This is a genomic window from Actinosynnema sp. NPDC023794, assembly GCF_040639675.1.
GTDB classification, from domain to species: domain Bacteria; phylum Actinomycetota; class Actinomycetes; order Mycobacteriales; family Pseudonocardiaceae; genus Actinosynnema; species Actinosynnema luteola.
Window position 1 is genome coordinate 284,099 of sequence record NZ_JBFAFR010000005.1, and the last position, 91,172, is coordinate 375,270.

The window sequence follows — 91,172 nt, forward strand, 5'->3', positions numbered from 1 at the left end:
GGAGCGCGTGTCTCTCATTGCGTCGGAACATCATCTCGCCCGGAACTGTTCCTGGGGTGATCGACGGCACAGTGCGCACGATCCGAGAACGCACCCACTCCTGGTCATCTCGACTTCAGGGCCGGTACACCGGCGGCCGGTAGCTTCCGCCGAATGCGAATCCTGCTCATGGCCGCGGTGGTGCCGCTGCTCATCGCCTCCTCACCCGGGCCGGACGTGGTCGTGCCGGTCGCGCAGACCCGCGCGTTCGTCGACGACGCGTCCGGGCTCCCGGCCCACGCCGACGCCGACGACCCGGCGATCTGGGTGCACCCGCGCTCGGCGCGGCAGAGCGTCGTGCTGGGCACGTTGAAGGAGGGCGGCTTGGCCGCGTTCGACCTGGCCGGTCGGACCCTGGGCACCTACCCGGCGCCGCTGCCGCCGACGCCGGGGGCCAAGCCCGGCCGGTTCAACAACGTCGACGTGCTCAGCGGGGTCTCACTGGGCGGGGCGCCGGTCGGCGGGCGCTCCCGTGACCTGGCGTTCGTCAGCGACCGCGGCCGTGACCGGATCCGGGTCTACGAGATCGACGGTCGCGGCGCGGCGGCGGGCGCCGCGGTCGTGCGGGACGTGACCGACCCGGGCGCGCGGCCGGTGTTCTCCTCGTCGGAGGAGGAGGTGGACGACCAGCACACCGCGTACGGGTTGGCGTCCGGGTTCGTCGGCCGCACGCCGGTGGTCGTGACGAACCGCCGCAGCGAGACCAGGGTCGCGTTGCTGCGCGTGACGGCGGGTCCGGGCGGTTCGGTCGGCACGGCGGTGGTGTCGACGCTCGACCTGCCGTCGTCGTTCCCGCTGCCCGACGGCACGACCTGGACGCCGTGCGGCGAGCCGGGTGAAGGCCCCCAGTTGGAGGGCATGGTGGTCGACTCCGAGCACGGCGTGCTGTACGCGGCGCAGGAGGACGTCGGCATCTGGCGCGTGCCGCTGCGGGCGACCGGGTTCGGCAGGCCCGCGCTGATCGACAAGGTTCGCTCGTTCGGGGTACCGCAGACCTACGACCCGGAGACCGAGGAGTGCTCGGTGTCCGGTGCCGACCCCGGGTTCGGTGGCCGTCACCTGACCGCCGACGCCGAGGGGCTGACCGTCGGCGACGACTACCTGATCGCGTCCAGCCAGGGTGACTCGCGGTTCGTGGCCTATGAGCGGACCGGCCGCAACTCGTACGTCGGCGAGTTCGTGGTCGGGGCGGGCCGGGGGAACGACTCGGTCGAGCACTCCGACGGCGCGCACCTGGTGACGGCCGACCTCGGCCCGGCTTACCCGGAAGGGCTGCTTGTGGTGCACGACGGCGAGCGCGCGCCGGCTGCGGGTGACTTGCCGACGACCGGGTTCGCGTACGTGAGCTGGGAGGACGTGCTGGACGAGTTGGACTGACCCGCGAGCGCCGGTACGGCTGGGTTCGGCGCCGGTACGGCCCGATTTGACATGGGGCCACTCACGGGCACTCCAGGCCGGCCGAAGCCATGTCAAATCGGGCCTCTGCGGGGAGGTCGGGTCCGTCGCGGTGCGGGGGATGGGGCGTCGGTGGGTCCGCTGCGGGTCCGTTGTGCGGCGGTCCGGGTGACGGCGTCGCTAGGCGCGGAGGTGTCAGAGCCCTTCGGGGCGCGGCGGCACCTGCATGCCGGCGGGCGGGGTCGGCGGGTCCACCTGGGCCTGCCTGACCGGGCGGGCGGCGGCCGTCACGGGCTCCTGCGCGCGAGCCGTCGCCGAGTCCTCCGAGCGACGCGGCGCGGGCGTGATGTGCGCCGACTCCTCCTGGATGCGGTTGAGCCAGCCCTCCCAGCGCTGCTGCATCGGGCGGATGAGGCCGCCGCCGACGCCGATCACGATGACGCCGCCGACCGTGGCCAGCACCGTGATCAGGACCGGCATGGTGACCGCGACGGCGATGCCGAGCTGGTTGAGCGCGGCGATGACACCGAGCGCGACGATGAAGCCGTACGTGATGTTGCCCAGGATCCGCGCGTACGGGCGGCCACCCAGCGCGCCGGTCACCAGGCCCTTCAGCGCCTTGCCGACCGCGGCGGCGACGAGCACCAGGACGATGGCCACCACGATGCGCGGCAGGTACGCGATGACGTCGTTGAGCAGGGCGCTCACCGCGTTCCCGGTGCCGAACACGCCGAACGCGAGCTGCAGGGCGATCAGCAGCACGAAGTAGTAGACCAGCTTGACGATCAGGTTGGAGGCGTCGATCGGGGACTTCGACATCGCGCCACCGAGGCCGGAGCGCTCCACGAGCCGGTCGAAGCCGACCCGCTTGAGCAGGAACCCGACCGCCTTCGCCAGCGCCTTGGCGATCAGCCAACCGATGAGCAGCACGACCAGGAAGCCGAGGAGTTTCGGCACGAACGTGGCCACCATCGTCCACGCCTGCCCGAGTCCTTCGGTGATCTGGGTACCCACGACGACCCTCCTTCGCTTTCGCTTGTGGTCGAGATCGTTTCTCAGCGCGCATCACCCGGCAACCTGAAGTGGTGGCACGAAAGGGTGACTGACGTGGCGGTTCTCGCGCCGGCAGTCCAGAGTGGAATCACCGGTGGGGACCGGGGAGAGGGAAACGCCCGGCGCGGGAATTCTCGCGCCGGGCGTTTTCGCGTGGGCTGTTTCGCGTCAGTTGCCGATCGCGGTTCAGAACTGCGCGGACAGGCCCCGGCCGGCCAGGTAGGCCTGCACGTGCTCCGCCGAGGTCGCCTGGTTCACGTCCGGCCTCGGGTCGCCGGGGCAGTTGGAGCTGCTCGGCGGCAGCACGCCGTCGATGAGGTACCGGTTGACGGCCCGGTTCACGCACGCGTTGCCGCTGCCGTAGAGGCCGTGCTTGCCCTCGTCCCGCACGGTGACCAGGTTGTGCCCGAGCCGTTCCGCCATGGCCGGTCCGCTCTCGTACTGGGTCTGGGTGTCGCCCTCCGCCTGCACGATCACGCCGACGGGGTAGCCGTGCCGCTTGAGCGCCACGGGGGGCTCCGGCGGCGTGAAGCTGCGGAACGCGCACGTCGTCGGAGCCGCGCGCAGGACGCCGAAGCCGTAGGGGTAGCGATCGCGGAAGACCCTCATGTCCTCGTAGTACGTCTCCAGGTCGGTCGGCCAGTCGACCTCGCACGTCACCGTGTGGAACACGCCGGAGACCAGCTCCTCACGCGCCTCGCCCGCCATCAGCGCGCCGGACTCGGACGGCGTGCCCGCCTTCAGCCCGGCCACCAGCACCGCGAGCTCGGACCACAGTGGACGGTACCGCGCGCCGACGCCGACGGCCGCGTCGAAGCGGGTGCGGTCCTGCTCGCCGACCGGGGCCTGCGCGAGGGCCGTCGCGACCGCCTCGACGGTGCCCACCACCTCTTCGGCGGTCGCGCCGAGGGCGAACCGGTCGTGGTGCTCGGCGGCCCAGGCCGACCACGCCTCGACGTTGCGCCGGTACGCCACCGCCTGCGCCCGGAACTGCTCGCGCCAGACCCACTCCGGGTGCACGGCCGAGTCGAGCACGCTGCGGTCCAGGCGCGTCGGGAACAGGGTGCCGTACACCGCGCCGAGGTAGGTGCCGTAGGAGTAGCCCAGGTAGTTGATCTTCTCCTCGCGCAGCACGGCCCGCACCACGTCGAGGTCGCGCGCGGTGTTCGCGGTGTTGACGAACGGCCGGATGCCGCCGGCGGCGCGGTGGCAGGCGTCCTCGGCGGCCTGCGCCTCGGCGGCCCACTTCGGGAACTCGGAATCAGCCGGTCGGGTGTCGATGGTGGCCAGTTCCGGGACCGTGCGGCAGTTCAGCGCGGTCGACCCGCCGACGCCGCGCGGGTCGAACCCGATCAGGTCGTACACCTTCGCCGGCTCGCTGCCGGCCAGGAACGACGGCATGCCGAGGCCCGAACCGCCCGGACCGCCCGGGTTGAGCACGAGGACGCCGCGCCTCCGATCCGGCTCCAGTGCCTTCTTTCGGCTGATGACCAGCGATATCCGTTCGGCGTCCGGCCGTGTGTAGTCCAGCGGCAGCACCAGTTCGGCGCACTCCAGCAACTGCTTGCACGGCGACCAGGCGAGCTGCTGCGAGTGGAACTCGGCCAGCGGATCGCCGCGCCCGGTTCCGAACGACGGCACGACCGCCGTCGCCAGCGCGGCGGCGACCACCAAGCCGACTGACATGTACCTGCGCACAAGACCCTCCCTGGCGAGCCGGTCAGAACGCCACCGACGGTAAGGGGATCGGCGCGGAGCGTCAGGGCGTGTCACTCGTTGGTGGCGTTGTGCGCGCCCGTGCGATCGTGGGGGTATGACCAGCTCAACCGCGTTGTCGCGGGACACCTTGCGAACGCTGCAACGGGCGTCGGGCGACCTGGCCGCGGCGAGCGTGGCCGAGATGGAGGAGCGCCTGCCCTGGTTCCGGCGGATGCCCGCCGACCAGCGGGCCGGCGTGCTGCTGCTGATACAGAACGGGGTCGCCGGGTTCGTGTCCTGGCTGCACGACCCGCAGCAGGCGATCCGGCTGACCGCCGAGGCGTTCCGCTCCGCGCCCAAGGACATCTCGCGGTGGGTGAGCCTGCGGCAGACCGTCGAGCTGGTGCGGATCGCGTTGGAGCTGTTCGAGGAGCTGTTGCCCAGGCTGGCCGAGAACGAGGCCGAACGGGCGTTACTCACCGAAGGCGTGCTGCGGTACGGGCGGGAGATCGCGTTCTCCGCGGCCACGTCGTACGCGGCGGCGGCCGAGGCGCGCGGCGCGTGGGACGCCCGGCTGGAGGCGCTGGTCGTGGACGGCATCGTGCGTGGCGACGCGGAGGAGTCGCTGCTGTCGCGGGCCACCGCGCTCGGCTGGGAACCGGCGGCCGAGGCGACCGTGCTGGTGGGCAACCCACCGTCGGACGACCCGCCGGCGGTGGTGTTCGAGGTGCGCAGCCGGGCGGCCCGCGTGGGGCGGCCGGTGCTGCTGAGCGTGCAGGGCTCGCGGCTGGTCGTGGTGCTCGGCGGCGAGACGGACCGGAGCGAGTCGCTGGTGCGGATCTCCGACGCGTTCGGCCCGGGCCCGGTGGTGGCCGGCCCGACCGTGACGAGCCTGGCCGACGCTCACCGGAGCGCGAGCGACGCGTTGTCCGGGCTGCGGGCGGTCGTGGGGTGGCCCGCCGCGCCGCGGCCGGTGCGGTCGCTCGACCTGCTGCCGGAGCGGGCGCTGGCGGGCGATCCGGAGGCCGAGTGGCAGCTGGTCGACCGGGTGGCCAGGCCGCTGGAGGAGGCGAGCGGCTCGCTGCTGGAGACGGTGGACGCGTTCCTCGAGGTGGGCGGCGTGCTGGAGGCGTGCGCGCGGAAGCTGTTCGTGCACCCGAACACGGTGCGCTACCGGCTCAAGCGGGCCACCGAGTTGACCGGGCGCAACGCGAACGACCCCCGTGACGCCCTGGTGCTGCGGGTCGCGCTCGCCGTGGGACGGCTGGCCCGTGCCCGCGGCCTCTGGTGACCCGGGAGGACGACCCCCGTCCGAGTGTGACGGACGACGCATCCTCGTTTGAGCCGGGATCGACAACACGCGACGTCGTTCTACGTTCATCTACGAGTCACATTTGTAGAGACCCTACAACCCACGGCCGCTGGTTTCGTCAGTGGCGACATCACCGGAAAGCACCCCGAGCGTGTTCAGTGAGCGGGTGATCGCGCTCCTCGCCCCCGGACAGGGGTCCCAGACACCCGGCATGCTCACCCCCTGGCTCGAGGTCGAGGGGGCCGCCGAGCGCGTTGCCGCGTGGTCCGAGGTGACCGGTCTCGACCTGGCCCGGCTGGGCACCACGGCGGACGCGGACGAGATCAAGGACACCGCCGTCACCCAGCCGCTGGTGGTCGCGCTCGCCCTGCTGGCCTACGAGGAGCTGCGCCGCCGGGTCGAACTGCCCGCCGACACCATCGTCGGCGGCCACTCGGTGGGCGAGTTGGCCGCCGCCGCCATCGCGGGCGTGCTGAGCACCGACGACGCCGTGGCGCTCGCCGCCGTGCGCGGCGCCGAGATGGCCGCCGCCTGCGCGTTGACGCCGACCGGCATGGCCGCGGTGCTCGGCGGCGAGGAGGACGAGGTGCTGGCCCGGCTCGACGAGCTCGGCCTGGTCGGCGCGAACCGCAACGGCGCGGGCCAGATCGTGGCCGCGGGCCCGTTGGACGCGCTGGCCGCGCTCGTCGAGCAGCCGCCCGGCCGGGCGAAGATCCGCACGCTGAAGGTCGCGGGCGCGTTCCACACCCGGTTCATGGCGCCCGCCGAGGAGGCGTTGCGCGCCCGCGCCGCCGGGATCGTGGTGAAGGACGCCGCGCTGCCCCTGCTGTCCAACGCCGACGGCGCCGTGGTGTCCGCCGGCGACGAGGTGCTGAGCCGACTGATCTCCCAGGTGACCCGCCCCGTGCGGTGGGACGCCTGCCAGGCAACCCTGGCCGGGCACGGCGTGACCGCGGTGGTCGAACTGCCGCCCGCGGGCGCGCTGACCGGCCTGGCCAAGCGCGAACTGAAGGGCACACCCACCTTGGGCCTCAAGACCCCCGACCAGCTCGACCAGGTCGTCGAGATGATCACGGCGACACCGTCGGAGGTGGCCGAGTGACCACCTTCTCGATGCCGACCGCCCAGGTCGGCACCCGCATCCTCGGCCTCGGCAGCTACCAGCCCGAGACGATCGTCAGCAACCACGACCTGAGCCTGCGGATGGACACGTCCGACGAGTGGATCCGCGACCGGGTCGGCATCGCCAACCGCCGCGTGGCCAAGCCGGACGAGCTGCTGGTCGACATGGCGGTCGAGGCGGGCGTCAAGGCCGTGGCCGACGCCGGGTTGACGCCGTCCGACATCGGCGCGGTCATCGTGGCCACCTGCACCATGCCGTCCCAGATCCCCAACGCCGCGGCGCAGGTCGCCGACCGGATCGGGATCGCGGGCGCGCCCGCGTTCGACATGAACGCCGCGTGCGCGGGCTTCTGCTACGCCCTGGGCACCGCATCGGACCTGGTGCGGGCGGGCACGGCGAAGCACGTGCTGGTCATCGGCGCGGAGAAGCTGACCGACTGGGTCGACCCCGACGACCGGTCCACCGCGATCATCTTCGCCGACGGCGCGGGCGCGGCGGTCGTGGGACCGTCCGACGAGCCGGCCATCGGCCCGGTGTCGTGGGGCAGCGCCGGCGACCTCGTCGACATGATCCACATCAAGGACCGGGCGTCGTTCATCTTCCAGGAGGGCCAGTCGGTCTTCCGCTGGGCGACCACGCAGATCGCGCCGATCGCCCTCAAGGCGATCGAGCTGGCCGGCCTGCAGGTGTCCGATGTGGACGTCTTCGTGCCGCACCAGGCGAACCTGCGCATCATCGAGGCCATCGCGAAGCGGTTGCACGCCAAGGGTGCGCGTGAAGACCTCGTGATCGCGCGTGACATCGTGGACTCCGGCAACACCTCGTCGGCTTCGATCCCCCTCGCGCTGGACCACATGCGCGCGGCGGGAGAGGTGCGCAGCGGTGACGTGGCGCTGCTCGTCGGCTTCGGAGCCGGCCTGTCCTACGCGGGACAGGTCGTCCGGCTGCCGTGACCGCAATCCGAGACTCCGGTGGGACCAACCAGCCGGCGATGCAAGAAGGAAGGGATTTTCAGTGAGCAACGAGGACATCCAGAAGGGGCTCGCCGAGATCGTCGAGGAGGTCGCCGGTGTCGAGGCGGCCGACGTGACGGCTGACAAGTCCTTTGTGGACGACCTGGACATCGACTCGCTGTCCATGGTGGAGATCGCCGTGCAGGCCGAGGACAAGTTCGGCGTGAAGATCCCGGACGACGAGCTGGCCAACCTCAAGACCGTGGGCGATGCGGTCAACTACATCGCCAGCAACGCATGACCAGTAGCAACGATGTCGTCGTCACCGGGCTGGGTGCCACCACCCCGCTCGGTGGCGACGTCGCCACCACCTGGGATGCGCTCCTGGCCGGCCGCAGCGGTGTGAAGCCGCTGATCGGGGGCTTCGCGGAGCGGTTCGAGCTGCCCGTGCGGATCGCCGCGCAGCTCGCGGTCGAGCCGACCGAGGTGCTGCCGCGCGTCGAGGCGCGCCGGCTCGACCGCTGCGAGCAGGTCGCGGTGGTCGCCGCCCGCCAGGCGTGGGCGGACTCGGGGCTCGGCGAGGACGAGGTCGACCTGGAGCGGCTGGGTGTCGTGATCGGCACCGGCATCGGCGGCGCGATGACGCTGCTGGACCAGGACGACCTGATCGAGGCGTCCGGCCTGCGCAAGGTCTCGCCGCTGACCGTGCCGATGCTCATGCCCAACGGCCCGGCCGCGCACGTCGGCCTGGACCTGAAGGCACGCGCGGGCGTGCACGCGCCGGTGTCGGCCTGCGCGTCCGGCGCCGAGGCGCTGGCCTGGGCGTGGCGGATGCTGAAGACCGGCGAGGCGGACGTGGTCGTGGCAGGCGGCGCGGAAGCGTGCATCACCACCATCACCATGGCGGGCTTCATCCAGGCCCGGACCATGAGCACCCGCAACGACGACCCGGAACGCGCGTCGCGCCCGTTCGACGTCAACCGGGACGGGTTCGTGCTCGGCGAGGGCGCCGGGATCATGGTGCTGGAGCGCGAGGACTTCGCCCGCGCCCGCGGCGCGCGGATCTACGGCAAGCTCGCGGGCATCGGCACCACCTCCGACGGCTACCACATCACGGCGGCCGACCCGGAGGGCATCGGTCAGTCCCGGGCCATCACGAAGGCGCTCCGCTCCGCGGGCGTCGAGCCGGCCGACGTCGGCCACGTCAACTGCCACGCGACGTCCACCCCGGTGGGCGACGTGATCGAGCCGCAGGCCGTGCGCCGCGCGATCGGCGACCACCCGGTGCTGACCGCGCCCAAGGGCAACCACGGCCACCTGCTCGGCGCCTCGGGCGCGGTGGAGGCGATCACCACGCTGCTGTCGGTCCGCGACGGCATCGTGCCGCCGACGCTGAACCTCGACGACCAGGACCCGAGGGTGCAGCTGGAGGTCGTGACCGGCGAGCCGCGCAAGATCGAGCTGACCGCCGCGGTGAACAACTCGTTCGGGTTCGGCGGGCACAACGTGTCGCTCGTCTTCACCCAGGCCTGACCCGTCCCACGAGGAGCTCCGCGATGACTGCCCTTGCGTCCAGGCCGGTGACCCCGGTCGCGGACGGCGACACCGATCCGCGCGATCCGGAGGTCCGGCTCGCGCAACTGCTCGACCCCGGGTCCGTCGCGCCGCTGCGGCCCCGTGACGGCAGCGGCATGTTCGCCGTGCGCGGCCGGATCAACGGCGCGAAGGTGGTCGCGTACTGCAGCGACGCCACGCGGATGGGTGGCGCGCTCGGTTCCGAGGGGTGCCGGCACATCGTCGAGGCGATCGACGTCGCGGTGCGCGAGCGCACACCGGTGATCGGCGTCTGGCACTCCGGCGGCGCGCGGCTGCCGGAGGGCGTGGAGTCGTTGGACGGCATGGGCCAGATGTTCGCCGCGATGATCCGGGCGTCCGGCCGGGTGCCGCAGATCTCCGTGGTGGTCGGTCCGGCGGCGGGCGGTGGCGCGTACGGCCCGGCGCTGACCGACGTGGTGATCATGGCTCCGGCCGGCAAGGTCTTCGTGACCGGGCCGGACGTGGTCCGCTCGGTGACCGGCGAGCAGATCGACATGGACGGTCTCGGCGGCGCGGAGGCGCACGGGCGCAAGTCCGGTGTCGTGCACGTGATCGCGGACGACGAGCCGGACGCCTACGAGCGGGCGCGCCGGATCACCGGGCTGTTCGCCCAGCCCGGCGTGTTCGACCTGCACTCGGTGCCCGACGGCGACGACCTGCGGGCGTTGCTGCCGGAGCAGCCGCAGCGGGCCTACGACGTCAAGCCGCTGGTGCGGGCGATCCTGGACGACGACTCGTTCGAGGAGTTGCAGGCCAAGTGGGCGCCGAACGTCGTGGTCGGCCTCGGCCGGCTCGGCGGGCGCACGGTCGGCGTGATCGCGAACAACCCGATCCGCAAGGGCGGGTGCCTCGACTCGCTGTCGGCGGAGAAGGCGGCGCGGTTCGTGCGGATGTGCGACGCGTTCGGCGTGCCGCTGCTGGTGCTGGTGGACGTGCCGGGGTACTTGCCGGGCGTCGGCCAGGAGTGGGACGGCGTGGTGCGGCGCGGGGCGAAGCTGCTGCACGCGTTCGGTGAGGCGGTCGTGCCGCGGGTGACGTTGGTGACGCGCAAGTCGTACGGCGGCGCGTACATCGCGATGAACTCGCGTTCGCTCGGCGCCACGGCGGTGTTCGCGTGGCCGATCGCCGAGGTGGCCGTGATGGGGGCCAAGGCCGCGGTCGGCATCCTGCACCGCAAGAAGCTGGCCGCCGTGCCGGACGATGAGCGCGAGGCGTTGCACGCGCGGCTCGTCGAGGAGCACGAGCGGATCGCGGGCGGCGTGGACCGTGCGATCGCGATCGGCGTGGTGGACGAGGTCGTCGAGCCGACCAGGACGCGGCGCAAGCTGGCGCAGGCCCTCGCGGCGGCGCCGGCGGGCCGGGGCGCGCACGGCAACATCCCGTTGTAGGGGGCCGGCGTTCGGTGGGGTCGCCACAGTCGGGGGGCGACCCCACTGCCGTGTTCCGAGCGTTGAACTCAGGGGTCCTGAACGTAGGACTCTCGCGACGCGAACGTAGGACTCACGGGTTCCGGAGGTAGGACTCGCGGGGTCAGCAGGCGGTGAACTGGGAGGTCGAGCCCTCGGTGCCGAGGTCGACGCGGAGCGTGCCCCGTTCCGCCTGCAACGGGTAGACCACGCGCCAGTGGATGCAGTCGGCCTGGAGTTCGGCCGGCGCCTTCACGACGTCCTGGGTGCTGGTGAACGTCATCAGCACCCGCAGCCTGGTCGGCGAGACCGACTCGATCCGGTGCACCAGGATCGACCCGTCCCGCGAGCTCTCGTAGTCCGACAGCCACCGCGACCTCGGCGTCTGGCCGACCCGGTGCGCGGTCACGGTCTTGGCCCACTGCTCGTAGTCGTGGGCGTTGATCGCGTCGAAGAACTGCTGGAGCACCTCGCGCACGCGTTGGCCGTCCGGGTGCTGCGCCGCGTCGACGCTCAGCTGCACCGAACCGCTGCCCGGCTGCGCGCTGCGGGGCACCGAACTCGACGGCCCCGAACCGGGCGCCGCCACCTGGCCGCCCTGGGTCACCGCGGGCCGCTGGTACGCCTCGCGCGCCAGCACGCCGACGCCCGCGGTCGTGGCGGCGATCACGAGCACGGCGGGCAGCAACAGGCGTGCGGACACCCTTGGAGCGTGCCACAGCGCCCATACGGACCGATAATCACCCGTACGGCCTAGCGACTGACCCGCGCAATGCGGTTTAGGCAGGTGGATCCGACTACCCACAATGGCCATCAAGGGCACCGGACATCCTTTTCCGCAATATCGGACCGCACCCGGTCCCAAATAGCGGGAGCAGCCACCTCGCCAGCCCTTTCGGTACCGTCCGTGACCGAACCCGCAATTCAGCGGGAAGATCCTGAAACCGCAGGTGAGCGCGGCCGAACGCGAAGAACGATCGCGTTTCGTTTAGACTCCTCCGGTAGCTGATCTCCACACGGTCGGGCAGCTAAACATCGCGATCGGGTGACCTTGGTTTGCCTATGCCCACCAGCAGTGCTGATCTGAGGCACGCTCACTCGCACGAATGGACGTCAACACCCCCCGAAATGGTGGATTGGCTTCTCCACCGTTGCCGTGCGGGAATAACTCGGTCGCACACATCGCGAGGAGGCGAAACCGTGGATCTCCGCTATGAGGCCTACTGCTTCGCGGACCGTCTGTTCTACGACGTGCAAAACCACGCGGAAACCTCCGAAGATGATTTCTCGAAGGTGCTCCCCCCGTTGCCGGAAGGCTGGTCGCAGGGCGATCGCAACATCTGGCGGCACACCTACCCGCAGGGCGTGCCCCTGCCGAAGCAGGGCTGGAAGATCCATGTTTCGGCGACCGTGCTGAACGCGGGCGAGGTGCTGCTGAAGTCCTACGAGTACCTGGTCGCGCGCCGGATCCCGTTCAAGTACCTGCGCACCCGGTCCATCGTGCTGGCCCGCAACTCGAAGTACGCGCCCCGTGAGGGCAGCGGCAAGCTCATCACCATCTACCCGGCCGACGAATCCGAGCTGGAGTCGACGCTCCTCGAGTTGTCCGAAATCCTCAAGGGTCAGTCGGGCGCCTACATCCTGAGCGACCTCCGCTACGGCGCCGGCCCGTTGTTCGTCCGCTACGGCGGATTCGTCGAGCAGTGGCTGGAGAAGGACGGCAAGCGCGTGCTGGCCATCGAGGGCCCGGACGGCGCGCTCGTGCCCGACCAGCGCAAGCCGACCTTCTGGACGCCGGAGTGGGTGAAGATCCCGGCGTGCCTGGAGGAGCACCTGGCCGTGCGCCGGGCGGGCAGCGCGGACGAGTTCCCCTACCGGGTGCTCCGCTCGCTGCACTTCTCCAACGGCGGCGGCGTGTACGAGGCGATCCGCAAGTCCGACGACCGGCGGTTGGTGCTCAAGGAGGCCAGACCGCACTCGGGCCTGGACCGGCTGAACGTCGACGCGGTGGCCCGGTTGCACCGCGAGCACGAGATGCTCAAGGTGGTCGCGGGCGTCCCGGGCGTGCCCGAGGTGTTCGAGCGCTTCAGCGCGTGGGAGCACGAGTTCATGGCCATGTCCCAAGTGCCCGGCCGCCCGCTCGGCCAGTGGCTCGGCCAGCACTACCCGCTCACCCACCACGAGATCTCCGACGAGGCGGTCACCGCCTACACCGAGCGCGCGCTGAAGCTCATCGCCGACGTCGAGCGGATCATCGGCGACGTGCACGCCCGCGGCCTGGTGTTCTGCGACCTCCACCCGCTCAACATCCTGGTGGACGACGACGACTCGATCTCGCTGATCGACTTCGAGCTGGCGTTCCGCGTCGAGGAGGACAACAAGCCCACGCTCGGCTCGCCGGGCTTCCAGGCGCCGCCGGACCGCAGCGGCTTCGAGATCGACGAGCACGCCCTCGCCGCGCTGCGCCTGTACCTGTTCCTGCCGCTCATCACCATTCTCGACCTCGCGCCGGTGAAGCTGCAGTCCCACGTCGACTTCATCCAGCGCCGGTTCGGCCTGTCCGACGAGTACTGCGCGAAGATCCTCGCCGGCTTGGAGCGCCGCGTCGACCCGCCGACCGAGTCGCCCACGACCGTGCTGGACGCGCCGGAGCCGGAGCTGCCGGTGGTGCTCAAGATGGTCGCGGCGGCAATCCTGGCCAGCGCCACCCCGCAGCGCGATGACCGGCTGTTCCCCGGTGACGTGGAGCAGTTCGAGACCGGCGGCGCGACCTTCGGTTACGGTGCGGCGGGCGTGCTGCACGCGCTGGACGTCGCGGGGCAGGGCCGGTTCCCCGACCACGAGCGGTGGCTGCTGGAGGCCGTGCGCCGCGACCCGCCGAAGGAGCCCGGCTTCTTCAGCGGCGCCCACGGCATCGCGTACGTGCTGGAGAACTTCGGCCACCACGACCTCGCGGGCGAGTTGGTCCGCTCCTACGCCACGATGGTGCCCGACACCGAGGACCACGGCCTCGGCTCCGGCCTCGCGGGCATCGCGCTCAACCTGCTGCACTTCGCCGGCACGCGCGACGACGAGACCTACGCCGAGCAGGCGGTGGAGCTGGGCGAGCGCCTGGACGCCGAGCTGGCGAACGTCGAGCCGCCCGGCGACAAGGCCCGCGCGGGCCTGGAGCACGGCTGGTCCGGTCCCGCGCTGCTGTTCCTGCGCCTGTTCGAGCGCACCGGCGACCGGCGCTGGCTGGACGTGGGCGTCAAGGCGCTGGAGCGCGACCTGGCCGAGACGATGATCGCGCTGGACGGCTCGACGCAGGTCCGGGACGGCACCGCCCGCACCCTGCCCTACGTCGGCACCGGCAGCGCGGGCATCGCACTGGTGCTCAACGAGTTCCGCCTGGTCGAACCGGACCTGCCGGTGCTGGACAAGCTGCCGGAGCTGCTCGGCGCCACGACCGGCGAGTTCGTCATCCAGCCCGCGCTGATGCTGGGCCGGGCCGGTCTGCTGGCCACCCTCGTGCACACCGGTGGACCCCGGCGCGCGATCGACCGGCACCTGAGCTCGCTCGCCTGGCACGCCGTCCCCTACCAGGGCGGGCTGGCGTTCCCCGGCATCCAGCTGCGCCGGTTGTCGATGGACCTGAACACCGGTGGGGCGGGCGTCCTCTTGGCGCTCGGCACCCTCGCGAACGGCACCCCGGTGCTGCCGTTCCTCACAGCCCCGACCCTCGCGGGTCGGTAGCAGTACCCCGTTCCAATTCCCCCGAATAAGGAGTTACCACCATGGACTTCATCCTCGACCTGCAGGACATGGAGACCCCCGAGGCCGCTTCCAACGCGATGGCGTCGGGCGGCAGCAGCAGCGGTGGCGGCGGCAGCACGTCCGCCTCGGGCCTGTCCCTGCTGGGCTGCGGCGCCCACTCCACCGTGAGCCTCGTGATCTGCTAGTTCGACTCGCAGCTCAGCTGCACCCCGGGTGAGCGGCGCAGTCGAAGTGCGCCGCTCACCCGGTCATCGGGGGTTCGACGGCATGCCGTCGGACCCCCGACACATGATGCGCCCGACCGCGGCAATCGTCATAGGAGTCCCAAAGCATGGTGCTCTCTTCTGTCGTGCGGCGAGATCCCCGCTGGCTGCTGCTGGCACTGAACGCGCTGCCTGCCACGACCGCCGGACTCCTCCTGCCCACCGCGCTGGCCTCGGCGGTGGACATGGCGCTGGCCGGGCGGCTGGACCGCGGCACGGTGTTGTGGCTGGTGGGGCTCGCGGGCGTGGAGGTTCTCGGTGACGCGATCGGTGTGGTGCTGGCGGCGGCGATCACCGCGAGCGGCGCGACGTGGCTGCGGCGCCGGCTGACCGCCCACCTGGTGGCCCTGGGCCACCCGGCGCGGTTCGAGCCGGGTGACGCGGTGAGCCGGCTGACCGGTGACAGCGCGATCGCGGGCGGTGTCTCGGTGCTGGCGGTGAACCTGGGCATCTCGGTGCTCACCGCAGCCGGTGCGATCACCGCGTTGGCGTTGCTGGACTGGCGGCTCGCGGTCGTGTTCCTGCTGAGCGTGCCGCTGGCGGCGTTGCTGGTGCGGTCGCACCTGCGGCTCACCGCCGCCGACGTCGCCACGTACCAAGAGGTGTCCGGCGAGCTGTCCGCACGACTGGTGGACGCCGTCGGCGGCCTGCGCACGATCGCCGCCTCCGGCCGCGCCGACCAAGAGGCCGAACGCGTCCTGCGCCCGCTCCCCCGCCTGACGGCCGCCGGCGTCGGCATGTGGCGCACCCAGGCGCGGATGATCTGGCGGGCCGGGCTGCTGCTGCCCGCCGTGGAGCTGGCCGTGCTGACCGCCGCCGGGTTCGGCGTGGTCGCGGGCCGGTTGAGCGTCGGTGACGTGCTGGCCGCCCTCGGGTACGTGGCGCTCGGGATGACAGTGGTCGGCCAGGCCACCCTGTTGACCGCCTTCCAGCGCGCACGGGCGTCCGCGCAACGGCTGGACGAAGTGCTGTCGACACCCGTGCCCGCCGAGAACCCGCCGGGCGGCGCGGCGGCCGGCGAGCTGGTGCTGACCGGTGTGAACGTGTCCGGCGCCCTGCACGACGTCGACCTGACCGTGCCCCCCGGGACGTTCGTGGCCGTGGTCGGCCGGTCCGGGTCGGGCAAGTCGGCGCTCGCGTCGGTGATCGGCGGGCTGACCCAGCCGTCCACCGGACAGGTGCGGCGCGGCGGGTCCGTCGGCTACGCGTTCGAGCGCCCCTCCCTCATCGGCACGACGGTCGGCGACACGGTCCGCTACGGCACGTCCCGCGATCAGGACGAGGTGGAGGCCGCCTGCCGTGCCGCGCAGGTGCACGACGTGGTGGTGCGGCTGCCCGAGGGCTACGACACCCCGATGTCGGCGGCGCCGATGTCCGGTGGTGAGGCGCAGCGGCTCGGCCTGGCGCGCGCGTTCGTGCGCGACCCGGCGGTGCTGGTGCTGGACGACGCCACGGCGAGCCTGGACATGGTGACGGAGTCCACTGTGGAACGCGCGGTCGAGTCGGCGCTGCCCGGGCGGACGCGGGTCGTGGTGACGCACCGCGCGGCCACCGCGCGGAGGGCGGACGTCGTGGTGTGGCTGGACGAGGGCCGGGTGCGCGCGGTGGGGCCGCACTCCGAGCTGTGGGATGACGACGAGTACCGGGCGGTGTTCGGCTGATGACGTACCTGCGGGCCTTGCGCGACCAGCGGCGCGGCATCGTCGTGCTGCTCGGCTGGTCGGTGTTGGAAGGAGTGCCCGCGCTGCTGTCCGGCCGGTTGGTCGGGTTGGCGGTGGACCGGGGTTTCGCGGCCGGCCGGCCCTGGGTCGGCGTCGGGTGGCTGCTGCTGTTCGCCGCGGTCGCCGTGCTCGGCGGGTTCGGGCTGCGGCAGGTGTTCATGCGGCTCGGTGCGGTGGTCGAGCCGTTGCGGGACGCGCTGGTGCGCCAGGTCGTGCGCGGTGTGCTGCACGGTGGTTCGCAGACCCGTCAGCCGGACGCGAGCGCGGTCGCCCGGATCACCCGGCACGTCGAGGTGGTGCGCGACGCCACCGCCGGTGTGCTGGTGCAGGCGCGTGCGCTGCTCGTGACCACGGCGGCGGCGCTGGTCGGGTTGGCGGTGACGGTGTCGTCGTTGGCGTGGCTGGTGATCCTGCCGGTGGTGGCGGCGCTCGTGCTGTTCGGTCTGCTGCTGCCGTCGCTGGCACGTGGCCAGCGGCGGCTGGTGCTGGCCGACGAGCAGTCGGCGGCGGTGGCCGGCACGGTGTTCCTCGGCATGCGGGACGTGGTGGCCGTCGGTGGTTCGGAACAGGCCCTGCACGACGTGATGGAGCAGGTGGACCGGCAAGCGTCGGCGACCGTGCGGATGGCGTACGCCACGGCGTTGCGCGGTGTGGTGATCGCGCTGGGCGGCTTCGCGCCACTCGTGCTGCTGCTGCTCGTGGCGCCGGGGATGGTGCGGGCAGGCACGTTGTCGGTCGGCGAGGTCCTGGGTGCCGTGGTGTACCTGAGCACCAGCGTGCAGCCCGCGCTTCGGCGGTTGGCGGACACGACGAGCACCATCGTGCTGCGGCTCGTGGTGGCGTTGCGCCGGTTGGCGGAAGCAACGCCGGTGGTCGACGTGCCGTCAGGTGACGCGGTGCCCGACGGGTCCGAGTTGGAGCTGCGCGGCGTGACGTTCGGCTGGAGCCCCACCGCCGAACCGGTCGTGCGCTCCCTCGACCTGGTCCTGCCGGAGGGCGCCCACCTCGCCGTCGTCGGCCCGAGCGGGATCGGGAAGTCGACCCTGGCCGGCCTCGTGACGGGCATGGTCGAGCCGCAGGCCGGCGTCGTGCGGTTCGGCGGCGTGCCGGTGCGCTCCGTGGCGCCGGAGGTGCGGCAAGCACGGATCGCCCTCGTCCCGCAGGAGACGTACCTGTTCACCGGCACGGTGCGCGAGAACCTGGCCTTGTTCACACCGTCGGCGTCCGACGCGGCGCTGCTGCGGGCGGTGGAGGCCGTCGGCGCGTCACAACTGGTGACGCGGTTGGGCGGCCTGTCGGGCACGGTGGGCCACGCCGGCGGAGGCCTGTCTGGCGGCGAAGCCCAACTCCTGGCCGCCGCGAGGGTCTACGCGTCACCGGCGAACGTGGTGATCCTCGACGAGGCGGCCTCAGCCCTCGACCCTGCGGCCGAGGCCTTGGTGGAACAGGCCTTCGCGGCCCGAGGCGGCACCCTGATCGTGATCGCCCACCGACTCTCGTCGGCACTGCGCGCGAACCTGGTCCTCCTGATGGACGGCGGCCCGCCCCTCTTGGGCAGCCACCACGACCTGCTGACCACCTCGCCCCTCTACCGGGACCTGATGGCCGCCTGGCAACCAACCCCGATCTCACCCTGACGAACGCCCGCCAGTGACCCCAACCGCCCACAACGGACCCGCCACACCACCGCAGAGGCCCGATGTGACATGGCTTCGGCCTGCTTGGAGCACCCGAACCCACGTCACATCGAGCCGAACCGAGCGAAACTCACCCCACCCGGTGCAACCAAGTCACCGGCGCACCATCACCCGCCCGCCGGAACGGTTCCAAGGCGTCATCCCAAGCCGCGCCCAAGATCTCATCCACCCCGTGCGCGAACGACTCACCGCCTCTACTACGCGCAGCCAGTGCTCGAAGTTGGTCCTCCGAAACAACTATGTCGCCATTGGCGCTCGTGCGCGCGTGCCACAACCCCAGCACGGGCGCGAAGCAGTACCTCACGCCGTCCACACCTGGACTCGGGTCTTCCGTCACCTCGAACCTGAGCATCGGCCACGCCCTGAGCGCGGACACGAGTCGGGCACCGGTGCCGGCGTCGCCGGTCCAGTTGCATTCGGCGCGCAACTGACCAGGCGCCGCGGGTTGCGCCGCCCACTTGAGGTCCGCTCGCTCACCGAGGGTGCCCGAGATCGCCCACTCGACGTGCGGACAGACCGCAGACGGCGACGAGTGGACGTAGACCACGCCACTGCTGCTGCCACGGGTGCTCACAGCTGACCTCCGCTACTCGACGAGGGACGTCTTCCCCTACGACCTCTCGAGGATGCGGACGATCTTGCGAATTCCCGACTTGGTCATTCTGCCCGCTGCGGCAGCAGTCCGCCATAAGAACCATCGCGTTCCTCACCCAGGCGGGTCAGATACAGGGCTTTCGACCCTGAATCGGCGACCTCGCGGCCCGGGACCGAGCCGCGAGGTCACTTTCCGGGATCAACCGGCCACGTTCACGTGATCTTCCGAACCGGCCGCACGATGCCGACCGGAAGCCGGCCGCAGCGGTACCGACCCGCGATCAGACCCGCGCGCCAACCCACACCCCGGGTCACACCGCCCCGCGATCACACCGCCCCCAACGCGCGCACCGCGGCCACCACGTCGACCAATCCCGTTCCCTTGTCGTAGCTGGTCGTGTGCGGCCCGACGGCCCGGTACCCGGCCCCCGACCCGTACTTGTGCGCCGTCGACTTCAACGCCGCCTCGACCTGCCCGGCCGTCGCACCCGGCCTGGCCTGGAACAGCTGCGCCACGATGCCGGTGATGTGCGGCGCGGCCATCGACGTGCCGCTGATCGTGTTGAACGTGCCGACATCCAGCAGGCCCGGCCCGTTCTGCGGCTGCAACCCGGTCGCGCAGATCACCAGGTACGGCCGGCACGCCGACGTGATGCCCTCACCGGGCGCCGAGATGTCCGGCCACGTCGACGAGTCCGCCGCCAGCCCGCGCGACGAGTACTCCGACACCGCGCCGTCACGCGTCCCCGTGCCCAGGTCGTTGTACGACGCCACCGACAGCACACCGGGCGTCGGGTCCTGACCGGCCGGGTTGGACAGGTTCGCGCTCCCGTCGCCACCGTCGTTGCCGTTCGCCCACACCGTCACGACGCCCTCGGCCGCCAACGCCCGCTGCAGCTTGACCGTCGTCGAGTTCGGGTCGAACGCGCCGCCACCGGACGGCCCGTACGAGTTGTTGACCGCCTTGATCGGCGGGCACACCGACGCCGGGACACCCGCGCCGCACGGCGCCCGGTGGTTCTCCAGCACCCAGTTCAACGCCGCGTCGGCCCCGATGATGAACAGCACCGCCCCGGTCGAGATCACCACGGCCTTCGCACCCGGCGCCGCGCCGGGCACCACCGTGCCGTCGCTCAACGTCGTGTCACCGCCGACCGCGATCCCCGTGACGTGCGTGCCGTGCCCGCCGACCGACAACAGGTCCGTGTCGACCGACGTCGGCACGTCCAGGACGCACCCGGTCCCCGCGCTCGCCTCGTCCAGGCACACGCTCTTCAAGTTGCGCACGATCTTGGTCTGACCGTCGGCCTGCCGGAACGCCGGGTGCGTCGGGTCCACGCCCGAGTCGATCACCGCGACCGTGACGCCGCTGCCGTCCAACGCCAGCCCGTTCGCACCGGTCAGGGTCTGCCGCGCCGCCACCCCGCGCGTCGCCGTGTGCGAGGTCGACCCGGTGAACTCGATCGGCCGGTTCGCCTCGACGTACGTCACGCCGACCGCCGACCGCACGGCCGTGATCTGCGCGGCGGTGCCGCGCGCCGCGACCACGCCGATCCGGTCGAAGGCGGTGATCCGGCTGAGCCCGGCCTCACGCACCGCCCTCTCGGCGGCAGCGAGGTCGGCGCCGTGGACGAACACCGTCCCGGCCTGACCACCGGACAGTTCACCACTGGACAGTCGGCCGGCGAGCGACGTCGACACGGGGGCGAGCAGACCGGCCGAGGCGGACGGAACGACCGCCATCGACAGTGCCAGCGTGCCCGCCGCGAGCAGGGCGGCTTTGCGCATCACGGACAAACCTCCAATGCAGGGTTAAGCACCCCACTAACGAGTCACGCCCGTTCAGGTGATGGTCGTCACGCAACGTCATCTCCAGCGATGCGCGCGACCGGCCGTCACCCTGCGGCGCTACCGTGTCCGACCGTGTGGAACGCCGAACGTCAGACCGGGTGGAACGCCGACGCGTGCACCGCCGAGCGGCGCGATCTCGTGGTGATCCAGTGCGGCTGATCCGACTCGGGACCGAACCCTCCGCGGTGGGCGCCGACGTGCGCGCCGCGTTGAGCACCTGGGGCAACGGCGACGCCGTGCTCGGCGGTGTCGCGCTGCTCGGGGTCCGGCCGCCGGACAGCCCGCGCGACCTGGACGCGGTGATCGTGCTGCCGCGCGGCGTGCTGGTGGTCGTCGGCGTGGACCTGCCGGACCCGGCCATGCGGCTGGAGGCGCCGCTCAACGGGCAGTGGAAGATCGACGGCTGGCCGCTGACCCGTCCGGACGGCGCGACGAGCCCGGCCGCCGAAGCGCTCGCGGCCACCACCGCCGTCGCCCGCCGCATCCAGGACATGCGCGGCGAGCCGCTGCCGGTCACCACCGTGGTGGCCGTCGGTCCGTACGTCGGCCAGGTCGTGCAGTCGACCGTCGACCTGAACCGCGGCGTGCGCGTCCTGCACCCGAAGCCGACCACGCTGCTCGCCGCCGCACGCGAGCTGGCCACCAGCGACCGGCCGTGCTCGGCCGAGCACGCCGCCAAGCTGGTCGCCGTCCTCGCGCCGACCGGCGCGCCGCCCACCCGCCAGCACCTGATCGCCGAGGGCTTCTCCGACGCCGCGGCCGACCTGGCGTCCGCCAGCACGATGCTGCTGCCGAAGGTCACGCCCGCACCGGCAGGCCGCAAGCTGCTGCCCTACGCGGCCGGCGCGGCCCTCGCCGTGCTGCTGGTCATCGCCTTGATCGTCTCGCTGTCGTCGGGCGACACGGCGGACAGCTCGACGACCACCACGCCGACGCCGCAGCCGACCACGGTCGTGGTGGACGGCCGGAACTTCTCACCGCGCGGCGCGGACCGGACCGACGACTGCGCCTCGCACGCGTTCGGCGACGTCCGGGGGTGGCTGACCGGGCACCTGTGCATGCAGCTCCGGCGTGCCCAGTACGAGACCACAGTGGACGGCCGCAAGGTCGGCGTCGCGATCGCCGAGCTGAGCCTGCCCGACGCCACCCGGGCGGGCGAGCTGCACGCGGTCGCGTCGACGGCGGGCTCGGGCGGCGTCACCACCCTCGTCAAGGAGGGCAAGGGCTGGCCGGGCGGTCCGGCGACGTTCGACCGGTCGGCGATCCGCGTGTCGGCGAAGGGCGCGCAGCTGCGCATCACGCAGGTGGTGTGGACGGAGGGCGAGCAGGACCCGGCCGACCCGAAGCTGGCCGAGATCGCCGATCAAGCCCTGCGACTGCCCGCCTCGCAGGGGTGAGCGCAGGAAGCCCGGCAGCGGACCGGCCCGAGGGGCGAGCGCACCGGCACAAGACCAGCGCCCGACCCTCGACGACGCCCGCTCAGCGTCCCGTGCGCACCATGCCGACACCGATCAACCCGAACGCCACGTGCAGCACGATCACCAGACCGGCCACCGCGCACAACGTCTCCGTGCCCGGTTTGCCGGCGATCGCGCCGAACGAGAACAGCCACCCGCCCACCGCGATCGCGAATCCGGTGAACAGCACCGGTTTCGGCACGTGGGCCAGGCACAGCAACGCGTTGGACCGCGCGCGGAACAACGTGTGCAGCACGACCGGCACGATCAGGAATCCCGGCAGGTGCACCGCGACCGGCGGCCACGAAGGGCCGCCGGGCAGGAACGTGGACGCGATGACGAAGGCGCACCACAGCACCGCGCCGATCGCGAGAGCCACAGTTCCCCTGGTCACGACCGCAGTGTAATGAGCTGAAGCCGCATTTTGAGGTTAAGAGTCTTTATGGACGCACCATCGATACGGCACTCGGCGGAGGCTGTACACGATGTGCTGACACACCGTGCACACAGCGTCAGAGACCGTAGGCCTCGAGGAGCCTCAACCACACCTCACTGATGGTGGGGTACGCCGGAACCGCGTGCCACAACCGGTCCACGGTGACCTCGCCGACGATCGCGATGGTGGCCGCGTGGATCAGCTCCGCCACGTCCGGACCCGCGAACGTGACGCCGACGAGCGTGCGCTTGCGCTCGTCCACGATCATCCGCGCCTTGCCCCGGTAGCCGTCCGCGTGCAGGGACGACCCGGCCACCGCGATGTCCAGGTCGATGACCCTGATGTCCAGCCCCGCCTCGCGGGCCTGCGCCTCGGACCAGCCGACCGACGCCACCTCGGGATCGGTGAACACCACCTGCGGCACGGCCGTGTGGTCGGCCGTGGCGACCGGCGCCGTCCACGGCTCCGGGTCGGTGGCGCCGGTGACGATCGCCGTGCCGACCGCCCGCGCGGCGTACTTGCCCTGGTGGGTCAGCAACGCGCGGCCCGTGACGTCACCCGCCGCGTACAGCCAGTCCACTCCGGACACCTTGCCGGTGTCGTCGACCTCCAGCGCCTCGCCCGCGGTGAAGCCGAACTGCTCCACGCCGAGGTCGAACGTCGCCGGCTGACGGCCGGTCGCGATCAGCAGGTGCGCACCTCCCACCTCCGACCCGTCCGACAACTTCAGCGAAACCCCGCCCGCCCCGCCTGATCCGTCCGAAGTGGACACACCGACCGCCTTGACCCCGGTGACGAGCCGAACGCCGTCCTCCGCCAGCCCTTCCGCGACCAGGTCGCCCGCGAACGCCTCGAACTTCGGCAGCGGGCGCCCACCGGACACCACCAACGTGACGTCCGAGCCGAGCCGGGCCCACGCCTGCGCCATCTCCACACCCACGACGCCGCCGCCGAGCACCACCAACGACTCGGGCACCTCCTGCGCGGCGGTGGCCTCGCGGGACGTCCAGTAGGGCACGTCCGACAGGCCGGGAAGCGACGGGATGCGCGGCACGCTGCCCGTGCACACCACGACCGCCTTGGTCGCGGTCAGCACGCGCCCGTCCACGTCGACCCGGCGTTCTCCCGCCAACCGCCCACGCCCGCGCACCACGGTCAGCCCGGCGCCCTCGGCCCACTCGACCTGGCCCGAGTCGTCCCAGTCGGAGGTGAAGCTGTTGCGCCGCTTCAACACCGCGGCCGGGTCCAGCCGCTCGCCGACCGGCACGCCGGGCACCCGACGGGCGGCGGCGAGCGCGTGCCCCGGGCGCAGCAACGCCTTGCTCGGCATGCACGCCCAGTACGAGCACTCACCGCCGACACGTTCGGCTTCCACCAGCGCGGTCCGCAGGCCGCCGGCGGCGGTCCGGGCGGCGGCGTTCTCGCCCACCGGGCCGCCGCCGATCACGATCACGTCGAAGTCGTCGCTCACCGGTCCACCCCACACCACCCGGACCGGCGCGGCAAGTCACGAGGGGTCGAACACCCCGGACAACATCTTCAAGATCACCCCGTCGGCCGTGCGGAGCACCACCGCGCGCTCGTCGGGATCGACCCGTTCGGCCAGCTTGAACATCGCGTCCGCGGTCTGGGCGGCCATCCGGAACGTCAGCGTCACCGGCGCGTCGCCACGCACCGCGAAGCGGGTCAGGAACAGGTCGCGCAGCCGTTCGGCCATCAGCTCGTACTGGTCGACGGAGGCGTCGAGGCGGTGCCCGTCGAGCAGGTCGCTGAACCGCACCCGCCCGAAGCCGGGGATCTCGATCAGCATCCGCAGGTAGACGGCGACGACCTGCTGCACCGCTTCCCGCCAGTCCTCGGCGAGTCGACCCTCGGTGAACAGCGATTCCACGCGACCCAGGTACTCCTCCATGCCGCGCAGCGCCAGCGCGTGCACAACAGAACGCTTGTCCGGGAAGTATTGGTAGAACGATCCAATTGGCACGCCTGCTAGCTCGACGATCCGGGCGGTGGTGATGTCGTCGTAGTCGTAGTCGTTGAGCAGCGTCGCGCAGGCGTCGACAATCGCGGACACCGTCGCGGCGCCGCGCTGCTGAACAGGCTGACGACGCATCACCTTGGCTAAGCGGTTTTCGGCGGGATTTTCTGGCACGCGCACATCTTGATGGATACGGACCGGTAAGCCCAAACAGGCGATTCCGGAATGTGATGTGAGGTCTGCTCGTCTTTCCGGGATAGATTGTTGGGGCGCAAAACTATTTGCATACCCTGACCGGATCGCGAAATCCGGCCCGACTCACCGCGAGCGGCGCTGCGCCGGGACGGGTTCGGGCAGTTCACCGGGTGTGTCGCGGGCCGGCGGCCGTTCGGCGGAAGCCGGGCGGACGATCGGCGTCCCCGGCCGTCGGCGCGGTGGCCGAGTCACGTAGGGGCCGACCAGCCGGGCCAGCACCAGCCCCGGCGCGACCAGCGGCACCACCGCCGACAGCGCGACCGCCGTCGCGCCGGCCCTCGCCACGTCCCGCGGGATGACCGCCACCCGGTCGACCACGAACGCCCGCCGCCCGGTGATCGACACCAACCCCATCACCGCGAGGAACACCGCGAGCGACAGCAGCGCCCACCGCACCGCGACGTAGCCGACGTCCTCGGCCGCCGCCATCACCGCGAGCCAGCCGACCAACGCCGACGCCTGCCGGCTCGCGCTCGTCATCGCCCACAGCAGGCCGCCCGCCACGGCGAGGAACCCGGTCCGGCCCTCGAACCACCCGCGCGCCGCGTCCAGCCACCCCGTCGGCAGACCGGCCCACCGCACCGGCAGCACCTCCAGCGGGCTCGGCGCGCCGAACGCCTGACCCACCACCCACGCCAGGGACCACGCCGACACGACCACCGCGAACCCGAGCTGCCACTTCGGCCGGTCCACCGCGACGCGGCACAGCCTGGCCAACTCCCGGCGCTTCTCCTTCACCCGTCCCAGCGTGCCGGAGTGATCATGGCCCGCGATCCGGTTTCACCCGCGTGCCTTCGTAGAGCCGCTCATCGGGTGGTGGGGCCACCGGCAGGCCATCACCCGGCGTGCTGCCGACGTGGCGCACGGCCCCACGACGCCGGCCGGCGACACGGCCCCGCCTCACCTCGGGAACACGCTCGGGTGATCTACCCCGGATCACCGTCACCCGCCGGCGGCACAGGCCACATCATGGCCAGCGGACACCACCCGATCACGAAGAGGAGGCGGTCGTGCGCAGGCTGCTACCGGCGTTGCTGGCGGCGTTGTCGATCACCTGGACGACCGGTGCGGCGGTCGCCGAACCGGACTACGAGTACGTGGCGCTCGGCGACTCGTCCGCAGCGGGTCCGCTCATCCCGCAGCAGGACCCCGCGGCCCCGGGCTGCCAGCGCTCGACGCGCAACTGGCCGTCGGTGCTGGCCGCCCGGATCGGGGCCCGGCTCACGGATGTGACGTGCTCCGGCGCCGTGACCGACGACCTGGCCGGGTCGCAGGCGACCGTCGACGGGGAGCAGCAGGCGCCGCAGGCCGACGCGCTGAGCCCGTCGACCGACCTGGTGACGGTCACGATCGGCGGCAACGACGTCGCGCTGGTCGACGCGGCGCTGCGGTGCGTCAACCTGATGCCCCCACCGCTCGGGACGTCGTGCCGCGACGAGTTCACCGCCGGCGGTCGGGACGAGTTGGCCGAACGGATCGACGCCTACGCGGCAGAGTTCGCCGACGCGCTCGACCTGATCTCCGCACGCGCTCCCGAGGCTCGGATCGTGGTGGTCTCCTACGGCACCCACATCCGGCGCAGCGGCTGCTACCCGGACCAGCCGATCTGGCCGAAGGACGCGGACTACCTCCAGGGCAGCATCCACCGGCTGAACGTGCTGTTCGCCCGCGCGGCGGCCGAGCACGGCGCGTCGTTCGTCGACGTCGAGTCGCCGAGCGCGGGCCACGACGCGTGCGCGCCGACGCGGGAGAGGTGGTTCGAGGGCGTGGTCGTGATCGGCCCGGCCGCGCCGCTGCACCCGAACGAGGAAGGCATGGCCGCGGTCGGCGGGATCGTCGCCGACCAGCTGCAGCCGCGCGGGTAGCCGCCCGCCACCAGGACCGACAGGCCGCCGTCGAGCACCCGCTCGGCGGCGGCCTTCGCGCGTTCACGGAGTCGGGTCGCGGGCGCGGAGTTGTTCACGCACCGGCGGGAGAACGTGTAGTAGATTAGACGTTCTGCGCATGACGAGCGCAGGACTGTGAGCCCGCAAGGAACCGTCAGCCGCAATGCGACACAGGCTGATAAAACACGCTATCCAGAAATGAGGCACGTTGTCAAGCCCCTCCGATGACCTCCGGCTCGCGGAAACCGAGTCGGAGCAGGAATACGTGTCGATGTTGTACGGCAGGCTGGACGACCTCCGCGAGCAGAGCTCGAAGCGCCTGGCCGGCGCGCTGCGGCAAACCGGTGGGACGCACCAGATGCGCTCCGAGCGGGACACCTCGGTGGCCATGTACTCCGACCAGCTGGCGCAGTACAGCGCGGTGGAGAACGGGTTGTGCTTCGGCCGGCTCGACTTCCACACCGACGAGCGGTTCTACATCGGCCGGATCGGCTTGTTCGACGAGGACAAGGAGTACGAGCCGCTGCTGATGGACTGGCGCGCGCCCGCCGCCCGCCCGTTCTACCTGGCCACCGCCGCCGCGCCGGAGGGCGTCCGCAGGCGCAGGCACCTGCGGACCAAGCAGCGCAAGGTCGTCGGGTTCGACGACGAGGTGCTGGACATCAACTCGGTCGACCTCGACCGCCGGTCCGAGGGCTTGACCGGCGAGGCCACCCTGCTGGCCGCGGTGAACGCGAGCCGCACCGGCCAGATGGGCGACATCGTCGCGACCATCCAGGCCGAGCAGGACAAGATCATCCGCACCGAGCTGAACGGCGTGGTCGTCGTGCAGGGCGGTCCGGGCACGGGCAAGACGGCGGTCGCGCTGCACCGCGCGGCGTACCTGCTCTACACGCACCGGCGGCAGCTGGCGAAGCGCGGCGTGCTCGTGGTCGGGCCGAACGCGACGTTCCTGCGCTACATCGGCCAGGTGCTGCCGTCGCTGGGCGAGACGGGCGTGCTGCTGTCGACCGTCGGCGAGCTGTTCCCCGGCCTCACCGCGGTCGGCCGCGAGCCCGCCGAGGTGGCCGCGTTGAAGGGCCGCATCGAGATGGCGGACGTGGTCGCGCACGCGATCCGGGACCGGCAGGAGGCGCCGAGCCTGGTCGAGGTCCCGTTCGACGGCGACGTGCTGCGGTTGGACCGGCGGGCGATCAGCGACGCCCGCGGCCGGGCGCGGCGCACCAGGCGACCGCACAACGAGGCGCGGCGGACGTTCCAGCGCGAGATCATCTCCACGCTGGCGTCGCAGGCCGTGTCCCGGCTGGGCAAGCACCTGCTCGACCAGGCCGACATCGATGACATCCGGCGCGAGCTGCGCGAGGACCCCGCCGTGCAGTCCGCCATCGGGAAGCTGTGGCCGACGCTGTCGCCCCAGACCCTGCTCGAAGACCTGTACGCGTCGCCGAAGCTGATCACCAAGGCCACGCCGAAGCTCTCCCCCGCCGAGCGCGAGCTGCTGGCCCGGCCGCGCGGCGCCGAGTGGACGCCCGCCGACGTGCCGCTGCTCGACGAGGCGGCGGAACTGCTCGGCGAGGACGACACCGAGGCCAAGGCGCGGGCCGAGCGGCAGCGGCGGCAGGCGATCGACTACGCGCAGGGCGTGCTGGACATCCTCGACCTGGAGGACGACGCCGATCCCGAGATCCTCATGGCGACCGACCTGATGGACGCCTACAAGCTGGCGGAGCGGCACGGCGCGGAGCGCTACGAGACGGCGGCCGAACGCGCGGCGGCGGACCGGACGTGGACGTTCGGGCACATCATCGTGGACGAGGCGCAGGAGCTGTCCCCGATGGCGTGGCGGACGTTGATGCGCCGGTGCCCGTCCAAGTCGATGACCGTCGTCGGCGACATCGCGCAGACCGGCGACATCGCGGGCGCGTCGTCGTGGCACGAGGTGCTGTCGCCGTACGTGATGGACCGCTGGAAGCTCACCGAGCTGACGGTCAACTACCGGACGCCGTCGGAGATCATGGCGGTCGCGGCGGACGTGCTGGCGTCGGTCGACCCGGACCTCGTGCCGCCGACGTCGGTGCGGGACAGCGGTTTCGCGCCGTGGAGCCTGCGGGCGGCGTCCCTGGTCGAGGCGCTGCCGTCGGTGGTGGACAAGGAGGTCGCCGCGATCGGGGACGGCAAGCTGGCGGTGATCGTGCCGTCGGCGTCGGTGGCGTCGTTGCGCGCCGCCGTGCCGGGCGCTTCGGACGACCTCGACGCGCAGGTCGTGGTGCTGGGCGTGACCGACGCGAAGGGCCTGGAGTTCGACTCGGTGCTGGTCGTCGACCCGGCGGGCATCCTGGCCGAGTCGCCGCGCGGCGCGAGCGACCTGTACGTGGCGCTGACCCGGGCCACCCAACGGCTCGGCGTCGTGCACACCGGCGACCTGCCGGAGGTGCTGGGCCGGTTGGCTACCGTGTGACCGGTGACCGGTTTAGAGGCGGCCGCGAGTCGCACCGCGGCCAAGGTCGGCGGCAAGCTCTTCGGCGCCGCGAAGCAGTCCCTCGCCCGGAAGCGGGTGCGCCGTGACAGCCGCACGCTGACGGCCGTCAGGGTCGCCGACGAGTTCATGGCCTCGTTGGACGGCACCCAGGCCGAGCGGGTGCTGCGGTACCTGGAGTCCCCGGACTTCGAGGAGATCGCCCTGCAGCTGACGTTGTGGCGGCTGCTCCAGGACAAGAAGGCCGAGGAGATCGAGCCGACCCTCCGCGAGGAGATCCGGCACGGCCTGCGGCACGCGGCCGACCTGCGACCCGAGCAGCTGACCACCGGCGCCGACCTGGTGGCGGGGTCGCTGCTCGTCGCGGTGCAGGAGGAGTCCGAGGGGATCCACGGCCGTGACGTCGACAAGGCCACCGCCGCGGGCGTGGCGCACCTCGCCGCGGCGGCGACCGCGAACACCCGGCTGCTGGCGCGGCTCGGGTCGCTGGCCGAGATCCACCGGTTCGCGGAACTGCTGCGCAGCCAGGTGGCGCAGGAGCACGCGGTGATCCGCATGCCGCACCTGGGCCTGCACCGGTCCGTGCCCTACTCGCAGCTGCACGTGCAGCCCTCGCTGAGCGGCCTGGGTGAGCTGACCGCGCCCGGCCGCCGCTCGGTGATCCTGGGCGATCCGGGTGCCGGGAAGTCGACGTTGGCGGCCAAGCTGGCGTGGGACACGGCCACGGGCGCCGACGGCCGCGTGCCGTTGATGCTGGTGCTGCGCAACTTCACGCCTTCGTTCCGCGAGGGCGGGCGCGGTCTGGTGTGGTACCTGCGCAAGTCGTGCGAGGAGCCGTACAACGTCACCCCGCCCGACGACGCGATCGAGTACCTGCTGGGCAACGGCCGCGCGGTCGTCATCCTCGACGGGGTGGACGAACTGGTCGAACCGGAGCTGCGGCAGCGGTTCGCCCGGCTGGTGGAGTCGTTCACCCGCCTCTACCCCCTGGTGCCGGTGGTGGTGACCGCGCGCAAGATCGGGTACACCGACGCCCCGCTCGACGCCGCGCTGTTCACCACCGGTGGCATCGAGGAGTTCGACGAGGAACGGGTCGGGCGGTACGCCCGGAACTGGTTCGCGCTGAGCGAGACCGTGCCCGAGCGGGAACGGCAAACGTTGGCGGAAGCGTTCCTGCGCGAGAGCGAGTCGGTCGGCGAACTCCGCGCCAACCCGCTGCTGCTGGCGCTGCTGTGCAACATGTTCGCGTACGAGCACTACATCCCCGGCAACCTGGCGCAGGTCTACGAGAAGTGCGCCCTGATGCTGTTCGAGCAGTGGGACCACCGGCGCGGCCTGAAGGACCTCCCCCGGTTCCAGGGCCGGTTGCGCAGCGCCGTCGGCTACCTGGCGTGGCAGCAGTTCACCGCGAAGTCGTCAGGGGCCGGCTGGCCGCGCGGGCAGGTGGTCCGGATGCTGACCGGGTTCCTGGAGGGCAAGGAGTACCGCCCGGACGAGGCAGAGGAGGAAGCCGAGCGCTTCGTGGACTTCTGCTCGGGCCGCCCTTGGGTGCTGACCGACATCGGCGGTGGCGCCACCGAGGCCCGGTACGGCTTCGCCCACCGGACGTTCATGGAGTACTTCGCCGCCGAGCACCTGGTGCGCACCAACCCCACGCCGGCGGCGCTGTGGTCGGCGTTGGAGCCGATCGTCGCCAACATGCAGTCTGCGGTCGTCCCCCAAATCGCGCTCCAACTGATCGACGAGCGGCAGGACGACGGCGCCGGCGAAGTCCTGCGGTTGCTGCTCCGAAGCGGTGGCTACATCAACCTCGAACTCGCCGCCCGGACACTCGGTTATCTGACCCCGACGCCGGGGGTGCTCCGCTCCGTGGCCGAAGCTGTCCTGCGATATGTGATCTCAAAGCCTTTGGAGAACCTGTTCTTCATCTGGCGCGGCACCGGCCGGCCTGCCCTGGACTACCCGTTGGAGATTGCCGCGTTGGACAGTCTGCCGCAGAACGCAGCGATCGTGCGCGCCACGGTTGCCGAGCGACTTCGTGATGCCATTGACCTCGGCAATCGAACGGCCGAGGTGCTGTGGCATCGCTTGTTCTCCGATGCTTCCGAGGAGGGGGACTGGCCCTCCCCCCTGGAGGACACCCTCCGAAAGTTCGGTCCGAGGGCCGTCTACCTGTCGCGGGCGGCCGACCCGCTGGCCGAGTCGAACCTGACGACGTGGGGTTCAGTCGATCCTCGATTGTTCATCGATGCGGATCTGCCTTGGGTGTCCAGTGAGCATTGGCGGAGTCGATTGAGAGACGCGGAAGCCGATCGAACGTTCCTGGACCTTTGGCGGGGACATGGTTCGGAACTGCTGCTCCAGCTCCCGGATTTGGAGTTCTACGAGCGGCAACCGGATCTGTACGACGTCGACGGCGTGCCCCCGCTGATGGTCGACTTGGTGAACGGCCGAAACGACGACCAGGCGCGGCAGCGGGTGTTGGCGACCATGGGTGAGATGGACGTGCCCGAGGAGGTGCGGGCCTTCCTCGACCGGTGGATGAGGCGGGAGTTCAACGTCATCGGGTGAGGGCGTAGCCGAGGGCGGCGGCGGCCAGGCCGGTGGTCAGGCTCGCGGTCACGTTGGCCAGCGCTTGGAGGTAGCGGCCGTCCTCGGTCAGCCGCACGGTCTCGTAGCTGAACGTGCTGTAAGTCGTCAGGCCGCCGCACAGGCCGATCCCGACCAGTGCGAACAGGTCTGGTGACGTGCCGGCGACAGAGCCGAGCACGAACGAGCCCGCGACGTTGACCACGAGTGTGGCCCAGGGGAACGACCGCTGGACCAACCGACCGGCCGCGTAGCGCAGCGACGCGCCCACCGCCGCGCCGACGAAGACCAGCAGCAGCGTCATGGCCACACCTTGCGGGTCGCGGCCATGGCGGCGAAGGTCGCGCACAGCGCCAGGAGCAGGGTTCCCACCAGGTACGCGACGGCGGTGAGGCCGCCCAGCCGCACGGCGTCCAGCGCGTAGCCCGAGAACGTGGTGAAGCCGCCCAGCACACCGATGCCGAAGAACGGCCGGGCGAGCGGGTGCAGGCGTGGCACCAGGACCATCAGCACGCCGATCAGCGCGCAACCGGCGACGTTGATCAGCAGCGTGCCCCACGGACCCGGGACCACCGCGGACAGGCCGTGCCGCGCCGAGCCGCCGAGGCCGCCGCCCAGCGCGACCGCCGCGACGGTACGGACCTCAGTGCGCACGCAGGTGGTCCACCAGGTGGTCCAGCGCGGCCAGGGCGCGGACCACGTCGGCGCGCTCGCCCGGTTCGAGCTTGTCCAGCGCCGACCCGATGCGCTTCTCGTGCGCGGCCTGCCAGACGGCCAGCTGCTCGTGCCCCTGCGGTGTCACGGACAGCCTGGCCACGCGGCGGTCGCTGGGGTCGCCGCCCCGTTCGACCAGACCGTTCTCGATCAGCTGGCCGACGAGCCCGCTGACCGTGTTCGGCGCCAGCCGCAGCTCGGCCGCGAGGTCGCCCACGCGCATCGGCGGGCGCTCGGCGAGCGTCTGGAGCAACTCGACCTGCGCCATCGGCAGGGAGTCCCACGGCCATTCCGACCGGATGCTCGTGCGCAGTGCCCGCCGGAGCCTCGTGACCACGTCGGTGAGCGAGCGTGCCTCGTCTGACATGCGCGAATGGTACTGGGTCGCAATATGTCGGATACCGAGATAGTCTGGCCACGATGAATCGCGTGCTGCACTGGTTCGTCGCGGAATCACCTCGCCCGCGGCGGGTCGCGACCTGGGCCGGTGCGCCCTGGTTGGCCGTGGCCACGGTGTGCCTCGGCGCGTTCCTCGGCCAGTTCGACGCGAGCGTCGTCACACTCGCCCTGCCCGCATTGCGGGACGATTTCGGCGCGTCACCCGAGTGGGTGTCGCTGGCGTACCTGTTGACGCTGGCCGCGTTCGTCGCGCCGATCGGGAAGTGGTCGGACCGGCGGGGCCGCAAACTCGTGTACCTGTACGGGTTCGCGGTGTTCACCGGCGCGTCGGTGGCGTGCGCGTTGTCCCGGGACCTGGACGTGCTGATCGCGTTCCGCGTGGCGCAGGCGTTGGGCGCGGCGATGTTGCAGGCCAACAGCGTGGCGCTGGTGGTGGCGGCCGTGCCGCGCGACCGGGTGCGCGCGGCGTTGGGCGTGCAGGCGACCGCGCAGGCGATGGGGCTGGCGCTCGGCCCGACGGTCGGCGGCCTGCTGGTCGAGGCGTTCGGGTGGCAGTGGGTGTTCCTGGTCAACGTGCCGGTCGGCGTCGTCGCCCTGGTCGCGGGCCACTTCCTGTTGCCGCGCACGCGTGAGCGCGGCAGCGGTCCGGTCGACGGGGTCGCGGTCGTGCTGCTCGCCACGGCCACCACCGCGTTGCTGCTGGTGCTGTCCGGCGCGAGCCCGTTGCTGCTGGTGCTCGCGCTGCCGGCGGGCGCGGGCTACGTGTGGCGGGAACCGCTGGTGCGCCGGGTCAAGGGCGGCCTGTTCGGCGCGACGTGCGGGTACCTGGTGCTGTTCGGACCGCTGGTCCTGGTGCCGTTCACCTCCGACCGAGGCCCGTTGGCGACCGGCTTGCTGCTCACCGCCCTGCCGGTCGGGTTCGCACTCGGCGCGGCGCTGCCGTGGCGCGTGCCGCGAGCAGGCGCGGCACTGTCCACAGTGGCCTGCGGGGTGCTCGCCTGGCACGTGCACCCGATCGCCCTGGTCGCGCTGGGCCTCGGGCTCGGCCTCTTCATCCCGGCCAACAACGCGGCCGTGCTCGGCGCCCTCCCCCGGGGTGACGCCGGGTCGGGCGGTGGCCTGGTGAACCTCGCCCGCGCGCTCGGCACCGCGCTCGGCGTGGCGGTCCCGCTCTTCGTTCACGCGCACTGGGGACCCCGAGTGGCGTTCGGGGCACTGGCGGTGATCGTTCTGACGATCATTTGTACGCCGATCGGGGACAAGCTGCCCCGTCTCCGCCCACGGGTTCCGCCGCATCAGTAATCTCGCCCCGGTGGGGCGAGAGCTCGGGCTGGCACACACACGGGTGAGGACGAGGTGGCGGATCGGCTGAGCTGGGTCCCCGACGACGTGAACACCGGGCTGCCCAGCGCCGCACGGCTCTACGACTACCTGCTCGGCGGCGGGCACAACTTCGCGGCCGACCGCGAGCTCGCGGAGCAGTTCCTCCGCGCGCAGCCCAACGCCCGCACCATCGCCCGGCTCAACCGCGCGTTCCTGCGGCGCGCGGTGCTGCACCTGGTCGACGCCGGCGTCCGGCAGTTCCTCGACCTCGGCTCCGGCATCCCGACCGTCGGCAACGTGCACGAGGTCGCGCGCAAGGCCGCGCCCGAGTCGCGCGTGGTCTACGTGGACTTCGAGGACGTCGCCGTCGCGCACAGCCGGATGATCCTGGCCGACGACGACCGGTCCGCGATCCTGCACCAGGACCTGACCGAGCCGGACGCGGTGCTGGCGGACGTCCGCGACACCGGCCTGATCGACTTCGCCGAGCCGGTCGGCGTGCTCGCCGTCGGGATGTTCCACTTCGTGCCGCCCGAGCGCGACCCGGCCGGCGTGGTCGCCGCGTACCGCGACGCCGTGCCGCCGGGCAGCCACCTCGCCCTCTCCCAGTTCACCTACGACCTGCAACCCGAGGCGATGGCCCGCGTCGTGGCGGTGATGCGCGACAGCCCGGACCCGATGTTCCCCCGCACCCACGCCGAGATCACCGCCCTGTTCGACGGCTTCGAGCTGGTCGAGCCCGGCGTGGTCCCGCTGCCGCGGTGGCGGCCGGAAGAAGGCTCCGTCGAGGAGGACGCCGACCGGGCGGGGATCTTCGCCGGGGTGGGACGCAAGAAGTGAGCCGACATGTCGCCACGCGCCGATAACCGGCGGCAGGACGTCGCGCGCGACTGGATGCGGGCGGTCTACCCCACCGCCTACGTGCCGATGTCGCCGGTCGAGATCGAGCTGTACCTGCTCGAACTCGTCGACGTGATCGCCGACGCGGTCCAGGCCGAGCCGTTCGCCGTCGACCCGGTCGCCGTGGTCGGCCAACGGCTGGTCGAGGCGCACTTCACCGGCCCGGAGACGTTGCAGCGCACGGTGGACGTGCTCGGGCACGCCCTGCTGTTCAGCCCCGAGCTGCGGGACGTGCCGCGGCTGGCGGAGAAGGTCGTCGCCATCCTGGGCGGCGTGAGCGCCGGCTTCGCCACCGCGATGCGGCTGGACGCGCTGGACCAGCAGGAAGAGGTCAAGCTCGCGCTCATGGCGGCCAAGCTGCGCGCCGAACGCGTGCTCGAGGCCAGCGAGGCCAGGTTCCGCGAGGTGTTCGACGCCTCCGCGTTCGGCATCGTGATCAGCGACCTGCACGGCCGGTGCGTCGAGGTGAACGGCGCGCTGGCCGAGATGATCGGCCGCGACCGCGGCGAGCTGACCGGGCGGCGGTTGGTCGAGCTGTTCGACCCGGCCGACGCCGAGGCGCTCGCGGCCAGGTACCAGGCGGTCGCCGACGGCCGGGTGGCGCGGCTGCGCGAGCAGCGACGCCTGCTGCGCGAGGACGGCGAGCCGGTGTGGGTGCACCTGGCGGTGTCGTCGCTGCGCGACGCGGACGGCGAGCCCGCGTACCACGTGACCATGGTCGAGGACGTCAGCGAGCTGCACCTGCTGCGGAAGAACCTGGACTTCCAGCTGCTGCACGACTCGCTCACCGGCCTGTCCAACCGGCAGCGCTTCGCCACCCGGCTGGAGGCGCTGCACGGCACGTCACGGGGTGGGATCACGCTCTACCACCTCGGCCTCGACGCGTTCTCGCTGGTGAACAACGGCCTCGGCCACGCGTTCGGCGACCGGCTGCTCACCGAGGTCGGCCACCGGCTCGAAGCCCTGATCGAGGACGACGTCGCGGTCATCGCCCGGCTCGGCGGCGACGAGTTCGGCATCGTGGTGGACAACTCGCCGACCACGCCGAGCGTGCCCGACATGGTCGACCGGATCAACGACGCGCTGCGACGGCCGATGGACGGCGTCGCCCTGTCCGCGTCCATCGGCGTGGTCGACCGGCCACCCGCCGGGTGGGACGTCGCGGAGATCCTGCGCGCGGGCGACACGACCCTGCGCCGGGCCAAGAAGTACGGCAAGCGGCAGTGGCTGCCCTACGACAAGCACGCCGACCAGGCGTTGCGGGAACGGCACGCGCGGGCCGCGCGGATGCCCGGCGCGCTGGCCGAGCAGGAGCTGGAGGTCGAGTACCAGCCGGTCCTCGACCTGGCCCGCGGGCGGGTGCTCGGGCACGTGGCCCGGCTGCGCTGGGACGAGGTCGGGCACGACGAGTGCGTCGCCCTGGCCGAGGAGACCGGGCTGTCGCCGGCGCTCGGCCAGTGGGCGCTGCACGAGGCCGCGGTCGCCGCGAACGGACCGGAGTCCTTCGGCGCCCTGTACTTCGAGCTCTCCCCGATGCAGTCCCGCGACGAGGACCTGGTGCGCACGGTGAAGCGGACGTTGGACGTGACCGGCCTGCCCGCGTCCCGGCTGCGGATCTTCCTGGACACCCGGTCGATGCTCGACGGCATGGGCGAGGACAACGCGCAGGTGCTGCGGGACAACGGGATCTCCACCGGGCTGACCCGGTTCAACGGCGGGCAGGCCGAGCTGTCGCTGCTCGACGAGCTGCCGGTGGACGCGCTGGTCGTCGACCCGTCGGTGGTGGGCAGGCTCGCCGACCGGCCGGAGTCGTTCCTGCACACCGCGGTGGCGCGGATGGTCGCGCTGATCCGGGAGGCCGGGGTGTCGGTGCTGGTGCCGGCCCTGGCCACGGCGGAGCAGGCGGCGTGGTGGAGGCGGGTCGAGGTGGACGCCGCGTACGGCGACCACCTCGCGCCCGCCGTGCCGGGGTACGAGCTGTCCGGCGCCTAGACGTGCTTCACCGCGGCCAGCAGCTTGGTCAGCGACTCCTTCGCGTCGCCGAACAGCATGGTGGTCTTCGGGTTGTAGAGCAGGCTGTTGTCCACGCCCGCGAAGCCCGGCCGCATCGAGCGCTTCATGAACACCACGGCCTTCGCCCGGTCCACGTCGAAGATCGGCATGCCGTAGATCGGGCTGCTCGGCTCGTCCCGCGCGCCGGGGTTGACCACGTCGTTCGCACCGACCACCAGCACCACGTCGACGCTGCCGATGCCGGGGTTGACGTCGTCGAGCTCCTTGAGGTGCTCGTACGGCACGTCCGCCTCGGCGAGCAGCACGTTCATGTGGCCCGGCATCCGGCCCGCGACCGGGTGGATGCCGTAGTGCACGGTGACGCCGCGCTGCTCCAGCACCTGCGCCAGTTCCCGCGCCGCGTGCTGGCCCTGCGCCACGGCCAGGCCGTAACCGGGGACCACCAGCACGGAGTGCGCGTAGCCGAGCATGATGGCCACGTCGTCCACCGTGCCGGAGCGCACGGTGCGGTGCTCGTCGGTCGCCGCGGCGGTCGGGGTCGGCTTGAACGCGCCGAACAGGATGTTGGTCAGCGGCCTGCCCATGGCCTGGGCCATCAGCCGGGTCAGGATCGTGCCGGACGCGCCGACGAGCGTGCCCGCGACGATCAGCAGGGTGTTGGCCAGCACGTAGCCGGACGCGGCGACGGCCAGGCCGGTGAACGCGTTGAGCAGCGAGATCGCGATCGGCACGTCCGCGCCGCCCACCGGCAGCACGAACAGCACGCCGAGCGCGAGACCCGCCAGCGCCAGCAGCACCAGCAGCACGCCGCTCCCGGTCAGCACGACCAGCAGCGCGAGCAGCGCGCTCACCGCCGCCGCACCGATGCCGAGCAGCTGACCCGCAGGTAGCAGCACCGGCCGGGTGGTCATGATCTCCTGGAGCTTGAGGAACGTGACCACGCTGCCGGAGAAGCTGACCGAGCCGATCAGCACGGTGAGCACGGTGAAGACCTGGAACAGCACCGAGCCGTGGGGAACGGCCAGGAACTCGGTCAACGCCACCAGCGCCGCCGCCGCGCCGCCGACGCCGTTGAACAGCGCCACCATCTGCGGGATCGCGGTCATCTTCACCGACCGCGCCGCCGGGATGCCCACCACCACGCCCGCGACCACGGCGATCACGATCAGTAGCCCGTTGTGCACCGCGCCGTGCGCGTACGCCGTGACCACGGCCAGCGCCATGCCCGCCGCGCCGACGAGGTTGCCCGCGCGGGCGTACTTCGGCGTGCTCAGGCCCTTGAGCGCCAGCACGAAGCACAGCGCGGCGACCAGGTACGCGAGCTGGACCCAGGTGGGGCTCACCCGCCCACCTCCTTGTGCCCGTTGGCCGCGCTCTTGACGGGTCGGCCCGCCTTGTGGCCCTTGAACATCTCCAGCATCCGGTCGGTCACCACGAAGCCGCCGACCACGTTGACCGTGGCCAGGAACACCGCGGCCAGGCCGAGCGTGATCTCCAGCGCGTGCTCGGCACGGCCCGTGATCAGGATCGCGCCGACCAGGATCACGCCGTGGATCGCGTTCGCGCCCGACATCAGCGGCGTGTGCAGGATCGTGGACACCTTCGACACGACCTCGAAGCCGACGAACACGGCCAGCACGAAGATCGTCAACAGGTCGATCACGGCAGCTCCCTCCTCAGCTCGCCCGCGTGCGTGAGGCAGCAGCCGGCCAGCACCTCGTCGGTGAGGTCCGGGACGACCTGGCCGTCCTTGGTCATCATCAGCAGCAGGTTGGCCACGTTGCGCGCGTACAGCTTGCTGGCGTGCACGGGCATGCCGCTCGGCATGTTCCGCGCGCCGTAGACCAGCACCTCGCCGACCCAGGTCTCCTCGCCCGGGCTGCTGGCGGTGACGTTGCCGCCGGACTCGGCGGCCAGGTCGACCACCACGGAGCCGGGCGCCATCGCCTTGAGCATGTCGTTGGTGACCAGCACGGGCGCCTTGCGGCCGGGGATGGCGGCGGTCGAGATCACCACGTCGGAGGCGGCGACCCGTTCCGCGATCAGCTCGCGCTGGCGTTCCAGGAACGTCTCCGACTGCGCCTCCGCGTACACGCCCTGCTGCGTTTCGAGGTCCAGTTCGAGGAACCGCGCGCCGAGGCTCTTGACCTCGTCCTTGGCCGCCGCGCGCACGTCGTAGGCCTCGACCACGGCGCCGAGGCGTCGTGCGGTGGCGATGGCCTGCAACCCGGCCACGCCCGCGCCGAGGACGAGCACCTTGGCGGGCGGGATGGTGCCCGCCGCCGTGGTGAACATCGGCAGGAACTTCGGCAGCCGGTTGGCCGCCTCCATCACCGCGCGGTACCCCGCGACCAGGGCCTGCGACGACAGGGCGTCCGCCGACTGCGCCCTGGTCACGCGGGGTAGCAGGTCGAGGCTGAACGCGGTGACCTTGTTGGCCTTGAGCACCTCGACCAGTTCGGGCTCGCTGTTGGGTTGCAGGAAGCTGATCGTGATGTCGCCCTCGCGGAGGGCGGCGGCCTGCTCGGGTGTCGGTGGTTGGACGGAGACGATCACGTCGGACTGCCCGGCCGGGTGGTCGGCGATGACGTTCGCACCGGCTGCGCGGTAGGCGGCGTCCGAGGCGTGGGCGTGTCTGCCCGCTCCGGCTTGCACGTCCACCGTGAGTCCGGCACCGATCAGCGTGGTCACCGTTTCCGGTAGACCGGCTACGCGGCGCTCGGCGGGCCGCGCCTCGACGGGTATGCCCACTCTCACGGAGAGTCACCCTAGACCGGTGATGGTGATCTACGCCACAGGTGAAGTTCAACGTTAACCGTACATACGTCTTGCTGAGACTTCCCGCTGCTCAGTGGATCACCGGGCAGACGCCCTTGGTGTCGCCGGGGAAGAAGTTCGGCACCAGCTCGCGCTTGTCGTAGTACCGGTGGAAGACGCTGGTGATCCCGCTCGACATCGGCGGCACGATCCACGTCCAGTCCGCCGGGCACGAGCGGCCCGCCTCCTCCTCCTTCTTGATGTGGGTGAGGAACCGGTCCGACTCGGTGTGGTGGTCGGTGATGGTCACGCCCGCCGCCGCGAACGAGTGCAGCACCGCGCGGTTCAGCTCGACCAGCACCCGGTCCTGCCACAGCGTCCGCACCGAGGAGGTGTCCAGGCCCATCCGCTTGCCCAGGTAGGGCAGCAGGTCGTACCGGTCGGCGTCGGCGAAGTTGCGCGCGCCGATCTCGGTGCCCATGTACCAGCCGTTGAACGGCGCGGCCGGGTAGTCGATCCCGCCGATGCGCAGCCGCATGCTGCTGATCGCGGGCACGGCGTGCCAGCGCAGCCCGAGGTCGGCCAGCCACGGCAGCTCGGGGTGCCCGATCGGCACCTCCAGCACCGCGTCGGGCGGCAGTTCGACCAGGGCCGGTTCGGCGTCCTCCCGTTCGACGATCAGCGGCAGCACGTCGAACGGCCCCCTCCGGGCCGGCGGGCGCCAGCCCATGCCGATCGCCGTCTCGGTCAGCTCGGCGTTGCGCCGGTCGCCCAGCACGCCGCCGTCCGAGCCGACGTAGCCCGCGTACCGGACCAGCTGCTCGTTGCGGATCCTCGGCGCGGGCCGGCCGGGGTCGTCCGGCGCGAACACGGTGATCACCGGGCGGACCTTGCCGCCGTTGGCGGCGAGCTTGAGGTGCTCGACGCACTCGTCCGCGATCTCCTTGGGGTCGCGCAGCTCGCGCAGGTCGCGGACCTTGAGGCTGCGCCAGTACAGGCGCCCGATGCAGCGCGCGCTGTTGCGCCACGCGACCCGTGCGCCGAACGTCAACTCGTCGTGGGTGTGGCGGTACGTGCCGGTGGCGGCGACCTCGGCGTGCACCTCGGCGAGGCGGTGTTCGACCGGACCGAGCTCCGGGTGCTCGGCGTGGTGCAGTCGGATGAACTCGTCGGCCTCGGCGAGGTCGACGGTGAAGGCGGTGGCGTCGTGCAGGGGGATGGCTTCAGCCGGACACGAGGGGACGGGGGCCATGGCGGGACACCGTAGTTGCCCTTTCGTGGTTGCCGCACCGCCGTGCCGGGCACCGAGGGGGTGCGATTACGGACCGTTGATGCCACAGAGTGAGTGCTTGATCGCGCAGAAGTGTGACACATCCTGCGAAAACGAGTGATATTCGATCGTTATCCGCCCGAATCACGGCAGTTACCTGTGATTTACCTCACAGCATTTTTGTCACCTATCGAGTGACAAAGACGGTGGTGCCCACGCCAGGAACTTCGCCATCCCGCGCAGACCCACCGACGCCGGAACCGCGCGCATCGCGGCGTCGCGCATCGTCACGGCCACCGGGTTGCGCAACTTGTGCCCGACCCGCCCGACCACCCGGGACGCCTTGGCCATCGACTGCGTGCGCGGCCGGCGTTGGCGGTCGTAGTCGGCGAGCGCGGTCGGCACGTCCTCGGCGCGGGCGCACGCGGCGGCCAGCACGACCGCGTCCTCGAGCGCCATGCACGCGCCTTGTCCCAGGTAGGGCGTCATCGCGTGGGCGGCGTCGCCGAGCAGCGCCACCCGGCCGCGCACGTAGGTCGGCAGCGGCGTGGCGAGCTCGTGGATGTCGTGCCGCAACACGGTGTCCGGCGGCGTGGCGTCCAGCAGGTCCGGGATGGGGTCGTGCCAGCCGGCGACGAGGCGGCGCACCTCGCCCAGCTCGTCGGCCGAACGACCACCGGCGGGCGCGACCGCGGCCGCGTACCAGCAGACCCGGCCGTCACCCAGGGGGAGGACGCCGAACTCCGTGCCGGGACCGAGGGTCTGGCTGAGACCGAGGTCGAGCGGGAACCGGGCCGTCGTCACGCTCCGCCACGCCGTGGTGCCCGCGTACACCGGCTGGGGCAATGTGGGGAACAGCGCCTGCCGGGCGCGGCTGCGGATGCCGTCCGCCGCGACCACCAGGTCCGCGTCCAGGTCGTCCAGCGAGTGCACCTCGGTGTCCGTGACCAGGCATTCCGGCGGCAACGCCGACCGCAGCACCCGGTGCAGGTCCGCCCGGTGCACGGCCACCACGTGGTCCTGGTGCGACGCGTCGACGTGCGTCAGCGTCCGCCCCCTCGGGTCGAGGATGCCACCCGGCACGCGGGGCGTGCCGATCCGCCGCACCTCGTCGGCCAGCCCGAGCGCCGCCAGCGCCCGCATGGCGTTCGGCATCACGCCGACGCCCGCGCCGACCTCGCCGAACGCCGGCGCGCGTTCCAGCACCGCGACCTCCCACCCGACCCGTCGCAACGCCACCGCCGCCGTGACACCGCCGAGGCCACCGCCCACCACGACCGCTTTCACTCCCACTCCTTCTACAGCTGTAGAGATCCGTACTCTACAGCTGTAGAAGGAGGATTCACTGTGACGGAGCGCATGGCCGCCCTCGCCGACGCGGCGATCCACGTGGTGGCCACCAAGGGCATGCGCGGGCTGACCCACCGCGCCGTGGACGCGCAGGCGGGCGTGCCCACCGGCTCGACCTCGGCCTACTTCCGCACCCGCAAGGCGCTCGTCGAGGGCGTCGTGCAGCGGCTCGCCGACCTGGACGACGCCGAGGTGGCGGCAGCGCGGATCAACGTCCCGCTCGACCCCGACCTGCTCGCCGAGGCCCTCGCGCACGTGCTCGACCAGTGGATGACGACCGGCCGCGAGCGCACCCTGGCCCGGTACGCGTGCCTGCTGGAGGCCACCCACCACCCCGAGCTGCGCGGCATCCTGGCCCACGGCGAACGGCCCCGGGCACAGGCGCGAGAGCTGCTGGCGGCGTGGGGCGCGGAGGCCCCGGAGCGGCGGAGCCGGGAGCTGGTGGCGTTCGTGGACGGCCTGCTGTTCGACCGGCTGGTCGGCGCGGGAGCGCTCGGGGCGCCCACCCCCGGCACCCCGGAGAGCCGCGCCGAACTGGCCGCGGCGATCCGCGCGGCGCTGCGCGGCGTGCTCGGGAAATGAGTGGCGCCCGGCGCTACCGTTGATCGCATGTGGGCCTTCGGGATCTTCTACCTCTGAGTTCGGGGCAGCCGTCCACCCCCACGCGCCACGCGTGACGGGGTCTTCGAGCCAACCCGAAAACTCATGCGGAGAGTCCTCATGTCCCACATCGCCTTCCTCAACATCCCCGGCCACGGCCACGTCAACCCGACGCTGCCCGTCGTCACCGAACTGGTGAACCGCGGCCACCGGGTCAGCTACGCGGTCGACCCCGGATTCGCGGACGTCGTCGAGCGGGCCGGCGCGACGCCGGTCGTCCACCCCACCACCCTGCCGACCGAAGACCAGGAGTGGCCGACCGAACTGGCGCCGGCCATGCGCCTGTTCCTGACCGAGGCCAAGTCGGTGCTGCCGGTGCTGGAGGCGGCCTTCGCGGCCGACCGGCCGGACGCCGTCGTGTACGACATCGGCGCGTGGACGGCGCGCCTGCTGGCGGGCCGCTGGGGCGTGCCGGCGATCCAGTTCTCCCCCACCTTCGTCACGTACGAGGGCTGGGAGGAGGAGATGGGCGACATGGTCGACCAGCCCGAGGTGACCGCGTTCTACGCCGAGCTGGACGCGTGGCTGGCCGCCGAGGGCGTGGCGATCCCCGGCCCGGCGTACGTCGCCGACCCGGACCGCGCGGTGGTGAGCATCGCGCGGTCGTTCCAGCCGAACCACGAGTCGGTGCACCCGAAGTACACGTTCGTGGGACCGTGCCTGAGCGACCGGTCGGCGTTCCAGGGCACGTGGGAACGGCCCGCGGACGACCGGCCGGTGCTGTTGATCTCGCTGGGGTCGGCCTACACCAACGAGCCGGGGATCTACCGGCGGTGCTTCGAGGCGTTCGGCGACCTCGACTGGCACGTGGTGATGGCCATCGGCAAGCACGTCGACCCGGCCTCGCTCGGCGAGCCGCCGTCGAACGTGGAGCTGCGCCGCTGGGTGCCGCAGCTGGAGATCCTGTCGCACGCCAAGGTGTTCATCACGCACTGCGGCATGGGCGGCACGATGGAAGGGCTGTACCACGGCGTGCCGATGGTCGGCCTGCCCATGATCGGCGAGCAGGCCATGAACGCCCTGCGCCTGGTCGAGCTGGGCGTCGGCAGGCACATCCCGCGCGAGGAGGTCACCGCCGAAGGGCTGCGGTCCGCCGTGCTGGAGCTGGCGGACGACCCGGACGTGGCCCGGCGGCTGGCCGGGCTGAAGGCCGAGATCCGGGCGGCCGGCGGCACGGCCGCGGCGGCCGACGTGATCGAGGCGGAGCTGGAGTAGTGACGAGGGGGCGGAGCCGTCGGCGCCGCCCCCTCCCCGTCTACGCGGATCGCTCGTCGCTGCCCAGCCTGGGGAACGGGTCGGTCGAGAACACGACCTCCACCGGCACCTCGAAGTACTGCGCGATGCGCAGCGCCAGGTACAGGCTGGGGCTGTACTCGCCCCGCTCCAGGTAGCCCACGGTCTGGTAGTGGATGCCCAACGCCTCTGAGAGCTGCCGGCGTGACACTCCCCGTTCCGCGCGCAGCATCGCGATCCGGTTGTAGACGCTTTCGCTCATCGCACCCTCTGCAACGCCGCCTGTCGGCGTTGCTCCATCTCCGCTCCGGACTCACGGCGAGCCATCCGACGCAGGATCGTAGGCGCAAGCAGGAAGCCGACCACCGCCCACACCCCGAGCACGCCCACCATCTCCAGGATCCGCCAGGAGCCGCCGAGCTCCGTGGCCGCCGCCGCGTCCGGCAGCAGCGCCGCCCTGGCGCCGTGCCCCGCCCAGTACACCGGGAACACCTGGGCGACCCCCTGCAGCCAGCCGGGCATCGCCGTGATCGGGTAGAAGATGCCCGAGATCGCCACGAGGCCCATCATCGGCAGCATCGTGATGCCCATCGCGCCGCCGGGGCTCTTGGTGATCGACCCGGCGACCGCGCCCCAGGGCAGCATCGACACCATGCCGAACGCCAGCACGGCGAGCAGGCCGAGCACGCCGCCCACGCCCGCGTCCGACAGCACGTTCACCAGGAACAGGCCCGGCACCAGCACGATCAGCAGGCCGGTCAGGGAGTCCAGCGACGTCTGCACGGTCCGGCCGACCAGGTAGCCGACCATGCCGTGCGGCACCGCCTTGGCGCGCAGCAGCGTGCCGTCCTCCCGGTTCATCGAGAGCTGGCCCGCGGGCCCGACCAGGGCGCCGAACACCATCCCCATGCCGAGCATGCCGGGCAGGGTGAGCGCGGCGAGCGAGATGTCGGAGCCCTCGACGGACGAGTCGCGCTGGAACCACAGCACGGTCAGCGCGGCGAGCCCGGTGAACACGTTGTAGAACTGGTCGGAGCTGCCCATGGAGTGGCGGAACTCGCGCACCCCGCGGTCCACGCCGAGCCGGATGGCCTGTGCCTTGGTGTTCACCGGATCGCCACCTCCTCGTCGGTCGCCTGGCCGCTCTCGTGCCGCTGCACGAGTGCCATGTAGGTGTCCTCCAACGTGCTGCGGCGCACCTCCAGCTCGGAGATGCCCGTCGCGTGCTGGCGGAACAGGTCGCGCACGAACGCCGTCGCGTCGTCCGCGGTGTGCACGTGCCGCAGGCCGTCGTGCGTCCAGCGGACCTCGGACTTGCCCGCGACCCGGCGGCTGAGCTGGTCCGGGCTGCCGTCGGCGATGATCCGGCCGCCCGCGAGCACCAGGATCCGGTCGGCCAGCTTCTCCGCCTCGGCCAGGTCGTGCGTGGTCAGCAGGATCGTCATGCCCTCCAGGTCCGACAGGCGGTGCACCAGGTCGTGGAAGTCCCGGCGCGCGTGCGGGTCGAACCCGGCCGTCGGCTCGTCCAGGAACAGCAGGTCCGGCTTGCCGACGATGCCGATCGCCACGTCCAGCCGCCGCCGCTGGCCGCCGGAGAGGCTGCTGATCTTCTTGTGCGCGTGCTCGGTCAGGCCGACGGTGTCGATCAGCTCGTCGGTGTCGAACGGCCGCGGCTGGTGCGGCGTGGCGTAGGGCTCGTAGTAGCGGCCGAGGTGGTGCAGCAGCTCGCGCACCCGCCAGCGGCCGTGGTCGCGCCACGACTGGAGCACCACGCCGAGCCGGGCGCGCCAGGCCTCGTCGCCGGTGGCCGGGTCGACGCCCAGCACCCGGACGTGGCCGTCGGAGGGCAGCCGGAACCCCTCCAGGATCTCGATCGTGGTGGTCTTGCCCGCGCCGTTCGGCCCGAGCAGGGCCAGCACCTCACCCGGGCCCGCGGTGAAGTCGACCCCGTGCAGCACGTCCGTGGTGCCGTAGCGCATCCGCAGATCGCGCACCTCGATGACCAAGGACCCTCACCTCCCCCTTGTCAGAGTTCTCGGTCATTTTGTAGCACACCTGCTATCTCTCGTACTACGGCTGTTCCCTTACGGCTTATTTACTTCACGGCTTCGTGAAACTTCTGTATGTTGCGAAGTAGGTCCCTTTACGCACTGGGAGGTGTGCGAGATGACCGAAACGCTGTACTCCGAGCTGCCGAGCCAACGCACCACGCCGTTCGACCCGCCCGCGGAGTTGGGGTTGCTCCGCGAACGGGCCCCGATCAGCCGGATGAAGTTCCCCGACGGGCACCTGGGGTGGCTCGTGACCAGCTACGAGCTGGCTCGCGAGGTGCACGCGGACCGCCGGTTCAGCAGCCGGGCCGAGCTCCAGCACTCACCGCGGCCGGTGGCCGGCAAGCCGGTGCCGCAGCGGCCGGCGGCCAAGCCGGGCATGTTCATCGGGATGGACGCGCCCGACCACACCCGCTACCGCAAGCTGCTGACCGGGCAGTTCACCGTGCGGCGGATGAACCAGCTGATGCCGCGCATCGAGCAGATCGTGGCCGAGCACCTGGCCGCGATGCGCGAGTCGGGTACGTCGGCGGACCTGGTGGCGGACTTCGCGCTGCCGGTGCCGTCGATGGTCATCTGCGAGCTGCTCGGCGTGCCCTACGAGGACCGGGCGACGTTCCAGGAGGACACCGCCAAGGCGCTGCGGCTCGACTCCACGTTCGAGGAGATCATGGCGGCGTTCGAGCGGCTGGAGGACTTCGTGCTCCAGCTGGCGAAGCGCAAGCACGTCGAGCCGGGCGACGACATGCTGACCGGGTTGATCGCCACCGGCGAGCTGACCGACGAGGAAGTGGCCAACATGGGGCTGCTCCTGCTCGTCGCCGGTCACGAGACCACGGCGAACATGCTGGGCATCGGCACGTTGCTGCTGTTGCGGCACCCCGAGCAGCTGGCGGCGCTGCAAGCCGACCCGTCGTTGGTGGACAACGCGGTCGAGGAGATGATGCGGTACCTGACGATCATCCAGTTCGGCACGCTGCGCACGGCGTTGGAGGACGTGGCGATCGGCGGCGTGGTGGTCAGGGCGGGCGAGTCGGTCTCGATCTCGGTGGCCGCCGCCAACCGGGACCCGGCGCGGTTCGAGCGGCCGGACGAGTTCGACGTCCGCCGGTCCGCGGCCGGGCACCTCGCGTTCGGCCACGGCGTGCACCAGTGCCTCGGGCAGCAGTTGGCGCGGATCGAGATGAGGGTCGGCTTCGCCGCGCTGTTCCGGGAGTTCCCGGACCTGCGGCTCGGCGTGCCGGCCGAGGACGTCAAGATGCGCACCGACATGGCCATTTACGGTGTGCACGAGCTGCCAGTGGAGTTCTCGTGAAGGTGGAAGTCGATCCGGACGTGTGCGCGGGGTCCGGGATGTGCGCGTTGACCGATTCGGTGGTGTTCGACCAGGACGAGGTCGACGGGACGGTCGTGCTGCTGCAGCCGTCCCCGACGGGCGAGCACGAGGAGGCGGCGCGTGAGGCGGCGCACCTCTGCCCGGCCGGCGCCATCCGCATCGTGGAGTGACGTGAGCTGCCGGGGCCGCCTCCGGGCGGTCCCGGCGGTGAACGGCGGCTCAGAGCGACAGGTGCACGCGCAGGGCGTCGTCGAGCTGCTTGAGCACCGCGGGCGGCAGGCCGCCGATCCTGGCGCGGAGCCGGGCCGCGGCGACCGTGCGCACCTGCTCGGCCTGGGCCTTCGAGTCCGCGCCGAGCCCGCAGTCCTTGGCGGGCAGCAGCACCTGGAACGGGTACACCTTGGCGGTGTTCGAGGTGATCGGGACCACGGTCACCACACCCCGGCCGCCCCGTCCGGCGGCCCGGTTCGCCGCGTCGTTGCTCACGAGGACGGCCGGGCGGATCTTGTTGGCCTCGGCGCCCTGCGCCGGCTCCAGGTCCACCCAGTAGATGTCACCTCGCCGCATCGAGGACACCGTCCGGCGCGGTCACGTCCCACATGTCGGCGTCCCCTCCGGCTTCCCACTCTTCCCACGCGCTCGCGTAGGCGTTCTCCAGACCCGCCTCGCGCAGGAGCGTGATCGCCTGGTGGATCACGGACGATCGCGAGGCGCTCCGGTGTTGCCGCAGGTAGCGATCAACGAACTCTACGTCCTCCTCGGGGAGGCTCACACTGATTTTCATACCTTCGATGCTACCTCCGGTACTACCCGGTAGGAACCCGGCATCGCGAGGCCGACCAGCATGCCGGCGGACGCCAGCACGGCGACCGCGACCATCGAGGCCGAGAAGCCCTCGCTGAACCGCGCGGCGGTCGCGTAGCCGCCGACGGCGCCGAACACGGCCACCGCCACCGCGGTGCCGAACACGCCGCCGAAGATGCGCAGCATCATGAAGACGCCGGACGCCTGGCCGATCCGCTGCGGCTCCACCGCGCTCACGACCGCCTTCTGCGCGGCGGGCATCGCCGCCGTGATGCCCGCCGAACCGAGGACCAGCGCGGGCAGGATCTCCAGGTAGGACGTGTCGGCGTCGACGGCGACGGCGATCCACCCCATGCCGACCGCCTGCAGGAACAGGCCGCCGACCACGAACCTCCGCTCGCCGACCCTGTCGACCAGGCGGCCGGCGATCGGCGCGCACACCATGAGCGTGCCGGTCCAGGGCATCAGCATGAGTCCGGCGACGAGCGGACCGTGGCCCTTGACGACCTGGAAGTACTGCGCGAGGAAGAACATCGTGCCGTACAGAGAGGCGAACACCAGGAAGTTCGCCGGGTTGGCGGTGGCGAACGCCCGCAGCTTGAAGAAGCTCATCGGGACCATCGGTCGCGGCGTGCGCTTCTCGTACAACACGAACGCGACCAGCAGCACCACGCCGATCACGAACGAGGCGACGACCTCCCCGCCGGCCCAGCCCGCCGCGTTGCCGCGCACCAGCGCCCAGATGACGCCGAACGCGCCCAGCGTCACCAGGCCGAGTCCGCCCAGGTCGAGCTTGTCGTTCGGGCCGGTGCTCTCGTCCACCTCCCGCGTGGCGAGCAGGATCGCGACGATGCCGATCGGCAGGTTCAGCCAGAAGATCCACTGCCAGGCCAGGCCCTGTGCGATCGCGCCGCCGATGACCGGGCCGCCGACCGTGGCCAGACCGGTGAGGCCCAGGTAGAGGCCCATCGCCTTGCCGCGCGTGCGCGGCGGGAAGGCCGCGGTGATCAACGTGAGCGACAGCGGCAGCACCATCGCGGCGCCCGCGCCCTGGAACGCCCGGGAGGTGATCAGGAAGACGGCGTCCGGCGCCAGCGCGCACGCCACCGACGCGGCGGTGAACAACGCCAGGCCGGCGTTGAACACCTTGCGGCGGCCGAATCGGTCACCCAGCGCGGCCCCGGTGAGCAGCAGCACCGCGAACGACAGGTTGTACGCGGTGACGACCCATTCCAGTTGTTCGACCGACGCCGTGAGATCCGCGCGGATCGTGCTCAGCGCGGTGGTCACGACCATGCTGTCCAGCGCCATCATGAACGAGGCCAGCGAGGCGAGCCCCAAGGTCCACGCCTGCTTGGCCGTCATCCGCTCTGCTCCGGTGCTCACCGTTCTCCCCTCCGGTTCGTTCGCGCCTCGGGCTCGCGGTCAGGCGCTGCCGATGGAGGCGCGCAGCGATCGCGGGAGTCCGAAGGGAGGCAGGAAGCAGTTGTCGTGGAACCGGGTGAGGCCGGTGATCCGGTCGCCGGTCAGCGTCAGCAGCAGCACGCCGTGCGCGTGCAGGATCGGCGTGCGCTGGTCGCGCACGTAGCAGCCGAAGGCCGGTTGGCCGTTGGCGCGGGTCGGGATCAACACGTACCGCATCCCGTCCCGCAGTGCCACGGTCGCCAGGAAGTGGCCGATCTCGTCCCGTCCCCGGTACTCCAGCGGCATCGGCGGCATCGTGAGCCGCGCGTCGTTCGTCAGCAGGTCCACGACCGCGTCCACGTCACCGGCCTGGAACGCGCGGGTGAAGTCGTCCACGATCCGGCGTTCCCGCGGCGAGTTCGGCAGCGGGGCGCTCTCCCGGTCCGGGTTCGGCAGTTCCCGGGCGAGCGCGCCGCGGGCCCGTTTCACCGCGCTGGTGACCGCGTTCTCCGAGGTGTCGAGGATGGTCGCGACCTCGGCGGCCCGGAAGCCGAGCACGTCCCGCAGCACCAGCACGGCCCGCTGCTTCGGCGGCAGTTGTTGCAGGGCGGTCAGGAACGCCAGCGACACCGACTCGCTGATCTCGTAGCGCGTCTCCGGCCCCGGCGCGTGGTCGGCGATCCCGTCGAGCAGCGAGTCGGGGTACGGCTCCAGCCAGCTGGGCGCCGCGCGGCGGTGGGACGGCTCGGGCAACGGGACCTCCGGTCGGTAGGCCGCCTGGTCGTTCGGGCGACGGGCGCCGGCCCGCAGCGCGTTGAGGCAGCGGTTGGTGGCGATCCGGTAGAGCCACGTCCGCACCGACGCCCGCTCCTCGTACCCGCCGATGCCGCGCCACGCCGCCAGCAACGTCTCCTGCACCAGGTCCTCCGCGTCCTGCACCGAGCCGAGGATGCGGTAGCAGTGGACCTGGAGCTCCCGTCGGTACGGCTCGACGAGCCCGCGGAACGCCTCACCGTCACCGCTGCGCGCCGACGCGAGCAGTCCTCCGGGCGTGCGCTGCGCGCCGGCGTCGCTTCCCCTGACCGGCAAGATCCCTGGCATGGTGACTCCTCCTCTGCCGTGACCACCCGCGGTGCGGCAGTTCTGACGTGCGACGGTGGCCGGTAAGTGCTTCCGGATGGGTGGACACCACCGGAGCCCGGAACTGGTCGGTCCGCGCGCCCCCGGTTCCCGCCCTCGCGCGCTGCGCCGCCGGCTACGCGGCGTGGAGTCGGGCGCGGAGTTCCGCCAAGGACCGGTCGAGGATCCGGGCCTCGAACTCCCGGGGGTCGTGCTGCTCCGGGTCGTACTCGGCCATGAGGGCGTAGGTCTGCTCGAACCACCCGCGCAGCCGGGGAACCGCCTGCCGTCCGATCCGGCCGCGGGTGACCGCGCTCTCCACGAGGAGCCCGAACTCCTCCTCCATCAACTCCGGCTTCGGCCGCTGGGGATTCGTCCAGTCGTCCGCCAGCACCGGCCGCATGCGCACCGCGTTGGCGTTCCAGTGGAGCAACAGCGCGAGGTCCGCCGTGAATCCGGTGGGCAAGGACTCGGGCCAGAGTTCCCGCACGGCCGCGCGTTGACCGGACCACGGCGTCGAACCGACCTTCGGCAGCATCTCGGGGAACAGCGTGCCGGCGAGAGGGGCGAAGAACCCGCACAGCCAGAGCTGCGGGTAGAGCGGACGCCAGTAGAGGTCCGACACCGTGGCGTCCGCGGTGCCGTTCAGGATCGGCTCGACGAGCAGCGTCACCAGAGGCAGGTCGCCGAAGTAGCGGAGGTCGCCGTCGACCAGGCAGATGATGTCGCCCTTTCCGGCCGCGACGCCCCGTGCGATCGCCGTCCCTTTGCCGAGTCCGGCGTCGACCACCGTCGCACCCGCTTCACGTGCCACGTCCGCCGTTCGATCAGTGCACCCACTGGCGCTGACGATCACTTCACCACTCGTGCCGAGCACCTCGAGCCCGCGTGACGATTCGGCGACGACCTCGTCGATCGTGGCTTCTTCGTTGTGCGCGGGAATCACCACGCTGACCGACGCGACCCGACGGTGGAGGGTCCTGCGCGTGACCAGGTCCATGCCGAGCGCAGGGTTGATGGAGGGCAGGGTCATCTCTCGTTCGTCCTTCGTGTCGTCCGCGTCGGGCACTCGGGGTGGGCACGACCCAGGACCCGCACATGGCACGCGGGGTGACCAGCCATCGGGCGGCCGACGCGCGGCGCGCGATTACGGGTTCGGCTCAAGAAGTGGGGCAGGAGGGCGACGTTGACCGTGTTCCAGTCAACGCCATCCCCTGACTAGCATCAACAGTGGGGAGGATGGGGTTCGAACCCACGACCTGACGGATTGTTGGCCGTCTCCCCCGTCTCCCCCGTCGTCTGCCGACACCTGCCAGCACTCGCCACGATCAGCGCGCTTCGCGTCTGCGAACGACCACTGTGGATCATGGTTGGTGGTCGTCCGCCGTCGTTTTGTGGGGCAAAAGTGTGGCGTGGATCTTGTCTCACCCAACCGCACCACCGTTCTCGTAGGCAAGCCTGTGGGCTGGTCGATGCCGCCAAGGCGTCGAGCTGTCCACAGGTGCGGCAGCCGAGCGCCCTGACCACCGCCCTGTCCACCACTCGGCGCTCGTTCGGACCTGCCACCTCGGGATTAGAGCGAGACGCCTGTCATCCGCCATGATGGCCGAACATTGATCCTCATCTGGTTTGATGCCCCGGCATCAAACCAGGGTCACCACCCGTCCACAGCGGTCATCCGCCCGCCGTTTCGCAGGAGTAAGGCATGGCGATGATCTACATCTGCATCGTGGACCAGCTTGCAAGCTAGTCGATGTCGCCAAGGGCGGCGGGTTGTCAACAGGTTCGCAGAACAGCACCCCGAGCATCATCCCTAACGAACTCTCGGCGCTCGCGCCAATCTCAGGCTTCCGAACAGTTGCGAGCCATTTCCCGCCTACCGCGTCACGATCTACGGCAGGCGCGTATTTAGTGCACCCTGAACTCGCCTCAGGTTCTCAACAAGGTCGTCGTACGATTTACGCTGGAGAACGGCATAGTGCGTGAACTTTTTGATCCATTTATAAACTTCCTCTAGTTCGAGTTCGGCCTCGCGTCCAGCTTCCGGACTTCGAAGAGCGTGCATCACATCATGAACTCGATAGCTGAAGTTGTCGAAATCGGGCACCTTATTCATTTTGAAAGAGGTCATGTGAATGCGCGTCCATTGTAGCAGCTCATTCAATTGCGCATCTTTCGACAGCTTTGGACCTAGTTCGCGATGCAGCCGATTCAGGCAGTCATCCAACCCGAGTTTGTCCACGTCATTACGGTCGAGAAGCTCGTCCTGCACCGACCGTAGAGCTTCACTGAGATCGTGAACAATATCTAGTGCAGCTCGAATATTACTTGACTGCGATTTCCAAGATTCGAGCCTGTATTGATTTTTCGACTGCTTTCGCAACATGACGTAGGGTATTACTGGAGAGAGCACAAGTGCAACTAAGGAAATTATTACCGCCGGTTGACTCCATGTCACGGAAGCCACTATAGGTGCTTGACGCCTGATTACGGCACATGCACCATGTAGCACCTGACTGAAGGCTTCGTGTCATCCCGCCGACCTGGCTCGCCCCAACCTCGGGGAGGTCGGCGGGATGACACGAAACCTGACCCCACGCCGGCAGCCGAGCTGGCGGTATCTTCTGGCCATCCTGCTGGCCTGCCCGTCCGGCGAGGACATGTCTTTCCCCATGCGGCGCTTGCCGGGGTCGGTCGCGTCTTCGGCCGCCGGCGGGCCAGGGTGGCGGAGCCGGGCCCCTGGCCCTTGCCGAGCGGCCTCAAGCAGAGCGGCGCGAGCGGCCCCGGCAGGGGCCGCCTTGATGAAGAAAAGAAACTCTGAACACGATCGCGACCGCGGCAGGTCAGGAGGGCAGGAGGTTCACGCCGTCGTGGATGCGGTGCTGGGCCTGCTGCTCGAAGGCGTCGAATACACGGATGGCGTACGCCGGGTCAAGATGCTCGCGGACCTCGTCGCGGGTCATCCAGCGAACGGCGCTCGCTTCATCCGTCGTCGTGGTGTTCATGGTCAACGGGCGACAACGGAACACGAGAGCAACAACGCCGCGCGTGATGTTCTTGTAGACGCCGGTGAGTCGTTCGACCTCGACCGTGATGCCGCTCTCTTCCGCGATCTCCCGCCGGACGCCGTCCTCAAAGGACTCAGCCAACTCCAGGACTCCGCCGGGAGCCTCCCAGTGTCCGTTGTCTCGGCGCCGAATCACGAGCACGCGGTCGCTGTCGTCCACCACGATGCCTGCGACGCTCACTGAGTGCGTCGGCGTGCCGGCCATCAACACCACTGCCCTTCGCTCGACATGCGAAAGACTAGAACACCTAGACGGGCTGCGAGGTCGCCGCCATGCCCCAGGAGGCCGTGCGCTCGGGTGCGCTTCCGCCAGGTGAGCAACTCCTCTCGCCCAGCCCATCGGGCACTTCGGGGGTGGTCAGCGGATGAGACGGCTGGTGTAGCCCGCTGCTACCAGGCGGTCATAGGCGGCGTGCACTTCGGTGGGGATGTCTTGCGGGATGGCATACCCGGCTTCAGCGAACGCGGTAATCCGTTCGGTGTCGCCCACCAGCATGTTGACGACGAAGTCAACGTCGCCGATCCCCGCTACGTACTCGTCGATCGGTGGCCGGTGCGACGTGCAAACAATGTCCAGTCCGGGCCAGAGTTTCCGGCAGGTGGCATACGAACGGCGCTCCTGGTACGGGCGGGAGATCAGGATGGCCGATGACACCTGGATACCGTTGTCCCGCAACACTTCACGGCTGAGGGTGAAGTTCTCCGCCGTGTTGGTGGCCTCGGTCTCGATGAGGATGGCCTCGTCGGGCACGCCGTGCTCCAAGGCGTACTCGCGGTAGTGGACGGCTTCGCCGCGTGGGAACCGCTTGACGGTCGTGGGTGCGTTCGCGCCGGTGAAGAGAAGCCGCTGAACGGTCCCGGCCTGGTACAGCTCGACGGCTCGCACGGCCACGCCGATGTCGTGACTGCCGAGACCGATCGCGATGTCGGCGGGGTGCACTCGGTGCGTCATGTCGTGGTAGTCCCACAACGTCACGACGTCGGCGCGATGCTCGTCCGGGATCACGGTGGAGGGCACTGGTTGTCCGACCTCTCTGCGGTCAGTCCGGCAGTGGGAAGCTGTACGACCACTCGAACATCGAGTGCCGCCTCGATCTCGGCGTCGGCCTCGACCTTCGCGACCTTGTCCGTCTGGGTCGCCTGGCTTCCGCCCACGCCCTGAACGTCACGGTGGTGCTGGTCGAGCGCTGCTGGTCCACCTTGACCACCAGGCGGGTCATCACCTTGTCCGCCTGTCGGTGAGCCGTCTTGGTGGTGCCCTCGACGGACTCGGAGAGTTAGACGTCTTTGCCTGTTACGGGCCCACGCCCGCGAAGGCACGGACCTCGAGCGAGTTGCCGCCGTTGCCCCGCCGGCGACGCTCCGCGCTGGTGTCCTGGGTGGCCATGTCCCAGTGGTAGCCCTGACCGTTATGGGCGACAACCTGGACAAACGATCTTAAGTTGATCTTCGAGCCAGCATTTACGCTGGTCAGACGGTGGGGCGGGTGGGGTTCGAACCCACGACCTGACGGATTATGAGTCCGCTGCTCTGACCGGCTGAGCTACCGCCCCGCTGACGTGCGGTTCCGGAGAGTACAGAGGGAGCTTCCCCCGCGTCTCGACAACCCGGGCGGCGTGACCAAGCTGTGCACTGGCGGACTACGGGGCTCCGAGGTCGGCCGGGCGGTAACCCGTCGGGTAGCCCGGGTAGGTCCGGTTCTTCGGGTCGTTGGTCAGGCGTGGTGTCCGGCGTGGCGGGAGGAGGCGGACGGTGGCCGCGCGGACCTTCAGGGCCGACCGGCCGGCGAGGGTCAGCCAGTGCGGCTGCGCGGGGAAGCCGAACGCCGTGAGCATGGGCTCGTCGAGCATCGCCAGCACCGCACGGGACGTCAGCGCGGACGGCACCGGGTACCAGGAGCAGAACAGGTCCAGCGTGTACTGGCCGATCGCGCGGTTCGTGTCGCTGTAGGTGAAGTGCTCCTCCTCGTACGCGCGCTTGAACGCCGCGTAGGCGGAATAGGTGGACGGCAGCTCCTTGACGCCCATCCGGACGCCCACGGCGCTGTAGAAGTGGAACGCGGCCAGCCGCTCGTGGTCGGTCAGGGGCCGCCAGCCGTACCGGCTGATCCACTCGATCGGGTCGAACACGAACGTCGACAGCACGTACAACATGTCGTCGTTCGAGATCTCGTACCGCCCGTGCAGCCGGTTCACCACGCGCAGCGCCTCACGGCCGCGCGGCGAGTCGTACCCGTGCTCCACCAACTCGGCCATCAGCAACGCCGTGTCGTCGTACCGCTGCTGCGGCCGGCGCTCGAACTCGCCGGTCCGCGCCAGCAGCGCCGAGATCGACGGCACGCAGTACGTCCGGAACAAGGCGAACTCCAGCGACCGCACGTAGTCCCACGGGAACTCGTACCCGGACGAGATGCGCATGATCTCGACGTGGTCCCGCTCCGGGTCGAGGGACGTGATCCGGCGTCGGTTGGCGAAGCGGTCGGCCATGCGGATCAGCCTGCCCCAAGAAACCGCGCGAGCGGTGTGACAATCGGGTGACTCGCGGGTACCCGGACCCCATGACACGACGAAACCCCAGGCCGGTGGGCCTGGGGCTGCCATCGCGCTCCCCCTACTGGATTCGAACCAGTAACCCTTCGATTAACAGTCGAATGCTCTGCCATTGAGCTAAGGGGGAATGTTCTGTTGTGGGCCGGGCCTCGCGGCCCGACAGCGACAACTCTAGCGCATCCGGAACAGTGCTCGCGCACACCCCCCTCCTCGTGCGGTAAGAAGGGGTGTGACCAGGCACGATCTCCAGGAGAGGACCACCTCATGAAGGGCATCCTGCTCGGCGCCGCCGTCGGCTACGTCCTAGGGGCGCGCGCCGGACGCCAGCGCTACGACCAGATCGTGCGCGCCTACCGCTCCTTGGCCGACCACCCGGCCGTCCAGGGCGCGGCGGGCATCGTGCGCGCCAAGGTGGGCGAGAAGACCGGTTTCGGCCGGCACCAGCCCAACGCCAACGGCCACCGGCGCGACCCCGTCATCCCGCGCGCCAACTGAGCTCACCGGGGCCGCCCTCGAACCGGGGGCGGCCCCGGTGCGGCTACGGCACGCGGGCCACGGCGAAGACCCGGCGGAACGGGAACCACGTCGTGCCGTCCGCCCGCCTCGGGTACGCCTCGCGCAGCAGTGGCGCCAACCGACCGCGGAACGCGGCCCACTCGCCGTCGTCCAGCGCCGCCCGGATCGGTCGCAGCGCCGTCCCGGTGATCCACTCCAGCACGGCGTCCTCCCCCTCCAGCCGCTGCAGGTACGTCGTCTCCCACGCGTCCACCGCGCAGCCGTCGAGCACCTCGGCGTACCCCACCGGGTCGAGCACCGGCGACGGCCGCAGCAGGCCGCGCAACGCGGGCCACGACGCGTCGACCAGCGACCGCACCACCTCGTGCGACGGCCCCGAGAAGTTGCCCGGCACCTGCATCGCCAGCCACGCGCCGGACGGCAGCGCCCGCACCCACTGCCGCAGCAGGTCCTCGTGCCCCGGCACCCACTGCAGCACCGCGTTCGTCACCACCACGTCGGTGTCCGGCTCGGGCTCCCACGACGCCACGTCGCCGACCCGCGCGTCGACCCCTCGCGCCCGTGCGGCCGAGACCATCTCCGGTGACGAGTCCAGCGCCTCCACCGCGGCCGACGGCCACCGCTGCGCCAGCGACGCGGTCAGGTTCCCCGGACCGCAGCCCAGGTCGACCACCCGGCGCGGCGACGTGGCCCCGACCCGTGCCACCAACTCGTGGAACGGCCGCGACCGGTGGTCGGCGAACGCGAGGTACTTGCCCGGATCCCACATGCGCGCACCCCCAGTAGCAGTACAGCTGTACTGCTACCGTACGCCGATCACGCTCACCCGCGCAGCTTGGCGATCTTCGCCGCCACCGACGCCGCGACCTCGCGGACCCGCTCGACGTCCGCGCCCGGATCCGGCCGCACCTGGAGCACCACGCCGTCCTGCCCGGTCACCTTGCGCTGCACGAACCACGCGCCGACCGTCTCGTTGTGCTCCCGCGACCTGATCGACCCGGTCACCCGCTCGTGCACGACCTCGGGCACCTTGCCCGGCGACTCCAGCGGGAACCGCCGCGGCGGCAGGTCGCGCAGCACCACGGCCTCGCCCGCCGTGCCGTCCTCGACCGCCTCGACCACCGCCAACGCGTTCCCGCTCCACGTGGCCTTGCTGATCAGGTGCCACCCGACCCGCCGGGGACCGGGCACCCACAGCCCGTACGACGTCGCCACGAGCCACTCGGAGCCCACGGCGGCCGACGCCAGCACGTTCTCGTCCGACTCCAGCACACCGGCGAACCCCTCGGGCGCGCCCGAGCCGAAAACCCTCCGGAACAGCCCCATCACAGCCCGCCCGCCGCTTGTTGGCCCAACGCCTTGTGGTAGTCCTCCAGCGCGATGAGGTCGCCGAACAGGGCCCGGTACTCGTCGGGCTCCTCCACCGGCGACACGCGCCGCAGCCGGGACTTGATCTCGGTGATCTGCCCCGCCACCAGGATCTGCTGCAACCGCGCCAGCACGCCCTGCACGTACCGGTACTCGTCGTCCGCCTTGACCCGGAGCTGCTCCACGGACAGCTCGGTCAGCACCGACCGCACGGCCTGGTGCCGGCACGCCTGCGACACCGCGTCCAGGAACGCCGGACCGGACAGCCCGGACGACGCGCCGCCCGCCTCCCGGATCGCCTGGTGCAACGCCAGGTACGCGGGGTGCGTGAACGCCTCGTCGGGCAGCGAGTCGTAGTACGGCCCGGCCATCTCGGGCAGCTGCAACGCCGCCTTCAACGCCTCCCGCTGCGCCCACAGCGCCGGGTCGCGCGGGTCGGGGCGCGGCGGACCGTCGACGTCCACCGCCAGCGCGCCCTGGTTCGGGTCGACCGGCGCCGCGGCACGGCGTGACGGCGCGGGCGCGCGGCCGGTCGCCGTCTCGCGCACCCGGCGCACCACGGCCGACTCGTCCTCCCAGCCGACCCACCAGGCCAGCCGGGTCGCGTAGCCGTCCCGCTTGGCCCGGTCCTTGATCTGGGCCACGAACGGCACCATGACCTTCAGCGCCTCGACCCGGCCGTCCACCGAGTCGAGGTCGTAGTCCTTCAGCCGCGTCTTGATGGCGAACTCGAACAGCGGCGTGCGGCGGGCCACCAGGTCGCGCACGGCCACGTCGCCCTTCTCCTGCCGCAGCTCGCACGGGTCCATGCCGTCGGGCGCGATCGCGATGTAGGTCTGCGCGGAGAACGCCTGCTCGCCCTCGAACGCCTTCAGCGCCGCCTTCTGCCCGGCGGCGTCGCCGTCGAAGGTGAAGATCACCTCGCCGTTCATCGAGTCGTCGATCAGCAGCCGGCGCAGCACGTTCATGTGGTCCGCGCCGAACGCCGTGCCGCAGGACGCGACCGCCGTCGGCACGCCCGCCAGGTGCATGGCCATCACGTCGGTGTAGCCCTCGACGACCACGGCCTGCCTGCGCTTGGCGATCTCCCGCTTGGCCAGGTCCAGCCCGAACAGCACCTGCGACTTCTTGTAGATCGGGCTCTCGCTGGTGTTGAGGTACTTGGCCTGGATCGGGTCGTCGTCGAAGATCCGGCGGGCGCCGAAGCCGACGACCTCGCCGCCCATGTCCCGGATCGGCCACAGCAGCCGGCGGTGGAACCGGTCGATCGGGCCCTGCCTGCCCTCCTTGGTCAGCTGGGCCTTGATCAGCTCGGTGAGCTCGAACCCGCGCCCGAGGAGGTGCTTGGTGAGCTTGTCCCAGCCGCCCGGCGCGAAGCCGCAGCCGAACTGCCGGGCCGCGGCCTCGTCGAAACCGCGTTGCGCCAGGAACTCCCGCGCGGCCAGCGCGTCCGGCGTGGCCAACTGCTCGGCGTAGAACTCGGCGGCGGCCCGGTGCGCCTCGATGAGCCTGCTGCGGGTGCCGCGGTCGCGCTGGACGGTCGCGCCGCCGCCCTCGTAGGTGAGCTGGACGCCCGCCCGGTCGGCCAGCCGCTCGACGGCCTCGACGAACCCGAGGTGCTCGATCTTCATCACGAACGCGATGACGTCGCCGCCCTCGCCGCAGCCGAAGCAGTGGAACGTGCCGTGCGAGGGACGGACGTTGAACGACGGCGACTTCTCGTCGTGGAACGGGCACAGGCCCTTCAACGCGCCGGCGCCGGCACCGCGCAGGGAGACGTGGTCTCCCACGACCTCGTCGATCCGGCTCCGGTCACGCACCAGTGCGACGTCGCTCTCCCGGATGCGTCCTGCCACGTCGAGCGAGTCTAGTGCTGGCAGACTGGTGCCCGTGACCGCCGCCGAGCAGACCCTGGCCTCGACCTTCACCGGCCACCGCTCCCACCTGGTCGGCGTGGCCTACCGGCTCACCGGCAGCGTCGCGGACGCCGAGGACGCGGTGCAGGAGGCGTGGCTGCGGCTGACGGGTCTGAGCCAGGAGGCCCGGGCGGGCATCCGGGACCTGCGCGGCTGGCTGACGACCGTGGTGGGCCGGATCTGCCTGGACCGCCTGCGGTCGGCGGCGGTGCGGCGGGAGCGGTACGTGGGGCAGTGGTTGCCCGAGCCGTTGGTCACCTCGGGCGAGGACGACCCGTTGGACGCGGTGGTGCGCGACGACGGCGTGCGGCTGGCGGCGCTGGTGGTGCTCGACCGCCTCACTCCCGAGCAGCGGGTGGCGTTCGTGCTGCACGACGCGTTCAGCGTGCCGTTCGCGGAGATCGCCGACGCGTTGGGCTGCACGGTCGCGACCGCCCGTCAGCACGCCTCGCGCGGTCGCAAGGCGGCAGCCGACGCCGACCCGCCGCCGCGGGTGGCGCTGGAGGAGCAGCGCGAGGTGCTGGAGCGGTTCCTCCGGGCCCTGGCCACCGGCGACGTCGACGCGGTGGTCGGCCTGCTGCACCCGGACGTGGTGCTCGTCGGCGACGGCGGCGGCAAGGCCCGGACCGCGGCCCGCGTCATCAGCGGCGCGGACAAGGTGGCGCGCTTCATCCTCGGCCTGCTGCGCCGGTACGGCGACGTCGAGGGGCGACCCGCGCTGGTCAACGGCGACGTCGGGCTGGTGTTCGGCGCCCAGGGCGAGCTCACGCCGCGCGTCGAGGCGGTGGTGGTGAGGGACGGCAGGGTGGCCGGCGTGTACGACATGTCGAACCCGGACAAGCTCGGCCACGTGCCGTTCCCCGAAGCGCCCTGAGACCGGCTACGGCAGCGGCACCCGGCAGGCGTCACCCGAGGTGAACCCCTGGTCGGTGATGCCGAACGCCGAGTTGAACCGGCCGCGCTGGTTCTCCAGCGCGATCAGGTAGGTCAGCTCGACCAGCCCCCGGTGGCCCAGCCGTCGGTCGAGCTCGGCGACCTGCTCGTCGGTGACGGCGGTCGGGGTCTCGGTCATCGCGTCCGCGTAGGCCAGCGCGAGCTTCTCCAGCTCGGTGTACTTGTCCGAGGTCCGGTAGTCGTGGATCTCCTTGAGCCGGTCGACGTCCAGGCCCTCGTGCTTGATCAGCATGGTGCCGAAGTCGACGCACCACGAGCAGCCGAGCTTCACCGCGGTCAGGTAGACCACCAGCTCCCGCAACGACACGGGCAGCGTCCTGGCGGCCTTCTCCACCGCCATCTCGTGCCGCGCACTCGCCACGAACAGCCGCCGGTGGTGCGCGGCCACGGTGAACGGCTCCGGCACCGCCCCGAACCGCTTCTTGGCGAACCGGTAGGCGAAGCGCACCAGCGGGTTGGCCTGCTTGGTCGTGACGACCGGGATCCTGGGTGCCATGTGCCCTCCTCGTTTCGGGTCTTCACCCGGTGGACGAGGAGGGGCCTCAGGACGTGACAGTCACGGCTTGGCCACTTGGGCGAGGAAGTAGATCGCGCCCGTGTCGGCGTGCCGGACCAGCAGCAGGTAGGGCCGGTCGACGCGGACCGTGCGCGCGGTCTCCACCGGCACGAACGACGTCATCCGCATGACCACGGCGGTCGCCGCCGCGCCCTCGAAGCCCTGCTCGTCGAGCCGCAGCACGGCCTCGTGCACCACGTCGTCCACGTAGAGCCGCGGGTCGGGGCTCAACCCGGTCAGGTCCGCGCTCGTCGAGCTGAACATCGTGCGCACGCCGACCTGCTGCAACGACTCGGCGAGCGAGACGTTCACGGACAGGTCCAGCTTGGGCAGGAACAGCTCGATCCGCTCGGACTCCAACGCCTCCAGCACCCCGGGCACGCCACCGGTGCCGCCCAGCTCGTCGTCCGGCAGCAGCACGACCGCCTCGACGCCGCCCCGCGCCGGCATCGCCACGGCCTCCCACCCGTCCCGCCGCGCGTACCGCATGGTGCCCTCGCGGCGCATGGTGGCGACCGCCCCCGCACCCCGGAACGGCAGGTCCGCGGTGTCGTGCTCGGGGAACTCCTCGACCCACGCGCACTTCAGGTACAGCGCGTTGACCAGCGTCGCGACCGTGTCCGCGGTGATCGCGCCGGCCGACAGCAACTCGGGGATCAACCCTCGGGTCGTCTCGGCCACGTCGGCGTTGATCAGCTTGCGGGAGCCCTCCGGGTCGTCCACGAACGGCGCGGAACGCGCCTTCGCGCCCGGCCACCCGGCCAGGTCGGTGAGGAACCCCTCGTTGAGCGGCAGTCCGTCCCACGCCCACAGGGTGTTGGCGACGGCGAACTCGGCGTCGTCGCCCACCACCGCGCCCTTGAGCACCTTGGCGTGGTCCGCGCCGAGCAGCGCGACCAGTTCGGCCTCCGTCTCGCCACGCGCCGCCTGCGCCGTCATGCCGAGCGCACTGGCCACCGAGTACGGCGACCAGCACGCGTTGCGCGTGCGGTCGGGCGCGACGGCGTCGTGGAGGGTGAGGGCGAACGTCAGGTGCGCTCGATCAGGCACAAGGTCTCCTTAACCGCTATGGGCTCGTCCGGGATCGGACGTTCGCCCGCGCCGCTCATCGGTCCGAGCGGCTGGGGGTGGCGTGGTTCGCGCACCCCGGCGGAGCCGTCGTCGCCGGGTTCGTCGTCCCACCCGTCGTACGGGAACTCGGCGCCGACGTGCACCGGGTCGCGGGTCGGTCTGCGCCACGGCCAAGGACGGCCTGGCGGTCTTCTGGACTCATCGGCCATGACGTCGAGTGTGCCACCGGTCACAGGGGTTCGGGGGCGACGTTCGCCAGCGACCGCCGCCACGCCACGGCCTGGGCGTCGGTGAGCGAGGCGACCTGGTCGACCACGACGCGCAGCCGTTCGGCGTCGGTGGCCGCGGCGGCCCAGGCGGGGTGGAACGCGGGGTCGAGCGTGTCCGGGGCCCGCATCAGCAGGAGGTGGACCAGGTCGGCGACCAGTTCGCGTTGCAGGGTCTGCATGGCCAAGCGCGACGGGTCGCTCATCACGTACCGGACCGCGACCGCCTTGAGCAGCGCCACCTCGGCCGCGACCCGGGGCGGCACGACCAGGTCGGCCTGGTAGCGGCTCAGCGGGCCGTCGCCGTGCACCTCGCGGGTCGCGCCGACGGCGGCGGACGCGAACCGGCCGACCAGCTCGCTGGTGAGCCGCTTCAACGCCACCTGCGCGCGCAGCGAGCCGTCGTACTCGGCCAGTTCGGCGATCACCGGCAGGCCGAGCAGCTCGGTGGCGGCGTCTTCGAGCACGGAGGTCGGCTCGTCGGAGAAGTGCTTGGCGGCCAGGCCCGCGATGGCGGCGCGTTCGGCCGGGTCGCCGAGGGCGGCCAGGCTGATCCGGTGCGCCAGCACGCCGTCCTCCACGTCGTGCACGGAGTAGGCGACGTCGTCGGCCCAGTCCATGACCTGCGCTTCCAGGCACCGCCGTCGATCCGGCGCGCCCTCGCGGACCCACTTGAACACGTCGAGGTCGTCGTCGTAGGCGCCGAACTTCACCATCCCGGGACGGCGGGTCCACGGGTACTTGGTGGCCGCGTCGAGGCACGCCCGGGTCAGGTTGAGGCCCTTGGCGGTCTTGGGTTCGAGCCGGGTCAGGATGCGCAGGGTCTGGGCGTTGCCCTCGAAGCCGCCGCACGACCCGGCCAGCTCGTCGAGCGCGCGCTCACCGTTGTGGCCGAACGGCGGGTGCCCGATGTCGTGCGCGAGGCCGGCGGTGTCGACCACGTCCGGGTCGCAGCCGAGCTCCTCGCCGATGCCGCGGCCGATCTGGGCGACCTCCAGCGAGTGGGTGAGCCGGGTGCGCGGCACGCCGGTCACCTCCGCACCCTCGCCGGGGCCGACCACCTGGGTCTTGCCCGCGAGCCGGCGCAGCGCCGCCGAGTGCAGCACGCGGGCCCGGTCGCGGGAGAACGGCGAGCGGCGCTCGGTGCGCGCGCCGGGCAGCACCGCTCCCTTGGGCAGCTCCGGGAGCAGCCGCGCGGAGTCGTGTGCGGTGTAGCCCTGACTCATCGGCCCAGGGTAAGCGACCTGACCGGCCGGCCGCGGAACCGGCGCGGCGTCGCCCCGGTCGACCGGCGCGTCGTTCCCGGGAGCCGGTCTCGCCTCAGAGCAGGATGCCGTCGAACGCGCCCGCCGGCGCCTTCATCAGGTGGTAGTAGAGCAGCGCGCCGGTCTCGCGGCGGATGTAGAACAGCTGCGTCTGGCGGGTCTGCACGTTCGGCCCGCTGCGGGTCGGCGACGTCCACGCGGACAGGCCCTCGTCCTCGGCCATCGTGCGCGCCCGCAGCGAGTGCCACGGGTCGCTGACGATCACGGCCGTGGTGAGCGACTTCTCGCGGGCGGCGGCGGCGAGCGCCCGGATGCTGCCCAGCGTGTCGGTGCCCTCGCCGACTTCGAGGATCCGGTCGGCGGGCACGTCGTGCGCCTCCAGCCACATCCGGCCGGCCTCGCCCTCGGTGAAGTTGTCGCCGGGCTGCCTGCCGCCGGTGGTGGCGATGTAGTTGACCACGCCCTGCTCGTACAGCCGGCGCGCGTGCTCCAGCCGTGCCTCCAGGACGTCGGACGGCACGCCGTTGAACTGGGCCGCGCCGAGGACCACGGCCATGTCGGCGTGGGCCCGGTCGTCCTCGCGGGCCACCTGCCACACGCGGAACGCCGTGCCGCCGACGACGAGGAGCCCGATCACGAGGCCGCCGAGGACGACGCGCGTGGCCAGCCTGCGGAGTCTCGGCAGGAACGTCACGCCGGGGATGATTCCACACCCCCGCGGGCGTGAGCGCTGCCAGGATCACCGACATGGGAGCAGACCAGCCGACGATCGTGGCGACCTCAGGTGGTTTCCGCGCCGGGCTACGCACCAACCTGGAGTTCCACCGACTCGCGCACCACGCCGTCGACCTGTCCGGCGTGCACGGCCGCAAACCTCGGCTGTGCCACATCGGGACGGCGGCGGGCGACCAGCGGTGGTTCAACGCGGACGTCTCCGAAGCCGGGCGGCTGGCGGGGTGGGACGTGTCGCACCTGAACCTGTTCACCATGCCGCCGACGACCGACGTCCCGGGCTTCCTCGGTTCGCACGACGTCGTGTGGGTCGGCGGTGGTTCGGTGGCGAACCTGCTGGCGGTGTGGGCGGTGCACGACCTGGGGTCGGCGCTGCGCGGCGCGTGGCAGGACGGCGTCGTGCTCGGTGGCGTGTCCGCCGGGTCGATCTGCTGGTTCCTCGGCGGCTCGACGGACTCGTTCGGCCCCGAGCTGCGCGTGATCACCAACGGACTCGGTTTCCTGCCCTACGGCAACGGCGTGCACTACGACAGCGAGCCGGCGCGGCGGCCGACGATCCACGCGGCGGTGGCGTCGGGCGTGCTGCCGGTGACGCACTGCACCGACGACGGCGCCGGGCTCGTCTACCACGGCGCCGAGCTCGTGGAGGCCGTGTCCGAACGGCGCACCGGCGGTGCGTACGTCGTGCGGCGTGACGAATCTTCAGGAACCGCACAGGAGGAATCGCTCGACGTCAGGCGGTTGTGAAACGGACCGTTGAGGTGTGGGAAGACGCTGGTGGGTGGTCGCGGTCGCGGTGATCGCGGGCGTGGTCGCGCTGGTGTGGCCGCGAGCGGCGGAGCGCACCGCGCAGGCGTCGTCGCACGTGCCCGCGAGCACCTCCGCGGAAACCCCGCACCCGGCCGCGCCACGTGCCGCCGAGGCACCTGCCCCGGACCTCTCGGCGGCGGTGGCGCGGGCGGTCGAGGCCGCCGGCGGTGTCGACCTCGGGCTGGCGGTCGTCGACCTCCGGACCGGTGCGGCGGCCGGCCACGACGCCGACGTCCCGTTCCGCTCGGCGTCGTTGAGCAAGCTGCTGGTGGCCGCGGACGTGCTGACGTCGGGCGAGGTCCCGGCGGCCGACCTCGACCGCCTGCGACGGGCGCTGAGCTTGAGCGACGACGACGCGATGAACGCGTTGTGGACGTTGCACGACGGCATGGGCGCGATCGACCGGGTGGCCGCGCAGGCGGGCCTGACCGCGACGCACGCCCCCGTCGACGCGTCCCAGTGGGGCGACGTGGAGATGTCGGCCGACGACGTCGCATCGCTCTACCGCCACATCGTGACCGACCTCCCGGACGCCGACCGGGACTTCGTCGTCACCGCCCTGTCGACCGCCTCCCCCACCGCCGCGGACGGCTTCGACCAGGCGTACGGCCTGCTCGCACCGGGCACCGACGCCTACGCCAAGCAGGGCTGGATGTGGTACCTGCCGGCGGACTTCCACCTGCACACGGCCGGCGTCGTCGCCGACCGCTACGCCGTGGCCGTCCTGTCGGTCCAGACGGGTGTGACCGAGCAGGCCGCGAAGGACCGCCTGACCGCCGTCACCGGCGCGCTGGCCACGGTGCTCATCCCCACCGGTTGAAGGTTCCACCTCGGTTCCCTGTGCTTTTCGACGAAAAGCCTCAAAAAGGACTTCAAAGTTACGCTTGAAGGTGTGAATGCCGAGGAAATGACGGAGCACATCAAGTCCTTTGCCGGTACCCGCGTGATGGAGGCGTACGGCGACACGTTCTTCCTCTACGACCCGGACGGCGACCTCCCGCCGGAGCGCCAGCTGCCGTTCGCGACGATCGTGACCGGCGACCACTACGAGCAGGTGTCCGAGTTGAGCGAGCCGGGGGCCTACCGGCTCAACATCGGGCTCACCAAAGCCACCTACACCGCCATGTTCGGCGCCGTGCCGACCGAGCGCGACGACCAGGGCGTGTTCGACACTGGTTTCGACTACGCGGAACGGGACCGCTTGATGCCGCACCCCGTCTACGCGTCGCAGCACTGGGTCTGCGTGGTGTCCCCGAGCGAAGCGACGCTCGACGACGTCCGGACCTTGCTCGCCGGGGCGCACGACTTCGCCGCGCGCAAGCACGCCAACCACGCCCGGCGGACGACGTCCTGAGGCCCCCGGCGCGGGATCGCCGCGCCGGGGGCTCGGCCGTCAGTCGGACACCGGGTGGATCAGCTCCACGCTGCCGCGTCTCGCGGCCCAGTGGTCGATCGCCTGGCCGCACGCCTGGTCGAGGTGGCGGACGCCGGTCAGGTCGACGCGGACGTGCTTGCTGTCCGGCACGGCCTCCAGGGTCTCCAGCAGGCCCGGCAACTTGAGGAACGTCGCGTTGCCGCGCACCGCCACGTGGTGGTGGTCCTCGCCGTGCGCGGTCACCGTGACGGTCAGGCGGGACATGTCCCAGGCCGTCTTGACCACCGCCGCCAGCAGGCCGGCGAGGGTGCCGGTGAGCAGGTCCGTCAGCACGATCAGGCCCGCGGTGAGCACCAGGACGGCGGCTTCCGCCCGGTGCGCGCGGGCCAGGGCCAGGACCTGCCTGAACGCCAGGAGCTTCCAGCCCGCCTGCACCAGCAGCGCGGCCAGGACCGCCAGCGGCACGTAGGACAGCACGCCCGGCAGCAGCACGACGAACACCAGCAGCCACACGCCGTGCAGCACGCGGGACAGCCGGGTGCGGGCGCCGGCGTCCACATTGGACGCGCTGCGCACGATCACGGCGGTCATCGGCAACGCGCCGAGCACACCGCACACCGCGTTGCCGACGCCCTGCGCCACCAGCTCCCGGTTGTACCTCGTGCGCGGCCCGCTGTGCATGCGGTCCACGGCCGCCGCGCTGAACAGGCTCTCCGCCGACGCCACCAGGGCGAACGTCAGCATCGCGCCCAGCACGCCGGCGTCCAGCAGGGAGAAGTCGACCAGGGCCACGACGTCGGTCAGCGGGCCGACCGAGATGCGCGGCAGCGGGAGCAGCGCGCCCACCGCCGAGGCGACCACGACGGCCACCAGCATCCCCGGCACGGCGCGCCACGGCGTGCGCTTCCACAGCCACACCACGACCAGCGTCAGCACGCCGACGGCCAAGCCGCTCAACCCGACCGCCGTCGTCAGCGCGGTCCGGACGAGGTCCGCCAGGCCCGCGAACTTCTCACCGGTCGTGGCGGGCTGGTCCTGCCCGCCGAACGGGTAGAGCTGGCCGAGCACGAGCACCAGGCCGATGCCCGCGAGCATGCCCTGGACGACGGCCGGCGAGATGGCGCGGAACCAGCGGCCCAGCCGCAGCAGGCCCAGGGCGATCTGGAGCAGGCCCGCGCCGAGCACGATGAGGCCGAGCGCGGCCGGGCCGTGCTCCGCGACGGTGTCCGCGACCAGCACGGTCAGACCCGCCGCCGGGCCGCTGACCTGCATGGTGCTGCCGGGCAGCAGGCCGACCACGAGGCCGCCCACCACGCCGGTGATGATGCCCAGCTCCGCCGGAACGCCGGAGGCGACGGCGATGCCCACGCACAGCGGGAGCGCCACCAGGAACACCACCAGCGACGCGCCGACGTCGGGCCAGAAGGTCGGCGGCGCCGGTCGTTCGGTCCGGGTGCTCACGTGCCGGCCCTCGGGTCGTGCACGGTGCGTGAGGTCGGTCGGGTGAAGGGTTCGGGCTCGCCCGCGGGCCCGCATCCCATTTTCCGGGAAACGCGAGGTGAATGCGCACGGGCGGGCCGGAGCCGTTGACGGAATTCCATTCGGTTTACCCCACTCGTCGTTGGTCGGACGATGCGATCTACTGGCGGTGGGGCGCCGATCAGTTCCGGAACACCTGTAGAGCCGACGGTGTCGTCCAGGAACGGAGGTGTTCTTCGCGGCCTCGTCCTACGGGCGGCGATGCGCTCACGGTAGCGCGGCGGGTCGTGCCGGGGACGTCGCGGTGAGGGCGCGCGGCTGGTCTGGCCGGCCACGATCGGGTGGACCAAGATCGTGGCTCGGGCCCCTTGCGACACTCGCGGGCGGGTTCTTCCTCCGAGCCGGCCGCGGTGTGGCCGACCGGGACGGCGCGGACGACGCCGACGTGGCCGAGCGGTGATGGTGCGAGCACGGCGACGAGCGCCAGGGCGATTGCGACGACAACGACACGCGCCATGACACCCCCCGATGAGCCGCGCCTGTGATCAAGTGTCACAAAGTCGGGTGACGTGAGGGTGAATCCGGAACCGTCTCCGCCCAATCGACCCGACATTCACTCGATGGTTCGTGACGCAGATCATCCACAGGAGCCTTCAATCACTGTGAGTGATCGAAATACCCTGTGTGAGGTGGAGACGGACACGCCAGCGGACATCGCCGCACAACTGCAAGCCGACCTTGAGCAGTACCCGGACGAGCGGGCGCAGATCCTGGTGGAGGCCGCCGAGGCGTGGCGCCGGGCCGGCGAGGACGAACGCGCCCTCGAACTGCTGGAGCAGGTCGTCGCCGAGGGCGGTGAGGACGCCGACGAGGCCCGCGTGGCGCTGGCCGACGTGCTGTTCGCCCTCGACCGCGTCGAGCAGGCCCGGGCCCAGCTCGACACCCTCCGGCGCGAGCGGCCGTCGTCACCGGCGCCGTACCACCTGGCGGCCGAGCTGCTGGAGGGACGCGGCGCCCTCGACGAGGCGCTGACCTGGTTCGGCATGGCCGTGTCCCGGTTGACCGAGGAGGAGCTGGCGCAGCGGTCGGGCGAGTTCGGGTTCGCCTCCTACGCCAACGCCGTCCTGGCCGGCCGGCGACGGGTGCGCCGAGCCCTGGGGATGCCCCCTGACGAGCTGGACGAGTCGGTCCGGTCCATGGAGGACCACGCGGAGGAGTTCGCCCGCGCCCTGACGCCGCGGACGTCGCCGGAGGAGGCGCGGGTGCTGTTCTGGCCTCGCGGCCAGATCACCCGCGCGCACGAGACCTGGCCGCAGGTGGTGCAGCACGCCGACGAGGACGTCGCCATCGCCGACCGCGAGGCCGCCAACCGCGAGCTGTCCGAGTCGGGCGTCGCCCGGATCACGCTGGTGCCGCTGACCGTCGACCGCCTCTCGGGCTTCGCGGCCAGGACGGGTGGCGACCCGGCCGACGAGCAGACCCGCCTGGCGTGCCTGGCGGAGATCGTGGAGGAGGGCGGCACGATCGCCTGGCCTCCCGCCCGCAACGCGCCCTGCTGGTGCGGCTCGGCCGCCAAGTACAAGAAGTGCTGCGGCCGTCCTGGCCGGTGAGGCACGGCCTAGTGGACGGCCGCGAGGGTGAACGACAGGGCGGCGGCGACCGAGAGCAGTGCCCGGAGGTGGTTCATGGGCACCCACTCGCGGAGGCAGCGGGTCCAGTACTCGGTCGTGCCGCGCTGTTCGAGCTCGTTGTTGCGCGGGATGTGGAACGCGCCCGTGAGCACGATCCCGCCGAGCACGTAGAGGGCCGCGCCCGCCCAAGCCCACGGGTCGCCCTCGAACGCCGCGACCACGCCGACGACCGCCGTGCCGAGGAAGACGCCGATGAACGCGGGGTTCACCACGGCGAGGTTGATCGCCCGCATGGCGGCGACGCCGACCGCGGGCTCGGCCCGCCGCAGGCCGGGCATGACCATCGCGGAGAACGCGAAGAAGACTCCAGCCATCATCCCGCAGCCGAGGGCCGCGATGATCGTCACCGTGGGGAACATGGCCCCAGTCAAGTCGACGGGCCCTGGACTTTCCATGGCTTGGCGCCTCGATCGCATACGCGAGCGTCTTAGGCTGGCGGCCGTGGACGTTCTCGCCGGGCTGCTGGACGGGCCGCGCGCCCGTGGCGCGTTCCTCATGCGCACCGTCCTGGACCCGCCGTGGTCGCTGCGCATCGAGGACCGCGCGCCGTTGACCGTGGTGGCGATGGTGCGCGGCGACGGGTGGTTGCTGCCGCACGACGGCGATCCCGTGCCGCTGGGCTCCGGCGACGTGGCGGTGCTGCGCGGGCCCGACCCGTACGCGTTGGCCGATGACCCGGCCACGCCCGTGCAGGCGGTGGTCCACCCCGGCGAGATCACCACCACGCCGGACGGCGCCGCGCTGTGCGAGCAGTGGGGCTTGGGCGTGCGCACGTGGGGCGCGAACCCCGACGGGTCGGTGGTGATGCTCAGCGGCACGTACCAGTTGCACGGCGAGGTGAGCCGACGGCTGCTGTCGGTGCTGCCGCCGTTCCTCGTGGCGCCGCGCGCGGAACTGCCGCTGGTGCCGCTGCTGGCCGACGAGATCACCCGCGACGAGCCGGGCCAGGAGGCGGTGCTGGACCGCTTGCTCGACCTGCTGCTGATCTCCGTGCTGCGGTCGTGGTTCTGCCGTCCGGAGGCGGAGACGCCGACCTGGTACTCGGCGCACGCCGACCCCGTGGTGGGGCGGGCGCTGCGCCTGCTGCACGGCGACCCGGCGCGTCCGTGGACGGTGGGCGCGCTGGCCGAGGCCGTCGGCGTGTCCCGGGCTGCGCTGGCCAGGCGGTTCACCGAACTGGTCGGCGAACCGCCGATGGCCTACCTGACGGACTGGCGCCTCACCCTGGCCGCCGACCTGCTGCGCGAACCGACCGCCACGGTCGCCGCGGTGGCCCGCCAGGTGGGCTACAGCACCGCGTTCGCGCTGAGCACGGCGTTCAAGCGGGAACGCGGTGTGAGCCCGTCCGAGCACCGCGCGGGCGCGTGAGGCTACGAGGCTCGCGGCACCCCTTTCGCCGCTTCCCGGATCGCCGTGACGACGTCGGGCGTCCGCAGGCCGAGCCCGTCGAGCCAGGTGACCAGCTGCGGGATCGGCACGCGCAGCGAATCGGACATCTCCAGCAGACCGCGGAGGCCGGGTCGGCTCGAGAAGTCGTGATAGTCAGCGTCCTCGTTCAGGAAGTGGTCGAGCACCTGCAAGGCCGAGGAGAACGACAAGCCCCGGGGCAGCCTCGTGGCGGAGACCGGCACACCGCGCGCCACGAGCCGGGTGGCGATCCGGCCGGGACTCGTGTTCACCCTGCTCGCGGCAAGCACCACCTTGGCGAAGGGAAGTTCCATTCCGATCGATTCGGGGAACCAGTCGATGACGCCGTCTTCGTCGAAGAGGGCAACGTCCAGTGCGTCGAACTCCGCCGGCATCCGGAGCGGCACGTCGAAGCCGTAGGCGGCCATGCGGTGGATCGCCCAACCGAGCTCCGACCGGCCGAAGGAGAAGATGTGCCAGTACGGCACCTCGCCACCTGGAACCAGCACCTGCGAGCGATGCGTCTTCACGACCCTGAGATCCGCCAAGAACGCATCGGTCGGGATGGGGGAGACGGCGAATCCCAATGCGGTGAAGCGCTCGACGACCTCAGCAGGAGCGAGACCCGAGGTCTTCGCGAACTCCAGCACGCAACCCGGCGGCACGATCTCCGCACGCGGGAGCCAGGGTGCTTTCCCGTTCTGGTTGACGCTCAACATGGTCGCCAATTCCGGCGCGGGGTGCTCCTGGAGCCCTTCCGCGTCGACCGAGTAGCCCCACGACACCAGCATGGAACGAATCTCCGACACGTCCCGGTCGAGGTCGAGGCTCATCCGGACGACACAACCCGGCGGGATCACTTCGTCGGGCTCCCAGTACCGCACGACTGGTTGCCGGTGGGTGTGCCCATTCTTCAGGTGGTCGTTCTCCACCGCCGCAGTCGCCGCGACGACGACTCCGTCGGACACGTCCACCCCACACCTGCGCCACAGCGCCGCCGCTTCCTCGACGCTGCGCAGATCCCGTCGCGCGGCCCTGACCAGCCCGGTGACGGTGGCGCGTGCCCCCGACCGCACGAGGTAGCCATTCTCATCGCGCAAGACGTGCAGCACGGCGTTGGACACGGGCCCGTCGTCGGCGTCGGACAACTCGACGCAGTCGACCCCGAAACTCCTCAGCTCGGCGAGCAGACCGGCCATGGACAATCGCGCGAACCCGGCGGCCCTCACCAGGGATTCGATCGACACGCCGACCTCGGATTCCCACCACTCCGACTTCCGGACGCCCGCCACCATCGGCTCACGCGACGGCAAAGCGGGACGGACCGCGCCGAAGTGCGCCAGTTCCGGGCACAACCGCACCAGTTCCGAGAACCACCGGCCGGAACCGTGGGCGAGCAGTCGCCAGAGCAGCACGCTGTCGGGCACGCTCCGTGAGTCGCGCGGGACTTGGTAACCCTCGCCCAGCCTGGTCCAATCCGGTCGCAGGTTCATGAGGCTGATGTCGGCGCTCAGGAAACCGGTCTTGCCGACCGGAACTACATCACGTCCGCAGGACAACACTGAGTCGTGCCGCAACACCGCCTCGGTCACCACGTCCGCGAGACGGGGGTTCTGCACGGACAGGTGGTAAAGCCATTCGACGCACAGCAGCGACCGGTCGTGCACCAGCACCGCTTCAGCCGCCTCACGCAGCAAGCCTTCGACCTTGTCGGACAGGTCGCCGAGGACTGTGCTCCGGTCGACCGACAACCGTTCGGGCGCATGCCTCCCGGTCAGGTTCACGACCACACCGGTCACCCTGGGCTTCGTACGCGAGTCGGACAGCACACCCGCGCGGTCGGACGGATTCACGACGAGGCCGTCCACCAGCAGGGCCCCGCCCCGAGCGCACCAAGCGACCGACACGCCCTCCGGCGCACCGGGCCATTCGACGAGGGTGCCCACGACGTCGTACCCCAACGTCTCGGACGTGCGGCCCCGCCGGATCTTGACCTCGCCGGGAGCCCACTCCTGGCGGTGGTCGTCGTGCCGCGCGACCGTGGTGAACTCGGCGATGCCGAGGAGCCGTTCGAGCACGGCGGGCGCCGACCAGCCGGCTTGCACGCCGTCCTTCAGGTACAGCCGGACCGCCGTGCCGGGTCGGTCGCCGCGCGGCGACCGCTCGGTGATCCGGAAGAGGTGCTCCGGGCCGAACATGGTCGTCGTCAGCACGGGTCCCAGGGTGCCGTCCAGACCCATCCGGCAACTCGTCACGCGGACCTCGTCGGCCAGCATGAAGTAGCTCAGCACACCGATCCCGAAGCGGCTGTTGGGGTGGAACCCGACCGGCGGGTCGAGCCGTTGCCACGCGGCCTGCTCCTGCTTGAAGTCCGGCTGCTCGGCGAACCGCGCACCCGCCTTGGAGAAGACCCCGCGGAGTTCGGCATCACCCATGCCGATCCCGTTGTCCCGGCAGTCCACGTACCGCCTGCCGTCCGGGTCCACGCCCTGCTCGATCTCGATCCGGCCGTCGAACGACAGTTCCTCGACCCTGGTGCGGTTCAGGTACTCGACGCGCGCCCGGCGGTGCCGACAGGCGTCCAGGGCGTTCTGGTAGAGCTCCCGCACGGCCAGGTCGCGGTCCTTGTAGAGCGTCTCCCCCATCAGCAGTTCGCGGATGCGCGGGCCGTCCACGCGGAACCCGGCCCACCCCGTGACCGCCGCGTCGACCGGCAGCACGTCATCGGACGACAGGCGCGCGGGCAGGGTCGGCATCGGGTGGGTGATGCGCTCGCGAACCGTGTGGTGAACGGCGTGGAGCAGCTCGTCCGTCCTCGCGACGTGCGTGCGCAGCCCTTCGATGACGGCCGCGTGGTGGCAACGCGCGCTGAGCACGGGCACCTGCTGCGACCCCGTCCAGGACGCCCGGTGCAACGTCGCGCCGAGTTCGGCGAGGTCCACCGCGTCCGGGATGCCCAGGTGCTCGGCGACGACGTCCGGCATCGTGTGCATCTCGACGGAGACGCCGTGGGCCAGGGCGAGCAGCAGGGCGAGCCGCTGCTCCCGGATGCGCTGGTTGCCGGCGCGGCGGACCTGGTCCTCGGCACGCAGCCCGGACAGGTACTCGGGGCTGCACACGCTCGGGCCGCGGCGAAGGCCGTGCAGCAGGGCGCTCACCCGCTCGCTGGTGAACACGGCCGCCAGCTCGACGTCGAAGTCCGCGCACAGCGGCGCGACCCGCCGTTCGTCCGCGAACTCCTGGTGCACCAGCCAGCGGTGGAAGATCCACCAGCCGATCGCGGGCGCGGCGGCCGGGCGCAGGTGTGCCCGGTGCCGGAGCGAGCCGTACCGGTCGGCGAACTCCTCGAACGCCGCGCGCTCGGGACCGGGGTCGACGTCGGCGCCCGGTCGCCAGGGTGAGACCGCGACCAGCCTGGCGGCGGTCTGGAGGTAGTGGACCTGGTAGATGAGCGGCACGAGGACCAGCAGGGCCGCTTCGACGGGGAAGAGGTCGAGATGGGCATCCGGCCCGGGCTCGCCCAGCAGCCAGTCCACGTGCTCGACGAACCGCGTCCCGAAGTCCGGCTCGTGCCACGGGTCGTCGCGCAGCGCGACCGCCGCTTCATCCCTCAGCCGCGAGAGCAGGACGGCCGCGGCGACGACCTGCCCCCGTACCCGGCGGGCGTCGCGGTGGCCGGGCACGTGATCCCAGACGCGCGAGTCGTCGACCAGGCGACCCCAGCCGTCCGGGGCGTCCGGCGCGCTCCCCGGATCGCCGCCGATGGCGATGCCGCCGTACACGGAACCGGCCACTTGGACGACGCTGCTCGCGCTGGTCGCGTTCAGCGAATTGCCGCCGGCGTGCTCGCCCACAGTTGTTCCTCCGCGCCTACCCGGGTCCCCGCGAGTATTTCCGCCCAGGGCGTCGCCGGACTACTAAAAGTGCGGTCCCCGGTGCCGGAAACGGAACAGGGGACACCGGTGGCGGTGTCCCCTGTCGCGTCGGTGCGGCTGGTCAGGCGCCGATCAGGCGAGCGGCGAGGTAGCCCTCGAGCTGGTCCATCGACACGCGCTCCTGCGACATCGTGTCGCGCTCCCGCACCGTCACGGCGTGGTCGGTGAGGGTGTCGAAGTCGACCGTCACGCAGAACGGCGTGCCGATCTCGTCCTGCCTGCGGTAGCGGCGGCCGATGGCGCCCGCGTCGTCGAACTCGATGTTCCAGTGCTTGCGCAGGGCGTTGGCCAGGTCCTTGGCCTTCGGCGACAGGTCGGCGTTGCGCGACAGCGGCAGCACGGCCGCCTTCACCGGCGCCAGCCTGCGGTCCAGGCGCAGCACCACCCGCTTGTCCACGCCGCCCTTGGCGTTCGGCGCCTCGTCCTCGGTGTAGGCCTCCAGCAGGAACGCCATCATCGGCCGGCCGACGCCCGCGGCGGGCTCGATCACGTACGGCCGGTAGCGCGAGTTGGTGGCCTGGTCGAAGTACGACAGGTCGACGCCCGAGTGCTCCGAGTGCGTGTTCAGGTCGAAGTCGGTGCGGTTGGCGATGCCTTCCAGCTCACCCCACTCCTGGCCGCCGAACTGGAACCGGTACTCGATGTCGACGGTGCGCTTCGAGTAGTGCGAGAGCTTTTCCTCGGGGTGCTCGTAGTGGCGCAGGTTCTCCTTGGAGATGCCCAGCTCGTTGTACCAACGCGTGCGCTCGTCGATCCAGTACTGGTGCCATTCCTCGTCCGTGCCCGGCTCGACGAAGAACTCCATCTCCATCTGCTCGAACTCGCGCGTGCGGAAGATGAAGTTGCCCGGCGTGATCTCGTTGCGGAAGCTCTTGCCGATCTGGCCGATGCCGAACGGCGGCTTGCGGCGCGACGTGGTCTGCACGTTCAGGAAGTTCGTGAAGATGCCCTGCGCTGTCTCGGGGCGCAGGTAGTGCAGTCCCTCCTCGGTCTCGACCGGACCGAGGTGGGTCTTGAGCAGGCCGTTGAACATCTTGGGCTCGGTGTACTGGCCGCGGGTGCCGCAGTTCGGGCACGGCACGTCGGAGACGTCGCCCTCCACGACCTGCTTGCCGGTGCGCTCGGCGTACTCCTCGACCAGCGTGTCCTGCCGGAACCGCTTGTGGCACGAGTTGCACTCGATCAGCGGGTCGACGAACGCCTCGACGTGACCGGACGCCGCCCACACCTCGCGCGGCAGGATCACCGACGAGTCGAGGCCGACCACGTCCTCGCGTCCGCGCACCATGAAGTTCCACCACTGGCGCTTGATGTTGTCCTTCAGCTCGACGCCGAGCGGACCGTAGTCCCAGGCCGACCTGGTGCCGCCGTAGATCTCGCCACACGGGTAGACGAACCCGCGACGCTTGCACAGGCTGACGACGGTCTCGATGCGATCGGCTGCCACGGACACTCCATCGGGAGATGCAGAAAGGGACGGAAACGGGCTTGCCAGGGTAGTCCTTGCCGTCGGATCGCCCTCGGGCGACCGGGCCACACCCGTGCGCGCGTTCCGGTGACGGTGGCGTCCCGGCGCGGGACCGGCCTGCTCAGCGCGGAGTCGTCGGACCTGCGGCTTCGCCGAGGCGGACGGTGCCGGCGTCACGCGCCAGCAGGCTCACCTCGCGGCGGACCGCGCCGTCGGCGGCCACCAGCAGCGGTTCGTAGGCGGCCGGTTCGTCGGCGTTCGCCTCCGACAGCAGGGGGATGACGTGCTCGCGCACCTCGAACGGCGACAGCGCCCGCCGGTAGGCCACCACCGAGTCGAACTCGACCGTCAGCACGAAGCGGTCCGCCTCGTCCGTCGACCGCGACAGCTGGGCACGTCGGCAGCCGGGCTGGGCGGTGAGCAGGGCCAACGCCCGGTCGACGCGCTCGGTGAACGCCTCGACCCCGGTTTCCGCCACGGTGAAGCGGCACACGAGCAGCACGGTGCAAGGATGCCACGGTGGCTGGTGACTCGAAGCGGACCCTGATCCCCGGTGCCGGACCGCTCTCGCGGGTGCCCGCGCCGGCGGCGTTCCTGCTGGTCTTGGCGCTGTTCCTGGCGGGCGTGTGGCTGCAGGGCACGGTGGGCGCGCTGCTGCTGGGCCTGCTGGCGCTCGGTGTGGCGGCGCTGCTCGCCACCACGTGGCCCCTGCTGACCCCGAGCGCGCGCGTGTTGAGACTGCTCGTTCTCGCCGTGCTGGTGCTCATCACGGTGTCCGTGCTCTAGCGCCGTAGTATCGGTGGTGAAAATCCATACCACGTGGGAGGCGCCGTGACGGCAGGAGTGCGGGGCGAACACGTGCACTCCCCGGAACGCCGGGTGCCACCACCGGCGCCGCGGCAGCCGACCCGGACCCTGTCCGCGGCCGGCGAGCTGCTGCGGGCGCTCGCCGCGCCGGTGCGGATCGCGATCGTGCTGCAACTGCGCGAGGCGGACCGGTGCGTGCACGAGCTCGTCGAGGCGCTGGGCGTGGCCCAGCCGCTGATCAGCCAGCACCTGCGGGTGCTCAAGGCCGCGGGCGTGGTGCACGGCGAGCGGCACGGCCGCGAGGTCGTCTACCGGCTCGTCGACGAGCACCTCGCGCACATCGTGGTAGACGCGGTGACCCATGTGGATGAGGGGCCGCCGCGTGGTATCAACCAGACCGACCGGACCCCCCGGACGGAGGAGATGTGACCACTAGCGAGCGCCCGACCACCGCGGTGCCCGGGCTGCGCTCGACCAAGCAGCGCACGGCCGTGTCCAAGCTGCTCGACTCTCTAGGCGAGTTCCGCTCGGCCCAGGAGCTGCACGAGGAGCTGCGCAAGCGTGGCGAGGGCATCGGCCTGACCACGGTCTACCGCACGCTGCAGTCGCTGGCCGACGCCGGCGAGGTGGACGTGCTGCGGACCGACTCCGGTGAGGCGATCTACCGCCGCTGCTCCCAGCACCACCATCACCACCTGGTGTGCCGCGGTTGCGGCCGCACGGTGGAGGTCGAGGGCCCGGCGGTGGAGAAGTGGGCCGACCGGATCGCGGCGGAGAACGGGTTCGTCGAGGTCAGCCACACCGTGGAGATCTTCGGCACGTGCCGCGACTGCTGCGATGGCGACCGACCCGAGGCCCAGTCCTCGTAGCCCGGTCCTCCCAGCTCAGCCCTCGTAGGTGTCCTCGGGCGCGGTGATCGGCACGACCTGCGACACCGTGAACGTGGGCACGAACGCGCTCTCCTTGGTCGCCGAGCCGGGCACCACCCGGCCGGTGGCCTCGACCCACTGGTCGGTCGGCAGCGCGGCGAAGTCCTGACCCACCATCTTCGCCTTGACCGGCGAGGCGTCCGCGGCGCAGCACGAGATCGTCAGCCGGGCGATGAACACGTCGGCGTCCTTGCGCACCACGAACCCGGTGAGCTTGACCGTGCGGTCGTCCAGCGAGCCGGAGTCGTCCCACGCGGTGCGGGTGACGAACTCGCTGATGGTGAGCGGGACGACCTCGTCGGACGGCAGCGGCGCGAACCCGCTCGACGCCTTGGCCTCCTGGGCGGCGTTGCGGTCGGACCGGTTGACCGTGTCCGCGCCCAGCGCCGGCGGGCTGATCAGGAACACCGCGAGCACCGGCAGCAACAGCATCCACGGGCTGCGCGACGTGCCGTGCTCGTGCCCCGCGTGCTCGACCCCGCTGGGCTGCGCCTGACCTGCTGGGGACTGGCCGGCGCGGATGTCACGGGCGATCGACACCAGGGCCAGCACCACCATGACGCCGCCGGTCACGACCAGCCACGGCTGCAACGACTCCTTGACGTACCGCAGGTACGTGCCGGTCAGCGCGAGCTTCAGCAGCGCGCCGCCGAGCAGGACCAGCAGGATGTTCTGCGTCTCACGCCTCATGGGTATCCACGCCTCACAGGAACACCGCTCCCGCCGCCAGGGCCGACGCGATCGCCACCACGAACGTAGCGGGTGCGAAGCGCGCCGCGAAGGACTTGCCGAACGCGCCCGCCTGCAGCGCGATGAGCTTGACGTCGACCGCCGGGCCGACCACCAGGAACACCAGCCGGGGCAGCAGCGGCAGCGCCGACATCGAGGCCGCGACGAACGCGTCCGCCTCGCTGCACAGCGCCAGCACCACGGCCAGCAGCGACAGCACCACGACGGCCAGCACGATCTGACCGCCCAGCGTCTCCAGCCAGGCCTGCGGCACCAGGACGTTGAACGCCGCCGCGAACACGCCGCCGAGCACCAGGAACCCGCCCGCGTCGACCAGGTCGTGCCGCGCGGTCTCGGCGAACACCAGCCAGCGCGACGAGCCGTCGTGGTCTGGCAGGCGGCGCAACGCGCGTTCGGCGATCCATTCCGCCTTGCCGAACCGGGTCCACAGCCAGCCCATGACCACGGCGGTGAGCAGCGCCCCGACGAACCGCGCGGGCACCATCATCGGCGCGTTGGGGAACGCCACGGCCGTGGACACGAGCACGATCGGGTTCACGGCGGGCGCCGCGAGCAGGAACGTCAGCGCCACGGCGGGCACCACGCCCTGCTGCATCAGGCGTCGGGAGACGGGCACGGCCGCGCACTCGCAGCCGGGCAGGGCCACCCCGGCGACACCGGCGACGGGCACGGCCAGCGCGGTTCTCGTCGGCAACGCCCGGCGCAGCACGGTGGCCGGGATGAACGCCGCGATCGCGCCGCTGATCAGCACACCGAGGACGAGGAACGGCAGCGCCTGCACGCACACCGCGACGAACACCGTCGACGCGGTGCGCAGCACCGGCACGTCGAGCACGCCGACCAGCCAGTCCTGCAACAGCAGCGCCGCCACGAGCAGCACGCAGAGCACTTCCAGCGAGGTGATCTTCCAGCGCGGCGGCGGACGGCGCGGTCCCGCACCCCGGATCTCGCCAGTGATTGTCACTTCCGAGATGATGCCAGAACTACCGCCCGCGGCTCACCCACCTACGGCGGGTCTTCAGCCGCCGGCCACGTGACCGCCACGGGCGGTAGGTTCGCCTCGTGGACTGGCACGGGTGGCACGCCGACTACGACCGTCCGGACTCCGCGCTCGCGCGGCGGCTGCGTGCCGTCCAAGCGCAGGTCAGGGCCGCGTTGGACGACAGCCCGCCCGGGCCGCTGCGCGTGGTCTGCCCGTGCGCCGGCCAGGGACGCGACCTGCTGGGAGTGCTCGCCGACCACCCCCGGCGGCACGACGTCCGCGCGCGCCTGGTCGAGCTGGACCCGCGGAACGCGGCGATCGCCGAGGCGACGGCGAGGGCGGCCGGGCTGACCGGGGTGGAGGTGCTGACGGCCGACGCCTCGCTCACCGACCACTACCGCGACCTCGCGCCGGCGGACCTCGTGCTGGTCTGCGGCGTGTTCGGCAACATCACCGACGAGGACATCGAGCGGACCGTCGACCACTGCGCCCAGCTGTGCCGGACGGGCGGGACCGTCATCTGGACCCGCCACCGCGGCGCGCCGGACCGCGTGCCGCTGATCTGCGAGTGGTTCGAGGAGCGCGGCTTCGACCGCCGTTGGCTGTCCGCCCCGGACGCGGGCTTCGGCGTCGGCGCACACCGCTTCCAGGGCGAGCCGCGACCGTTGGCCGCGGGCGCGCGCATGTTCACGTTCGTCGGGTACGAGGAGCTCGAGCGGGCTCAGCGGTTGACGTAGGTGCCCCGCCGCGGTGCGGTCGACGCTCGATCGGGCCGACCACACCGGTTCGGTCACACAGCGTTACGCGGGGTCCTCTTCCTCACGCAGCTCGGCGATCGTCGCCAGCACGTCCACCGCCTCGGTGACCGGGAGCAGCGGCTCGACCACGGCGGTCACGCCGCGGCTCGCGGCCAGCACTTCCTCGGCCAGCCGCACGGCGTCGTCACGCTCGTAGGGCCCGCACACGAACGAGGCCCACTCCTCCCCCGCCGACGCCTCGAACGTGATGGCCCACGGCAGGCCCTCCACGTCCGTGTCGTCGTCGGGCTCGTACACGATCACCCCGGCCATCAGGCACCGTCCCCGGTTCCGGCCAGCAGCTCGTTGCGCAGCTGCGAGGCAGTGGACACGACCAGCATCAGCAGCGTGCTCAACGGCTCCGGCTTCAGCCCTTCGGCCGGGAACGCGTAGCGCAACGTCACGTCCATCCCCCGCTCGGTGTTCACCACGCCGAGGGTGCCGAACAGGCCCTGACCGGCGCGTTCCGCGGCGGACACGGCCAGGCTGGGGTCGTTCGGCAGGTCCCACGCCACCACGCAGGTCAGGCTGAGCACGGTCAGGCCGTCGGCCAGCCGCATCGCCTGCACCGCGCACGGCACCTCCGCGTGCTGGAAGCTCAGCGCGCCGTCGTCGTCGACGTGCACCTCGTGGAACATCTCCAACGCCTCACGGGCCGCGGTGAGCAGCTCCGCGGTCACCTTGGCGTCCTCGTCGGTCACTTAAGAATCCTCCACGTCGGGCTTGTCAACGGCACCGCCGAAGCGCCGGTCGCGCATGGCGTACGCCTCGCAGGCGCGCCACAGGTCGAGCCGGTCGAAATCCGGCCACAGGATGTCCTGGAACACCAGCTCCGCGTACGCCGACTGCCACAGCAGGAAGTTCGACGTGCGCTGCTCGCCCGACGGCCGGATGAACAGGTCCACGTCCGGCATGTCGGGCTGGTACATGTGCTTGGCGAGGGTCCGCTCGTCGACCTTCTCCGGGTTGATCTTGCCCGCCGCGGCCAGCCGGGCGATCTCCCGCGCCGCGTCGCCGACCTCGGCCCGTCCGCCGTAGTTGATGCACATCGCCAGGTTCAGCACGTCGTTGTCCTTCGTGCGCTCCTCGGCGACCTCGAGCTCCTTGATGACGCTGCGCCACAGCCTGGGCCGGCGGCCCGCCCACCGCACCCGCACGCCGAGCTCGTCCAGCTCGTCGGTGCGGTGGTGGATCACGTCGCGGCTGAAGCCCATGAGGAAGCGGACCTCCTCCGGGCTGCGCCGCCAGTTCTCGGTGGAGAACGCGTACAGCGACAGCCACTTCACGCCCATCTCGATCGCGCCCTTGGCCGCCTCCACCACGACGGCCTCGCCGCGCTTGTGCCCCTCGATCCGGGACAGGCCGCGCTGGTTGGCCCAGCGGCCGTTGCCGTCCATCACGATCGCGATGTGCTTCGGCACGAGGTCGGCGGGCAGCACGGGCGGTGTGGCGCCGGTGGGGTGCGGTTCCGGGGGTCGGGGAACGCGCTGGACGCGCTCAACCCGCCGTCGGCGGAGCATGGCTGTCCTCTCGGGGGTGTGCTGCGGAGGGGTTTCTCATGCGGCAGGCGACTCTAACCGTCGGTCGGCTGCGCCTTTCTCTCGACCAACGGCAGCGACCGCAACTGCCGCTCCAGGTGCCACTGCAGGTGCGCGGCCACCAGGCCGCTCGCGTCGCGGCGGGCGCCGGCGGGTATGCCGTCCACCTCGTCCCACCGGCCGTGCAGCAGCGCCGCGAGCAGGCGCAACGTGTCGGTGGACGGCGTCGCGCTGCCCGGCGGGCGGCACCGCGGGCACACCATGCCGCCCGCGTGCACGTTGAACGCCTTGTGCGGGCCGGGGTCGGCGCAGCGGGCGCACTCGTCGACCGCAGGCGCCCAGCCCGCGAACGCCATCGCGCGCATCAGGTAGGCGTCGAGGATGAGCGAGGCGTCCCGCTCCTTGGCCGCCAGCGCCCGCAACGCGCCCGCGACCAGCAGGTACAGCCGCAGGACGGGTTCGCCCTCCTCGGACGTGAGCCGGTCGGCGGTCTCCAGCACCGCGCACGCCGCCGTGTAGCGCTGGTAGTCGTCCACCAGCACCACGCCGAACGCGTCCAGCGTCTCCACCTGCGTGATCACGTCCAGCGACCGGCCGGGGTAGAACTGCACGTCGACGTGCCCGAACGGCTCCAGCCGCGCGCCGAACCGCGACGACGTGCGCCGCACGCCCTTGGCCACCGCGCGCAGCTTGCCGTGCTTCTGGGTGAGCAGCGTGATGATCCGGTCGGCCTCGCCGAGCTTCTGCACCCGCAGGACCACACCGGTGTCGCGGTAGAGGTTCGCCACCTTGCCAGTCCCTAGAAACCCAGTCTGCGCAGCTGCTTCGGGTCGCGCTGCCAGTCCTTGGCGATCTTGATGTGCAGGTCGAGGTACACGCGGGTGCCGAGCAGCTTCTCGATGTGCCTGCGCGACGTGATGCCGACCTGCTTGAGGCGCTCGCCCCGGTGCCCCAGGATGATCGCCTTCTGGCTCGGCCGCTCCACGAACACGTTGGCGTGGATGTCCACCAGGTCGTCGCGCCCCTCGCGGGGCAGCATCTCCTCGACCACCACCGCGATCGAGTGCGGCAGCTCGTCCCGCACGCCCTCCAGCGCGGCCTCCCGGATCAGCTCGGCGACCAGGGTCAGCTCCGGCTCGTCGGTCAGCTCGCCGTCCGGGTACAGCGGCGGCCCCTCGGGGAGCTTGCCCAGCACCAGGTCGGCCAGGGCGTCGACCTGGTAGCCGTTCACCGCGGACACCGGGATCAGGTCGGCGAAGTCCATCACCTTCTGCAGCGCGAGCAGCTGCTCGGCCACCTGCTGCTGGCCGACCAGGTCGGTCTTGGTGACGATGCCGATGACCGGGGTGCGCTTGGCGATCTTCTCCAGCTCGGCGGCGATGAACTTGTCGCCGGGGCCGACCTTCTGGTCGGCGGGCACGCAGAACCCGACCACGTCCACCTCGCTCCACGTCTCCCGCACCAGGTCGTTGAGGCGCTGGCCGAGGAGCGTGCGCGGGCGGTGCAGGCCGGGGGTGTCCACGAGGACCAGCTGACCGTCCTCGCGGTGCACGATGCCCCGGATGGTGTGCCGGGTGGTCTGCGGTTTGCTCGACGTGATCGCGACCTTGGTCCCGACCAGCGCGTTGGTCAACGTCGACTTGCCTGCGTTGGGGCGGCCGACGAAGCACGCGAACCCGGAACGGTAGCCATCCATCCGTCCATTGTCCCCGGTCACCTCGGATCCACCGCGCGGGTGGGGTGGTGCGCACGCCCAAGGCGAAAAGATGTGACCTACGGCACTAGTGCCAACGGGCTAACGAGCAGAGCCTGATGGGGCAATCGTCACCTCGACGAGGAGGTTGAGATGTCAAGGGACGACCTCGCACGCCTGGAAGAGGCGTGCGTCAAAGCCTGGGACCAGCACGACGCGGACGGCTTCGCGAGCTTGCTGACCGAGGACTGCGTGGTGACCGACGACATGGAGCCGAAGCCCCTGCGCTCGCGTGATGCCGCACGCCGGTACGCCGAGTCGTGGTTCACCGCGTTCCCCGACATGCGGGTCCAGGAGAAGAACCGGGTGATCGGCGACGACGGCATGGCCGTCGAGCTGGAGCTGAGGGGGACCAACACCGGGCCGCTCGACATGGGCGGGACCCGGCTGGCGCCGACCGGACGCAAGGTCGCCGCGGGCGTGAACGTCTTCATGAAGGCCCGCGGCGGCAAGATCCGAGAGATCCACAGCCACTCCGACAACCTCACCATGATGAGCCAGCTCGGCCTCGCGGGTTCGTCCGCACCGGCCTGACCGTCGCAGAGGAGGAAACATGACGACGAAGGAAGAGCTCGCACGCCTGGACGACGCGGGCATCGCGTCGTGGGACCGCCACGACGCGGACGCGTTCCTCAGCCTGTTCGCGGACGAGTTCGAGTGGGTGGACGACACCCAGCCGGCGCCGATGCGCAACCGCGAGGAGGCGCGCCGCTACGCCGAGTCGTGGTTCACCGCGTTCCCGGACATGCACATGCGGGAGATCAACCGGGTCATCGGGGACGACTCGATCGCCTCGGAAGTCGAGTTCACCGGCACGAACCGGGGCCCGCTGACCGTCGGCGACCAGCGCATGCCCCCGACCGGCAAGAAGGTCTCGACCCGCGCCACGGTGTTCATCCGGACGGAGCACGGCAAGATCAGGGAGTTCCACACCCACCCGGACTCGCTGGGGCTGATGGCCCAGCTCGGAGCCCCGGACGGCCCCGCGCGCGAGGAGGCCGGCATGACCACGGCGGACCTCGCCCGCCTGGACGACCAGCAGAACGACGCGTTCAACCGGGGCGATATCGACGCCTTCGTCGACGCGCTGGCGGACGACTTCGTGTGGATCGACGACGCCGAGCCGGAGCCGATCCGCGACCGGGACGCGGCGCGCAGGCTCGTCCAGGGGTGGCGGACCGCGTTCCCGGACGTGCGGCTGCGCGTGACCAACCGGGTCATCGGCGACAACGCGGTGGCCGGTGAGCTGGAAATCCGCGGCACCAACACCGGTGAGCTGGACCTCGGTGGCGGCCGGCGCGTTCCGCCGACCGGGCGTGAGTGCTCCGTCCGGGGCTCCTTCTTCTTCAAGGGCCGGAACGGCAAGATCACCGAGTTCCACACGTACAGCGACAACCTGGGCATGCTGGCGCAGCTCGGCCTGGCCGGCCCACCGGCCTGACCCACGCCGGTCGCGCCGCGCGGTTCGTTCCCGGCGACCACGTTCCTCCGCCTGGGGACGGACCGTCCGGCGTACCGGGCGCTCGCGTCGACCATCTCGGCGTACTCCACCCACACCGGCCGCGCGGGCGTGCTGCTCCAAGAGCGCCTACACGGTCTCCTGCACGGCGCCGGACGCGTCGGCGCGCAGCACCGGCGCGCCGGCGGTCAGGTCGCGCACGGCCGCGACGGAGTCGGCGTCCACGTCCGCCGAGGCGGTGACGACGGCTGCCGCCTCCAGGCCCTCGGCGCCGCTCGACACCGCCGCCGCGACAGCCGCCTGGAGGGCGGTGAGCTTGAGCGACGGCAGCGCGACCGTGGTGGCCGCGTAGGTCCGGCCGTCCGTGTCACGCACCGCCGCGCCCTCCGCCGCACCCGTGCGGGCCCGCGCCGAGCGCGCCAGCGTGACGATCTTCTGGTCCTCGGGGTCGAGGTCACTCACCGGTGGTCCCCTCGCTGTCGTCGCCGTTGTGCACCGGGCGCACCAGCACCGTCGTGATGCGCATCCGCCCGCGTTCGTCCTTGCCGCCCTCGGCCCGCATCCGCAGGCCCGCGATCTCCGCTTCCGTGCCCGGCAGCGGCACGCGGCCCAGGCGCTGCGCCAGCAGGCCGCCGACGGTCTCCACCTCGTGGTCGTCCAGCTCCGTGCCGAACAACGCGTCCAGGTCGTCCACCGGCAACCGCGCGCTGACCCGCACCGAACCGTCGGTCAGGTGCTCCACCGGCGGCCGGTCGTCGGTGTCGGACTCGTCGGTGATCTCGCCGACGATCTCCTCCAGGATGTCCTCGATGGTGAGCAGGCCGGCCGTGCCGCCGTACTCGTCCACCACGACCGCCAGGTGGTTGCGCGACAGCTGCATCTCCCGCAGCAGGTCCGCGATCGGCTTCGAGTCCGGGATGAACGACGCCGGCTTCATCACGTCCGCCACCGCCGTGCCGTTCGGCTCCTCGGCCAACGTCAGCCGCACCAGGTCCTTGAGGTTCACCACGCCGACGATGTCGTCCACGCTCTCCCCGATCACCGGCACCCGCGTGTACCCGGTGCGCAGCGACAGGGCCAGCGCCTGGCGGATCGACTTGGCCTGCTCGATCCACACGATCTCGGTGCGCGGCACCATCACCTCGCGCGCGATCGTGTCGCCCAGCTCGAAGACCGAGTGGATCATCTCCCGCTCGCCCTCGTCCACGACGCCGCGCTCCTGCGCCATGTCCACCAGCTCGCGCAGCTCGACCTCGGAGGAGAACGGGCCCTCGCGGAAACCCTTGCCCGGCGTGATCGCGTTGCCGACCAGGATCAGCAGCTTGCTCAACGGCCCCAGCACGCGGCCGAGCACCCGGATCGGGCCCGCCGCGAGCAGGCTCACCGCGTACGGGTGCTGCCTGCCGAGCGTTCGCGGACCCACGCCGACCAGCACGTACGACACCACGAGCATGCTCAGCCCGGCGACCAGCATGGCCACCCAGTCGGTGGCGATGAGGCCGAGGCACACCACGGTCACCAGCACCGTCGCCGCCAGCTCGCAGCCCAGGCGCAGCAACAGCAGCAGGTTCACGTGCCGCGGCCGGTCGGCCAGCAGCTGGATCAAGTGCCCCGTGCCCGCCCGGCCCTGCCGCTGCAACGCCTCGACGCGTGCCCGCGACACCGTGCCCAGCGCCGCGTCGACGCCCGCGAACGCGCCCGCCGACAACACCAACACCACGGCCAGCACCAGCAAGCCGGCGGAACTGCCCATCACCTCGGCCGCCTCAGGCTGTCGGCTCGGGCCGGTCCGCGTCCTCCAGGCCGACCGCCCCGAGGAGCTTCGAGTCGGCCTCGCGCTGCGCCGACTTGCGCTCCGCCTCGGCCGCCGCCGTGCGGAAGTCGCCCAGGATGCGGTTCTGCAACGTGAACATCTCCCGCTCCTCGGCCGGCTCCGCGTGGTCGTAGCCGAGCAGGTGCAGCACACCGTGCACGGTCAGCAGGTGCAGCTCGTCCAGCAGGCTGTGGCCCGCCTTCTTGGCCTGGTCCTTGGCGAAGTCCGGGCACAGCACGATGTCGCCGAGCAGCGCCGGCCCGAGACCCGCCGCGTCCGGTCGGCGGGCCGAGTCCAGCTCGTCCATCGGGAACGCCATCACGTCCGTCGGCCCGGGCAGGTCCATCCAGCGCTGGTGCAGGTCCGCCATCACGTCCAGCTCGACCAGCAGGACGGACAACTCGGCCAACGGGCTGACGCCCATCCGGTCCAGGGCGAACCGGGCGGCGGCGACGATGGACGGCTCGTCCACGTTCACGCCCGACTCGTTCGCGATCTCGATGCTCACGGCGCCTATCGTCCCCGGCGTTGCCCGCGCGACCGCGCACCGGGTCCGGCGTGGTGCTGGTGCCGGTCGGCCGCGTCGCCTTCGTCCTGCTCGACCTGCCACTTCTCGTAGGCGTCCACGATGTCCGCGACCAGCCGGTGGCGGACCACGTCGTTGCTGGTCAGGATGGAGAAGTGGACGTCGTCCACGCCTTCGAGGATGTCCTTGACGACCTTCAGGCCGCTGCGCTGACCGCCGGGCAGGTCGATCTGCGTGATGTCACCGGTCACCACGATCTTCGAGCCGAAGCCCAATCGGGTGAGGAACATCTTCATCTGCTCGGGCGTGGTGTTCTGCGCCTCGTCCAAGATGATGAACGCATCATTGAGGGTTCTACCGCGCATATAAGCCAGTGGGGCGACCTCGATCGTGCCCGCCTGGGTCAGGCGGGGGATCGACTCGGGGTCGACCATGTCGTGCAGCGCGTCGTACAGGGGGCGCAGGTACGGGTCGATCTTCTCGTACAGCGTGCCGGGCAGGTAGCCCAGCCGCTCGCCCGCCTCGACCGCCGGGCGGGTCAGGATGATCCGGTTGACCTGCTTGGCCTGCAGCGCCTGCACGGCCTTCGCCATGGCCAGGTAGGTCTTGCCCGTGCCGGCGGGACCGATGCCGAACACCACGGTGTTCTGGTCGATCGCGTCCACGTAGTGCTTCTGGTTCAGCGTCTTGGGCCGGATGGTGCGGCCACGCCGGGAGATGATGTCGAGGCTCAGCACCTCGGCCGGCGACTCGGCGGTGCCGGCGGACAGCATCGCGACCGTGCGGCGGACCGTGTCCTGGCCGATCTGCTGACCGCGGCTGGCGAGCGTGACCAGTTCGGCGAACACGCGTTCGGCGAACGCCACGTCGGCGGGCTGACCGGAGAGCGTGATCTCGTTGCCGCGCACGTGCACGTCGGCGACCAGCAGTTCCTCGGCGAGCCGGAGGTTCTCGTCACGCGACCCGAGCAGGGCGAGCACCGCGCCGTCGGGCACGGCGAACTTGGACTGGGCGTCGGCCGCGGTCGGGGCTGCCTGCGGCGTGTTGTCGTCGGTACCGGCCACGTGGCCTCGGGCCCTCTTCCTGCGCGTTCGCGCCGTGCTCGAATGAACTCGACCTACCGCTCCCGATGCTAGCCGCCACCACCGACACTCCGCACCGGAGTAAGAAACGGGTTGGACACGGCGGGTGTACTCGGGGACGTGACGAAGTTGCGCGTGCTCACCCCGGACGATCTGCCGGCCTGCGTTCGCCTCGCGTCGGACCGGGGGTGGCCCGAGGAGCCGGAGAAGTGGGCGTTCCTGCTGCGGGTCGGCACCGGATTCGGGCTGTTCGACGGTGATGAGCTGGTCGGCACCGCCATCGTCACCCGATTCGGTGACGAGCACGCGGCGGTCAGCATGGTGCTCGTGGCGTCGGGCCACGGCGGTCGCGGGCTCGGGCGGAGGGTGGTGGAGCACGCGCTGGAGTTCGCGGGCACGCCGGTGGTGTCGTTGCACGCGACTTCGTACGGCAAGCCGCTGTACGAGAAGTTGGGGTTCCGGTCGGTGGGCCTGGTGACGGCGCACGTCGGCGCGTTCGGCGGGACGGCTGCGGGCACGTCGCGGCCGGTGGAGGAGGCGGACCGGGCGAAGCTGGTGGCGGTCGACGCCGAGGTGTTCGGCGCCGACCGGTCGGCGGTGTGGCACGAGCTGTTCAGGTTCGCGTCGCAGGTCAGGGTGGCCGATGACGGGTTCGTGGCGGCGTGGCGCAACGGGCCGTTGACGATGGTGGGTCCGGTCGTGGCGCCCTCGGCGGCGCGTGCGGCGGAGTTGGTCGCGGACGTGGCGGCGGGTGCGACGGCACGGGTGGACGTGCGGGACCCGGCTTTGGGCGCGTGGCTGGAGGCGCACGGGGTGCTGCCGCGGTTCACCGCGGACCTGATGGTGCGCGGCGCGTTCAGCGGTGACCGCGCGCGCCTCTACGCGCCGGTGATGCAGGCCCTGGGTTAGGGCTCCGGCTCCCGGGCTCAGGCGAGCGGGCCGAGCCGCCGTCCGCCGAGGACGTGCAGGTGGGCGTGGAAGACGGTCTGGCCGGCGTCCGCGCCGGTGTTGAACAGCAGCCGGTAGCCGCTGCCGGCGACGCCCTCGGCCTTCGCCACCTCGCCGGCGGCCAGGAACAGGTCGTCCAGCACCGTGGGCGCGGCGGCGGCCAGGGCCACGGCGTCGGCGGCGTGCACCTTCGGCACCAGCACGACGTGCGTCGGCGCTTGGGGCGCGATGTCGCGGAACGCCAGCGTGGTGTCGGTCTCGTGCACCACGGTCGCCGGGATCTCGCGGGCGACGATGCGGCAGAACAGGCAGTCGGACATGGCTCCGGAGGCTACCGACCCGGGCCGGCCACGCCGTCCTGAGCGTTCAACTCGGGGTACCTGAGCGTTCGACACGGTGGTCCTGAGCGTTCGACACGCGGGACCCGGACGTTGGGCACACGCGCGTGTGGGTCCCTGCGGTGCCCCGGGGGGGGGTGGGAAGTGCAAAACTCTGT

90 protein-coding genes, 3 tRNA genes and 1 riboswitch (1 of these 94 cut by a window edge) are annotated in these 91,172 nt (G+C 71.3%); of the genes, 36 read left to right on the plus strand and 57 right to left on the minus strand.

The annotated features are described in order from the left end of the window. A riboswitch (FMN riboswitch) is annotated at positions 1-10 on the minus strand (it extends 114 nt beyond the left edge of the window). A gap of 143 nt (positions 11-153) precedes the next feature. Beyond that, positions 154-1,416 carry a phytase gene (locus AB0H12_RS15050; RefSeq protein ID WP_499623469.1) on the plus strand — a complete coding sequence of 421 codons (1,263 nt, stop codon included), beginning with the start codon at positions 154-156 and terminating at the stop codon, positions 1,414-1,416. Positions 1,417-1,629: 213 nt separating this feature from the next. Here the strand turns inward: AB0H12_RS15050 and AB0H12_RS15055 are convergent, their stop codons facing one another. Further along, positions 1,630-2,448: a mechanosensitive ion channel family protein gene (locus tag AB0H12_RS15055; protein WP_499623470.1), complete on the minus strand. Its 819-nt coding sequence runs from the start codon at positions 2,446-2,448 to the stop codon at positions 1,630-1,632. Positions 2,449-2,673: 225 nt separating this feature from the next. Next, positions 2,674-4,185, minus strand: coding sequence for an alpha/beta hydrolase (locus tag AB0H12_RS15060; protein ID WP_499623471.1), 1,512 nt, complete (start codon positions 4,183-4,185; stop codon positions 2,674-2,676). Positions 4,186-4,300: 115 nt separating this feature from the next. On the opposite strand from AB0H12_RS15060, the gene AB0H12_RS15065 reads away from it, so the two are divergent. The 6 genes from AB0H12_RS15065 (at position 4,301) to AB0H12_RS15090 (ending at position 10,557) form a co-directional block, all read left to right on the plus strand. Further along, the gene (locus tag AB0H12_RS15065; protein ID WP_499623472.1) at positions 4,301-5,476 is read left to right on the plus strand and encodes a PucR family transcriptional regulator; all 1,176 of its coding nucleotides are present in this window, start codon (positions 4,301-4,303) and stop codon (positions 5,474-5,476) included. A 172-nt stretch (positions 5,477-5,648) separates the two neighbouring features. Then, on the plus strand, positions 5,649-6,599 hold the full coding sequence (locus AB0H12_RS15070; RefSeq protein ID WP_499623473.1) for an ACP S-malonyltransferase: 951 nt from the start codon (positions 5,649-5,651) through the stop codon (positions 6,597-6,599). A gap of 11 nt (positions 6,600-6,610) precedes the next feature. Next, positions 6,611-7,573, plus strand: coding sequence for a beta-ketoacyl-ACP synthase III (locus AB0H12_RS15075; protein WP_499623545.1), 963 nt, complete (start codon positions 6,611-6,613; stop codon positions 7,571-7,573). Between the two features lie 61 nt (positions 7,574-7,634). Next, positions 7,635-7,874: an acyl carrier protein gene (locus AB0H12_RS15080; protein WP_053720023.1), complete on the plus strand. Its 240-nt coding sequence runs from the start codon at positions 7,635-7,637 to the stop codon at positions 7,872-7,874. Beyond that, complete coding sequence (locus AB0H12_RS15085) at positions 7,871-9,106, plus strand: beta-ketoacyl-[acyl-carrier-protein] synthase family protein (RefSeq protein WP_499623474.1); 1,236 nt, start codon at positions 7,871-7,873, stop codon at positions 9,104-9,106. The genes AB0H12_RS15080 and AB0H12_RS15085 overlap by 4 nt, the downstream gene beginning before the upstream one ends. A gap of 23 nt (positions 9,107-9,129) precedes the next feature. Further along, positions 9,130-10,557: an acyl-CoA carboxylase subunit beta gene (locus AB0H12_RS15090; protein WP_499623475.1), complete on the plus strand. Its 1,428-nt coding sequence runs from the start codon at positions 9,130-9,132 to the stop codon at positions 10,555-10,557. Positions 10,558-10,699: 142 nt separating this feature from the next. Here AB0H12_RS15090 and AB0H12_RS15095 read toward each other — a convergent pair whose 3' ends face one another. Then, positions 10,700-11,278 carry a hypothetical protein gene (locus tag AB0H12_RS15095; protein ID WP_499623476.1) on the minus strand — a complete coding sequence of 193 codons (579 nt, stop codon included), beginning with the start codon at positions 11,276-11,278 and terminating at the stop codon, positions 10,700-10,702. A 497-nt stretch (positions 11,279-11,775) separates the two neighbouring features. Between AB0H12_RS15095 and lanKC the strand changes: the two genes are divergently transcribed. The 4 genes from lanKC to AB0H12_RS15115 all read left to right on the plus strand — a co-directional run bounded on the left by lanKC (position 11,776) and on the right by AB0H12_RS15115 (position 17,952). Next, positions 11,776-14,310 carry a class III lanthionine synthetase LanKC gene (gene lanKC, locus AB0H12_RS15100; protein ID WP_499623477.1) on the plus strand — a complete coding sequence of 845 codons (2,535 nt, stop codon included), beginning with the start codon at positions 11,776-11,778 and terminating at the stop codon, positions 14,308-14,310. 41 nt (positions 14,311-14,351) lie between these two features. Then, positions 14,352-14,516 carry a SapB/AmfS family lanthipeptide gene (locus AB0H12_RS15105; protein WP_123743503.1) on the plus strand — a complete coding sequence of 55 codons (165 nt, stop codon included), beginning with the start codon at positions 14,352-14,354 and terminating at the stop codon, positions 14,514-14,516. A gap of 146 nt (positions 14,517-14,662) precedes the next feature. Next, entirely contained in the window at positions 14,663-16,255 is a 1,593-nt protein-coding gene (locus AB0H12_RS15110) for an ABC transporter ATP-binding protein (protein WP_499623478.1), read from the plus strand. Beyond that, positions 16,255-17,952 carry an ABC transporter ATP-binding protein gene (locus tag AB0H12_RS15115; protein WP_499623479.1) on the plus strand — a complete coding sequence of 566 codons (1,698 nt, stop codon included), beginning with the start codon at positions 16,255-16,257 and terminating at the stop codon, positions 17,950-17,952. Before AB0H12_RS15110 ends, AB0H12_RS15115 begins: the two co-directional genes overlap by 1 nt. A gap of 130 nt (positions 17,953-18,082) precedes the next feature. On the opposite strand, the gene AB0H12_RS15120 is transcribed toward AB0H12_RS15115, so the two are convergent. After that, on the minus strand, positions 18,083-18,586 hold the full coding sequence (locus AB0H12_RS15120) for a DUF3145 domain-containing protein (RefSeq protein ID WP_123743506.1): 504 nt from the start codon (positions 18,584-18,586) through the stop codon (positions 18,083-18,085). A 347-nt stretch (positions 18,587-18,933) separates the two neighbouring features. Beyond that, entirely contained in the window at positions 18,934-20,394 is a 1,461-nt protein-coding gene (locus tag AB0H12_RS15125; RefSeq protein WP_499623480.1) for a S8 family peptidase, read from the minus strand. A gap of 212 nt (positions 20,395-20,606) precedes the next feature. Between AB0H12_RS15125 and AB0H12_RS15130 the strand changes: the two genes are divergently transcribed. After that, positions 20,607-21,854: a hypothetical protein gene (locus tag AB0H12_RS15130; protein WP_499623481.1), complete on the plus strand. Its 1,248-nt coding sequence runs from the start codon at positions 20,607-20,609 to the stop codon at positions 21,852-21,854. Positions 21,855-21,936: 82 nt separating this feature from the next. Here AB0H12_RS15130 and AB0H12_RS15135 read toward each other — a convergent pair whose 3' ends face one another. From AB0H12_RS15135 to AB0H12_RS15150, 4 genes are all read right to left on the minus strand, one after another. Continuing rightward, positions 21,937-22,308 (minus strand): hypothetical protein, encoded by a 372-nt coding sequence (locus AB0H12_RS15135; RefSeq protein ID WP_498773498.1) that lies wholly within the window; start codon positions 22,306-22,308, stop codon positions 21,937-21,939. A 118-nt stretch (positions 22,309-22,426) separates the two neighbouring features. Then, the gene (locus AB0H12_RS15140) at positions 22,427-23,821 is read right to left on the minus strand and encodes a dihydrolipoyl dehydrogenase family protein (protein WP_499623482.1); all 1,395 of its coding nucleotides are present in this window, start codon (positions 23,819-23,821) and stop codon (positions 22,427-22,429) included. Between the two features lie 36 nt (positions 23,822-23,857). Next, positions 23,858-24,538, minus strand: coding sequence for a TetR/AcrR family transcriptional regulator (locus AB0H12_RS15145; RefSeq protein ID WP_499623483.1), 681 nt, complete (start codon positions 24,536-24,538; stop codon positions 23,858-23,860). 108 nt (positions 24,539-24,646) lie between these two features. Continuing rightward, positions 24,647-25,321, minus strand: coding sequence for a hypothetical protein (locus tag AB0H12_RS15150; protein ID WP_499623484.1), 675 nt, complete (start codon positions 25,319-25,321; stop codon positions 24,647-24,649). A gap of 272 nt (positions 25,322-25,593) precedes the next feature. Here AB0H12_RS15150 and AB0H12_RS15155 point away from each other — a divergent pair, with 272 nt between their 5' ends. The 3 genes from AB0H12_RS15155 to AB0H12_RS15165 all read left to right on the plus strand — a co-directional run bounded on the left by AB0H12_RS15155 (position 25,594) and on the right by AB0H12_RS15165 (position 31,516). After that, positions 25,594-26,448, plus strand: coding sequence for an SGNH/GDSL hydrolase family protein (locus tag AB0H12_RS15155; RefSeq protein ID WP_499623485.1), 855 nt, complete (start codon positions 25,594-25,596; stop codon positions 26,446-26,448). Between the two features lie 229 nt (positions 26,449-26,677). Then, positions 26,678-28,927, plus strand: coding sequence for a HelD family protein (locus AB0H12_RS15160; protein ID WP_499623486.1), 2,250 nt, complete (start codon positions 26,678-26,680; stop codon positions 28,925-28,927). A gap of 3 nt (positions 28,928-28,930) precedes the next feature. Next, on the plus strand, positions 28,931-31,516 hold the full coding sequence (locus AB0H12_RS15165; protein WP_499623487.1) for an NACHT domain-containing protein: 2,586 nt from the start codon (positions 28,931-28,933) through the stop codon (positions 31,514-31,516). Here AB0H12_RS15165 and crcB read toward each other — a convergent pair. Genes crcB through AB0H12_RS15180 form a run of 3 tightly spaced genes read right to left on the minus strand, consistent with a single transcriptional unit; the run spans position 31,506 to position 32,615 of the window. Further along, positions 31,506-31,838, minus strand: a complete 333-nt coding sequence (gene crcB / locus AB0H12_RS15170; RefSeq protein WP_499623488.1) for a fluoride efflux transporter CrcB — start codon at positions 31,836-31,838, stop codon at positions 31,506-31,508. The genes AB0H12_RS15165 and crcB overlap by 11 nt on opposite strands. Further along, positions 31,835-32,188 carry a fluoride efflux transporter FluC gene (locus AB0H12_RS15175; RefSeq protein WP_499623489.1) on the minus strand — a complete coding sequence of 118 codons (354 nt, stop codon included), beginning with the start codon at positions 32,186-32,188 and terminating at the stop codon, positions 31,835-31,837. The genes crcB and AB0H12_RS15175 overlap by 4 nt, the downstream gene beginning before the upstream one ends. After that, the gene (locus tag AB0H12_RS15180) at positions 32,178-32,615 is read right to left on the minus strand and encodes a MarR family winged helix-turn-helix transcriptional regulator (RefSeq protein WP_230566821.1); all 438 of its coding nucleotides are present in this window, start codon (positions 32,613-32,615) and stop codon (positions 32,178-32,180) included. The genes AB0H12_RS15175 and AB0H12_RS15180 overlap by 11 nt, the downstream gene beginning before the upstream one ends. Positions 32,616-32,668: 53 nt before the next feature. On the opposite strand from AB0H12_RS15180, the gene AB0H12_RS15185 reads away from it, so the two are divergent. From AB0H12_RS15185 to AB0H12_RS15195, 3 genes are read left to right on the plus strand one after another with little or no spacing between them, the layout of a single operon-like run. Next, positions 32,669-33,949, plus strand: a complete 1,281-nt coding sequence (locus AB0H12_RS15185; RefSeq protein ID WP_499623490.1) for an MFS transporter — start codon at positions 32,669-32,671, stop codon at positions 33,947-33,949. Positions 33,950-34,003: 54 nt separating this feature from the next. Next, positions 34,004-34,810, plus strand: a complete 807-nt coding sequence (locus AB0H12_RS15190) for an SAM-dependent methyltransferase (RefSeq protein ID WP_499623491.1) — start codon at positions 34,004-34,006, stop codon at positions 34,808-34,810. Between the two features lie 6 nt (positions 34,811-34,816). Then, positions 34,817-36,862 (plus strand): EAL domain-containing protein, encoded by a 2,046-nt coding sequence (locus AB0H12_RS15195; protein WP_499623492.1) that lies wholly within the window; start codon positions 34,817-34,819, stop codon positions 36,860-36,862. On the opposite strand, the gene AB0H12_RS15200 is transcribed toward AB0H12_RS15195, so the two are convergent. From AB0H12_RS15200 to AB0H12_RS15220, 5 genes are all read right to left on the minus strand, one after another. Then, positions 36,859-38,226 carry an NAD(P)(+) transhydrogenase (Re/Si-specific) subunit beta gene (locus tag AB0H12_RS15200; RefSeq protein WP_499623493.1) on the minus strand — a complete coding sequence of 456 codons (1,368 nt, stop codon included), beginning with the start codon at positions 38,224-38,226 and terminating at the stop codon, positions 36,859-36,861. The two genes, AB0H12_RS15195 and AB0H12_RS15200, sit on opposite strands and share 4 nt — an antisense overlap. Continuing rightward, complete coding sequence (locus AB0H12_RS15205; RefSeq protein ID WP_499623494.1) at positions 38,223-38,546, minus strand: NAD(P) transhydrogenase subunit alpha part 2; 324 nt, start codon at positions 38,544-38,546, stop codon at positions 38,223-38,225. The genes AB0H12_RS15200 and AB0H12_RS15205 overlap by 4 nt, the downstream gene beginning before the upstream one ends. Further along, positions 38,543-39,640, minus strand: a complete 1,098-nt coding sequence (locus tag AB0H12_RS15210) for a Re/Si-specific NAD(P)(+) transhydrogenase subunit alpha (protein ID WP_499623495.1) — start codon at positions 39,638-39,640, stop codon at positions 38,543-38,545. Before AB0H12_RS15210 ends, AB0H12_RS15205 begins: the two co-directional genes overlap by 4 nt. A gap of 91 nt (positions 39,641-39,731) precedes the next feature. After that, positions 39,732-40,892: a nitric oxide synthase oxygenase gene (locus tag AB0H12_RS15215; RefSeq protein ID WP_499623496.1), complete on the minus strand. Its 1,161-nt coding sequence runs from the start codon at positions 40,890-40,892 to the stop codon at positions 39,732-39,734. A gap of 201 nt (positions 40,893-41,093) precedes the next feature. Then, positions 41,094-42,197 (minus strand): FAD-dependent monooxygenase, encoded by a 1,104-nt coding sequence (locus AB0H12_RS15220; RefSeq protein ID WP_499623497.1) that lies wholly within the window; start codon positions 42,195-42,197, stop codon positions 41,094-41,096. Positions 42,198-42,257: 60 nt separating this feature from the next. Between AB0H12_RS15220 and AB0H12_RS15225 the strand changes: the two genes are divergently transcribed. Both AB0H12_RS15225 and AB0H12_RS15230 read left to right on the plus strand, forming a co-directional pair. Further along, the gene (locus AB0H12_RS15225) at positions 42,258-42,842 is read left to right on the plus strand and encodes a TetR/AcrR family transcriptional regulator (RefSeq protein WP_499623498.1); all 585 of its coding nucleotides are present in this window, start codon (positions 42,258-42,260) and stop codon (positions 42,840-42,842) included. Between the two features lie 123 nt (positions 42,843-42,965). Beyond that, complete coding sequence (locus AB0H12_RS15230; RefSeq protein ID WP_499623499.1) at positions 42,966-44,135, plus strand: macrolide family glycosyltransferase; 1,170 nt, start codon at positions 42,966-42,968, stop codon at positions 44,133-44,135. Between the two features lie 40 nt (positions 44,136-44,175). Here the strand turns inward: AB0H12_RS15230 and AB0H12_RS15235 are convergent, their stop codons facing one another. From AB0H12_RS15235 to AB0H12_RS15245, 3 genes are read right to left on the minus strand one after another with little or no spacing between them, the layout of a single operon-like run. After that, positions 44,176-44,415: a helix-turn-helix transcriptional regulator gene (locus tag AB0H12_RS15235; protein WP_230566831.1), complete on the minus strand. Its 240-nt coding sequence runs from the start codon at positions 44,413-44,415 to the stop codon at positions 44,176-44,178. Further along, on the minus strand, positions 44,412-45,263 hold the full coding sequence (locus tag AB0H12_RS15240) for an ABC transporter permease (RefSeq protein WP_499623500.1): 852 nt from the start codon (positions 45,261-45,263) through the stop codon (positions 44,412-44,414). Before AB0H12_RS15240 ends, AB0H12_RS15235 begins: the two co-directional genes overlap by 4 nt. Further along, positions 45,260-46,132, minus strand: coding sequence for an ABC transporter ATP-binding protein (locus tag AB0H12_RS15245; protein ID WP_499623546.1), 873 nt, complete (start codon positions 46,130-46,132; stop codon positions 45,260-45,262). The genes AB0H12_RS15240 and AB0H12_RS15245 overlap by 4 nt, the downstream gene beginning before the upstream one ends. A 187-nt stretch (positions 46,133-46,319) precedes the next feature. On the opposite strand from AB0H12_RS15245, the gene AB0H12_RS15250 reads away from it, so the two are divergent. Both AB0H12_RS15250 and AB0H12_RS15255 read left to right on the plus strand, forming a co-directional pair. Further along, a complete protein-coding gene (locus tag AB0H12_RS15250; RefSeq protein ID WP_499623501.1) occupies positions 46,320-47,519 on the plus strand; it encodes a cytochrome P450 in 1,200 nt (399 codons plus the stop codon). Beyond that, entirely contained in the window at positions 47,516-47,710 is a 195-nt protein-coding gene (locus tag AB0H12_RS15255) for a ferredoxin (protein ID WP_499623502.1), read from the plus strand. The genes AB0H12_RS15250 and AB0H12_RS15255 overlap by 4 nt, the downstream gene beginning before the upstream one ends. Before the next feature lie 49 nt (positions 47,711-47,759). Here the strand turns inward: AB0H12_RS15255 and AB0H12_RS15260 are convergent, their stop codons facing one another. The 12 genes from AB0H12_RS15260 to AB0H12_RS15315 all read right to left on the minus strand — a co-directional run bounded on the left by AB0H12_RS15260 (position 47,760) and on the right by AB0H12_RS15315 (position 56,610). Next, positions 47,760-48,107, minus strand: a complete 348-nt coding sequence (locus tag AB0H12_RS15260; RefSeq protein ID WP_230566835.1) for a type II toxin-antitoxin system PemK/MazF family toxin — start codon at positions 48,105-48,107, stop codon at positions 47,760-47,762. Continuing rightward, on the minus strand, positions 48,094-48,324 hold the full coding sequence (locus tag AB0H12_RS15265; RefSeq protein ID WP_123743529.1) for a ribbon-helix-helix domain-containing protein: 231 nt from the start codon (positions 48,322-48,324) through the stop codon (positions 48,094-48,096). The genes AB0H12_RS15260 and AB0H12_RS15265 overlap by 14 nt, the downstream gene beginning before the upstream one ends. Continuing rightward, positions 48,321-49,730, minus strand: a complete 1,410-nt coding sequence (locus AB0H12_RS15270; RefSeq protein ID WP_499623503.1) for an MFS transporter — start codon at positions 49,728-49,730, stop codon at positions 48,321-48,323. Before AB0H12_RS15270 ends, AB0H12_RS15265 begins: the two co-directional genes overlap by 4 nt. A 39-nt stretch (positions 49,731-49,769) precedes the next feature. Beyond that, positions 49,770-50,849 carry a sigma-70 family RNA polymerase sigma factor gene (locus AB0H12_RS15275; protein WP_499623504.1) on the minus strand — a complete coding sequence of 360 codons (1,080 nt, stop codon included), beginning with the start codon at positions 50,847-50,849 and terminating at the stop codon, positions 49,770-49,772. 154 nt (positions 50,850-51,003) lie between these two features. Continuing rightward, the gene (locus AB0H12_RS15280) at positions 51,004-51,900 is read right to left on the minus strand and encodes a glycosyltransferase (RefSeq protein WP_499623505.1); all 897 of its coding nucleotides are present in this window, start codon (positions 51,898-51,900) and stop codon (positions 51,004-51,006) included. Positions 51,901-52,098: 198 nt separating this feature from the next. Beyond that, positions 52,099-52,160 (minus strand) — tRNA-Ser (locus tag AB0H12_RS15285). A 598-nt stretch (positions 52,161-52,758) separates the two neighbouring features. Next, a complete protein-coding gene (locus tag AB0H12_RS15290) occupies positions 52,759-53,253 on the minus strand; it encodes a hypothetical protein (RefSeq protein WP_499623506.1) in 495 nt (164 codons plus the stop codon). A gap of 457 nt (positions 53,254-53,710) precedes the next feature. Further along, on the minus strand, positions 53,711-54,139 hold the full coding sequence (locus tag AB0H12_RS15295; RefSeq protein ID WP_499623507.1) for an NUDIX hydrolase: 429 nt from the start codon (positions 54,137-54,139) through the stop codon (positions 53,711-53,713). Between the two features lie 153 nt (positions 54,140-54,292). After that, on the minus strand, positions 54,293-54,952 hold the full coding sequence (locus AB0H12_RS15300) for a YdcF family protein (RefSeq protein ID WP_499623508.1): 660 nt from the start codon (positions 54,950-54,952) through the stop codon (positions 54,293-54,295). A 460-nt stretch (positions 54,953-55,412) separates the two neighbouring features. Further along, positions 55,413-55,487: transfer RNA gene (locus AB0H12_RS15305), tRNA-Ile, on the minus strand. An 87-nt stretch (positions 55,488-55,574) separates the two neighbouring features. Further along, on the minus strand, positions 55,575-56,420 hold the full coding sequence (locus AB0H12_RS15310) for an oxygenase MpaB family protein (protein ID WP_499623509.1): 846 nt from the start codon (positions 56,418-56,420) through the stop codon (positions 55,575-55,577). A gap of 118 nt (positions 56,421-56,538) precedes the next feature. Beyond that, a tRNA-Asn gene (locus tag AB0H12_RS15315) sits at positions 56,539-56,610 on the minus strand. Between the two features lie 137 nt (positions 56,611-56,747). Between AB0H12_RS15315 and AB0H12_RS15320 the strand changes: the two genes are divergently transcribed. Next, positions 56,748-56,978 carry a hypothetical protein gene (locus tag AB0H12_RS15320; protein WP_073889848.1) on the plus strand — a complete coding sequence of 77 codons (231 nt, stop codon included), beginning with the start codon at positions 56,748-56,750 and terminating at the stop codon, positions 56,976-56,978. A gap of 43 nt (positions 56,979-57,021) precedes the next feature. Here AB0H12_RS15320 and AB0H12_RS15325 read toward each other — a convergent pair whose 3' ends face one another. Genes AB0H12_RS15325 through dnaG form a run of 3 tightly spaced genes read right to left on the minus strand, consistent with a single transcriptional unit; the run spans position 57,022 to position 60,223 of the window. Beyond that, on the minus strand, positions 57,022-57,768 hold the full coding sequence (locus AB0H12_RS15325) for a trans-aconitate 2-methyltransferase (RefSeq protein ID WP_499623511.1): 747 nt from the start codon (positions 57,766-57,768) through the stop codon (positions 57,022-57,024). A 53-nt stretch (positions 57,769-57,821) separates the two neighbouring features. Next, positions 57,822-58,325: a hypothetical protein gene (locus AB0H12_RS15330; RefSeq protein WP_499623512.1), complete on the minus strand. Its 504-nt coding sequence runs from the start codon at positions 58,323-58,325 to the stop codon at positions 57,822-57,824. Then, positions 58,325-60,223, minus strand: a complete 1,899-nt coding sequence (gene dnaG / locus AB0H12_RS15335) for a DNA primase (RefSeq protein ID WP_499623513.1) — start codon at positions 60,221-60,223, stop codon at positions 58,325-58,327. Before dnaG ends, AB0H12_RS15330 begins: the two co-directional genes overlap by 1 nt. A 25-nt stretch (positions 60,224-60,248) precedes the next feature. On the opposite strand from dnaG, the gene AB0H12_RS15340 reads away from it, so the two are divergent. After that, positions 60,249-61,157 (plus strand): sigma-70 family RNA polymerase sigma factor, encoded by a 909-nt coding sequence (locus tag AB0H12_RS15340; RefSeq protein ID WP_499623547.1) that lies wholly within the window; start codon positions 60,249-60,251, stop codon positions 61,155-61,157. A 6-nt stretch (positions 61,158-61,163) separates the two neighbouring features. Here the strand turns inward: AB0H12_RS15340 and AB0H12_RS15345 are convergent, their stop codons facing one another. From AB0H12_RS15345 to AB0H12_RS15365, 5 genes are all read right to left on the minus strand, one after another. Then, positions 61,164-61,733, minus strand: a complete 570-nt coding sequence (locus AB0H12_RS15345) for a carboxymuconolactone decarboxylase family protein (RefSeq protein ID WP_499623514.1) — start codon at positions 61,731-61,733, stop codon at positions 61,164-61,166. A gap of 60 nt (positions 61,734-61,793) precedes the next feature. After that, positions 61,794-62,843: a serpin family protein gene (locus AB0H12_RS15350; RefSeq protein WP_499623515.1), complete on the minus strand. Its 1,050-nt coding sequence runs from the start codon at positions 62,841-62,843 to the stop codon at positions 61,794-61,796. Next, positions 62,822-63,073, minus strand: a complete 252-nt coding sequence (locus AB0H12_RS15355) for a hypothetical protein (protein WP_230566846.1) — start codon at positions 63,071-63,073, stop codon at positions 62,822-62,824. Before AB0H12_RS15355 ends, AB0H12_RS15350 begins: the two co-directional genes overlap by 22 nt. Positions 63,074-63,093: 20 nt before the next feature. Continuing rightward, entirely contained in the window at positions 63,094-64,356 is a 1,263-nt protein-coding gene (locus tag AB0H12_RS15360; protein WP_499623516.1) for a deoxyguanosinetriphosphate triphosphohydrolase, read from the minus strand. Positions 64,357-64,450: 94 nt separating this feature from the next. Continuing rightward, complete coding sequence (locus tag AB0H12_RS15365) at positions 64,451-65,089, minus strand: YdcF family protein (RefSeq protein ID WP_230566848.1); 639 nt, start codon at positions 65,087-65,089, stop codon at positions 64,451-64,453. Between the two features lie 53 nt (positions 65,090-65,142). On the opposite strand from AB0H12_RS15365, the gene AB0H12_RS15370 reads away from it, so the two are divergent. The 3 genes from AB0H12_RS15370 to AB0H12_RS15380 all read left to right on the plus strand — a co-directional run bounded on the left by AB0H12_RS15370 (position 65,143) and on the right by AB0H12_RS15380 (position 67,291). Continuing rightward, entirely contained in the window at positions 65,143-65,874 is a 732-nt protein-coding gene (locus AB0H12_RS15370; protein ID WP_499623517.1) for a Type 1 glutamine amidotransferase-like domain-containing protein, read from the plus strand. A gap of 16 nt (positions 65,875-65,890) precedes the next feature. Next, positions 65,891-66,757 carry a serine hydrolase gene (locus tag AB0H12_RS15375; RefSeq protein ID WP_499623518.1) on the plus strand — a complete coding sequence of 289 codons (867 nt, stop codon included), beginning with the start codon at positions 65,891-65,893 and terminating at the stop codon, positions 66,755-66,757. 72 nt (positions 66,758-66,829) lie between these two features. After that, positions 66,830-67,291 carry a DUF6194 family protein gene (locus AB0H12_RS15380; protein WP_499623519.1) on the plus strand — a complete coding sequence of 154 codons (462 nt, stop codon included), beginning with the start codon at positions 66,830-66,832 and terminating at the stop codon, positions 67,289-67,291. Between the two features lie 39 nt (positions 67,292-67,330). On the opposite strand, the gene AB0H12_RS15385 is transcribed toward AB0H12_RS15380, so the two are convergent. Continuing rightward, on the minus strand, positions 67,331-68,773 hold the full coding sequence (locus AB0H12_RS15385) for a SulP family inorganic anion transporter (protein WP_499623520.1): 1,443 nt from the start codon (positions 68,771-68,773) through the stop codon (positions 67,331-67,333). Positions 68,774-69,480: 707 nt separating this feature from the next. Between AB0H12_RS15385 and AB0H12_RS15390 the strand changes: the two genes are divergently transcribed. Beyond that, positions 69,481-70,401: an SEC-C domain-containing protein gene (locus AB0H12_RS15390; RefSeq protein ID WP_499623521.1), complete on the plus strand. Its 921-nt coding sequence runs from the start codon at positions 69,481-69,483 to the stop codon at positions 70,399-70,401. An 8-nt stretch (positions 70,402-70,409) separates the two neighbouring features. On the opposite strand, the gene AB0H12_RS15395 is transcribed toward AB0H12_RS15390, so the two are convergent. Then, positions 70,410-70,841, minus strand: a complete 432-nt coding sequence (locus tag AB0H12_RS15395; protein WP_499623522.1) for an anthrone oxygenase family protein — start codon at positions 70,839-70,841, stop codon at positions 70,410-70,412. Between the two features lie 82 nt (positions 70,842-70,923). Between AB0H12_RS15395 and AB0H12_RS15400 the strand changes: the two genes are divergently transcribed. Further along, the gene (locus tag AB0H12_RS15400; protein ID WP_499623523.1) at positions 70,924-71,850 is read left to right on the plus strand and encodes an AraC family transcriptional regulator; all 927 of its coding nucleotides are present in this window, start codon (positions 70,924-70,926) and stop codon (positions 71,848-71,850) included. Between the two features lie 2 nt (positions 71,851-71,852). On the opposite strand, the gene AB0H12_RS15405 is transcribed toward AB0H12_RS15400, so the two are convergent. The 3 genes from AB0H12_RS15405 to AB0H12_RS15415 all read right to left on the minus strand — a co-directional run bounded on the left by AB0H12_RS15405 (position 71,853) and on the right by AB0H12_RS15415 (position 77,794). Beyond that, a complete protein-coding gene (locus AB0H12_RS15405; RefSeq protein WP_499623524.1) occupies positions 71,853-75,743 on the minus strand; it encodes an HD domain-containing protein in 3,891 nt (1,296 codons plus the stop codon). Positions 75,744-75,885: 142 nt separating this feature from the next. Next, positions 75,886-77,271 carry a glycine--tRNA ligase gene (locus AB0H12_RS15410; protein WP_499623525.1) on the minus strand — a complete coding sequence of 462 codons (1,386 nt, stop codon included), beginning with the start codon at positions 77,269-77,271 and terminating at the stop codon, positions 75,886-75,888. 142 nt (positions 77,272-77,413) lie between these two features. After that, entirely contained in the window at positions 77,414-77,794 is a 381-nt protein-coding gene (locus AB0H12_RS15415; protein WP_499623526.1) for an antibiotic biosynthesis monooxygenase family protein, read from the minus strand. Positions 77,795-77,811: 17 nt separating this feature from the next. Here AB0H12_RS15415 and AB0H12_RS15420 point away from each other — a divergent pair, with 17 nt between their 5' ends. Genes AB0H12_RS15420 through AB0H12_RS15430 form a run of 3 tightly spaced genes read left to right on the plus strand, consistent with a single transcriptional unit; the run spans position 77,812 to position 78,968 of the window. After that, positions 77,812-78,078 carry a DUF6703 family protein gene (locus AB0H12_RS15420; RefSeq protein ID WP_499623527.1) on the plus strand — a complete coding sequence of 89 codons (267 nt, stop codon included), beginning with the start codon at positions 77,812-77,814 and terminating at the stop codon, positions 78,076-78,078. Positions 78,079-78,123: 45 nt separating this feature from the next. Further along, positions 78,124-78,528 carry an ArsR/SmtB family transcription factor gene (locus tag AB0H12_RS15425; protein WP_372470458.1) on the plus strand — a complete coding sequence of 135 codons (405 nt, stop codon included), beginning with the start codon at positions 78,124-78,126 and terminating at the stop codon, positions 78,526-78,528. Then, the gene (locus AB0H12_RS15430) at positions 78,525-78,968 is read left to right on the plus strand and encodes a Fur family transcriptional regulator (RefSeq protein ID WP_499623528.1); all 444 of its coding nucleotides are present in this window, start codon (positions 78,525-78,527) and stop codon (positions 78,966-78,968) included. Before AB0H12_RS15425 ends, AB0H12_RS15430 begins: the two co-directional genes overlap by 4 nt. Before the next feature lie 15 nt (positions 78,969-78,983). Here AB0H12_RS15430 and AB0H12_RS15435 read toward each other — a convergent pair whose 3' ends face one another. Together AB0H12_RS15435 and AB0H12_RS15440 are read right to left on the minus strand one after the other, a co-directional pair. Next, positions 78,984-79,718, minus strand: coding sequence for a TIGR03943 family putative permease subunit (locus tag AB0H12_RS15435; RefSeq protein ID WP_499623529.1), 735 nt, complete (start codon positions 79,716-79,718; stop codon positions 78,984-78,986). A 13-nt stretch (positions 79,719-79,731) separates the two neighbouring features. Further along, a complete protein-coding gene (locus tag AB0H12_RS15440; protein WP_499623530.1) occupies positions 79,732-80,742 on the minus strand; it encodes a permease in 1,011 nt (336 codons plus the stop codon). A gap of 98 nt (positions 80,743-80,840) precedes the next feature. Between AB0H12_RS15440 and AB0H12_RS15445 the strand changes: the two genes are divergently transcribed. Beyond that, a complete protein-coding gene (locus tag AB0H12_RS15445) occupies positions 80,841-81,497 on the plus strand; it encodes a class I SAM-dependent methyltransferase (protein ID WP_499623531.1) in 657 nt (218 codons plus the stop codon). A 63-nt stretch (positions 81,498-81,560) separates the two neighbouring features. Here AB0H12_RS15445 and AB0H12_RS15450 read toward each other — a convergent pair whose 3' ends face one another. Genes AB0H12_RS15450 through era form a run of 5 tightly spaced genes read right to left on the minus strand, consistent with a single transcriptional unit; the run spans position 81,561 to position 84,791 of the window. Further along, the gene (locus AB0H12_RS15450) at positions 81,561-81,830 is read right to left on the minus strand and encodes a hypothetical protein (RefSeq protein WP_499623532.1); all 270 of its coding nucleotides are present in this window, start codon (positions 81,828-81,830) and stop codon (positions 81,561-81,563) included. Continuing rightward, a complete protein-coding gene (locus tag AB0H12_RS15455; RefSeq protein ID WP_230566865.1) occupies positions 81,830-82,258 on the minus strand; it encodes a YbjN domain-containing protein in 429 nt (142 codons plus the stop codon). The genes AB0H12_RS15450 and AB0H12_RS15455 overlap by 1 nt, the downstream gene beginning before the upstream one ends. Beyond that, positions 82,259-83,077, minus strand: coding sequence for an isoprenyl transferase (locus tag AB0H12_RS15460; RefSeq protein WP_499623533.1), 819 nt, complete (start codon positions 83,075-83,077; stop codon positions 82,259-82,261). It abuts the gene before it with no gap. Positions 83,078-83,130: 53 nt separating this feature from the next. Beyond that, a complete protein-coding gene (gene recO, locus AB0H12_RS15465) occupies positions 83,131-83,883 on the minus strand; it encodes a DNA repair protein RecO (protein WP_499623534.1) in 753 nt (250 codons plus the stop codon). An 11-nt stretch (positions 83,884-83,894) separates the two neighbouring features. Next, complete coding sequence (gene era / locus AB0H12_RS15470; protein ID WP_230566868.1) at positions 83,895-84,791, minus strand: GTPase Era; 897 nt, start codon at positions 84,789-84,791, stop codon at positions 83,895-83,897. Positions 84,792-84,941: 150 nt separating this feature from the next. Here era and AB0H12_RS15475 point away from each other — a divergent pair, with 150 nt between their 5' ends. Then, on the plus strand, positions 84,942-85,382 hold the full coding sequence (locus AB0H12_RS15475; RefSeq protein ID WP_499623535.1) for an ester cyclase: 441 nt from the start codon (positions 84,942-84,944) through the stop codon (positions 85,380-85,382). A 19-nt stretch (positions 85,383-85,401) separates the two neighbouring features. Continuing rightward, entirely contained in the window at positions 85,402-86,289 is an 888-nt protein-coding gene (locus tag AB0H12_RS15480; RefSeq protein WP_499623536.1) for an ester cyclase, read from the plus strand. 147 nt (positions 86,290-86,436) lie between these two features. Here AB0H12_RS15480 and AB0H12_RS15485 read toward each other — a convergent pair whose 3' ends face one another. Genes AB0H12_RS15485 through AB0H12_RS15500 form a run of 4 tightly spaced genes read right to left on the minus strand, consistent with a single transcriptional unit; the run spans position 86,437 to position 89,710 of the window. Next, positions 86,437-86,769, minus strand: coding sequence for a cytidine deaminase-like protein (locus tag AB0H12_RS15485; RefSeq protein WP_230572909.1), 333 nt, complete (start codon positions 86,767-86,769; stop codon positions 86,437-86,439). After that, positions 86,762-88,060, minus strand: coding sequence for a hemolysin family protein (locus AB0H12_RS15490; RefSeq protein ID WP_499623537.1), 1,299 nt, complete (start codon positions 88,058-88,060; stop codon positions 86,762-86,764). The genes AB0H12_RS15485 and AB0H12_RS15490 overlap by 8 nt, the downstream gene beginning before the upstream one ends. Before the next feature lie 13 nt (positions 88,061-88,073). Further along, positions 88,074-88,628, minus strand: a complete 555-nt coding sequence (gene ybeY / locus AB0H12_RS15495; RefSeq protein WP_123743568.1) for an rRNA maturation RNase YbeY — start codon at positions 88,626-88,628, stop codon at positions 88,074-88,076. A 5-nt stretch (positions 88,629-88,633) separates the two neighbouring features. Beyond that, positions 88,634-89,710 (minus strand): PhoH family protein, encoded by a 1,077-nt coding sequence (locus tag AB0H12_RS15500; protein WP_230572911.1) that lies wholly within the window; start codon positions 89,708-89,710, stop codon positions 88,634-88,636. A 138-nt stretch (positions 89,711-89,848) separates the two neighbouring features. Here AB0H12_RS15500 and AB0H12_RS15505 point away from each other — a divergent pair, with 138 nt between their 5' ends. Further along, a complete protein-coding gene (locus AB0H12_RS15505; protein ID WP_499623538.1) occupies positions 89,849-90,637 on the plus strand; it encodes a GNAT family N-acetyltransferase in 789 nt (262 codons plus the stop codon). A gap of 17 nt (positions 90,638-90,654) precedes the next feature. Here the strand turns inward: AB0H12_RS15505 and AB0H12_RS15510 are convergent, their stop codons facing one another. Further along, positions 90,655-90,996: a histidine triad nucleotide-binding protein gene (locus AB0H12_RS15510; RefSeq protein ID WP_499623540.1), complete on the minus strand. Its 342-nt coding sequence runs from the start codon at positions 90,994-90,996 to the stop codon at positions 90,655-90,657. Between the last annotated feature and the right edge of the window lie 176 nt (positions 90,997-91,172).

What these genes read in the sequence shown, in the direction of transcription:
- AB0H12_RS15090 (WP_499623475.1), top strand. Translation starts at nt 9,130, where the DNA reads ATGACTGCCCTTGCGTCCAGGCCGGTGACCCCGGTCGCGGACGGCGAC.
- AB0H12_RS15325 (WP_499623511.1), bottom strand. Translation starts at nt 57,768, where the DNA reads ATGTGGGATCCGGGCAAGTACCTCGCGTTCGCCGACCACCGGTCGCGG.
- AB0H12_RS15195 (WP_499623492.1), top strand. Translation starts at nt 34,817, where the DNA reads ATGTCGCCACGCGCCGATAACCGGCGGCAGGACGTCGCGCGCGACTGG.
- AB0H12_RS15360 (WP_499623516.1), bottom strand. Translation starts at nt 64,356, where the DNA reads ATGAGTCAGGGCTACACCGCACACGACTCCGCGCGGCTGCTCCCGGAG.
- AB0H12_RS15275 (WP_499623504.1), bottom strand. Translation starts at nt 50,849, where the DNA reads ATGCCAGGGATCTTGCCGGTCAGGGGAAGCGACGCCGGCGCGCAGCGC.
- AB0H12_RS15250 (WP_499623501.1), top strand. Translation starts at nt 46,320, where the DNA reads ATGACCGAAACGCTGTACTCCGAGCTGCCGAGCCAACGCACCACGCCG.
- AB0H12_RS15330 (WP_499623512.1), bottom strand. Translation starts at nt 58,325, where the DNA reads ATGGGGCTGTTCCGGAGGGTTTTCGGCTCGGGCGCGCCCGAGGGGTTC.
- AB0H12_RS15320 (WP_073889848.1), top strand. Translation starts at nt 56,748, where the DNA reads ATGAAGGGCATCCTGCTCGGCGCCGCCGTCGGCTACGTCCTAGGGGCG.
- AB0H12_RS15265 (WP_123743529.1), bottom strand. Translation starts at nt 48,324, where the DNA reads ATGAAAATCAGTGTGAGCCTCCCCGAGGAGGACGTAGAGTTCGTTGAT.
- AB0H12_RS15510 (WP_499623540.1), bottom strand. Translation starts at nt 90,996, where the DNA reads ATGTCCGACTGCCTGTTCTGCCGCATCGTCGCCCGCGAGATCCCGGCG.
- AB0H12_RS15115 (WP_499623479.1), top strand. Translation starts at nt 16,255, where the DNA reads ATGACGTACCTGCGGGCCTTGCGCGACCAGCGGCGCGGCATCGTCGTG.
- AB0H12_RS15235 (WP_230566831.1), bottom strand. Translation starts at nt 44,415, where the DNA reads ATGAGCGAAAGCGTCTACAACCGGATCGCGATGCTGCGCGCGGAACGG.
- AB0H12_RS15475 (WP_499623535.1), top strand. Translation starts at nt 84,942, where the DNA reads ATGTCAAGGGACGACCTCGCACGCCTGGAAGAGGCGTGCGTCAAAGCC.
- AB0H12_RS15345 (WP_499623514.1), bottom strand. Translation starts at nt 61,733, where the DNA reads ATGGCACCCAGGATCCCGGTCGTCACGACCAAGCAGGCCAACCCGCTG.
- AB0H12_RS15295 (WP_499623507.1), bottom strand. Translation starts at nt 54,139, where the DNA reads ATGGCCGGCACGCCGACGCACTCAGTGAGCGTCGCAGGCATCGTGGTG.
- AB0H12_RS15355 (WP_230566846.1), bottom strand. Translation starts at nt 63,073, where the DNA reads ATGGCCGATGAGTCCAGAAGACCGCCAGGCCGTCCTTGGCCGTGGCGC.
- AB0H12_RS15310 (WP_499623509.1), bottom strand. Translation starts at nt 56,420, where the DNA reads ATGGCCGACCGCTTCGCCAACCGACGCCGGATCACGTCCCTCGACCCG.
- AB0H12_RS15280 (WP_499623505.1), bottom strand. Translation starts at nt 51,900, where the DNA reads ATGACCCTGCCCTCCATCAACCCTGCGCTCGGCATGGACCTGGTCACG.
- AB0H12_RS15050 (WP_499623469.1), top strand. Translation starts at nt 154, where the DNA reads ATGCGAATCCTGCTCATGGCCGCGGTGGTGCCGCTGCTCATCGCCTCC.
- AB0H12_RS15105 (WP_123743503.1), top strand. Translation starts at nt 14,352, where the DNA reads ATGGACTTCATCCTCGACCTGCAGGACATGGAGACCCCCGAGGCCGCT.
- AB0H12_RS15180 (WP_230566821.1), bottom strand. Translation starts at nt 32,615, where the DNA reads ATGTCAGACGAGGCACGCTCGCTCACCGACGTGGTCACGAGGCTCCGG.
- AB0H12_RS15125 (WP_499623480.1), bottom strand. Translation starts at nt 20,394, where the DNA reads ATGCGCAAAGCCGCCCTGCTCGCGGCGGGCACGCTGGCACTGTCGATG.
- AB0H12_RS15085 (WP_499623474.1), top strand. Translation starts at nt 7,871, where the DNA reads ATGACCAGTAGCAACGATGTCGTCGTCACCGGGCTGGGTGCCACCACC.
- AB0H12_RS15450 (WP_499623532.1), bottom strand. Translation starts at nt 81,830, where the DNA reads ATGGCCGGGGTGATCGTGTACGAGCCCGACGACGACACGGACGTGGAG.
- AB0H12_RS15185 (WP_499623490.1), top strand. Translation starts at nt 32,669, where the DNA reads ATGAATCGCGTGCTGCACTGGTTCGTCGCGGAATCACCTCGCCCGCGG.
- AB0H12_RS15230 (WP_499623499.1), top strand. Translation starts at nt 42,966, where the DNA reads ATGCGGAGAGTCCTCATGTCCCACATCGCCTTCCTCAACATCCCCGGC.
- AB0H12_RS15490 (WP_499623537.1), bottom strand. Translation starts at nt 88,060, where the DNA reads ATGGGCAGTTCCGCCGGCTTGCTGGTGCTGGCCGTGGTGTTGGTGTTG.
- AB0H12_RS15065 (WP_499623472.1), top strand. Translation starts at nt 4,301, where the DNA reads ATGACCAGCTCAACCGCGTTGTCGCGGGACACCTTGCGAACGCTGCAA.
- AB0H12_RS15290 (WP_499623506.1), bottom strand. Translation starts at nt 53,253, where the DNA reads ATGTTGCGAAAGCAGTCGAAAAATCAATACAGGCTCGAATCTTGGAAA.
- AB0H12_RS15435 (WP_499623529.1), bottom strand. Translation starts at nt 79,718, where the DNA reads ATGAGGCGTGAGACGCAGAACATCCTGCTGGTCCTGCTCGGCGGCGCG.
- AB0H12_RS15395 (WP_499623522.1), bottom strand. Translation starts at nt 70,841, where the DNA reads ATGTTCCCCACGGTGACGATCATCGCGGCCCTCGGCTGCGGGATGATG.
- era (WP_230566868.1), bottom strand. Translation starts at nt 84,791, where the DNA reads ATGGATGGCTACCGTTCCGGGTTCGCGTGCTTCGTCGGCCGCCCCAAC.
- crcB (WP_499623488.1), bottom strand. Translation starts at nt 31,838, where the DNA reads ATGACGCTGCTGCTGGTCTTCGTCGGCGCGGCGGTGGGCGCGTCGCTG.
- AB0H12_RS15215 (WP_499623496.1), bottom strand. Translation starts at nt 40,892, where the DNA reads ATGGCCCCCGTCCCCTCGTGTCCGGCTGAAGCCATCCCCCTGCACGAC.
- AB0H12_RS15260 (WP_230566835.1), bottom strand. Translation starts at nt 48,107, where the DNA reads ATGCGGCGAGGTGACATCTACTGGGTGGACCTGGAGCCGGCGCAGGGC.
- AB0H12_RS15460 (WP_499623533.1), bottom strand. Translation starts at nt 83,077, where the DNA reads ATGCTCCGCCGACGGCGGGTTGAGCGCGTCCAGCGCGTTCCCCGACCC.
- AB0H12_RS15480 (WP_499623536.1), top strand. Translation starts at nt 85,402, where the DNA reads ATGACGACGAAGGAAGAGCTCGCACGCCTGGACGACGCGGGCATCGCG.
- AB0H12_RS15110 (WP_499623478.1), top strand. Translation starts at nt 14,663, where the DNA reads ATGGTGCTCTCTTCTGTCGTGCGGCGAGATCCCCGCTGGCTGCTGCTG.
- AB0H12_RS15370 (WP_499623517.1), top strand. Translation starts at nt 65,143, where the DNA reads ATGGGAGCAGACCAGCCGACGATCGTGGCGACCTCAGGTGGTTTCCGC.
- AB0H12_RS15075 (WP_499623545.1), top strand. Translation starts at nt 6,611, where the DNA reads ATGCCGACCGCCCAGGTCGGCACCCGCATCCTCGGCCTCGGCAGCTAC.
- AB0H12_RS15245 (WP_499623546.1), bottom strand. Translation starts at nt 46,132, where the DNA reads ATGCGCTACGGCACCACGGACGTGCTGCACGGGGTCGACTTCACCGCG.